The sequence below is a fragment of the Bifidobacterium sp. M3-N-101 genome (genome assembly GCF_023656805.1).
Lineage (GTDB): Bacteria > Actinomycetota > Actinomycetes > Actinomycetales > Bifidobacteriaceae > Bifidobacterium > Bifidobacterium breve.
This window is the reverse complement of record NZ_JAMOKQ010000002.1, coordinates 169,781-257,927: the sequence shown is the minus strand read 5'-3', so window position 1 is coordinate 257,927 and position 88,147 is coordinate 169,781. Positions and strand designations below refer to the sequence as shown.

At 60.8% G+C, this 88,147-nt stretch carries 72 protein-coding genes, 3 tRNA genes, 1 other RNA gene, 6 pseudogenes and 1 riboswitch (1 of these 83 only partly in view); of the genes and pseudogenes, 63 read left to right on the top strand and 19 right to left on the bottom strand.

Features of this window, described 5'->3' with window-relative positions; translation table 11 throughout:
• From NBH12_RS10910 to NBH12_RS02575, 18 genes and pseudogenes are all read left to right on the top strand, one after another.
• A pseudogene (locus tag NBH12_RS10910) lies at positions 1–160 on the top strand (IS607 family element RNA-guided endonuclease TnpB); the annotation flags it as partial.
• 290 nt (positions 161–450) lie between these two features.
• Entirely contained in the window at positions 451–2,331 is a 1,881-nt protein-coding gene (gene dnaK, locus NBH12_RS02655; protein WP_003832444.1) for a molecular chaperone DnaK, read from the top strand.
• Positions 2,331–3,014: a nucleotide exchange factor GrpE gene (gene grpE / locus NBH12_RS02650; protein ID WP_016462079.1), complete on the top strand. Its 684-nt coding sequence runs from the start codon at positions 2,331–2,333 to the stop codon at positions 3,012–3,014. The genes dnaK and grpE overlap by 1 nt, the downstream gene beginning before the upstream one ends.
• 178 nt (positions 3,015–3,192) lie before the next feature.
• Positions 3,193–4,206: a DnaJ C-terminal domain-containing protein gene (locus NBH12_RS02645; RefSeq protein ID WP_003827989.1), complete on the top strand. Its 1,014-nt coding sequence runs from the start codon at positions 3,193–3,195 to the stop codon at positions 4,204–4,206.
• A gap of 155 nt (positions 4,207–4,361) precedes the next feature.
• The gene (locus NBH12_RS02640) at positions 4,362–4,949 is read left to right on the top strand and encodes a heat shock protein transcriptional repressor HspR (protein ID WP_025221026.1); all 588 of its coding nucleotides are present in this window, start codon (positions 4,362–4,364) and stop codon (positions 4,947–4,949) included.
• 130 nt (positions 4,950–5,079) lie between these two features.
• A riboswitch (TPP riboswitch) is annotated at positions 5,080–5,176 on the top strand.
• A gap of 47 nt (positions 5,177–5,223) precedes the next feature.
• Positions 5,224–5,370, top strand: a pseudogene (locus NBH12_RS02635) (xanthine permease); the annotation flags it as partial.
• Positions 5,361–6,137 (top strand): annotated as a pseudogene (locus tag NBH12_RS02630) (acyl-CoA reductase); the annotation flags it as partial. The pseudogenes NBH12_RS02635 and NBH12_RS02630, both read left to right, overlap by 10 nt.
• A gap of 86 nt (positions 6,138–6,223) precedes the next feature.
• Positions 6,224–6,994 carry an SDR family oxidoreductase gene (locus tag NBH12_RS02625; RefSeq protein WP_217296683.1) on the top strand — a complete coding sequence of 257 codons (771 nt, stop codon included), beginning with the start codon at positions 6,224–6,226 and terminating at the stop codon, positions 6,992–6,994.
• Positions 6,995–7,106: 112 nt separating this feature from the next.
• Positions 7,107–7,778, top strand: a complete 672-nt coding sequence (locus NBH12_RS02620; protein WP_049137545.1) for an HAD family hydrolase — start codon at positions 7,107–7,109, stop codon at positions 7,776–7,778.
• A gap of 151 nt (positions 7,779–7,929) precedes the next feature.
• Positions 7,930–8,655 (top strand): DedA family protein, encoded by a 726-nt coding sequence (locus NBH12_RS02615; RefSeq protein ID WP_052829310.1) that lies wholly within the window; start codon positions 7,930–7,932, stop codon positions 8,653–8,655.
• 318 nt (positions 8,656–8,973) lie between these two features.
• A complete protein-coding gene (locus tag NBH12_RS02610; RefSeq protein WP_052829311.1) occupies positions 8,974–9,780 on the top strand; it encodes a P-loop NTPase in 807 nt (268 codons plus the stop codon).
• A 16-nt stretch (positions 9,781–9,796) separates the two neighbouring features.
• Positions 9,797–10,816, top strand: a complete 1,020-nt coding sequence (locus tag NBH12_RS02605; protein WP_080989042.1) for a TadA family conjugal transfer-associated ATPase — start codon at positions 9,797–9,799, stop codon at positions 10,814–10,816.
• A gap of 253 nt (positions 10,817–11,069) precedes the next feature.
• Positions 11,070–11,537 (top strand): hypothetical protein, encoded by a 468-nt coding sequence (locus tag NBH12_RS02600; RefSeq protein ID WP_003827998.1) that lies wholly within the window; start codon positions 11,070–11,072, stop codon positions 11,535–11,537.
• Between the two features lie 22 nt (positions 11,538–11,559).
• Positions 11,560–12,216 (top strand): tadC protein, encoded by a 657-nt coding sequence (locus NBH12_RS10905; RefSeq protein WP_065453975.1) that lies wholly within the window; start codon positions 11,560–11,562, stop codon positions 12,214–12,216.
• Between the two features lie 291 nt (positions 12,217–12,507).
• Positions 12,508–12,795: a DUF4244 domain-containing protein gene (locus NBH12_RS02590; RefSeq protein WP_014483306.1), complete on the top strand. Its 288-nt coding sequence runs from the start codon at positions 12,508–12,510 to the stop codon at positions 12,793–12,795.
• 16 nt (positions 12,796–12,811) lie between these two features.
• Positions 12,812–13,192 (top strand): TadE/TadG family type IV pilus assembly protein, encoded by a 381-nt coding sequence (locus NBH12_RS02585; protein ID WP_003828001.1) that lies wholly within the window; start codon positions 12,812–12,814, stop codon positions 13,190–13,192.
• 43 nt (positions 13,193–13,235) lie between these two features.
• Complete coding sequence (locus tag NBH12_RS02580) at positions 13,236–13,613, top strand: Rv3654c family TadE-like protein (protein ID WP_025262679.1); 378 nt, start codon at positions 13,236–13,238, stop codon at positions 13,611–13,613.
• 64 nt (positions 13,614–13,677) lie between these two features.
• Positions 13,678–14,808 (top strand): diacylglycerol/lipid kinase family protein, encoded by a 1,131-nt coding sequence (locus tag NBH12_RS02575; protein ID WP_250819141.1) that lies wholly within the window; start codon positions 13,678–13,680, stop codon positions 14,806–14,808.
• A gap of 78 nt (positions 14,809–14,886) precedes the next feature.
• Here the strand turns inward: NBH12_RS02575 and NBH12_RS02570 are convergent, their stop codons facing one another.
• The gene (locus NBH12_RS02570) at positions 14,887–15,486 is read right to left on the bottom strand and encodes a TetR/AcrR family transcriptional regulator (RefSeq protein ID WP_065454054.1); all 600 of its coding nucleotides are present in this window, start codon (positions 15,484–15,486) and stop codon (positions 14,887–14,889) included.
• Positions 15,487–15,707: 221 nt separating this feature from the next.
• On the opposite strand from NBH12_RS02570, the gene NBH12_RS02565 reads away from it, so the two are divergent.
• The 4 genes from NBH12_RS02565 to NBH12_RS02550 all read left to right on the top strand — a co-directional run bounded on the left by NBH12_RS02565 (position 15,708) and on the right by NBH12_RS02550 (position 19,816).
• The gene (locus NBH12_RS02565; protein ID WP_250819140.1) at positions 15,708–18,485 is read left to right on the top strand and encodes a DNA polymerase III subunit gamma and tau; all 2,778 of its coding nucleotides are present in this window, start codon (positions 15,708–15,710) and stop codon (positions 18,483–18,485) included.
• A 41-nt stretch (positions 18,486–18,526) separates the two neighbouring features.
• Positions 18,527–19,129, top strand: a complete 603-nt coding sequence (recR, locus tag NBH12_RS02560; protein ID WP_003828006.1) for a recombination mediator RecR — start codon at positions 18,527–18,529, stop codon at positions 19,127–19,129.
• A 121-nt stretch (positions 19,130–19,250) separates the two neighbouring features.
• Complete coding sequence (locus NBH12_RS02555; RefSeq protein ID WP_003828007.1) at positions 19,251–19,574, top strand: AAA family ATPase; 324 nt, start codon at positions 19,251–19,253, stop codon at positions 19,572–19,574.
• A complete protein-coding gene (locus tag NBH12_RS02550; protein WP_003828008.1) occupies positions 19,571–19,816 on the top strand; it encodes a hypothetical protein in 246 nt (81 codons plus the stop codon). Before NBH12_RS02555 ends, NBH12_RS02550 begins: the two co-directional genes overlap by 4 nt.
• Here the strand turns inward: NBH12_RS02550 and NBH12_RS02545 are convergent, their stop codons facing one another.
• The 3 genes from NBH12_RS02545 to NBH12_RS10900 form a co-directional block, all read right to left on the bottom strand.
• The gene (locus NBH12_RS02545) at positions 19,817–21,025 is read right to left on the bottom strand and encodes a class C sortase (protein WP_250819139.1); all 1,209 of its coding nucleotides are present in this window, start codon (positions 21,023–21,025) and stop codon (positions 19,817–19,819) included.
• A gap of 110 nt (positions 21,026–21,135) precedes the next feature.
• Positions 21,136–21,432: a hypothetical protein gene (locus tag NBH12_RS02540; RefSeq protein WP_141670529.1), complete on the bottom strand. Its 297-nt coding sequence runs from the start codon at positions 21,430–21,432 to the stop codon at positions 21,136–21,138.
• Between the two features lie 274 nt (positions 21,433–21,706).
• Positions 21,707–22,693 (bottom strand): ATP-binding protein, encoded by a 987-nt coding sequence (locus NBH12_RS10900; RefSeq protein WP_250819138.1) that lies wholly within the window; start codon positions 22,691–22,693, stop codon positions 21,707–21,709.
• A 246-nt stretch (positions 22,694–22,939) separates the two neighbouring features.
• Here NBH12_RS10900 and NBH12_RS02530 point away from each other — a divergent pair, with 246 nt between their 5' ends.
• A complete protein-coding gene (locus NBH12_RS02530) occupies positions 22,940–23,704 on the top strand; it encodes an aspartate kinase (RefSeq protein ID WP_003828014.1) in 765 nt (254 codons plus the stop codon).
• Positions 23,705–23,771: 67 nt separating this feature from the next.
• Entirely contained in the window at positions 23,772–24,338 is a 567-nt protein-coding gene (locus NBH12_RS02525; RefSeq protein WP_025221042.1) for an ACT domain-containing protein, read from the top strand.
• Positions 24,339–24,729: 391 nt separating this feature from the next.
• On the opposite strand, the gene asd is transcribed toward NBH12_RS02525, so the two are convergent.
• Positions 24,730–25,824 (bottom strand): aspartate-semialdehyde dehydrogenase, encoded by a 1,095-nt coding sequence (gene asd / locus NBH12_RS02520; protein ID WP_250819137.1) that lies wholly within the window; start codon positions 25,822–25,824, stop codon positions 24,730–24,732.
• A 233-nt stretch (positions 25,825–26,057) separates the two neighbouring features.
• On the opposite strand from asd, the gene NBH12_RS02515 reads away from it, so the two are divergent.
• The 14 genes and pseudogenes from NBH12_RS02515 to NBH12_RS02450 all read left to right on the top strand — a co-directional run bounded on the left by NBH12_RS02515 (position 26,058) and on the right by NBH12_RS02450 (position 42,156).
• Complete coding sequence (locus NBH12_RS02515) at positions 26,058–26,678, top strand: DUF5701 family protein (RefSeq protein WP_003828018.1); 621 nt, start codon at positions 26,058–26,060, stop codon at positions 26,676–26,678.
• Positions 26,679–27,037: 359 nt separating this feature from the next.
• A complete protein-coding gene (locus NBH12_RS02510; RefSeq protein WP_052828369.1) occupies positions 27,038–27,946 on the top strand; it encodes a DUF4862 family protein in 909 nt (302 codons plus the stop codon).
• Positions 27,943–28,956, top strand: a complete 1,014-nt coding sequence (locus tag NBH12_RS02505) for an ROK family protein (RefSeq protein ID WP_065454051.1) — start codon at positions 27,943–27,945, stop codon at positions 28,954–28,956. Before NBH12_RS02510 ends, NBH12_RS02505 begins: the two co-directional genes overlap by 4 nt.
• Positions 28,957–28,985: 29 nt before the next feature.
• Complete coding sequence (locus NBH12_RS02500; RefSeq protein ID WP_014483327.1) at positions 28,986–29,654, top strand: N-acetylmannosamine-6-phosphate 2-epimerase; 669 nt, start codon at positions 28,986–28,988, stop codon at positions 29,652–29,654.
• A gap of 14 nt (positions 29,655–29,668) precedes the next feature.
• The gene (locus NBH12_RS02495) at positions 29,669–30,487 is read left to right on the top strand and encodes an alpha/beta fold hydrolase (protein ID WP_171843347.1); all 819 of its coding nucleotides are present in this window, start codon (positions 29,669–29,671) and stop codon (positions 30,485–30,487) included.
• A gap of 196 nt (positions 30,488–30,683) precedes the next feature.
• Positions 30,684–32,246 carry an ABC transporter substrate-binding protein gene (locus NBH12_RS02490; protein ID WP_060618840.1) on the top strand — a complete coding sequence of 521 codons (1,563 nt, stop codon included), beginning with the start codon at positions 30,684–30,686 and terminating at the stop codon, positions 32,244–32,246.
• A 110-nt stretch (positions 32,247–32,356) separates the two neighbouring features.
• Positions 32,357–33,313 carry an ABC transporter permease gene (locus tag NBH12_RS02485; RefSeq protein ID WP_014483328.1) on the top strand — a complete coding sequence of 319 codons (957 nt, stop codon included), beginning with the start codon at positions 32,357–32,359 and terminating at the stop codon, positions 33,311–33,313.
• Between the two features lies 1 nt (position 33,314).
• Positions 33,315–35,345, top strand: coding sequence for a dipeptide/oligopeptide/nickel ABC transporter permease/ATP-binding protein (locus tag NBH12_RS02480; protein ID WP_250819136.1), 2,031 nt, complete (start codon positions 33,315–33,317; stop codon positions 35,343–35,345).
• Entirely contained in the window at positions 35,342–36,166 is an 825-nt protein-coding gene (locus tag NBH12_RS02475; RefSeq protein ID WP_052792228.1) for an ABC transporter ATP-binding protein, read from the top strand. The genes NBH12_RS02480 and NBH12_RS02475 overlap by 4 nt, the downstream gene beginning before the upstream one ends.
• A 108-nt stretch (positions 36,167–36,274) precedes the next feature.
• Positions 36,275–37,237 (top strand): dihydrodipicolinate synthase family protein, encoded by a 963-nt coding sequence (locus tag NBH12_RS02470; RefSeq protein WP_052792229.1) that lies wholly within the window; start codon positions 36,275–36,277, stop codon positions 37,235–37,237.
• A 38-nt stretch (positions 37,238–37,275) separates the two neighbouring features.
• Positions 37,276–38,088: a glucosamine-6-phosphate deaminase gene (gene nagB, locus NBH12_RS02465; protein WP_052792230.1), complete on the top strand. Its 813-nt coding sequence runs from the start codon at positions 37,276–37,278 to the stop codon at positions 38,086–38,088.
• A 132-nt stretch (positions 38,089–38,220) separates the two neighbouring features.
• Positions 38,221–38,364: pseudogene (locus NBH12_RS02460) on the top strand (N-acetylglucosamine-6-phosphate deacetylase); the annotation flags it as partial.
• Between the two features lie 99 nt (positions 38,365–38,463).
• Positions 38,464–40,755, top strand: a complete 2,292-nt coding sequence (locus NBH12_RS02455) for a sialidase family protein (RefSeq protein WP_052792232.1) — start codon at positions 38,464–38,466, stop codon at positions 40,753–40,755.
• A 132-nt stretch (positions 40,756–40,887) separates the two neighbouring features.
• A complete protein-coding gene (locus tag NBH12_RS02450) occupies positions 40,888–42,156 on the top strand; it encodes an ATP-binding protein (protein ID WP_025221051.1) in 1,269 nt (422 codons plus the stop codon).
• Between the two features lie 48 nt (positions 42,157–42,204).
• Here the strand turns inward: NBH12_RS02450 and NBH12_RS02445 are convergent, their stop codons facing one another.
• Positions 42,205–43,056 carry a FadR/GntR family transcriptional regulator gene (locus NBH12_RS02445; RefSeq protein WP_003831288.1) on the bottom strand — a complete coding sequence of 284 codons (852 nt, stop codon included), beginning with the start codon at positions 43,054–43,056 and terminating at the stop codon, positions 42,205–42,207.
• Between the two features lie 744 nt (positions 43,057–43,800).
• Positions 43,801–45,273 carry a metallophosphoesterase family protein gene (locus NBH12_RS02440; RefSeq protein WP_016462105.1) on the bottom strand — a complete coding sequence of 491 codons (1,473 nt, stop codon included), beginning with the start codon at positions 45,271–45,273 and terminating at the stop codon, positions 43,801–43,803.
• 231 nt (positions 45,274–45,504) lie between these two features.
• Here NBH12_RS02440 and leuA point away from each other — a divergent pair, with 231 nt between their 5' ends.
• Positions 45,505–47,421, top strand: coding sequence for a 2-isopropylmalate synthase (gene leuA, locus NBH12_RS02435; protein ID WP_003828040.1), 1,917 nt, complete (start codon positions 45,505–45,507; stop codon positions 47,419–47,421).
• Between the two features lie 143 nt (positions 47,422–47,564).
• Here the strand turns inward: leuA and NBH12_RS02430 are convergent, their stop codons facing one another.
• Positions 47,565–49,931 (bottom strand): transglycosylase domain-containing protein, encoded by a 2,367-nt coding sequence (locus NBH12_RS02430; protein ID WP_250819135.1) that lies wholly within the window; start codon positions 49,929–49,931, stop codon positions 47,565–47,567.
• A gap of 217 nt (positions 49,932–50,148) precedes the next feature.
• Here NBH12_RS02430 and ffs point away from each other — a divergent pair.
• The 5 genes from ffs (at position 50,149) to NBH12_RS02405 (ending at position 56,734) form a co-directional block, all read left to right on the top strand.
• Positions 50,149–50,243, top strand: an RNA gene (ffs, locus tag NBH12_RS02425) — signal recognition particle sRNA small type.
• A gap of 122 nt (positions 50,244–50,365) precedes the next feature.
• Positions 50,366–51,493, top strand: coding sequence for a phosphatase PAP2 family protein (locus tag NBH12_RS02420; RefSeq protein WP_502801745.1), 1,128 nt, complete (start codon positions 50,366–50,368; stop codon positions 51,491–51,493).
• A 103-nt stretch (positions 51,494–51,596) separates the two neighbouring features.
• Positions 51,597–54,647 (top strand): type I DNA topoisomerase, encoded by a 3,051-nt coding sequence (gene topA / locus NBH12_RS02415; RefSeq protein ID WP_003828044.1) that lies wholly within the window; start codon positions 51,597–51,599, stop codon positions 54,645–54,647.
• A gap of 318 nt (positions 54,648–54,965) precedes the next feature.
• Positions 54,966–55,586 carry a dTMP kinase gene (gene tmk, locus NBH12_RS02410; protein ID WP_052787100.1) on the top strand — a complete coding sequence of 207 codons (621 nt, stop codon included), beginning with the start codon at positions 54,966–54,968 and terminating at the stop codon, positions 55,584–55,586.
• Positions 55,583–56,734, top strand: coding sequence for a DNA polymerase III subunit delta' (locus tag NBH12_RS02405; RefSeq protein ID WP_052789660.1), 1,152 nt, complete (start codon positions 55,583–55,585; stop codon positions 56,732–56,734). The genes tmk and NBH12_RS02405 overlap by 4 nt, the downstream gene beginning before the upstream one ends.
• 151 nt (positions 56,735–56,885) lie before the next feature.
• On the opposite strand, the gene NBH12_RS02400 is transcribed toward NBH12_RS02405, so the two are convergent.
• From NBH12_RS02400 to NBH12_RS02390, 3 genes are all read right to left on the bottom strand, one after another.
• On the bottom strand, positions 56,886–57,515 hold the full coding sequence (locus tag NBH12_RS02400) for a LacI family DNA-binding transcriptional regulator (protein WP_077149337.1): 630 nt from the start codon (positions 57,513–57,515) through the stop codon (positions 56,886–56,888).
• A 123-nt stretch (positions 57,516–57,638) separates the two neighbouring features.
• On the bottom strand, positions 57,639–57,899 hold the full coding sequence (locus tag NBH12_RS02395; RefSeq protein WP_012576627.1) for an HPr family phosphocarrier protein: 261 nt from the start codon (positions 57,897–57,899) through the stop codon (positions 57,639–57,641).
• Positions 57,900–57,933: 34 nt separating this feature from the next.
• The gene (locus tag NBH12_RS02390) at positions 57,934–58,104 is read right to left on the bottom strand and encodes a hypothetical protein (RefSeq protein WP_003828049.1); all 171 of its coding nucleotides are present in this window, start codon (positions 58,102–58,104) and stop codon (positions 57,934–57,936) included.
• A gap of 51 nt (positions 58,105–58,155) precedes the next feature.
• Here NBH12_RS02390 and ptsP point away from each other — a divergent pair, with 51 nt between their 5' ends.
• From ptsP to NBH12_RS02365, 5 genes are all read left to right on the top strand, one after another.
• The gene (gene ptsP, locus NBH12_RS02385; RefSeq protein ID WP_060618835.1) at positions 58,156–59,805 is read left to right on the top strand and encodes a phosphoenolpyruvate--protein phosphotransferase; all 1,650 of its coding nucleotides are present in this window, start codon (positions 58,156–58,158) and stop codon (positions 59,803–59,805) included.
• A gap of 524 nt (positions 59,806–60,329) precedes the next feature.
• Complete coding sequence (locus NBH12_RS02380; RefSeq protein WP_250819133.1) at positions 60,330–61,466, top strand: hypothetical protein; 1,137 nt, start codon at positions 60,330–60,332, stop codon at positions 61,464–61,466.
• A 148-nt stretch (positions 61,467–61,614) separates the two neighbouring features.
• Positions 61,615–62,169: a YbhB/YbcL family Raf kinase inhibitor-like protein gene (locus NBH12_RS02375; RefSeq protein ID WP_052828379.1), complete on the top strand. Its 555-nt coding sequence runs from the start codon at positions 61,615–61,617 to the stop codon at positions 62,167–62,169.
• A 143-nt stretch (positions 62,170–62,312) separates the two neighbouring features.
• The gene (locus tag NBH12_RS02370; protein WP_250819132.1) at positions 62,313–63,914 is read left to right on the top strand and encodes a C69 family dipeptidase; all 1,602 of its coding nucleotides are present in this window, start codon (positions 62,313–62,315) and stop codon (positions 63,912–63,914) included.
• A 114-nt stretch (positions 63,915–64,028) separates the two neighbouring features.
• Positions 64,029–65,546, top strand: coding sequence for a formate--tetrahydrofolate ligase (locus tag NBH12_RS02365; RefSeq protein WP_025221060.1), 1,518 nt, complete (start codon positions 64,029–64,031; stop codon positions 65,544–65,546).
• A 438-nt stretch (positions 65,547–65,984) separates the two neighbouring features.
• Here NBH12_RS02365 and NBH12_RS02360 read toward each other — a convergent pair whose 3' ends face one another.
• Complete coding sequence (locus NBH12_RS02360) at positions 65,985–66,332, bottom strand: phenylpyruvate tautomerase MIF-related protein (protein WP_014483343.1); 348 nt, start codon at positions 66,330–66,332, stop codon at positions 65,985–65,987.
• Positions 66,333–66,576: 244 nt separating this feature from the next.
• Between NBH12_RS02360 and NBH12_RS02355 the strand changes: the two genes are divergently transcribed.
• Positions 66,577–67,113 carry a GtrA family protein gene (locus NBH12_RS02355; protein WP_015438289.1) on the top strand — a complete coding sequence of 179 codons (537 nt, stop codon included), beginning with the start codon at positions 66,577–66,579 and terminating at the stop codon, positions 67,111–67,113.
• A gap of 322 nt (positions 67,114–67,435) precedes the next feature.
• Here the strand turns inward: NBH12_RS02355 and NBH12_RS02350 are convergent, their stop codons facing one another.
• Complete coding sequence (locus tag NBH12_RS02350; protein ID WP_014483345.1) at positions 67,436–68,887, bottom strand: MFS transporter; 1,452 nt, start codon at positions 68,885–68,887, stop codon at positions 67,436–67,438.
• A gap of 259 nt (positions 68,888–69,146) precedes the next feature.
• On the opposite strand from NBH12_RS02350, the gene NBH12_RS02345 reads away from it, so the two are divergent.
• The 3 genes from NBH12_RS02345 to NBH12_RS02335 all read left to right on the top strand — a co-directional run bounded on the left by NBH12_RS02345 (position 69,147) and on the right by NBH12_RS02335 (position 72,421).
• A complete protein-coding gene (locus tag NBH12_RS02345; protein WP_025341526.1) occupies positions 69,147–69,806 on the top strand; it encodes a histidine phosphatase family protein in 660 nt (219 codons plus the stop codon).
• Between the two features lie 264 nt (positions 69,807–70,070).
• On the top strand, positions 70,071–71,039 hold the full coding sequence (locus NBH12_RS02340) for a hypothetical protein (RefSeq protein ID WP_014483346.1): 969 nt from the start codon (positions 70,071–70,073) through the stop codon (positions 71,037–71,039).
• 197 nt (positions 71,040–71,236) lie between these two features.
• Positions 71,237–72,421 (top strand): lactonase family protein, encoded by a 1,185-nt coding sequence (locus NBH12_RS02335; RefSeq protein WP_250819131.1) that lies wholly within the window; start codon positions 71,237–71,239, stop codon positions 72,419–72,421.
• Between the two features lie 119 nt (positions 72,422–72,540).
• Here NBH12_RS02335 and NBH12_RS02330 read toward each other — a convergent pair.
• Positions 72,541–73,870: pseudogene (locus tag NBH12_RS02330) on the bottom strand (DUF805 domain-containing protein).
• Positions 73,871–74,290: 420 nt separating this feature from the next.
• On the opposite strand from NBH12_RS02330, the gene gltX reads away from it, so the two are divergent.
• From gltX to NBH12_RS02315, 3 genes are all read left to right on the top strand, one after another.
• Positions 74,291–75,811 carry a glutamate--tRNA ligase gene (gltX, locus tag NBH12_RS02325; RefSeq protein ID WP_025299502.1) on the top strand — a complete coding sequence of 507 codons (1,521 nt, stop codon included), beginning with the start codon at positions 74,291–74,293 and terminating at the stop codon, positions 75,809–75,811.
• A gap of 407 nt (positions 75,812–76,218) precedes the next feature.
• Positions 76,219–76,291, top strand: a tRNA-Glu gene (locus tag NBH12_RS02320).
• Between the two features lie 39 nt (positions 76,292–76,330).
• Positions 76,331–76,405, top strand: a tRNA-Gln gene (locus tag NBH12_RS02315).
• A 50-nt stretch (positions 76,406–76,455) separates the two neighbouring features.
• Here the strand turns inward: NBH12_RS02315 and NBH12_RS02310 are convergent.
• The 3 genes and pseudogenes from NBH12_RS02310 to NBH12_RS02300 all read right to left on the bottom strand — a co-directional run.
• Positions 76,456–76,560 (bottom strand): annotated as a pseudogene (locus tag NBH12_RS02310) (glutamate--tRNA ligase family protein); the annotation flags it as partial.
• Positions 76,553–77,050, bottom strand: a complete 498-nt coding sequence (locus tag NBH12_RS02305) for a site-specific integrase (RefSeq protein ID WP_225851407.1) — start codon at positions 77,048–77,050, stop codon at positions 76,553–76,555. The pseudogene NBH12_RS02310 and the gene NBH12_RS02305, both read right to left, overlap by 8 nt.
• Positions 77,051–77,262: 212 nt before the next feature.
• Positions 77,263–77,347: transfer RNA gene (locus NBH12_RS02300), tRNA-Ser, on the bottom strand.
• Positions 77,348–77,854: 507 nt separating this feature from the next.
• On the opposite strand from NBH12_RS02300, the gene NBH12_RS02295 reads away from it, so the two are divergent.
• From NBH12_RS02295 to NBH12_RS02265, 7 genes are all read left to right on the top strand, one after another.
• Positions 77,855–79,771 (top strand): FTR1 family iron permease, encoded by a 1,917-nt coding sequence (locus NBH12_RS02295; RefSeq protein WP_502801742.1) that lies wholly within the window; start codon positions 77,855–77,857, stop codon positions 79,769–79,771.
• A 117-nt stretch (positions 79,772–79,888) separates the two neighbouring features.
• A complete protein-coding gene (locus tag NBH12_RS02290) occupies positions 79,889–80,584 on the top strand; it encodes an iron transporter (protein ID WP_003831328.1) in 696 nt (231 codons plus the stop codon).
• 266 nt (positions 80,585–80,850) lie between these two features.
• Positions 80,851–82,119 carry a DUF2318 domain-containing protein gene (locus tag NBH12_RS02285; RefSeq protein WP_003831330.1) on the top strand — a complete coding sequence of 423 codons (1,269 nt, stop codon included), beginning with the start codon at positions 80,851–80,853 and terminating at the stop codon, positions 82,117–82,119.
• Between the two features lie 22 nt (positions 82,120–82,141).
• Positions 82,142–83,446: an ABC transporter permease gene (locus tag NBH12_RS02280; protein WP_106647747.1), complete on the top strand. Its 1,305-nt coding sequence runs from the start codon at positions 82,142–82,144 to the stop codon at positions 83,444–83,446.
• A 33-nt stretch (positions 83,447–83,479) separates the two neighbouring features.
• Complete coding sequence (locus NBH12_RS02275; protein WP_250819130.1) at positions 83,480–84,874, top strand: ABC transporter permease; 1,395 nt, start codon at positions 83,480–83,482, stop codon at positions 84,872–84,874.
• Between the two features lie 15 nt (positions 84,875–84,889).
• Positions 84,890–85,687 carry an ABC transporter ATP-binding protein gene (locus NBH12_RS02270; RefSeq protein ID WP_014483372.1) on the top strand — a complete coding sequence of 266 codons (798 nt, stop codon included), beginning with the start codon at positions 84,890–84,892 and terminating at the stop codon, positions 85,685–85,687.
• A gap of 64 nt (positions 85,688–85,751) precedes the next feature.
• On the top strand, positions 85,752–86,303 hold the full coding sequence (locus NBH12_RS02265; RefSeq protein WP_003828075.1) for an FMN-binding protein: 552 nt from the start codon (positions 85,752–85,754) through the stop codon (positions 86,301–86,303).
• Between the two features lie 258 nt (positions 86,304–86,561).
• Here NBH12_RS02265 and NBH12_RS02260 read toward each other — a convergent pair whose 3' ends face one another.
• Together NBH12_RS02260 and NBH12_RS02255 are read right to left on the bottom strand one after the other, a co-directional pair.
• The gene (locus NBH12_RS02260; protein WP_025221078.1) at positions 86,562–87,155 is read right to left on the bottom strand and encodes a TetR/AcrR family transcriptional regulator; all 594 of its coding nucleotides are present in this window, start codon (positions 87,153–87,155) and stop codon (positions 86,562–86,564) included.
• A 94-nt stretch (positions 87,156–87,249) separates the two neighbouring features.
• Positions 87,250–88,147, bottom strand: partial view of a YhgE/Pip domain-containing protein gene (locus NBH12_RS02255; RefSeq protein ID WP_250819129.1) — the end only. It continues 1,265 nt past the right edge of the window; only the last 898 of its 2,163 coding nucleotides appear in the window; its start codon lies off the right edge, out of view; it ends in the stop codon at positions 87,250–87,252.

Below are 88,147 nucleotides of genomic sequence, written 5' to 3'. Positions count from 1 at the left end.
CCCGGAGACGTCAAACGCGCGTGGAGGAAGCGGAAGACAGACCCGCCTTGAGTGCGGGACAATGCGGCATCCGGCGAAACGCGAACCAAGCGGCGGCGAGAGTCGCGTGAGACTTGGAGCTGGCCTTGGCAACGAGGCCATGCAGATGACTTCGCTCTAGCGACAAGCTAAAACAAAGTCATCTACAACGGCTCCGAACAGTAGTCCACACCGCGTCAGTTGCTGAGTGCCCCCGCTGGCGGGGGCTGTCGGCGAAGCTGACTGGGGGTGTCTCAGAGCCGCTCCAAAAAACCTGAGCCTAGATCGCTCAACTTTTGTGATAAATTTGGGAATAGAACTTGCCAAACAGAAGTTGAGTGATGTAGGCTCAAGTTTTGGAAGGCCCAAGAACCAACCAAGGAACTTGAGCGAACAACGTAAGAACAAACGAATAATTAAGGAGCACACATTATGGCACGTGCAGTTGGTATCGATCTGGGCACCACGAATTCCTGCATCGCTACGCTGGAAGGTGGCGAGCCCACCGTTATCGTCAACGCTGAGGGCATGCGCACCACCCCGTCCGTGGTCGCGTTCTCCAAGTCCGGCGAAATCCTCGTCGGCGAGGTGGCCAAGCGTCAGGCTGTGACCAACGTTGACCGCACTATTTCTTCTGTCAAGCGTCACATGGGCACTGACTGGACCGTCGACATCGACGGCAAGAAGTGGACCCCGCAGGAGATTTCCGCACAGATTCTGATGAAGCTGAAGAGGGACGCCGAGGCTTACCTCGGTGAGCCCGTCACCGATGCTGTCATCACCTGCCCGGCATACTTCAACGATGCCCAGCGTCAGGCCACCAAGGACGCCGGCAAGATCGCAGGCCTGAACGTTCTGCGTATCATCAACGAGCCGACCGCAGCTGCTCTGGCCTACGGTCTGGAGAAGGGCAAGGAAGACGAGCGCATCCTGGTCTTCGACCTCGGCGGCGGCACCTTCGATGTCTCCCTGCTGGAGATCGGCAAGGACGACGACGGCTTCTCCACCATTCAGGTGCAGGCCACCAACGGCGACAACCACCTCGGTGGCGATGACTGGGATCAGAAGGTCATCGACTGGCTGGTCGGCGAAGTCAAGAACAAGTACGGCGTTGACCTGTCCAAGGACAAGATCGCTCTGCAGCGCCTGAAGGAAGCCGCTGAACAGGCCAAGAAGGAGCTGTCCTCCTCGACCAGCACCTCCATCTCCATGCAGTACCTGGCCATGACCCCTGACGGCACCCCGGTGCACCTGGACGAGACCCTGACCCGTGCGCACTTCGAGGAAATGACTTCCGACCTGCTGGGCCGCTGCCGCACGCCGTTCAACAACGTGCTGCACGACGCCGGCATCTCCGTGAGCGACATCGACCACGTGGTGCTCGTCGGTGGTTCCACTCGCATGCCCGCCGTCAAGGACTTGGTCAAGGAACTCACCGGTGGTAAGGAAGCGAACCAGTCCGTGAACCCGGATGAGGTTGTGGCTGTCGGCGCTGCCGTGCAGTCCGGCGTCATCAAGGGCGACCGTAAGGACGTCCTGCTGATTGACGTGACCCCGCTGTCCCTCGGTATCGAAACCAAGGGTGGCATCATGACCAAGCTCATCGACCGCAACACCGCCATTCCGACCAAGCGTTCCGAGGTCTTCTCCACTGCTGAAGACAACCAGCCGTCCGTGCTGATTCAGGTCTACCAGGGTGAGCGTGAGTTCGCTCGCGACAACAAGCCACTGGGCACCTTCGAGCTGACCGGCATCGCTCCGGCTCCGCGTGGCGTCCCGCAGATCGAGGTCACCTTCGACATCGACGCCAACGGCATCGTGCACGTGTCCGCCAAGGATAAGGGCACCGGCAAGGAGCAGTCCATGACCATCACCGGTGGTTCCGGCCTGCCGAAGGACGAGATCGACCGCATGGTCAAGGAAGCCGAGGCTCACGAGGCTGAGGATAAGCAGCGCAAGGAAGACGCCGAGACCCGCAACCAGGCTGAAGCCTTCGCTTACTCCACCGAGAAGCTCGTCAACGACAACAAGGACAAGCTCTCCGACGACATCGTCAAGGAAGTCACCGACAAGGTGAACGCTCTGAAGGAAGCCCTGAAGGGTGACGACACCGATAAGGTCAAGACCGCTCAGGGTGAGCTGATGACCTCCGCTCAGAAGATCGGCCAGGTCCTCTACGCCCAGCAGGGTGCTGAAGGTGCCGCGGCTGGTGCCGGTGCGGCCGGCGCTTCCGCTGGCTCCGCCTCCGGTTCTGACGACGACACCGTTGAGGCCGAGGTCGTGGACGACGATGACAACAAGGACAACAAGTGATGTCCGAGTTCAACAAGGACGACTACCTGAACGACCTGCCGGATCCCTCAGATGCTGAGGCTGCCGGCCAGGCCGCTCAGGCCTCTTCAGGGGCTGACGCCTCCGCCGAGTCCGGCTCTGCGCAGGATTCGGCTGCCCAGGCTCCTTCCAATGAAGGAGCCGACGCGGCTCCTGCCGCAGCTGAGGGAGAGAAGTCGGATGCCGGAGAGAAGACTGGCGAAGGCCAGTCCGATTCCGAAGACACCCTCACCCCTCTCGGCAAGGCCAAGAAGGAAGCCGCCGACTACCTCGAAGCCCTGCAGCGCGAACGCGCGGAGTTCATCAACTACCGCAATCGTGCGCAGAAGGAGCAGGAGCGCTTCCGCCAGCACGGCATTATCGACGTGCTGACCGCGCTGCTGCCGGCCCTTGACGACATCGACCGCATTCGCGAGAACAGCGAGATGGACGATTCGTTCAAGGCGGTGGCTGCCAAGATCGACAAGGCTTTCGAGAAGTTCGGCGTCGAGAAGTTCGGCGAAAAGGGCGAGGACTTCGACCCCACCAAGCATGAGGCAATCCTGCACAAGCCGGATGCCGATGCCGACAAGGAAACCGTCGACACCGTGGTGGAAGCCGGCTACCGTATCGGCGACCGCGTAATCCGCGCCGCCCGAGTAGTAGTAGCCTCCCCGCAAAACTGATAACGGCCAGCTCGCTAACGAGCTGACATTACCTTGGCTCCCGCTGGTGGGAGCTGGCAGCCGAAGGCTGACTGAGGGTGGTCAAACACTGAATATAAACCACCCTCAGTCGCGCTTCGCTCGACAGCTCCCGCCAGCGGGAGCCAACCATAAAGACTTTTCAAGAAAGGAGACATGAATGGCTGAAAACGAATGGCTCAGTAAAGACTTCTACAAAGTCCTTGGTGTCTCCAAGGACGCTTCGGACGACGACATCAAAAAGGCGTACCGCAAGCTCGCCCGCAAGTACCACCCTGACGTCAACAAGACCAAGGAAGCCGAGGAGAAGTTCAAGGACATCTCCGAAGCCTACGACGTGCTGAGCAAGAAGGAAGATCGCCAAAAGTACGACGCGATTCGCCAGTTCGGCATGGGCGGCGCCCGCTTTGCCGGTGGTTCCGGTGCCGGCGGCTTCGACGCTTCCGGCTTCTCCGACATCTTCGGCTCCATGTTTGGCCAGGGTGCCGGTGGCAACGGTTCGCGTATCCGCTTCTCCACTTCGGGCGGCGGCAACCCCAATCTCAACGACATCTTCTCGATGTTCGGTGGGGCCGCGGGGCAGGGTGCTGGCGGCTACGGCCAGCAGGCATACGGTAACGCCGGTGGCTACGGCTATGAGGAAGCCCCGCGCCCCGAAAACGGCGAGGACCGCAACTCCAAGATCAGCTTGACCCTTCGTCAGGCGGTCAAGGGTGCGACCGTGTCCCTGTCCGTGGATGGCAAGAAGTTCAAGGCTCATGTGCCCGCCGGCGTCAAGGACGGTCAGAAGATCAAGCTGGCCGGCAAGGGCAAGCCGGGCATCAACGGCGGCAAGGCCGGCGATTTGTACCTGCACGTCACCGTCAATCCGGATTCCACGTTCTCGATGCGCGGTCGTGACATCGTCATGAACCTGCCCGTCACCGTAGGCCAGGCCGTGGCCGGCGGCAAGGTCGACGCCAAGGATATCGATGGGAACCTGGTTACCTTCAAGGTGCCCGCGGGCTCCAGCTCCGGTGCCGAGGTCAAGTTGGCCGGGCTGGGTGTCAAGCGTGGCAACCAGCCGGGCGACCTGATCGGCCGTGTGCAGATCATGGTCCCTGCCAAGCCGGGTCTGGCGGTCAAGCACGCCGCCAAAGAATTCGACGAAAAAGCCGGCGACTATCTCAACTAACAGGGGCTCCCGCTGGCAGAAGCTGAATGAACGCAATCTTGGCTCCCGCTGGTGGGAGCTGTCAGCCAAAGGCTGACTGAGGGTGGTCTTGGCTCCCCTCTCTGAGGGGAGCCGGGAATCGAACCGAAGGCTCTCAAAATCACAGGAGGTGAACAATGGTGCGGTTAGCCAACCAGATGAAGCAGTTGTACGCGATGTGCGCAACCGCGCTCGTGATGGGCAGGGCCGATCTCGACGGAGCCGATGACGTCGGCTTCGACATCGAATTGCCCATCTTCACCGTCGGCCAGACCGCCGAGTTGGCCAACATTCACCCCCAGACCCTCCGTCAGTACGACCGCCTCGGTTTGGTTCGTCCGCAGCGCACGGATGGTGGCGCTCGCCGCTATTGCCTGCGTGACATTGCCCGCCTGACTCGCGCTCAGCGCCTGAGCCAGGACGAAGGCATCAATCTTTCCGGCATCGCACGCATTTTGGTCCTCGAAGAAGAGAATCGCCAACTGCGCCGCGAAGTCAAACGCATGCAAACCGGCGACCAGGAGAGCGTTTTCGCCGCAGGCCGTGACGGCAATATTGTGGAGGTACAACGCTCCAACCGCGCCCGCCTCTGGCGCAACGCCATCCGCCGCGAAACCCGCGAACTGCCCGGCCGCGATACTGCCGCCGATACCGCTGCCGGCGCCACCGGCGACTCCAACTCCACTCCCGCCGACTTCAAGTCCATGGTCCTGTGGGGTTGGTGAGTCTGGCCGCATTGCTTCGATTCCTTCTCCATTCGTAAAACTGTTTGTTATCTCGCATCGGGCAGCTGCCGAAAAAAGCACGAATTTTCTTGACGGAGATGTCAAGGTTTGTTACGGTGACGTGCGAAAACCGATTCGTAAGGGGTGCTTTAGGCTGAGACGGTATGTGCCGAACCCTTCGAACCTGTGAGCTAACACTCGCGTAGGGAATGCGACGGTTGAACTCCTCTGTTCGGCTCGGCATCCCATATGCGCGTTGAGAGAGAGGAAGCGTATGTCAATACGCAAGGAGCTGACCGCCCAGAACGTACTGCTGGGTTTTCAGCACGTGTTCGTTTCCAATGTTTGGCTTGATCCGGTATTCGTGGCAGGAGCGATTGGCTTACCTATCGCCCTGTCGTCGAACATGATTACGGTTCTTCGCAGACTACCAAATTGATTGCGGGCAAAGTCGCCGGATCCAAGCCCTGCCTAGGTTACGGAGCAAAAGTCGGGTTGGCGTTCATTGGCCGAGAGGCTTTGCGCCCTGATACCTATGCCGATACCGTGCATCGTGTGGCTGTTGACATCGCCACATATGACCAGCAAAGCTGCCTGGCTCCGCAGACCGTGTTCGTGGAGACTGATGGAGCCCTCACCCCTCGTGAAGTGGCTCAGCTGCTCGGTGGCGAGCTTGAGAATCAGCAGCGCAAATATCCGCGCTCCGTATTGAGTGACGCCGAGAACGTGGCCATTCAGCGGGCGCGCACCGACGCTGAGATGAGAGCCTTGATGGGCGGGAAGGCCGCGGTGTTCGCCAGTGGCCATAGCACGGCATGGTCGGTGCTGTATCGAGAACTTGACGGTAGCGGTGCCGACGAGGATGTTGCTTCGCTGATGTCGCCGTTGAACCGCACCGTCAACGTGGTGGCGGTGCCAGATTTGTTGGACGCCGCCAGAAGACTGACTTCCTGCCGTGGCTGGCTGCAGAGCTGCGGTGTCGCTGTGGATTCAACCAGACTGTTTGGTCTTGCAGATATATTGGCCGCGGTCGGTGTGAATCGCATCTGTCCGCTCGGTGAGATGGATCGGGCGAAATCCGGCTGGCATCATGATGGGGGCTTCAACCTCATCGATCTGTTGCGCGCGGTGGATGTCGAACGCGGCAGCGATGTGTACAGCGATTCGTTCGATATGGATATGGAATAGGCCTGTGCCGTTGCGGGCAGCAGGGGCTGGTAGCAGGGCGAAAGGCAAGGGTAATGACAGAGCAAAGCGATATGGCACGGCGTCCAATGGTGAATCTGGATGGCAGAACAGCGATCATCACCGGTTCCGGCAAGGGCATAGGAGCGGCCGTGGCGAAATGCCTGGCATCGCACGGAGCCGCTGTCGTTATCAATTACGTACATGACGCCGCCAGCGCGCAGCGCACTGTTGAAGACATCCACTCACTGGGAGGCTTGGCTATAGCTGTACAGGCGGATGTTTGCGATGAATCGCAATCTTCCAAGCTGGTGGGTACCGCTGTCGACTCATTCGGCGGCGTGGACATCTTAGTGAATAATGCTTTCGGACGCTTCTCCTTTGATCCGCGTCGCCGTTCCACTTTTGCTGGAGGCGATTGGGATGAGTTTGGCGCACAGATCGAGGGATGCCTGCATGGTGCATATCTGATGTGCTCACATGTGGTGCCGCTGATGCGAGCCCAGACCTCCGGGCGTATCATCAACATCTCCAGCAATCTGGTCGATTCGCCCATCGTGCCCTACCATTCGTATATCACTGCCAAAGGCGGCTTGGTCGGCATGACCCGCTCTCTGGCCCAGGAGCTGGGCGGCTTCGGCATTACCGTTAATGCCATTGCCGCAGGTTTGACGACCGGAACCGCATCCAGCGCAGCCGCCACCGAGGATGTTCGTGAACGAATCATTGCCATGACGCCTCTTGGCCGCCTTGCCCGTCCCGATGACATCGCCGGAGGGGTCGCGTTGTTGGCGTCCGACATGGCCGGCTTCATTACCGGGCAATGTCTGCACGTCGATGGTGGTTTGACCATGCGCTGAAGTGCAGGAGCGGTGTGCTGACGCGCTATGGTTGTCGCATCCGGTTGGTGCAATGGAATGCAGCAAGAGTAAAAGCGCCGATTGGCGTGTGGTCATGCGAACGGAGGTAACCATGCTGCTCAAAGCCGTGTTCTGGGATTTGGACGGTACTCTCATCGATTCTGAGCCGCTCTGGCATGACGGTGAGATTGAGATTGCGCACAACAATGGCGGCGAGTGGAACGAGGACCTCGGTTGGGAGTGCTCCGGCACTCCGGTGCCGCACGTGGCGGAGGTCATGATTGCGCATGGCTGCACATTGAGCGTTCCCGAAATCGACAAGCAGCTCAAGGATTATGTATTCAAGGCGGAGGTCGAACGTCTGCCGTGGATTCCTGGTGTGCAAGACGTGCTGCGTTCGCTCAAGGAAGCCGACATCCCATCCATGCTGGTCACTACTTCGCCTCGCCGCATGGCCGAGAACATCATGAAGCAGGCTGATGGATTGCTTGCCGGCTACGTCTGCGGCGATGATCCGTACGAGCACAAGCCGAGCCCTGCCCCATATCTGGCCGCGGCTGAGAGACTCGGCATCGCGCCTGAAGACATGGTCAAGTGCGTGGTAATGGAAGATTCCTCATCCGGCCTGCGCTCCGGCGCCGCCTCGGGGGCCACACTGATTGCGCAGACTGGCTGGATTCGCACCGACACTTCCGGCCTTGGCCAGTTTGCCTCCATCGACTCGTATGAGGGCATCGATGCGGCCGCGCTGGACGCCTTTGTGCGGCAGCGTCTGGGGGAGTAGAAATTTCGTTTGTATTGCGGAGTTTGTGTGGGAAACCCCCAGTCGACCTGATGTTATAGGCCGGCTGGTAGGGTGTTTGACGGTTTGCATATAACTGTCTGGTTCATTGGGCTGGCAGCTCAATACAAGATTTAGTACTCATAGGAAACACATGGGCTTCGTTAATTTCATCCTCGAACTGCTGAAGGATCCGCGTGCCGCGATTGCCGGTTGGATTGCCATGGGTGTGGCGCCGACCCTCAGCTTTATCTTCCTCATCGTATTTATCGAAACGGGTGTGGTGTTCTTCCCATTCCTGCCGGGCGACTCCCTGCTGTTCGCCGCCGGTGTGTTCGCCGCTCCCGATGCCGCGACCGGCAAGGCTGCGCTGCCGCTGTTCTGGCTGCTGCCGGTGGTCTGGTGCGCCCCGATTATCGGTGACCAGTGCAATTACTTCATTGGCCACTTCTTCGGCCGCCGCATTATCCAGTCCGGCAAGGTGAAGGCCTTGACCCCGGAGCGTTTGGCCAAAACCGAGCACATGATTGAGAAGTGGGGCCCGCTGGCTGTGTTCCTGGGCCGTTTCTTCCCGTTCATTCGTACGTTCATGCCGTTCATCTCCGGTATTTCCGGCATGCGTTGGAGCCGATTCACCCCGTTCTCGGTGGCTGGCGGCCTGTGCTGGTCCACGCTGTTCACGCTGCTGGGTTACTTCTTTGGCAATATTCCGGCCGTGCAGGATCACTTCGAATTGGTGATCGTGCTGATTCTGCTGGTTTCGCTGGCTCCCACCATCATCGGTTTGCTGAAGGCCAAGTTCGGCAAGAAGAAGCCGGAGTCGGTTGCCGATTCCCAGCTGGATACGATGGAATCCGGTATCGAGAACCTTAATAAGTAGTTTTTGGTGCTGTAGGGTTCGTTTCTTTTCCAAGCCCCGTTCCGCATGTGATGTGCGGAACGGGGCTTTGTTGTGTTATCCACATTGTTGGTGGACAACATGCCGGGGTGTGGATAATTCGGCAAGCTGGAACCACAGAACCTGATTTCGGTTGAAATAGGTTGGCTCGCACGGTTCAATCTCCCTATGAATATCGACACATCCTCTCGCACTGTTCGCGTTGCTCGCTCTCCGGCAGCGGCCGTTTCGTCCCCTCCCCAGTCCGCTGGGGTCGGGCCCTCCCCGCCGCCGCGCTACTACACCCCTCCTCCGCAACCAATGGCTGCGTATGAGAGAAAACGGTCGAACAGGACTCCGGAAGAATCGTTCTCCACGAACGTGGCATTGCACAATATTGTGACCGTGACTTCGGGTCACGGTGGCGTGGGGCTCAGCGTCATGGCCTCTATGCTTGCGCTGACGCTCACGGAGCGTGGGCAAAGCTGCGTGCTGGTCGATGCCGATTTCGTGGCGGGATGCTTGGATCTGCTGCTTGGCCTCGAGCGTGAGCCGGGTCTGCGTTTCAGTCAGATAGACGCTCCGTTGGGCCGTATTGAAGGAGCGGCACTGCGTCATGAGCTCATTGACTGGGAGGGTATTCGTGTGCTGCCGTGCGATCCCTGGAGCACGCGGCAGCCTGAATGGTGGGAAGTGCAGGCCGTGATTCGGGCACTTGCCGAAACGCACGATATTGTCATCGTAGATGCTGGCCAGGGAGGCCTGATTGAAACAGTGAGTGACTTGCGCCATGGAGTGCAGGTGATGGCCGCGGAACTTTCGGTAATCGGTTTGGCTCGGGCCAAAGCCCATCGGCTCAGATTGTCCGCATGGGAATGCGGGATTCCCCATATTGTCGGCATCGAACCGAGAGGTACGCCGCGAGGTCGCGGGAGCGTGGATGTTGCCGAAACCGAAGATTATCTGAGCGCTGCAGTGGTGGGTCCCATCCGTCTGACTTCCAGCTTGTGCGGTGATGTGCTTGAGGGATTAGGCATCCGATCCGTGCCCAAGGGAAGTCGTAAGGCCATCGAGGCGCTCGCCGATGCGGTGGAGCGGGATATTCGCGCTGGTGCTCGGGCTGCCTGATTGAAGTGGGGATATCATGACGGCATTGCATCGCGCAGGCATGTTTTTCGGGTTATTGGATGAGCTTGCTTCAGATGATCGAGTCACTGATATTGCGGTGACTTGTGAGGGCCGCGTCTGGGCGGATCGTGGCAGCGGTATGCGGGAGCATATCTTGCAAGTGCCATTCCGATCGCCGCAAGTGGTGCGTGATTATGCGGTGCAGTTATGCGCGCAATTGGGGCGCCGCTTGGATGATGCGTGCCCTATTGCCGATGCTTCCAATATGCATGGTGTGCGTGTCCATGCGGTGATAGCGCCGTTAGTGCCGCAGGGGGCGTCGATTTCCATACGATTCCCCGGCAGCGAGGTGGCATCGTTGCAGCGGCTTGCCCAGTTGGGCATGTTTCCTGCCGGCTGGATTTCGGTACTAAGCGGGCTGGTGAGCAAGAGAGCCGCCGTGCTGATTACTGGCGGTACCGGCGTGGGCAAGACCACCCTGGCAAAGGCGTTGCTTGCGCAGTGTGATGCGAATGACCGTATCGTCACCGTGGAAGAGGTGCGGGAGCTTGGCGATTTTGGCCATGGGAATCATGTTTCCATGGCGGCGAGGGAAGCGAACGTTGAAGGCGAAGGTGCGGTGGGCCTTCCCGATTTGGTGAAAGCCACGCTGCGCATGCGCCCCGACCGGGTGGTGTTGGGGGAATGCCGTGGCGAGGAGATTGTGGATCTGCTGAGGGCGTTCAATTCCGGCCACCGGGGCGGCATGACCACCTTGCATGCGAACAGCGTGGCGCAAGTGCCGCAGCGTTTGATCGCACTGGGATTACTGGCCGGGGTGGCTCCTCGTGCATTGGCCATGCTTGCCGAAGGCGCCTTCGATGCGGTGCTGCATCTTGAACGAGTGGACGGCCGTAGGCATATTGCACAAATCGGCACTTTGCACGCCTCGTATGGTGAATTGCAAGGCGTTCCATTGGTGGCTTGGGACGGTTCGGGCGAGCCTCGATATTCACCTCAGTGGCGTGATTTCGCGGCATTGTGGGGCTGTAGCTAGGGGTGGGATATTGCTCTGGTGTGTGATGCTGACGATGGTCGCTGTGCTGATATGGCCTAGTCGCCAATCTGGGGTTGTTGATCGTCTGCGTGATGTGCGGAGTCTTTCTGGAAGGCTCAATCGAGGTGCTGGTGGAGGTTTCGTGAGCCGGAATGGGTGGGACTCGAACGTCGGAGGTGGTGCTGGGCGTAGAACGACAGCAGCATTGCCGAGGAGCGGAATCGCTCAGGTATTGGCCTCCGCCATTGCTCGCATGGCAGGTGGAGGAACGCTGGTGGAAGCGTTCGAGGAGCAATTCGGCGGACGTTTTGCCGTGCGCAGGCTGACCCCACAACGCCTGACCGACTTGTTTGAGCGGCGACGATTGCCGGACGAATCACGCGCGCAGTCCGTGCGTGCCGCCATGGGCGCTGCTGCGGCAGCGACAGTCAGCGAGGAATTGGGCTGCCGTGCCGTGCCCTGCTTGGAGGCGGTATTGGATGTCTACTCGCATATGAGATTGATGCAGAACATGAGGGCGCAGGCCTTCGCCGTGCCTCAAGCCACGGTTGGTTTGCTCAGCGCGTTGCCGGCAATCGCGGTTGTGTTGGGGGAATTGATGGGAGCTCACCCCTTGCTGTTCTTGTTCGGTTCTCAACGCGGCCTAGTGTGTTTGGTGTCGGGCGGATGCTGCTATGTGGTCGGTCTGGTTTGGATGCGCGCCCTGATGCGAGACGGCTGACAGCTATCGGGGTGAGACGAAGATGATTGGAACATGCATTGCATCGGGGTGCGCGGCGTTCGCATGCTGGCTGAGCATGGTGAAGCCGCGTGCAGCCAGTCGTCTGCCTGACATTGGGCAATGGGCGAATCATGACGAGCCTGTTGTGGTTGCCGATGCGGCATGGACCATGCTGGTGCTGCGGATGGTGCAAGTGTCCCTGCGGCAAGGAGCCTCGGTTCCGCGGGCCCTTGATGTTGTGGGCCGCGCTGTTGGAGGCGCATACGGTCGATGCTTAAGCCGCGTGGGTGAATCATTATTGCGCGGCGTCTCATGGTCGGACGCATGGTGTGCCGCCTTAGCCGGGGCGGATGCTTCGGCGGGGATGAATCATTCCGCTCGTTTGGGTGGCGCAAAACGGCGGGGCCGGTCAGGGCAGCATGGCGATACGGATGGCGGTGCTGGTGACATCGCACTGGGCATGATCCGCGAGTCTTTGGAACCGGCTTGGTTGCAAGGGGATTCTCCCGGAGTGCTTATCGATGCTGCTGTCGAACAGCTTGATAAGGATGAGCGAGCGCGTATAGAACGTGCCGCTGCCCGTTTGTCCGTGCGTTTGCTGATGCCGACTGGCTTGTGCTTTTTGCCGGCGTTTGTCATTGTCGGAGTGCTTCCAGCAATTGCTTCTTTCCTGATGTAGGTTTCTTCTGGCCTGTTTTGGTTGTCTCGTCTTGCGTTGTGCCATCGTCTTGCGTTGTGCCATGACGCATGGCTGGTGGTTATCCACTTTTGTTGTGGGTGACACGCCGCGGTGTGGATAACTTGGCAAGCTGGAACCACATGTGCTGTTCGCTGATGCGCCGCACGCCGGATTGCTTCACAGTGGAACTCACCTCGCGTCACAGTGTTCGGCGCGAGGGCCAAACGCTATCGCACGGAGTCAGGAGAGCGCACGATTGATGTGGGCCTTCCCGTGGGGAAAGGAATACCGATGGACACGCACATTCCCATCATCGTTGATGGTCAAGCGGGCATATTTGCCCACAGCAAAGCCAAAATCGCAGAGCTCAACGCCCGTGCCAAAGAACGGCTATGCCTCATGGATGCACGGATGCGCACGCTTATGGCTGAGCCGGAAGAAGGAGCGGCCACAGCCGAGTACGCGGTGGTGCTGATTGCCGCCACCGGGTTCGCGGCGCTTTTGGTCACCATTCTGAAGTCGGATGCCATTAAGACGTTGCTGACAAATCTGATCAAAAAGGCGTTGAACGTCGGGTGAGCGACTCGGGAGGGCAATGAACATGAGAAAAGGTCTCAGCAGATGGCTCGCCCGTTTGCCGCCTGTGCACAATGAGGGTGCGGCCACGGCCGAGTTCGCGGTAGTGCTGCCCAGCGTCATTGCAATAACGGGGGTGTTGCTGACGCTTACCCGAGTGGTTGCGGTATCCATGGATTGCCAAAGTGCCGCAACGGCATCCGCGCGTGAATTGGTGGTTTCTGATGATGAATCCGCAGCACAACAGGCTGCCGTGAATATTGTGGGAAGCCGAGTGGATGTGACTGTGCATCAGGAAGGCAGCTTGGTGCGAGTGGCGGTCGAATGCCCCGTTTTGCCAGGGCCTTTGAATGTGACTCCTACTCGGGTGCATGGTGAAGCTGTGGCTGCGCGGCAATAACACACACGGTCGGTCGGGAGGGGGAACGACGATGGCGGCATGTATGCCACGTATGTCACGTCTTGAAGAAGGGTCAGGCACAATGGCCGGTGTCATGCTGGTCATGCTGGTTGGGGTGGCTCTTTCGGCAACGGCGTGCATTGGCAATCTGGTGGTTTGCCAAAACCGGGCACGTTCCCTAGCTGACCTCATCGCTTTCGATGCCGCCTATGCCGCATGGCATGGGTGGGCGGACGATCCATGCGCGTTCGCAGGTCAGCTGGCCGTATCCAATAGCGTCGCATTGCCCGATTGCATGGTGCAGTCGGATGATGTGCAGGTCACCGTGGCAGTGGATACTGCAGTCCCATTGACGCCGCGCGTGCAGCGAACGGCTCTTGCCGGACCGGCGGAATGCGATAAGGGAGGTGCTAGTGAGTAACCACACAGCATAAAACAGGGCCGCATTCTAGCGGACTTTCGCCATCCTTGGCTAAGGTAAAAGCATGAGCGAGAGTGAACACAACGAGCGCCGCAGCATCGTGGCAATGGTGGGAAACCCCACCTCCGATAAAGGACGCGGTGCCAAGGTGGATGCGCAGGTGCTGAATCTGCTGGAAGAGGCAGGTCGCTCCCATAATTTTGAAGTCATCGACATTACCGGTACGAGTTTCGAGGATTCATTGCATCAGGCTCGTGAACGGTCGCATGAGTATGACTACTTGGTGGTGGTCGGTGGCGACGGCATGATAGCGCTTGGCGCCAATGCGGTTGGGTGCAGCGGCAAGCCTTTGGGTATTGTGGCCATGGGGTCGGGCAACGATTTCGCTCGCGGGCTCAAGCTGCCGGTGAACCGTATTGAAACCGCGGTGGAAGGCATCGTGGGCGCCATCGTGCGCGGTTCGCATATCGATGTGGACATGGGCCGTGTGACTTCCTTGGAAGGTGGTTATGCGGTAGATACGTCCACCGGGGAGGAATACGAGTGCGAGGGCGACAGGTCCGCTGAGTATCCGATCGATCGCTACTATGCTGGCATGCTCTCCTGCGGTCTTGATGCGAGCATCAATGACCGTGCGAACCATTCGCGTCTGCCGACCGGCACCATGCGCTATTTCTTGGCGGTACTGGTGGAGCTGACGCATATGAAGCGTTACGGATACCACATCAAGGCCACGTTGGCCGATGGTTCCGTGGACGAGAGGGACATCATCACCCCGCTGTTGACAGTCGCGAATTCACGGCATATCGGTGGTGGTATCGAGGTATCGCCATACTCCTGTTTCTCCGACGGATTGCTGGATTTGGTGTGGATGGATCATGTGCCGAACGTGCGGGAGTGCGCAGTGGCTCTTGCGAATGCGTATAACGGCAAGCTGCTTGCCTCCGACGTATTTGGGTGGGAGCGGATTCGAGAAATCGAGGTCACTCGCGCAAACGAAGGCGATGAGCCTCCGGTGCTGATGGCTGATGGCGAATACATCGGGCATTTGCCGGTTCGTGTGGTGGCGGAGAATTGCGCGCTGCGCGTGCTGGTGCCGCCGGCCGTGGCGGCACGTGAGGTCGATTCCAGGCAGCAGGTGCTCGATGCCATCATCCGCGATGGCCGTGATCCCGTGACCGGACGCTTTAACTAGACGAAAATGCTTTGGCTCCCCTCTCCGAGCGGAGCTGTCGGCGAAGCTGACTGAGGGGAGGTCTGCCGCTGGCAGCGGTTATGCGATGTAGCTTTCGATGTGTAGCGTCTGTGCAATGACTTCCTTGATGGTGCGGTCGCTGACACCGGGGTGTGAGCGGATCAGGGAGATCAGTCCCACGTTGAGCGTGAAGAACGTCTCGTGGACGTTGATGATTGGCAGCCCATGCATCTGCTCGAAGTCGCGCACTGTGGTCTGGGCGATGTAGTCTGCGATGCGGTCGGCGGCCCGGTCGATGAATTTGATGTACAGTTCGGCGTTGCCGTCCTGGATCATCCGGTTCGAGAACGGGCTTTCGTCGGCAATGAGCGAACGCAGTACGAGAACGATTTCGTCAAGCGCCTTGTTCACGTTGCCGATTTCGCGGGCCTGGTTCCATTCCTCGAGCTTGGTGAGGATCTCATCGATCACATCATCCAGCACGGCGTCGGCCACGGCGTCCTTGTCGTTGAAGTAGTGGTAGAACAGCGATCGCGTCATGCCGACCTTGCTGGCGATGTCGGAGACGGTGATCTTGGAGAAGCCCTTTTCCAAGCAGATTTCGCGTGCGGCGCGCACAATGGACTCGCGGCGAGCGTCTCCGCGGTTGGCGCGCTTGTCCTCGAGAATCTGGCTCATGGGTGCCTCCTGAATGTAACTGATGTTGACACTATGTTAAACAAACGGGAGTACGAGGAAATACCGAACAAAATAACGTCAATTCCGAAACCGTGTGGTGCATGTCGCCCATGAGATCGCCAATATATCGACGAAGCAATGAACTGCTCGGAATGGTATATACCGAAACGATCTCTGTTATTTACGAAAAATTGAGTGAGGGGCAAGGTAGGTTAGTAGCTATGGCACTTGCACTGTATCGTCGCTATCGTCCGGACACCTTTGAAGGTGTGATCGGCCAGGACCAGGTCACGGTTCCTTTGATGCGAGCCCTTGACGAGGGCAGGCTCACGCATGCCTATTTGTTCTCCGGCCCGCGAGGCTGCGGCAAGACCAGTTCCGCGCGTATCCTGGCCCGTTGCGTCAACTGCGCCAAGGGCCCAACCTCGCATCCGTGCGGCGAGTGTGAAAGCTGCAAGGATCTGGCCACCGGAGGCCCGGGATCCATCGATGTGGTCGAAATCGATGCCGCCTCACACAACGGTGTGGACGATGCCCGCGAATTGCGCGAACGCGCCGGGTTCGCCCCCGCCCGCGACCGCTACAAGATTTTCATCCTCGACGAGGCTCACATGGTCACGCAGCAGGGCTTCAACGCGCTGCTCAAGATCGTTGAGGAACCGCCTGAGCATGTGATGTTCATCTTCGCCACCACCGAACCGGACAAGGTGATTGGCACCATCCGCTCGCGTACCCATCATTACCCGTTCCGTCTGGTGCCGCAGGAGGTCATGGGCCCCTATCTGGAAACAATCTGCGAGAAAGAGAGCATCAAGCCTGAGCCCGGCGTGCTGAAACTCGCGATGCGTGCCGGCGGCGGCTCCATGCGAGACACCCTGTCCGTGTTGGACCAGCTCATGGTCGGTTCCGTCGAGGGCGTCATCACCCATGATGCCGCCGTGGCTCTGCTTGGTTTCACTCCTGAAGCGTTGATCGGTGAGGCCATCGATGCGGTCATCGATCATAACGGCGAGGCCCTGTACGGCGTGATCCAGAAGGTCGTGGTCGGCGGGTTCGACCCACGACGATTCGTGGAGGATCTGCTGGCCCGCGTGCGTGACCTGCTGGTGCTGACTTTGGCGGGCGACCGCGCGGAATCCGTGCTGTCAGACACGGCCGAGGCCGAGGACATGGACGACCTGCACCGCCAGGCCAAGGCCCTTGGACTGAGCGCGCTCACCGCCATTGCGGATATCATCAACACCACGCTGGGTGCCATGACCGGTGCCATCTCTCCGCGTATGCGACTCGAATTGCTGGCGGCCCGACTGCTGGCCGGCAGCGAAAACGGGTTCGTTGCACCCGCTGCCGCTCCCGCATTGGGAGCTCCCGCGCCAGCCACAGGAGCTGTAGCCTCTGCCGCTCCCGCTACGGGAGGTGCGGCAGGAGGCTTCGCTGGAGCGTCTCGCGGCGGTTTCGCCGGAGCCTCACAGGGTGGTTTCTCCGGCGCTTCGCGCAACCGATCGCAGTCACAGCCGCAGACCCCGGCTAACGCTCCTGCCGCAAATGCCGGTGGATGGAATGCCGCTGGCACATTGAATCCAGCGGGCTCCGCTGGCCAGACGGGTGCCGCCGGTCAAGCTGCCCCTGCTCAGCAGGCCATGCCCGCAGCCTCCGCTCCTGCTGCACTAGCAGCTTCTGTTACGAATGCTACGGCTCCAAGCTCCGACTCCCGATCCACTGATGAAAAGTGGAATGCAGCCGTTGCCGCATTGCCGCAGGCCATCCGCGAATACGTCACCAGAGACAAGGTGCCGACGGTGGCATTCGGCCCCAACCGTAAGGGATTGCCCTGCCTGTCCATGACCTTCGACAAGCCGCTCAGCCAGCATGCGTTTGCGCTCGCGGTGGATAACAGCGGCAAAAAGGCCGCAATCGTGGTGATGGATGCCGTACGCCAGGAATTCGGTGCCGATGCGGTTATCGCTCCTGCGGCCGTTGCGGCCAACGGTGAGCGAGTGGAATCCGTCAAGCGCCTGAGCCCCGAACAGTTGGCCAAGGTCAAGCAGCAGATTGCGATGGCCAAGGCGGGTCTGGCCGCTTCGAGTCTGGGAGCTGGCCTGGGCATGCATTCCGGCAGTGAGCCAAAAGCTCAGAAGCCGGCTGCTGAGGGGAACGCCGAAGATGCGGATGGCAGCCACCGAGCCTCTGGCGTAACGCCGGGAGGCACTTCGAACAAGCCCGATTTGGATGATGACGATCCATGGGCCAAACCTGCCGCATCGTCTGAGGCTATGGGCGAGCCATCTGCGTCTGCAGGTGAGCCGTCTGTTGATGGTTTTGCTCCGAGCAATCCAGACCCTGCATCTGCACAGGCGCCTGAAGAGCGCCACAAGAAGCATGTCGCCGTACCGGACATGAGCGATGACGTGGACCCATGGGCAACGCCGGCAGCACCTGTCGAACACGCACAAGATGCGACCGCCAATACCCAGGCCGGCCAAGCTGAGCAATCCGCCGCGTCTACTTCCTCGAACGTGGGTGCCCCGGCTGCGGATTCTGCTGCCCCAACGGCATCCGCTGACCCGTGGAACCAGCCGGTGCCTCCGCCTGCCGAACCGATGGGTGGCCCGTGGAACCAGCCTGCTGCGTCTGCGCCGCAAGCTGCGCCGGATCCATGGAATCAACCAGCTCCTCCGCAATCGGAACCGGATCCGTGGAATCAACCGCAGGGTCAGGCTCAGCGGCAGACCCCATCGCAGAGTCAGGGTATGCCGCAAAGCCAGAACTCGGGCGCTGCTGACCCGTGGAACCAGCCAGTGCCGCCGAGCCCTCAGCCGCAGGTTGCGGCCGAGGACGATGAGTATTCGATGAGCGACCAGTCGCTTGGCGATGCCACGGCCATGAAGATGGATGATCTCAAGAAGCTGTTCGAGGTCAAGAAGGTCGAGGAGTTTGCGGCCGATGACCCGAAGAACCCGAAGAACATCCAGCCCGCCAAGAAGCATACGGATGACTGACCGCAGCACATCATACGAAACGAAAAACATGAGGAGCACACATGGCATTGGCCTATGACGGCGCCATCCAGCGGTTGATTGACGCATTCGGGCACCTGCCCGGAATCGGTCCCAAAGGAGCTCAGCGCATTGCTTTCTACATGCTGTCCGCCCCCGAAGATGAGGCCCGCGAGCTGGCCGAGGCTATCGAAGAGGTCAAGGCCAAGGTTCGGTTCTGTGAGATTTGTGGCAACGTGTGCGAGACGAGCCCTTGCCCGGTGTGCGCGGACCCGCGCCGCGACCGCAGCGTGATCTGCGTGGTCGAGGAGCCTAAGGACGTGATGAGCATCGAGCGCACCCGCGAATACCGCGGCCTCTACCATGTGCTCGGCGGCGCCATCAACCCGATGGCCAACGTTGGCCCTGCGGATTTGCGCATCCCCGGCCTGCTCAAGCGTTTGGAAGGCGATGAGGTCAAAGAGGTGATCATGGCGCTTGACCCGAACATCGAAGGCGAAGCCACCACCAGTTACCTGACCCAGTTGCTGCGTCCGGTAGGCGTCAAGATTACGCGTCTTGCCAGCGGTCTGCCGGTCGGCTCCGACCTCGAATACGCCGACGAAATCACCCTCGGCCGAGCCCTAGCCGGCCGCCGCGAAGCTTAAGCGGCATCTCTCTCCTTAAGAGTATCGTATTTACAGGGAATTTCCATATGCGGCAATTGCCGAACCGTCGTTGCCGTCCGCTCTGCAGATTGCCGTTGATCATGGGTTGCTTGCGACTAATATGACGATTATTTTGGCCGGCAGTAATGAAGGGTTCATGGAGAGCGAGGTGCTTGGCCGTAAAAGCCGATTGTATGGCCGACGCACTGCCCAAATCAGGTTGTTGCCGTTCGATTACGCTGACGCAGCGAAATTTCTTCCTAACACGAAGTCGCAGGATTTGGTTCGTTATTACGCGACTTTTGGCGGTACTCCGTACTATCTTGCGCGTATCAATGAATCCGATGGATTCGAAGATAACGTACTTCGACTGTTGTTCGACAACCTTTTAGCAAATGGTGGTGTAATGATCCGATTGCGCGGGAACAGACCGATATTGATGTGATTGCGGCTGATTCTCTGAGTAAGCAGATATTGATAGGCGAGTGCAAGTGGCGTAACTCATTTAATGAGACGGAAGCCGTTGAGCGGCTGCGTGGGAGGGCCGGATTAATCCGTGGTTACTTGCCGGAGACAGCTCGGTTTGTGCTGTTTTCAAAAAATGAGGTAGGTGAATCTATCCGAAATCGATACTGCGAGGATGAACGTATGTCGTTTGTGTCTGTGGACGACATGTATGCCGGATGATTATACGGATGGTGGCAACTCGCCTACTGGCTTCTTGACTGGCTCGGCAAGCACTCTCAACGTATCGTTGGCGCTTTCTCCGTCGCGGCGATGCCAGGGCCAGAAAGCGGCGTGATGCATGATGCGTGCGGGCTTGTGCCGCCGCAGTAGCCAGATGATGAACAGTCCAGCCAGCAGTATGCCGACACCGACCGCGATGCCAATGGTCCGCCCGTCGTGCACGTCGCGTGGTTCGGGGGCAGGCACAGGAATCGAGACACGGTGCCCGGAAATCAACAGTCGGTGCGTGTTCACACCGTACGGCGTACAGGTCATCAGCGTGGCGCGGTCCTCGCCCGGCGCGATGCGCAACTTTGAGGTGTCGTCCGGCAGAATCACTGAGATGTTATCCACCTTGTATCCCAAGGTCTCGCCCATGACTTCGATATAGAAGAAGTCGCCCTTCTTCACCTCGTCCAGGCGGGTGAACATCATGGCCTCCACCAGACCGCGGTGTCCGGTGATTACCGAATGAGTGGACTTGCCGCCCACGGGAAGCGATGTGCCGTAGAGATGCCCGGCGCCAGAGGCAAGTGCCTCCTCGGAGGTGCCGTGGTAAATCGGCAGGTTGATGGATTGCTTGGGGACTTTGATGGTGCCCATCACGCCGTTGCCGGCATCCAGTAGCGATTGGTATTCCTTGTCTTTCTTGGAGGCTGAGTCCTCGCCGCTGGCGCGTGACCCACCCTGCGCGGCCGAGAACGGATCGACCGCCTCGCCCAGTACGGGCTGACCGGAATCGGCAAGCTTCTTGTTGTAGGCGCGTGCGACTTTCATCTTGTCCTCTGCCTGCGGGTAGGGCCATCCGGCCACTTGCTTGGCGCTGGTAGCAGCAGTGGCGGCCAGCTCCTGGCTGGATTGGAATTGCAGAGTCAGCGGGAAACAGGCCGCGCCGATGGCGGCGATGAGCAGAAGGATGGTGATGATGCGCATCGCCAGCAGATTGCGCTGGAGGCGGCGGCGTTCGGCTGCCAGATCGGAGACGTCGACGACCTCGTTGAACGGATCTTGGGTGAAAGTGTTGCTGGCTGCTGCCGCATCGGCTGCTGCTGAATCGTTTGTTGTTGTATCGACTGATGCGTCGGCTATTGCCGCGGCGGATGCGCCGGCGGGTGCATTAGCGCGGGAACGGGCATGCTTGCTCTTCGGGCGTCTATGCAGAAAAGCCATTTTCTGTGTTCCCTCTCCCTATGCCTGCTGCCAGGGTGTGCGCATGCGTGTTTGCCTGTTGGCTGCCCCGAGTCTTGCTGTCACGTATGCCATCGAGTGTACGCCATCAATCACATAACAATTTTCGCGGTACAAGGTACTCCGGAGAACCTGATCGCGTACTCGCCGTCATGGGCCCCGCCGACCTTTTTGGGGAACAGCACGCGGTAGGCGGCGAGTTTGTAATAGTACGTGTTCGCGCGCAGGTACTCCAGTGCCTCCTGCTCGTCGCATAGTTCGAACGCGACGCCCCTGGCCTTGAGATGCGCTATCTGCCCCTCGGTTGACAGCATCGGCTTGGGCGAGGCGCCTGAGGTGTCGTCTTCTTGCGGTGGCCCTTCCGAGTGAATGGGATGTTGGTCAGGCATGGTATGTTCTTTCTCGCTGCGTCGCCCGGCCTCGGTGCCGGGCGACGGCGTAGACGGGAGCATACCGGATTAAGCGCGTCCACCACCATGTTTTCGGACAATGTGGTTCCAGCTTCCCCGATCTTAGGGAGTTTCTCGCTGAGGATTGGACGGCAACGATGTTGAATGTATTTTTTGTACATTCAATGCACTAATTTTTGTACATTCAATGCGCAAAATTGATGGGTTCAGAATCGGAATCAAAAATGGGCGCAATCACTTTCGTGACTTCGCCCTACAAAAAATGGAATTCTATGCAGCATTGGTCAGACGATACCGCTGGTACTCGCTCTTGGGCTTGTCCGGGAGCGTCAAATGACAGTTTCCCGGCCTCGACCATCGGCCGAATGTACTCTCGTCGCGTATATTGCAGGCTTCGGCCTACATGATTTGCGATTTCCTGCGCCAATCGCGGTTCGGCGCAATACGCAAGAATAGTATTTTCGATGTCGGCCGGGCGCGGGCTGTTCTTGTCTTGGCCGGGCGTGGCGTCATGGTCGCTAGCATTCGTTTCCGCGCTGCTGTTGAAGAACCGTACGAGGAATGAACCTCTCTGGTCGATAAATTCCGGCTGCCGGACTCCGTGTGTCCTAGCCTCATCCCGAATAACGGCGATCCCCGAGTGGCGATTTTCCGCGATTTTCTCAATCTCCAAAATTGAAACTAGCGTGGGATTTCGCGTCGGCATGTTGGCATAGCCCAAATCGTTGATGCTTTGGCCGCCGTATACGCCGCCCGGATTCCAACATTCCAGCCGATCCGAAAACATAACAAGTCGGATGGGCGTGCCGTTGCAGTATGGGCCATAATCGCGGTGCATGAGAGCATTAGTGATTATTTCTCGTACCGCGGTTTCCGGATATTCGGGGATGTCGGTGCGTTTTCCGTCGCGAATCACGACTCTCGTTTTCCCGTTGCGGGCAATGAACCCCAGCGCGCCTTCGAGCATCTCTGCGATAGTGCCCTCGTACCGCTTGTTGTCGATGAAGCGTTCTCCACCGTCATCGGGCTGCAAAACAGTGCCATTGACTGCAATCGCGGTAATGCAAAGGTTGGGGTAGATGCGTTGCGGGTAATCGCCGAGCGTCATCATTCCGGCAAGCGTCGGCTTATTGTTTTGCATGGCCCCGGTCAAAGACAGAACCTCATCGTCCGAGCGGCGGGGGAGTAGCCTCAAAGAACACCCGGCGGAATCCTGAATGTTTGCTGGTTGCGGGTTCACCGTCGTGGTGCGACAGGGCGGCATATCGGTTCAGCGGCACAGCGGTTTAGCGGTGGCTATGCGGTGCCACCGAACATCGGGTGTGCGGGCGGTGTACGGCGGAAGCGCGCGGGAGCATAATCGCCAAGGCTATTACGGTGTCCATATGCCGGCGATGGTTCGCTTCGCGAACGCGGCACCTTTATAATCGTTGCGTTTGCGTAGAATAATCGGCAAATACTCCCAAGAGAAGAACAAAGGACAGCAGTGGCTCTCATCGTGCAGAAGTACGGCGGCTCGTCGGTCGCCGATACCGAATCGATCAAACGTGTGGCCAAGCGCGTTGTTGAGACGGAGAAGAAGGGCAACAAAGTGGCCGTGGTGGTCTCCGCCATGGGCGACACCACCGACGACCTCATCGATCAGGCCCTCAGCATCGACTCCAACCCGCCCGAGCGCGAGATGGACATGCTTATGACCGCTGGCGAACGAATTTCCATGAGCCTGCTCGCCATGGCCATTCACGCCGAAGGCAGCCGTGCGCACTCCTTCACCGGTCAGCAGGCCGGCTTCCTCACCGACGCCCGTTACGGCGCGGCCCATATCAAGGCCGTCAAGCCGGATCGTGTGAAGAACGCGCTATCGCTGGGAGACATTGCCATCGTCGCCGGCTTCCAGGGCATCAACGCCAAGGGCGATGCCACCACGCTCGGCCGTGGCGGTTCTGACACCTCCGCCGTGGCGCTCGCCGTGGCCCTTGGTGCCGACGTTTGCGAGATTTACACCGACGTGGACGGCATCTTCACCGCCGACCCGCGCATCGTGACCTCCGCTCGTCGCATTCCTTCCATCGGCTACGAAGCCATTCTGGAAATGGCCTCCTGCGGTTCCAAGGTGCTGGCGCTGCGCTGCGTGGAATACGCGCAGCGCTTCAACATGCCGCTGCACGTGCGCTCCTCGTTCTCCCGCCGCCCCGGCACATTGGTGGTGCCTGACGGTGTGGATCCGCGCACGCTGCCGAACATCGACTGAGCGAGACCGAACCGAACCCGAATAACCGACAAAATCGTTAGCAATATCAAGCAAGACAAGGCAAGACATGACTGAAGAAGAAGCGAAATCCATGGGCGACCTGTTCCCCGACCTGGGCCCTGAAGCTCCGGTGATTTCCGGCATCGCCCACGACCGTTCTGAGGCGCTGGCCACCGTGCGCGGCGTGCCGAACGAGCCGGGCATGGCCGCCAAGGTGTTTACCGAGCTGGCCACCGCCGGCGTGAATGTGGACATGATTGTGCAGGCCGGTGCGTCCGTGGGTACTGCGGACATCTCCTTCACTGTGCCGGAGGCAGCCGTCAAGCAGGTGCAGAACACGCTGCTCGACAAGCAGGACGTGCTGGGCTACCACTCCTTCGATGTGGATACCAACGTTGGCAAGGTGGCCGTGGTGGGCGTCGGCATGAAGACCCACTCCGGTTTGGCCGCCAAGTTCTTCCAGGCCCTGAGCGATGAGGGCATTAACGTGCTGATGATTTCCACTTCCGAGATTCGTATCGCCGCGCTTGTGCCGCTCGACCAGCTGAACGACGCCGTCAAGGCTCTGCACACTGCCTACGGTCTCGATGCCGACCAGATTGAAGCCGTGGTGTACGGCGGTACTGGTCGCTGAGCCGCGATTTCTACTGCATATACAACGAAAGCCCTCCTCGCGGAGGGCTTTCTCGATTTCAAGGGGCGGATTCGGGTTCTTGGGGACATCTACTTCCGTTTCGAGGGGCTCCTCGAATGCGAGATCCCGAGTATAAACGGCATTGTGACAACGTCATTCCGCCGTTTTTGCATGTTGTCTACTTGTCCATCAGCCCCTTGAAACGGAAGTAGACGTCCGGAGAACGTTAAATCAGCCCCTTGAAACGCGAGTTGGCGTTGATTTCCGGCAGAATGGGCAAAATGAGTCAGCCGCCGGCCGGAAACATCTCGCTGTATGGAGCGGAATATGCAAAGCCCGCTACCCGACGTGCATATAGTCGAGGTAGCGGGCGTGTTACAGACGGTTGCAACTACTTCTTGGTGATGTAGCCGAGGGCCTTGAGCATTTCGGCGCACTCGAGGGCGCCGCCGGCGGCACCGCGCAGGGTGTTGTGGGCCAGGCCCACGAACTTCCAATCGAAGATGGAGTCCTCGCGCAGACGGCCGATGGAAACGCCCATGCCGCCCTCGTAATCCACGTCAAGCTTGACCTGCGGGCGGTCATCCTCGGTGAGGTACTGGATGAAGTGCTTCGGCGCGTGCGGCAGCTCCAGCTCGGAAGCCTTGGACGTGTAGTTCACCAGACGGTCGATAAGCTCTTCCTTGGTGGCCTTCTTGCCGAAGTTCAGGAACACGGTGGCGGTGTGACCGTTGAGCACGGGCACGCGGATGCATTGCGAAGTGATCTTGAGGTCGCCGTCGAACGGCACGATCTCGCCCTTTTCGGCGTCCACATGGCCGAACACCTTGAGCGGTTCCTTCTCGGACTTCGCTTCTTCACCAGAGATGAACGGGATGATGTTGCCCACCATCTCAGGCCAATCCTTGAAGGTCTTGCCTGCGCCGGAAATCGCCTGATAGGTGCTCACAACCACCTCACGCGGTTCAAATTCCTTCCACGCGGCCAGTGCCGGCGTGTAGGCCTGAATCGAGCAGTTCGGCTTGACGGCGATGAAACCACGAGTAGTGCCCAGGCGCTTGCGCTGGTGCTCGATCACCTCGAAGTGCTCCGGGTTGATCTCCGGCACCACCATCGGCACGTCCGGGGTCCAGCGGTGGGCGCTGTTGTTGGAGACCACCGGGGTCTCGGTCTTGGCATAACGCTCTTCAATGGCGCGAATCTGGTCCTTCGGCATGTTTACCGCGGAGAACATGAAGTCCACGTTCTCGGCCACGGACTCGGCGTCGTCGCCGTCCGCAACCACCATGTGCTTGGCGTATTCGGGCATCGGCGTTTCCATCTTCCAACGGCTGCCGACGGCCTCCTCATACGTCTTGCCGGCGCTGTGTGCGGAAGCGGCAAGCGTGACCACTTCGAACCACGGGTGGTTTTCCAGCAGCGTGATGAAACGCTGGCCGACCATACCGGTGGCGCCGAGAATGCCGACCTTTATCTTTTCGGGCATGATGACCTCTATGACCTTCGGGTTTCGATGGGCTGATACGTTCAAGCGACCATCTTGCAATGGCCGCAAACACACGGTAATTGTACGAAACATGCAGAACAACAGTGGCCGTCTTCCCATATGGCGGCTCGGCGGCGCACCCCATGGCGTACCCCGCGCAGCGCAGCCCGATATCCTCTCCATAACTGGCAAAGTGACTAGCGAAGAGACGGCAGTGTTCTACACTGGTAGCCATGTCTATCGCATCAGTAGAGGCGCAAAAGCAACTCGACCGTATCGTGGCCCTCGGCTACCCGGACGTGGCGGATATGAGTGCCGCCGCATTCCGCGCGCTTGCCGAGCCGCTCATCGGCGCGCTCGAGCATTCCGATCTCGGCTCGAACATCCTACTGGTGCCTACGCGCGAGCTAGTCTCGCCCGAATCGCTGATTGCGCGAACCTCCATCAACCGCATGGCCGGCTTTACCACCATGCCTCCGCGAGACATCGCCAGCTTCCTGCCGCAAGACGGATTCATGCCGCCCGAAGGCCCGTTCTATCTGGTGGTCGATCCGCATACCGGCACCTGCTACATCAACCGCGAGCCCGACGTGGCACGCAAGCTGATTGATTCCGACGAGCGTCTGCCGCTCACCCTCGAAGAAGGCTTGGCCATCGCCACCCAGCACCCTGAATGGCTGTTGGAAAAGAACGGTTTCAACCTGCTCGGCTCGCGCAGCGCGGACGGGCGCGTGCCGAGCATCTGGATGAGTCAGAACGCGCCGAGGCTCGGCGCCGTGTGGCCGAATTCCAAGCACACGTGGCTCGGCAACGCGTTCTGCATGGCCCGCCGCGGGGTGTCGCTGTTCCGATAGGGCCGGTGGGCCAAAATTCGGTGCTATCCTTCCTGGGGCAGATGGGGCGTTTTGCGGACACCTACTCGCCCTTCCGAGGGCAGTCGCATCGGCGCGTGGGGGCGTGCGGGGAGCACCCCGCCGTTGGAATATGGCGCAATATGAGGGGCCGATGCCCGTGGCGCGCCCGTTGAGGTGCCCTCGGAAGGCGGAGTATATGTCCGCAACGGCGGAAATCCGCCCTCGGAAAGCCAAGTGGCGGTCGAAGCGCGGGCCGATGGAACACGCTCGTTGCGCGGCGTTAATAGATTAGACATCAGACGTCTGATAATAGTAGAATGGAAATGCTCAGGCACCGGCATTTCAAGGAGGAAACCAGCATGCCATCATTCGTCGTCGGCGCATACGCGTCATTGCCCCAGGGGCGCGAAGCCCAGGAAACCTACTACGACCTGCTCGGCGAGCAGCCGTGGATCGAGGGCACCGAGCTGCCCTTCCCCGGCGACCTCGCGGACACCGCCGACCGCATCTGGCTGGCCGGCCACCTGCCCAAGCACTGGCGCGGCAACACCGTCACCGTCATCCCCGGCACCATGCAGCACGTGTGGAAGGACCCGAACTTCGGCCTCGCCAGCCCGGACGAGGACGGGCGCAAGGTCGCGCTCGCGTTCATGAAGCAGCTGCGCGAGGCGCTCGCCGACTTCGCCCAGTGGAGGGCCAGCCAGGACGTCAAGTTCATCGAAATCCACTCCGCGCCCACGAGGATCGCCAGCCGCGACGCCATGGCTGCCTCGCTCGAGGCCCTCGCGCAGCTGGACTGGTCCGGCGCCAAGCTGGTGATCGAGCACTGCGACAAGTACGTCGAGGGGCAGAAGCCGGAAAAGGGCTTCCTGCCGATTGAGGACGAGATCGCGCTGTGCGGGTCGGCCGGCATCGGGCTCACCGTCAACTGGGGACGCTCGGTGGTGGAGGGGCGCACGCCCGAAACCGCCGTGGCGCACGTGGAGGCCGCCGCGAAGGCCGGCGTGCTGAGCGGCCTCATGTTCTCCGGCGCCGGCCCGGAGGAGACCCAGTACGGCTACGGCTGGATCGACGGCCACCTGCCCATGAACCCGGACGAGCCGACCTCGCTCATGGATGCCGCCGCCATTAAGGCCGCCGTGCGCGCCGCCGGGGCGCAGGAGCGCCCGCTCGACTATCTGGGCGCCAAGGTGTGCGTGCCCAAGGACGCGACGGTCGAGGAGCGCCTCGACTATCTCGCGCACATCCACGAGGCGGTCGTCGCATGAGCGCGGGGGCGGCACCCACCTACCTCGCCTTCGACATCGGCGGCACCAAAGTCGCCTCGGGATTCGTGACGTTGCCCGCAAGCGCAAACGCAAACACGGGCGCGGACGGCAGGCCCGAGGTGACGGCCCGCTGCGAAATCCCGACCGAGGCCGCGCGCGGCGGCGAGGACCTGAAGAACCGCATCGTCGCCTTCGCCGTCCGCCAGCTTGAGCGCGCCGAGGCCGAGGGCGTGGCGATCGCCGGCGTCGGCATCGCGGCGGCGGGCGTGCCGGACAGCGAAACCGGCGAGATCGTCTCCGCCACGGACATCCTGCCCGGCTGGCGCGGCCAGCGCATCTACGACGCGTTCGCGGCCGTGACCGACCTGCCGGTGCACATGATCGGCGACGTGGGCGCGCACGGTCTGGGCGAGGCGACGTACGGCGCCGGACGCGGCAGGGGCGTGGTGCTCTCGATCGGCGTGGGCACCGGCATCGGCGGCGCGATCGTGGTGGATGGCGCCTTGTTCACCGGCGCGCACGGCGTGGCCGGCCACGCGGGGCACGTGCCGAGCGCGCTGGGCCGCGGATTCCTATGCTCGTGCGGCACCCTCGAGGGGCACATCGAGCCGGTCGCGTCCGGCACGGGGCTGAAGGACCTCTACAATCGGCGCTGCGAGGAGGCCGGCGACGAGAACCTCCCGGCTGCGGACGGCGCCGAGGTGGCCGCCCGCGCGGCCGCGGGGGAGGAGCTGGCCCGCCGCACGCTCACCGACAGCGCCCGTGCGCTCGGCGAATGCGTCGGCGGCATGGGCAACCTCATCGACCCGGACGTGATCGTGGTCTCCGGCTCGGTCGTCAAGGCCGGTCCGATCTGGTGGGACGCCCTGCGCGCCGGGTTCGCCGATTCGGCGCTCGCGCTCGTCAAGCCGACGCCGCTCGTCGAGGGCGAGCTCGGAGGGGCGGCGCCGCTGATCGGCGCGGCGGCGGCCGTCCACCGGCGCATCGGCGCGCCGGGTGACGCGCGATAGACAAGATGCGACAACAGGAAGGAACCAGCATGCATCAGGCAATCGAGAAGATCAGGGGCGGCCTCGTGGTGAGCTGCCAGGCGTACCCGGGCGAGCCGCTGCGCCACCCGGAGACCATGGCGCAGATGGCCATGGCGGCCGTGGAGGGCGGGGCTGTGGGCATCCGCTGCCAGGGCCTCGCGGACATCGCGGCCATCAAGGGCCAGGTGAGCGTGCCGGTGATCGGCATCTGGAAGGACGGCGAGGAGGGCGTGTACATCACGCCGACCCTGCGCCACGCCCGCTGCTGCGCCGCCGCCGGAGCGGACATCATCGCGATCGACGCGACCGGACGCCCGCGACCGGACGGGCTGACCTACGCTGAGACCGTGCGCGCCCTGCACGACGAGGGCGTGATCGTGATGGCCGACTGCGGCAGCTTCGCCGACGCCGAGCGCGCCGTGGAGGCCGGTACCGACATCATCTCCACCACGCTGTCCGGTTACACCGGCGAGCGCCCCAAGACCGACGGTCCAGACTTCGAGCTGCTCGGCCAGATGATCGAGGCGTTCCCGGACGTGCCCGTGCTGTGCGAGGGTCGCATTCACACGCCCGACCAGCTGCATCAGGTCATGGCCGCCGGCGCGTGGGCCGCGGTGGTGGGCACGGCGATCACGCATCCGACGACCATCACGCGCTGGTTCGAGGCGAAGCTGTGAGCGGGGCGGGGCGCATGCTCAGCTTCATTGCAGCGGGTGATCCGAATCGTCCCCTTGTCGTCCTGCTGCACGGCGTGTGCGACGCGGCGATTGCCTGGTCCGACTACATCGACTATCTCAGTCATGATTTTCGCGTGGTTGCGGTCGATATGCTGGGACATGGCCTGTCGCCGCGATATGCCGATGCTCAACTCCGACATCCATTCGAATCCGCGTATGAGGCGTTTGAGGAGACCGTTGAATATCTTGAACATGTCCACGGTGGCAGGGCGATCATGATCGGGCATTCCATGGGAGGTGCGATTGTGACGATGCTGGTCAGGCGTCGTCCTGATCTTTGCCTCGGTGCAGTGGTTGAGGATCCCGCATGGCTGAACGATGAGCAGCGACAGCGGTATGTGGACAACGCTCCGGCCAATGCGGCGTTGCTGCACGACTGGGCATCCGACCCGGCCAACGCGATCCGTCACAATCAGACGCGTCGTCCGAATTGGCCGATGGAGGATCATATCGGCTGGGTCTATGGGCAGAACCGATGTGATCCGCGATTGGAGCGCACCGGCGTGGTCAGCTTCGCGGAGGACTGGCATCAGGTGGTGTCCTCGATAGAGGTGCCCTTGGTGGTGGTCTCGTCCGACGATCCCTCAGATCTCGTGGGTGTGCGCGGGCTGGAGGAAGTCAGGGCCATGGGGAAGCCGAACCTTGAAACGGTGTTCATTCCCGGGTGTGAGCACGGTCTGCGCAGGACTGACATTGCCGCGTTCAATCAGGCGGTTACGCCCATACTGCACCGCTGGGCCGCATGTGAATCTCATGTTTCCGGCGAAATATAAGATGTCTGATGTCTTAACACTGTCGTTACCGCGGTTTGAGACCGTTGCATTGCAAGGAAAAAACGTGGTAGCTGCACTCATAAGACGGCTGATGAAACTTGCAATCAGACATCAGATGTCATATGATTAAGAAAGATTCGATTGTACAGAGAATCGAATCCTGATTCAGTTATCACTCAACGAAGAGGAGAAACCGATGTACTCGTGGAAAACCCGAATGGCCAAGACCGCCGCTGCGGTATTGGCCGGAACGCTCGCCTTGAGCGGCTGCGGTGTAGGAACCGGCACGACGAACGCCAAGGGGGGTCCCTCCGTCGCGGACACCATCACCGCGCAGGTGGCGTACAGCAGTCGTGACTTCAATCCGCTGTCCACGTCCATGGCCCTGCCGATGGCCGGCAACTGGCATGTGACCGAGGCGCTGTACACGCTGCAGATGTCCGACTATTCGTTGGTCTCCGGCTTGGCCGCTGGCGAACCGGAGAAGATCTCCGACACCGAATACGTCATCACGATCCGCGATGGCGCCAAGTTCTCGGACGGTAACGCCGTGACCGCCAACGACGTCAAGACCTCGTTCGAGCGCGTCATGGCGCCCGGCGGCGTTTACGCTCCGATGCTTTCGTTCATTGACTCGATCACCGCGCAGGGCGACAACAAGATTGACTTCAAGCTCAAGTACGCGTTCACCCTGTTCAAGGAACGCATGTCGCTGGTACACATCGTTCCGGCCAGTCAGAGCGACGCGGACCTCAAGAAGATGCCAATTGGCTCCGGTCCGTGGAAGTACGTCGAGATCACCGATCAGCAGGTGAAGTTCGACAAGAACGAATATTACAACGGCGAATTCCCCGCGCAGGTCTCCCACATGGTGTGGAACGTGAATGTGGATGACACCGCCCGCGTCACCGCCATGCAGAACGGCAAGAGCGACATCATGGAGAACGTCCCCGCCAAGGCGTTCGACACCCTGAAGGCCGCCGGCGCCGACATCCAGACGGTGGATGGCTTCAATCAGGCGTTCATCATGTTCAACACCAAGCAGAAGCCGTTCGACGACAAGCGCGTGCGTCAGGCCGTGTTCTATGCGATCGACACCGAGAGCATGATCAAGAACCAGCTGTCCGGCGAGGCCAACATGGTCACCGGCTTCATGCCCGAGAGCTTCAAGACCTATCACAAGGCCTCCAACGTGTATACCTACAACCCTGAGAAGGCCAAGGAGCTGCTCAAGGAGGCTGGTGTGTCCGAAGGCGTGAAGTTCACGCTCTACACCACGGATCAGACTTGGATCACCCAGCTGGCGCCGCAGATCAAGAACAACCTCGACGCGATCGGCTTCAACGTGGACATTCAGTCCATGAAGTCCTCCGCCCTGTTCCCGACCATCACCGATAAGGACGACGCCGACTTCTCCATGGTGCTTGGCCCCGGCGATCCGACCGTGTTCGGCAACGATCCCGACGTGCTGCTCAACTGGTGGTTCGGCGACACCGTCTGGACCAAGCAGCGCATGTTCTGGAACGGCTCCGACGGCTACAACAAGCTGCATGAGCTCATGGACAAGGCCGCCCAGTCCTCCGGCGACGAACAGCAGAGCTACTGGAACGAGTGCTTCGACCTGCTCTCCGATGAGCTGCCGATGTACCCGCTGTTCCACCGCAAGCTTTCCACCGCCGTCAAGAAGAACGTGTTCAGCTCCTACACCCCGATTGGAACCACTGGCCTGTACTTCCTGAACTCCAAGCTGAACGGCTGATCCACACAGGTCATTCGCCATCACATCCCGAGGGCGCTGCTGCGCAAGCAGCGATGCTGACGCGGCGACGCCCTTATTTTGCGCAACCATCCATTTGAGGAGCATATAGAGTGGGCAATTTACTTCGTTTGTTGGGAAGACGATTGATATCCCTGCCGTTTGTGGCATTCGGCGTCGTTTTCCTCGTGTTCTTCCTGATGTCGTTCTCCCAATACGACCCCGCGGTCTCGGCTCTCGGCGAAAACGCCACGGCCGAGCAGCTTGCGGCATACCGCCACGAGATGGGCTTCGACCGATCGTGGGGCGAGCAGTTCCTGTCGTATCTCGGCGGCCTGTTCCAAGGCAACCTCGGCGTATACGGCGTGAACAAGGATTCCGTGTCTTCCCGCATCGCGACTGCTTTCCCGATCACGTTGCAGCTGACGTTCATAGCGCTGATCATCGCCGTGGTGTTTTCGGTGATTTTCGGTGTGCTCGCCGCCCTTTACCGTGACACGTGGGTCGATCAGGTCATCCGTGTGATTTCCATCATCGCCATCGCTACCCCGTCCTTCTGGCTGGGCGTGCTGCTGATCTACCTGCTGCAGATCAAGCTGGCCCTGCTGCCGGGTGCGGGCGAGCTCGTGCCGTTCAGCGTGGATCCCGGTGAATATCTGGCGCGCATGGCCATGCCCGCGTTCTCGCTGGGCTTCCCTGTCGCCGGACAGATGACCCGCATCATCCGAACCTCCATGGTCGAGGAACTGGATAAGGACTATGTACGCACCGCCATCGGCGCCGGCGTGCCCAAGCGCGTCGTCATTGCGCGCAACGTGTTCCGCAACGCCCTGATTACTCCGGTCACGGTGCTTGGTATGAAGATCGGCTACCTCATGGGCGGCGCCATCATCACCGAGATCATCTTCTCCCTGCCCGGCATGGGCACGGCGCTGTTCGAAGGCATCAACGGCAACGAGCCGATTCTCGTTCAGGGTGTGGTGCTGGTGGTGGCTCTCGCGTTCGTGATCATCAACATCATCGTTGACATGCTGTACGTGCTTATCAACCCGAGAATCAGGACGGTGTGACATGCTGTTTGGCAAACCCAAAGTCGTGGACGCGGTGTCGCGTCCCGGAGTGAAATTCAACCGTTTCAGCAAAATGACCATTGGATCCAGGCTCGCGTTGCTGTTTGTCGCGCTGCTGGTCGTCGTGGCCGTCGCCGCGCCGGTGATCTCGCCGGAGGATCCTCTCGCCATTACCGTGAGCTATCAGTCTCCGACCGCCGAGCACCTGTTCGGCACCGATAACGTTGGGCGCGACGTGATGACCCGCGTGTTCTACGGCGCACGGTATTCGCTCGTCATCGGCCTGCTGTCCATCCTGTTCGCCTTGGTGCTGGGCGCGCTCATCGGCGCGATCGCGGCCGTGGCCCGCACGTGGATCTCGGAAATCATCATGCGCGTCATCGACGTGTTCATGTCCGTGCCGGGCATCGCCCTCGCCGCCGTGTTCGTCTCGATCCTCGGCCAGTCCATGTTCGGCATCATCGCAGCCATCGGCATCCTGTACGTGCCGCAGATCGCCCGCATCGTGCGCGCGAACATCATCAGCGAGTACGGCAAGGACTACGTGCGCGCGGTCATCGTCTCCGGCGCCCGCGCCCCGTGGATTCTCTACAAGCATGTGATGCGCAACATAGCCGCCCCGGTTATGGTGTTCACCACACTGTGCGTCGCCGACGCGATCGTGTTCGAGGCGTCCCTGTCCTTCATTAATCTGGGTATTCCGGAGCCGACCCCGACGTGGGGCAACATCCTGTCCTCCGCCAAGGAAGGCGTGATCTTCGGCTACTGGTGGCAGGCGCTGTTCCCGGGCCTGATGATCATGATCACCGTGCTGTGCCTCAACATCCTGTCCGAGGGCATCACCGACGCCATGGTGGCCGCTCCGACCGCGCCGATCGAGGAAACCGACGAAGACAAGGAAGCCAAGCGTGAGGAGGATCGTCTGCTCGTCGATCCTGTCGCCGCCTACGCCGCCCAGCGCGAGAGCCTGGAGGAATCCCTTGCCAAGCTGCGCGAGGCCGAAATGAAGCGCACCGACCGCTTCGAGCCCAAGAGCACCGAGCCGCCGGTCATCGAGGTCAAGGATTTGTGCATCAAGTTCCCGCGCCACGGCGACGTGAACGTGGTGGACCACGTGAGCTTCTCTGTGCGTCCCGGCGAGACCATGGGCCTCGTGGGCGAGTCCGGCTGCGGCAAGTCCATCACCTCGCTGGCCATCATGGGCCTGCTAGACCCGAAGGCCGAGATCAGCGGCGAGATCCTGTTCGACGGCAAGAACCTCGTCGGCATGGATCCCAAGGAGCACAACGCCCTACGCGGCCACGAGATCGCCATGATCTATCAGGACGCTCTCTCCTCGCTCAACCCGTCCATGCTCATCAAGGCGCAGATGAAGCAGCTCACCTCCCGCGGCGGCACCCGCAGCGCCGAGGAACTGCTCAAGCTCGTGGGCCTCGATCCGGAGCGCACGCTGGAGTCCTACCCGCACGAGCTGTCCGGCGGCCAGCGCCAGCGCGTGCTCATCGCCATGGCCCTGACCCGCGACCCGAAGCTGGTCGTCGCCGACGAGCCCACCACCGCCCTCGACGTGACCGTGCAGAAGCAGGTCATCGACCTGCTCAACGAGCTGCGCGAGAAGCTCGGCTTCGCGATGATCTTCGTCTCCCACGACCTCGCCCTCGTGGCCAAGGTGGCGCACTCCATCACCGTCATGTACGCTGGCCAGGTCGTCGAGCAGGGCTCCACCAAGGAGATCCTCACCGACCCCCGCCACGAGTACACCCGCGGCCTGCTCGGTGCCGTCACCTCCATCGAGGCCGGCGCCGGAAGGCTCCACCAGGTGCCCGGCACCGTGCCGTCCCCGGCGGACTTCCCGAAGGGCGACCGCTTCGCGCCGCGCTCCAGCCATCCGACGGTGGGCCTTAACACCCGCCCGATCTTCAAGCAGGTGCCCGGCACGTACCACTTCTACGCGGCCCTGCCCGACGACGCGGACGTCACGCCCGCCGTTGACGCCCCGACAGCCATCAGCAAGGAAGGAGGTGCCCGATGAGCAAGGATCCGAACGTGCCGATCATCGAGCTCAAGGACGTCGAGGTGGTCTTCACCACCCGAGCCGGCTCAATTCTGCATCCAAACAAGGTCAAGGCGGTCAACAAGGTGAATCTGCGCCTGATGCCGGGCAAGACCATCGGCATCGTTGGCGAGTCCGGCTGCGGCAAGTCCACTACGGCCAACGTGATGTGCGGCCTGCAGCAGGCCACCTCCGGCCAGGTGCTGTTCAAGGGCCAGGACGTGACCCACCGCACCGCCAAGGAGCGCATGGAGATCGGCCGCGTGGTGTCCGTGGTCTTCCAGGACCCGGCCACCGCGCTGAATGCCCGCATGAGCGTCATCGACCAGCTCATCGACCCGCTCGTCGTGCACAAGCTCGGCGACAAAGCGAGCCGAGACAAGCGCGCCCACGAATTGCTGCGGATGGTGGGATTGCCGGAGTCCGCTCTGTACGCATTGCCGGGCCAGCTCTCCGGCGGCCAGCGTCAGCGCGTCGCCATCGCCCGCGCCCTGTCGCTCAATCCGGATGCGATCATCGCCGACGAGCCGACCTCCGCGCTGGACGTGTCCGTGCGCGCGCAGATCCTCAACCTGTTGTCGGATCTCAAGAAGTCGCTGGGTTTGTCCTTGGTGTTCATCAGCCATGACATCCAGACCGTCCGCTATGTGTCCGACGAAATCGTGGTGATGAACCACGGAACCATTGTGGAGCGCGGAGCGGCTCACGACGTGCTGAACAATCCGCAGGATTCGTACACCAAGCTGCTGCTGGGCGCCGCGCCCTCGCTGCTGCACCCGACCGCGGAGGAATGTCGGTAAGCCGACGATTCACCGTTTCGCCATTCCGTCGTTGGCCTCCTTCAACGGGGCCGACGGCAATGGCCGACCATTATCCGAATAACTTGATTTTGTAAAGGAACCACCATCATGGCAACACAATTCCGCGGGGTCATCCCCCCGGTCGTCACCCCGCTCACCGCCGACGGCGAAGTCGACAAGGTCAGCTTCGCGCGTTCGCTCAACCGCATGATCGACGCCGGCGTCGATGGCCTGTTCACGCTCGGCTCCTCCGGCGAGGTCGCGTTCAGCACCGACGCCCGCCGCCGCGAGATCATCCAGACCGTCATGAAGATTGTCGACGGCCGCGTGCCCGTGTTCGTCGGCTGCATCGACACCGAGACCAACCGCGTGATCGAGCACGCCAAGGAGGCGAAGGAGCTCGGCGCGTCCGCGATCGTGGCCACCTGCCCGTTCTACGCGCTCGGCGGCCTGCCGGAGATCGAGCGCCACTTCCGCCTCATCCACGAGGCCGTGCCCGAGCTGCCGCTGTTCGCCTACGACATCCCCGTGTGCGTGCACACCAAGCTGCCTGGCGGCCTGCTCGTCAAGCTTGGCCAGGAGGGCGTGCTCGCCGGCGTGAAGGACTCCTCCAACGACGACGTGGCCTTCCGCTTCCTCGTGGACGACAACGCCAAGGCCGGCCACCCGCTCACGCTGCTCACCGGCCAAGAGGTCGTGGTGGACGGCGCCTACATGGCCGGCGCCGACGGCTCCGTGCCGGGACTCGCCAACGTGGAGGCCACCGGCTACGTGCGCATGTGGAAGGCCACCGAGGCCGGCGACTGGGCCACCGTCAAGAAGGAGCAGGACTGGCTGGCCGCGCTCATGCGCATCGTCACCGTGCCGCAGGGCGTTGCGGGCTTCGGCTCCGGCGTGGGCGCGTTCAAGACCGCCATGGCGCTGCTCGGCGTGTTCGACACCAACCAGATGCCCAACCCGGTCCTGCCGCTCAAGGGCGAGAACGTCAAGCGCATCGCCGCCGTGCTCGAGGAGTGCGGCATGACGCTCGCCCGTACGCCCGAGGAAGTCTCCGCCTCCACCGAGGCCTGACATCACGGCCTGACGTCAAGGTCTGAAAGGAAAACACCATGGCAGAAGTCATCATCGTCAAGAACCAGGAGGAGGCCGGAGAGCTGTACGGACGCTCGGTCGCGGACCTCATCAAGGCCAAGCCGAACGCGGTGCTGGGACTCGCCACCGGCTCCAGCCCGCTGGCCGCCTACCAGGCGCTCGCCAAGATCGTCGAGGAGGAGTCGATCGACGTCTCCCAGGTGCAGGGCTTCGCGCTGGACGAGTACATCGGCCTGCCGCTGACCCACCCGGAGTCCTACCACGCGACCATCCACCGCACGGTCGTCGAGCCCTTGGGGCTCGACCCGGCCAAAATCCACGTGCCCGGCGACGTGCTCAACGGCACCTCGCTCGAGGACGGCGAGAAGGTCGCGGGCGCCGGCGCCGCCTACGACGCGGCGATCGAGGCCGCGGGCGGCATCGACGTGCAGATCCTCGGCATCGGCACCGACGGCCATGTGGGCTTCAACGAGCCCGGCTCGTCGCTCGCCTCCGGCACGCGCGTCAAGACGCTCACCGAACGGACCCGCATCGACAACGCGCGCTTCTTCGACAACGACATCAACCAGGTGCCCACGCACTGCATCACGCAGGGCATCGGCACGATCATGAAGGCCCGCCACCTCGTGCTGCTCGCGTTCGGCGCGGGCAAGGCCGAGGCGGTCGCGGAGACCGTGGAGGGCGGCATCAGCTCGTTCTGCCCGGCCTCGGCGCTCCAGATGCACCCGCACGCCACGATCATCGTGGACGAGGAGGCCGCCAGCCGCCTGCGCAACAAGGACTACTACCGGTACTCGTTCGAGCACAAGCCGGCCTGGCAGGCGATCTGACCGCACGTGGTCCCGGTTCCCTTCGTTGGGACCGGGACCACGGCGTTACATCTGAAGGAAGGCAATATGACCGAAACTCGTGAACAGGTCGTCGCTCGCGTGACGGCGGCCGTGGAAGGCGCGGCGGACGGCGCGTTCGGCTTCGACCGGCCGAACCCGGTCACCGGCGCGCCGCTGGGCCTCGTCGCCCCCGGCCACGCCGCCGACCTGCTGATCACCGACCCGGGCGCACTGGCGGTGAAGCACGTCTGGTGCGCCGGCCGCCGCGTGAGTTAGCGGGCCGGGCCGGACGGTTTGACCGGACGGTCCGCCCGCTGGATTGCTTGCAACGATGCAGGATAGTTAAACAGGAAACGTAATACGAAAGGTACTCCCATGTCGCATATTCCCAATCAAATCCACCAGACATGGAACAGTGCGCTGCTTCCGGAACAGGGGGGAACGCTGCATGCGGCGTTCCACGTCGCCACGGACGGCATGCTGTTGGAAGCGCGAAACGCCGAACGCGTCGCGCTGGCGGTCACGGTTTCCCGCGGGTCGCTGGTCGTCGAGTCGCCCGAAGACCATATTGTGCTGGACGTCGAAGACACCTACGGCGTGCAGTTCGGCGGTGTCCACGACCTTCATATCACCTTCGGCGATTTTGGCACGCGAATCTATCTGGATGGCTATCAGGCCTTCGCCTGCGCGACCAACATTTGCCCGTCGAAGTATGCGCAGACCGGCGTCTTCCACTGCGCCAATGAAGCGCATATCGGCGTTGAGCGGCTGGAATGCTTCCCGGAGGTTTGGACTTCGGAGCGTATTCAGGGCAGCGTTCCCGTGCCGCAGCCGGATATTGAGTTTGCCGCGGCCTATTTGGCGGACAAGGATGTGAAGACGCTGCACGGCGTGACCGACGGCACGATCTATGCGCAGTTCCGCGTACGTGGCGTCGGACAGTTCGGCACGATTCTTGCGGCGCGCGATGACGATCGCCAGATCATGAACGTGGACATTGACGATGACGGCTTTGTGTACCGCGCTTTCGTCAAAGGACAGTGGTGTGAGTATCGCGCCCACGGCGATTGGAACGATGGCGGGTGGCATGATCTGGTCATCCGCGCATTCCGCGGTGCGGTGGACATCTATGTTGATGGCAACATGGAAACGCATCAGCCCGGTCAGGTGTTCTTCGGTGATCTCGAGGGGCTGAGCTACGTGTCGATCGGCGAGGACACGGCCGGTGTGCGGTTGTGCGGCGAAGTTCGCGGCGGCGGTCTGTTCCTGTATCCTCTGGGAGAAGGGCAGATTCGCAAAATCTCCGACGTGCCGCCCACCACCGATACCGCGTTGTTCGACAAAGGATATGAAGGATCCGCAAGCTACCGCATCCCGTCTTTGGTGACCACGCCCTCCGGTGTGACGATTGCCGGTGCCGACCAACGTGTGGTCATCTCCAACGATGCCCCCAATGAGATCCATTTCGTTGTCCGCCGCTCCTTGGATAGCGGACAGACGTGGCTGCCGTTGCAAACCGTCATCGCCTTTCCCGGTGATGGGCTGGATGGCGCGAGCGTCATCGACTCATGCATCGTCTGTGATCGTGAGACAGGCCGTGTGACGGTCATCATCGACCATTTTCCGGGCGGTCGAGGCTTCGCCAACGTTGAAAAGGGCTTGGGGCTGGATGCCCGGGGACGGCTCATCCTGCACGATGGCGAGGGGGCGGAATACCTGCTCCAACCTGATGGTGCGGTAACGTCCTTGGACGGAGAAGCCACGTCATACCGTGTGGATGAGGATGGCAACGTCACACGCGATGGTGAGTCCGCGGGCAACATCTATCTCAAGGAGGGCGTCGACCCGCATGAAAGCCTGCTGACCGCGCGTACCAGCTATCTGGTGGAAGTGCATTCGGACGATGATGGCGAAACATGGTCCAAGCCCAGGCACATCAACCATATGGTCAAGGAAGGATGGATGGGTTTTCTGGGCACGTCGCCCGGCAACGGCATCCAGCTGAGCGCCGGCAAACATCGGGGGCGACTGCTCATCCCGTACTATTGCACCGGCACGAGCCCCAAGTTCAACGCAGGCGGCGCGCTGATCTCCGATGATGGTGGCCAGACGTGGCGCAGAGGCAAAGCCATCAACGAGGGGCGCGTAGTCAACGGCAAGGTCGTGGACGAACGGGACGTGCGCGATGACGATGCCACCACGCACGAATCGGTGTTCGTGGAACGGGCCAACGGCGATGTGCTGTGCCTGTTCCGCAATCAACATCATCTGGGCAGGGTCGGCAAGGCCGTTAGCCATGATGGTGGTGATACATGGGAAACCGTTGAGTTCGATCCCGATCTGCCGGACATCTTCAGCCAGCCCAATGCGGTGACGGTCCCGTCCAAAGCCGACGAGGAGCCCGGCTGCGCATCCGACCGGATCGTTTTCGCCAATGCCAGCCTGATGCGTCCCTACCGTGGCTGCGGTGTGCTGCGGCTGAGTGAGGATGGCGGCCGCACGTGGGCGCGCAATCGGTGTTTCAATCCCTATCACTATGTCTACCAGTGCATGTCGGTGCTGCCGGATGGGGCCATTGGCCTGTCTTGGGAGCGGGAAACGGCCGGAGTGTACTTCACGCATCTGCCGCTGAGCTGGTTCGGAGTGAAGTCGGCTGCGGAGGAGTGATCCTCGGCTATACGTGACCGTGCGTACAAAGGCGTCTTCCTGGCAACTCTGGAAGACGCCTTTGTACGCAGCATCTATATTTTTTGTACATTCGATGTACAATTTTTTGTACATTCGATGTACAATAATTGCATGTCCGATTACATTGCCCGGCCTCTGGCTGAATCCATCCTGCATGCTCGACGCAAGGCCGTGATCCTGGAAGGGGCTCGCGCCGTAGGCAAGACGATGATGGCCCAGCGCCAACTCGTCGGCGTCGGCTTTTCGTATGAAACCCTTGCGGATGCCAACGCATACGAACTGGCGAAAACCGATCTGCATGGATGGCTGGAGTCCTTGAACCTACCGGTGATCATCGATGAGGCGCAGCGCATCCGCGATCTGCCGCTCGCCGTGAAGGAAATCGTCGATGCGCTGCCCGCCGGCCATACGCAGTTCATCCTCACCGGCAGCGCGCTCATCAACCGAGGTGGGTTGGACGGCCAGGATCCTCTGGCCCGTCGAGCGCAGCGTTTCACCATGAGCCCCCTGACCCAACGTGAGATGCACGGCGTTGACACCAGCCTGGTGGACGATTTATGGGATGGAGAGCCGGACGTCTCCTTCGACGAGCCGATCGCCCGTCAGAAGCTTTACGATCTCATGGCCGCCGGAGGCTTCCCCGAATACTCGTCGCAATATGCCGAATATGCGGATTGGGAACGGGAAAGACTTGTGGCGGATGACATCCGTGCCGTGCTCGGCGACACCATTCTGCCCGATGAGAAACTTGACGCGGCCATCGCCGAAAATATCCTCACGAGGCTTCTGTGCATGCCCGGAGGCGTTCTGAATGCCAGTGCTTTGGGTGAGCAGCTTGCCCTCGACCGGCGTACCGTAGACCGTTATGTGGGCATCTTCATGCGGCGGTTTCTGGTGGGCGCGTTGCCGAATCTGCGTACCGCGCCTAACCGTCAGACCTTCGCCCGTGCCAAAATCCATCCGGTGGATACGTCGTTGAGCGTACAAACCATGCTTTCTAAGGGCCGCGATCCCATGGTCAACCCGGTGGATTACGGCAATCTCCTCGAGTCGTTCGTCGTCAACCAGATTCTGCCATCTGTGCAGTGGTCCCGCATTCATCCCGATTGCTTCTATTGGCGCGAATCAGGCTCCGGTCCCAAGGAGGTCGATCTCGTCATGGTAAGCCGGGATCGAATTGTCGGCGTCGAGGTCAAGTCCTCCTCCCGGGTAACCCGTGAGGATTTCAAAGGGCTGGCGGCGTTGGCCAACGACCGGCGGTTTTACCGGGGCTACCTTGTGTATACGGGTGGCCGCGTGATGAAATGGCCGGGTAATCTTTGGGCATTGCCTGTGGCGGCGTTATGGAATCCCGACGCATTTATAGCTGCGGCGGAGTGATGCGGGGCTGACGGCCTTCCGCCCGCTCCGCATCACGATTACCCAACTTCACTCGGTACCTCCCTGAATGCGTTGCTTTAGGATGGACTCGATCGGCTCGTAGTGGTCGATGACGGCTTTCCGGTATTCCTCGACATTACCGGCGAGGGCCGCGTTCAACATGCGCTTGTGGGCCTCTGCGGTACGGTCGAGCTCGCTGGACACTGGCAGACCCAGTTGGGGAAGAACCGCCATGTGCACGAGCCACAGGGAACGGACCATCTGCTTGACGATTGTGTTGTCCAGAGAATCGAGAATCCCCATATGGAAGTCAATGTCCAATGCGAGGAAGGTCTTGCCTTCCTTGGCGGTATTGGTCATGGACTCGGCAAGCTCCATGAGACGCGGTTGTTCGCTGCCGGCAAGCGATACGACCACTTCGCCGGCGCATCCCAAGTCCAGAAACCTGCGCAGCTCTACGACATCCTGCAGGTCTGTGAAATTCTTGCCGACAGACACCATGGATCGGAATGCGAGCGTTTCCACCATCGGATCCAAGGACAAAGAGCCCACGAAGGTGCCCTTGCCGTGTTCCACTTTGACGATGTTGAGCGCTTCGAGCTTGCGCACGGCCTCGCGCACGGAGGAGCGGGAGGCTCCGATCGTGTCGCACAGCTGTGTTTCAGTGGGCATCACGTCGCCGGATTGCAGGTGCTCGCGCAGGATGTAGGACTTGATCGCGTCCATCGTCTCGTCACAGCGACTGCGAGCGGAGACTGCGGGCGTGACCTTCAACGACAGTCGGGCCAGCAAAGCCAGTTCCCGTTGGCTGTACTCTCCCTGAGGGGTGAATGATTCCGCGTTTGGTGCTTCCGTTGAAGCTGGCGGTTCAAGTACGGCCGAGTCGGATAGGTTGCTCATGATGTGCTCCTTGTCTTGTTCGTCCTCAAGTTGGTGACGCCGTTGTCGTGATCAATGATTGTGCAGTTCTCAAACGGCTTTTCTGTCTACAATAGTGCGAAACGAAAAGGCTTGTCCGGGTTTGGGTCGTTTTTTACCATAGCGCTGACTTTACCGGTATTGAGCATGGTTGAATGGTCCGGTTGGCCGTGACGCGTATGGCATGCTCCGAGGTTCCTTGACTTGTTGTTGCGATAACTCCGCATTGAGTCATCAGGCATCTGACAACTTCCATCGTATCATACGCATGGTGGCGGCATGCGGGCCGTTCGGTGGTCTTTTTCCATGCAGAGTTTCGCATGGCTGTGGGCTATCTGCGGAGTGTGCAGCAGATTCGGGAAGTCGTGGATAGGTGTCCGCAAAGGCGAAAAAGTTCTGCACACTATGGAGATGGCACGGCCGGTTGTGCGCCGCGGCCGCTGGTTCAGGCATTCCATATACCCCGACGATCACGTTTCTATGGCGGCTCTGGTGCGTACCGGCCGCCACGTCGTGAAATGGCCGGAATTCCAGGCGTTTCACGACTGACATTCCTCACGCTGCCACGTTTTGCGCGGGTTCCAGGGCCATGTTCGTATCGTTTTTCCTTGTTTTCCCTGTGGATTTGTCACGTTTTGCGCGGGTTTTGCACCCGCTGCTGCCACGTTTTTCCATTTTGCGGATGCATGCGGGTTCATGTGGGTGCATATGGAGGCGTGCGGGCACTTATTGGCGCTTGCGGGCGGTCGCGGCTTTCACCGCGGAGCCCACCGCGGACGCCACCGCGGAGACGGCCATGCCGGCGAGCAGCGCGAGGGTGGCGAAGACGCCCGGTCGGCGCAGCTGGTCGCGCAGGGTGGGGCCGTCCACCACCAGGTGGTCGCCGATGAAGACGCGCGCCTCATTGTGGCCGTAGCGCTCCACGAGGTCGCCGTAGGTGAGCATGCGCGTTGCGTAGGCGGACGGGTCGGATTCGCGGAATTCGAACAGGCGGATGCCACGCAGGCGTGACTTGGGGCCGTACGAGGCGAAGCCGCAGGTGGGGGCGTAGCCGAGGTCGAGCCCGTCCACGTGACCCACGAACGCGTTCTTGTGGTCGTGGCCGCAGTAGAGCGCGAAGTAGCCGCCCGCGTCGCGCAATGCCGCCACCTCGCCGCAGTTCACGTCTGCGCATCCGATCGATTCGCCGAGGATCGAACCCGGCCGGCACACCGAGCGGTCCAGCACGTAGCAGCGACCGGCGAACGTGCGCGCGCCCTCGACGGCGTTGGGCGTGAGGGGCGGCACCTCCTTGAGGCACTGGTAGAACTCCTGCGGCGGGATGTGCTGGAACGCGATCGCGGGCACGGGCCGCCCGTCGCCGTTGCGTTCGGCCAGAGAGCGCTGCACGCCGCCGAGCCACGCCAAGGCCTGCGGGGTGGGCGTGCCATAGCCGTCCGAGTCGGCCAGATCGAGCCCGCGCGGGTCGCGCGCGTATTCGGCGGGCGCGAGGTGCGACGACGGCTCGCCGAATACGGTGTCGTCGGGGGAGAGTCGCTCGGTGGCGTAGTCGCCCGAATTGACCATCACGACGCTCATGGCCACGCGGCCTGACCCGTCGGACGCCTCGACGGGCAGTGCGAACGTGCCGGGCTCGCAGACGAGCGGGTTGTCACCGTCCGCGCCGTGCTCCCCGGGGTCGCGCGGGTTGAGGCAGCCGGGGAACTCGCGGTAGATGCCGTCCTGTTCGCCGGCGAGGATGCCGCACTGGAAGTCGTGGTTGCCGTAGGTGGCGGCGAATGGGACGCCCGCGCGCACGACCGGCCCGAGGAATCCGGCGAAGCACCGGCGCACCTTGGCGCGCGCGTCGTCGAGCAGCGCGTCCACGGCGTCGTCCGGCACCTCGGACTCGGGCGGATCGGGCAGCCGCGTCCCGTCGAACGTGCGGCGCCACCACGCCTCGAACCGCGTCACCTCGCGCACGTGGTCGCCGGGCCGCTCCCCGCGCCGGCGCAGGAACGTGCGCATCCACGCCGGATCGTACCCGCGGATCTGATCGCCGGTGAACACCACCAGATCGGGTTTGGCCTCGCGGATCGCCGCCTCGATGAGCGCCACGGTGTCCGGATCCACGTCCGGCCCGTCCTGCACGTCCGCCATCTGCAGCACCCGGAAGGTGCCGTCCCCATGTCCGTCCCCACGGAAGCGCAAAGTCGTCATACGGCCCACTTTAACCCATCCGCAATCCAACCGCCCGGTATGGCGATTGGGATCTGTGACGCCGGCACGCCGCCGCGTAACCGCTATGTGGCATGGGCGCGGCGTTGGGATGCTGGAACGGTACGATGGAAGTTCGTTACGGATATGTAACGCAGTGATAGAGGAGCGCGTCGACTGCCCGGCATTCCCGCCGGCCGAAGGGGCGCGCCGATTCCAAGCAAAGGAGGAGTAATGGGTCAGGATCAATCGTCCGTGTTTGATCTCGCGGCCGTGGCCGCGGCGTCCAATGGGGGGAACAACGACCCGCTGCTGCCTCCGGCACGATTCATCGGCGATTCGCAGAAGCCCAGCCGTATGCCGTACAACAAGTACGCCTCATACAGCGAGCAGATCCCGTTTGATTACCCGGAGCGCACGTGGCCGGGTAAGCGACTGCAGCGCGCACCGCGCTGGTGCTCCGTCGATCTTCGCGACGGCAACCAGGCCCTCGTCAACCCGATGGATTCCGAGCGCAAGCTGCGCTTCTGGAACCTGCTCGTCTCCATGGGATTCAAGGAGATCGAGGTGGGCTTCCCGTCCGCATCCGAAACCGATTTCGACTTCATCCGCATGCTCATCGAGCGCGAGCTCATCCCGGACGATGTGACTATCGTGGTGCTCACCCAGTGCCGCGAGCACCTCATCCGCCGCACCTACGAGGCGCTGAAGGGTGCCAAGCGCGCCATCGTGCACTTCTACAACTCCGTGTCCGTGCTGCAGCGCGAAGTGGTGTTCAAGAAGAACAAGGAAGAGATCAAGAAGCTCGCCACCGACGCCGCTGAACTATGCAAGGACCTCGAATCCGAGGCCAAGGGCATCGACCTGTACTACGAGTACTCGCCGGAATCCTTCACCGGAACCGAGCCGGAGTACGCCGTTGAGGTGTGCAACGCCGTGATCGGCGTCATCAAGCCGACTCCCGAGCATCCGATGATCATCAATCTGCCCGCCACCGTGGAAATGACCACGCCGAACGTGTTCGCCGACGAAGTGGAGTACGTCTCCACCCACCTCGACGACCGTGATTCCGTGGTGCTCTCCCTCCACCCGCACAACGACGAAGGCATGGGCGTGGCCGCCACCGAGCTGGCCGTGCTGGCCGGCGCCGACCGCGTGGAAGGCTGCCTGCTGGGCAACGGTGAGCGCACCGGCAACGTTGATCTGGTCACGCTGGGCCTCAACTGGCTCACCCAGGGCATCGACCCGCAACTCGACCTGTCCAACGTACCTGAGATCCGCAAGACGGTTGAGTACTGCAACCAGATCAAGATTTCCGAGCGCCATCCGTACGCCGGCAACTTCGTGTTCACCGCGTTCTCCGGCTCGCATCAGGACGCCATCAAGAAGGGTCTCGAGGCCCGTCAGGTGGCCGCCGAGCGCGCCGGCGCCGATCTCGACAGCTTCGTCTGGCTCGTGCCCTACCTGCCGATCGATCCGAAGGACATCGGCCGCACGTACGAGGCCATCATCCGCGTCAACTCGCAGTCCGGCAAGGGCGGCATGGCATACCTGCTCAAGACCAACCACAACCTTGACCTGCCGAAGCGCCTGCAGATCGAATTCGACAAGATCGTTCAGAACTTCGCCGACACCACCAAGAAGGAAGTCAAGGACGAGGACATCTGGCGCTTGTTCAAGGATGAGTACCTGCCGGTCGAACAGTCCGGCATGACCGCCGCCGGCGTGGTTGTGGGCGATACCCACGACGCTTCGCTTGCGCCTTGGGGCCGCCTGAAGCTGCTCAAGGTGTCCGTCAGCTCCGGTGAGGACGGTTCCGACACCGTGCTCAAGGCTCGCCTGCTCGACCGCGGTGTGAACGTTGGGGGCGAGCAGCCCGTGGAGCGCGAGGTGTCCGGCATCGGCAACGGTCCGATCGCCGCCTTCCTCAACGCCATCTCCAACTTCGGTGTGGATGCTTCGATTATGGACTATGTGGAGCACACCATGTCCGTGGGTACCGACGCCATGGCCGCCTCCTATGTGGAATGCCAGGTCGGTGAGGCTGACGACGCGCAGATCGTGTGGGGCGTGGGCATTGACTCGTCCATTACCACCAGCGCGCTGAAGGCGATTATCTCCGCCATCAACCGTTCCCAGCGCAACCGCTGAGGCCGCTGAGTCGCACATATAGTATTGGCTCCCCTCTCTGAGGGGAGCCAATACTATTGGGTCTCTCCCTCAGTCAGCTTCGCTAACGGCTCCCTCATCAGAGGGAGCCGTTGCTGCCATCAGAGGGAGCTGTGCTGCGGCTCTTACTGCTGCTGGGATTGCGGCTGCTGCGGGTCGGGCTTGGGCTGCGGGTCGGGCTTGGGCTGCGGGTCGACGTCGGTGTCGCCGTCCCCGCCACTGCTGGTACCCGGATAATTCGGGCATTCGGTGGAATAGCTCGGGTTGGCAAGGCACTGCTGGGCGAATTCCTGCTTCTGCTGGGCCTCGGCATCAGCCTGCTTCTTGGCTTCTTCCTCGGCCTTCCGCTTGGCTTCTTCCTCGGCCTGCTTCTTGGCCTCTTCGTCATCGGTGGTGGAAGAAGAGGAGCTCTGGCCGCCGCCCAAGCCCCACGTGCCGTCGGAGCCACCAATCTTGCCGCTGTCCTTAGGCGTGGTGAACTGCTCAACGGCGGTGCCCTGCAGCGCCTGAGTCATGTATTCCTCGAATAGGTGCGCCGGGTAGCCGGTGGAGGTGACGCCGTAGCCGCCGAATGCCGGCACAACCTGCGGGTTGCCGTCCGCATCCGGATTCCAAATGGCCCATACGTTCAACAGGCTGGGCGTGTAACCCACGAACGATGCCGCCAGCTCATCGTTGGCGGTACCGGACTTGCCGGCCACTTGGCGGCCGCCCAGCGCGCTGGACACGCCAGCGGCGGTGCCGTAGGTGGTGGTGCCCTGCATGGCCTTCTGCACTAGCGCGCAGTCATTGGCGTCAAACACCTGCTTGTTCTCGTTGGGTGCGTTATAGAGGTCCTTATTATCGGAGCTCAGCACCTTGTTCACCATGTGCAGGGTGTTCTTCACGCCATTGTTGGCGATGGTCGAATGCCCCTGCGCCAGATCCCACACGGTCAGCGCGTTGATGCCCAGCACGTTATACATGGAGCTGGTGTCGATCTCTCCCTCGATGCCCGCTTCATGCGCGATTTTCGCCGTGCGCTGCGGCGTAAGGTGTTCGTTGACGTTCATGAACACCGTGTTCACCGAGTTGGCGGTGGCCTGGTACAGGTTGATGTTGCCCCAGTTGATGTTCAGGGCGTTGTTGACCTCGGCGGTGATGCCGGAGAAATGCTGGTGCGAGTTGCCGTTGAACATCGTATCGAAGTTCACGCCGGACTGCGCGGCGCCCAGCAGCGCGAACGGCTTCATCGTGGAACCCGGCTCGAACATGGCCTGATCGGCGTTGTTGAGCTGCTGTGTGAGGTAATCCGAGCCGGCGTAGACCGAGACCACGGCGCCGGTCTTCTGTTCCACAGCGATGCCGCCCACCTGAATGCTCTCCGGCATGCCGTCCGCGCGCGTGTCTCCCACGGACTGCATCGCATCCTGCTTGGCCTTGTCAATGGTGGTAACGATCTTATATCCGCCGGTGTCAAGATCTTCCTTGGTGAACGTCTTGGAAGCCACCAGCTCACGCCGCACCATATCCAGCAGGTATCCGTTGGGGCCGGCGTATTCGTTCTGCTGCGTCACGTCGGCGGTCTGCGGGAATTCGGCGGCCTTGTGATCCTTGGCGGTGATGTAGCCGTCTTCCTGCATGATGTTCAGCACGCGCTTGAATCGGGCCTTGGCCATATCGGGGTTGTCGGCCGGATCCCACGTGGAGGGGGAGGGGATGATGCCGGCGATCATCGCGGCTTCAGACAGCGTCAGATCCTTGGCGTCCTTGTTGAAATACGACTTGGCGGCGGCCTGGATGCCGTAGGAATTGCGGCCTAGGTAAATCGTATTCATGTAGTTGCACAGCACTTCATCCTTGGATTCGGTCTGCGCGATTTTGATGGCTATGATGGCCTCGCGGGCCTTGCCCACGTAGGAGGTGGTTTCGCCCATGTAGTAGCGTTCGGCATACTGCTGGGTGATGGTCGAGCCACCCTGACGGGTGCCCTTGGTCACGTTGTTGATGAACGCGCGGGCGATGCCCTTGAGATCCAGGCCTTTATCCGTGTAGAACGTGCGGTTCTCGGAGGCCACGATGGCGTTGCCCACATAGTCCGGCAGCCCCTCGCAAGAGATGATCTCGCGGTTCTGCTCGGCGTATGAGCCAATCGGCGTGGTGCCGTCGGCGTAATAGACGGTGGTCTTCTCCGCCAAGGCGAACTTCTCGGGCTGGAGCACCTCGGTGGTGGCATACAGGTATGCGAACACGCCGATACCGATTGCCAAGCCGAGTCCGATAAGGCCAAAGAATATGCCCAATACCCACTTGAGCACACGGTGGCCGCCATTCCTTTTATGGCTGGATGCGCGATGGGTGTTGGCCGGCTTGCGGCTCGTGTTGTTCTTGCCGCGAGGGCCGCGAGTAGAGCTTGTTTTCGTGGTGCCTGCAGTCTTGCTCTGCGTGGCGCGAGGCTTACGGAGCGCGGGGCCGCGGTCTGACGAATGTGCACGACGTTTATATGAAGCCATGATTCCACCGTAACTGCTGGCCTTGAACAAACGTTTGACGTGAACGCTCTCAGGGCGAACACTAAGCGCGATTTTCCCGGAACTCTTACAATTGGGCACTATTCTGCGACTTGCATGGATATTGGCTGAAAGCCGTGGGCGCAGCGCCGGCCGGCACGCGGCAATGCCTAATAAAAAGGGCTTCCCGTCGCTCGTCCACCCATTTTCTTAAGCTTGACACAGCCTCCGCGTGGCGGTATGTCACCCAACTCCCCCAGGGCAGGAATGCAGCAAGGGTAAGTGGCCTCTGCCGGGTACGTGGAGGTTTTTCTTTTGTGCGGATTTGGCCCTGAGCGCGCGGCGATGCGGCGCACTGTCCGGGGCGCGGCCGTACAGTCGTGAATATGAATGACGCACAGAATCCTGTAATTCGTGATCCGCATGCGCCGGCCAGTATGGTGGGAGGCGCCTCTGATGCGCGCTCCGCCGCCGATAATGCAAGTGACCCGTTCGCCGCGTTGGGATCGGGCTCCGCTGCGGCAAGCGCGTCCCCAAACGTCATCGATCCGCTGGCCGGGCTTGGCTCGCCGGCTCGCGGACCGTCGCGTGGGCTTGATGATCTCGATCCGCTTGATTCCGGCGAGGTCGACCGTGGACTGGCCAAACTCGACCCGTTGGCTGTGCGCCCGCGTATCTCCAGTCGCGTGCTGTGCGCCGTGTTCGGCCTGCTGCTGATCGCGGCGGGATTCGGCATCTGGTGGGTGTGCGTGTTCACCGAAGACGGCCAGTCGTATGACGAACTGGTCTGGAAGAACCTCGTGACCGGCGTGCCCGGCGCGGTCGGCGGCCTGATGTCGCTGGTCGCCCAATCATGGCTGGTCATCGCCATCAGTTGTCTGCTTGCGGTGATTGGCGTCGTCTCGGCATTGGTGCGTCGTCGTTGGTGGCTCGTCGGGCAGATCGTCGTGTTCGCCGCGGTGTGCCTGGCCGTCACCCGAATCAAAGGGGTGCTGCCGCGTCCGTTCATCATCAATACTGATTCTCCCGCAGCCAATTCCGCGCCTTCCGGGCACACGATGCTGGCCGCCGCCTGTGCGGTGATTCTGCTGCTCGCCGTGCCTCGTGCGGCACGTGCGCTGGCGGGCATTATCGGCGTGATTTGGTCTTGGACTGTCGGCGTATCCGTGATATACGGCCAATGGCACCGCCCCTCGGACGTGGCGATGTCAATACTGCTGGTGGCCGGTCTGGCGCTGATCGTGTTGGTCTTCACCCGGACGTACGGCATGGACGAGCCGGGCAGCCGCGTCTCTTCCGTAAGCGTGCAGATCGTTGGCAGCGTGCTGATCACCGGCGGCCTCCTACTGCTGGCATACAGCGCATATGTGATCTGGCAGGTGGTTCCGGGCCTGAATATCAGTGCGAGCTGGGCGGTGTTGGGTTCGATCGTCAGCGCCATCGTGGGCGTTGCCGGCGTTGCCGCGCTCACCTTCGGCCTGCTGCTGGCTTTGCGGCACATCACTGCCGCACCGCTGAGTCGATTGGGCCTCATCGGCGCGCCTCCAGCGCCTCCACAACGGTGATTTATGGCGCGTTGTGGCCGTAAATTTGGCAGTTGACCATGAGTCGTGAGTATTATGACGCCAGAAACACCGCGCGTTTCACACAATGAATAAGGAGTAGGGCATGGCTACCAAGCTCGTGATTGTGGAGTCCCCGACCAAGGCCCACAAAATCGGTGACTATCTGGGCAAGGGATACACCGTCATGGCATCGGTCGGCCATATTCGCGACCTTGCGCAACCCAGCCAGGTGCCCGCGGCCGATAAACCCAAGTTCGGCAAGTTCGGCGTGGACGTCAACGATGGGTTCAAGCCCTACTACATCGTGGACGGCGATAAGAAGCGCACGGTAAGCGAGCTGAAATCCGCCCTGAAGGGCGCCGACGAGCTCTACCTGGCGACTGATGAGGATCGCGAGGGCGAGGCCATCGCATGGCATCTGGTGCAGACGCTCAAGCCCAAGGTGCCGGTCAGGCGCATGGTGTTCCACGAGATCACCAAGGACGCCATCAACGCCTCGCTAAGCAAAACGCGCGATGTCGACAGCCATATGGTCGACGCTCAGGAGACCCGCCGTATTCTCGACCGACTCTACGGCTACGAGCTGTCCCCAGTGCTGTGGCGCAAGGTGGGGCCGGGCCTGTCCGCCGGCCGCGTGCAGTCCGTGGCCACCCGACTGATTGTGGAGCGCGAGCGCGAGCGTATGGCGTTCAAGCGTGCACCTTACTGGGATGTCGTCGCCACGCTGGCCGCGCCTGACGCTTTGGGCGAGCGCACCGAGTTCGCGGCCCGCATGATCTCGTTGGGCGGCAAGCGACTCGCCGGATCCAAGGACTTCGGCTCGGATGGCCAGCTGACTCCCGATGGTTTTGCGGGCAGCGTTCGCCAGCTTGATGAGGCTTCAGCCACCGCCGTGGCCGAAGCGCTGAAGAATGCCGACTTCACCGTGATGTCGATGGAGACCAAGCCGTACCGCCGCCGCCCGCAGCCGCCGTTCACCACCTCCACCCTGCAGCAGACCGCGGGAAATCGCCTCGGGATGGGGTCTCGCGCAGTGATGCGTGCAGCACAGAGCTTGTACGAGAACGGCTACATCACATACATGCGAACCGATTCGGTGACGCTTTCGCAGGAGGCCATCACCGCCGCCCGCAACGCCGTCTCCTACCATTTCGGCGACAAGTTCCTCTCCGCCGAGCCCAAGCAGTACGCCACCAAAACCGCTGGCGCGCAGGAAGCCCACGAGTGTATTCGCCCGGCGGGATCCCGATTCCATGACCCCGATGAGCTGGCCTCCAAGCTGCCCATTGACCAACTGCGCCTGTACACGCTGATCTGGCAGCGCACGCTGGCATGCCAGATGGCCGACGCCACCGGATCGACCGCCACCGTGCGCCTGTCTGCGCCGGCTGGCCCCGCCGATGGTGAGGCTGTATTCCAGGCATCCGGCACAGTCATCGAATTTCCTGGCTTTATGAAGGCCACCGGCGAGGGCCGCAAGCCCAAACCCGCCGCAGCCGACGCGGCGGCCGCCGATAAGTCGGGTGCCAAGGCGACCAAGTCCGATGCCTCCGAATCCAATGCTTCCCTACCGCCGATGGAGGTGGGCCAGCGGGTCGAGGCTTCCGACATCGAGCCGGATGGCCACGAAACCCAGCCTCCGGCTCGATACACCGAAGCCACGCTGGTCAAGACGTTGGAAGCCAAGGAGATCGGCCGCCCGTCCACCTATGCCAGCATCATCTCCACGATTATGGATCGCGGCTATGTGTATGAGCGTGGCCGTGCGCTGATCCCCAGCTGGCTGGCATTCTCCGTGACCAAGCTGCTGGAAACGAACTTCCCCAAGCTGGTCGATTACACGTTCACCGCTGAGATGGAAAACGGCCTCGATCGCATTGCTCACGGCGAGGAGACTGGCCGGGATTGGCTGACCCACTTCTACTTTGGCTCCGGCGAGGGCGCGGCCCGCAATGCCGACGAAGCGCATGAAGGCCTGCAGCAGCAGGTGGCACAGCTTGGCGAGATCGACGCCCGAGCCATCAACACCATTGACATCGGCGACGGCCTGCATGTGCGCGTTGGCCGGTACGGCCCGTATCTGGAAGATATGGAGCATCTGGATGCCGAAGGCAACCCGAAGCGTGCCTCCCTGCCGGACACCATCGCGCCGGACGAGCTGACCGTCGAAGTGGCTCATGATCTGACCGACAACCATTCCGGTGGCCCGCGCGAGCTGGGCAAGGACCCGGTTTCCGGCGGCACCGTGGAAGTGCGCAATGGTCGGTTCGGGCCGTATGTGGCGTTGGTGCCGCCTGAGGGTGCCGCCGATTCCGCCGCCGCTGCGCCGGCCGGCAAGAAGAGCTCCAAGAAGGCCGCGGCCGCTGCGTCGCGTCCGAGGATGGCCTCGCTGTTCAAGACCATGAGCCCCGAATCGCTCTCGTTGGAAGATGCGTTGAAGCTGCTGAGCCTGCCGCGCGAGGTGGGCAAGTATGAAGAAACCAACGCCGAGACCGGTGAGGTTTCCGAATGCACGGTGGCCGCCAACAACGGTCGCTATGGTCCGTATCTGACCAAGACGAGCGCCGACGGCAGGTCGGATACCCGTTCGTTGGGCTCCGAAGATGAGATCTTCACCGTGGACATTGACAAGGCCAAGGAGCTGTTCGCCCAGCCCAAGTACGGGCGTGGTCGCGGACGTGGCGCCGCCAAGCCGCCGCTGCGTGATTTGGGCAACGACCCGAACACCGGCAAGCATGTGACCATCAAGGATGGCCGCTTTGGCGCTTACATCACCGATGGCGAGACCAACCGCACGGTGCCGCGCCAATACACGCCGGAGTCGATTGCGCCGGAGGATGCGTTCCGTCTGCTTGCCGAAAAGCGCGCGGCTGGGCCCTCCACCCGTGGCCGCCGCGGCCGTGAGCGTGCCGGTGCCGCGAAGTCGGGAGCCAGGGGAGCCAAGAAGGGCGCTGCTTCGGCTGCGACCAATGCCGCCGAGGCCAAGCGCGCCGGACGCCGTGCCGAGGTGAAGAAGCTGGCGAACAAGGGCTGGTCCAACCAGCGCATTGCCGAAAAGCTCAGCTCCACCGCCGCCACCGTGAAGAAGGATGTCGACTGGCTGACCGCCAACGAGGGCTACGAGCGCCCCGCCGTAATTCCCAAGCGTGGCTGAGCGGAATTATTGCTCTACTTGCGTTTCAAGGGGCTGATTTCTCGTTTTGAGAATATCTACTTCCGCTTCAAGGGGCTGGTCATCTGCTGAACCACGAGTATGAACGGCTCCGCGCCAACGTCATTCCGCCGTTTTGGAACGTTGTCTACTTGGACAACAGCCCCTTGAAACGGAAGTAGACCTCCGAGAAAGGCCTAATCAGCCCCTTGAAACAGGAATAGACGTTCTTTAAAGCAAAAATCAGCCACTCCGAACGGAGAAGGGCCCGTGAATCGGGGCGGTGGCCGCAACTCTGCGCCTAACGCTAAGGTCGATAGCATGAGCGGTCTGTTTGTTTCATTTGAAGGCGTCGATGGCGTGGGCAAGACCACGCAGGTCGAGCGGCTGCGTGCGTATCTTGAGGCTCAAGGGCGCACGGTAGTCGTCACCCGCGAGCCGGGAGGCACTGCGTTAGGCAAGGCCGTTCGCCAGTTGCTGTTGCACGGCGTGAACGAGGGGGCCGCCGACATCGCGCCACGCGCCGAGGCGCTGCTGTTCGCCGCAGACCGCGCGCAGCACGTCGCCGAAACCATTCGTCCGGCGCTGGAACGCGGCGAAGTGGTCATTACCGACCGCTATCTCGATTCGTCCCTGGCCTATCAGGCCGGTGGCCGCGAGCTCACGTCAGAAGAGATTCGATCCTTAAGCATGTGGGCCACCAACAACTTGCTGCCGGACCGCACGTATCTGCTGGACATGGATCCGGCGCTCTCCCACAACCGTCTTGAACATGCCGAAGACCGTATGGAATCGGCCGGCGATGACTTCCAGTCCCGCACCCGCCAGGCGTTCCTTGATTTGGCCGCGGTCGAACCGAATCGTTTCCGCGTCATCGATGCCAGCCAGTCCATCGAGCAGGTGTGGGCCGCCATCGAAGCGGATATCAAGGAGCTGGCATGAGCGTATGGGATTCGTTGGTAGGCCAGCAGCCGGTAATCGACATGCTCAGCCGCATCGCGCAGGGGGACCCGAGCCAGATCGCCCAGTCGTGGCTGATTTGCGGTCCTCCCGGCTCCGGGCGTTCCAACATGGCCCGTGCGTTCGCGGCGGCGCTGGAAAGCCCCGACCATGGCATGAGCGATGAGCCCACGCGCGTCACGCAGCAGGTACTCGCCGGCACCCACCCGGATGTCACAGTGCTGGCCACCAACAAAGTGACCATCGGCATCGACCAGGTGCGTGAGATCATCACCACCTCCGAGCAAATGCCAGCCACAGCACCATGGCGCATCATCGTCATTGAGGATGTGGACCGCATGCTGGAGCGCACCACCAACGTGCTGCTGAAGGAGATTGAGGAGCCGGCCGAACACTGCATCTGGCTGCTATGCGCGCCGAGCGCCCAGGACGTGCTGCCCACCATCCGCTCGCGCACGCGCATTGTGAATCTCGCCGTGCCCTCCGCCTCGGCAGTGGCCGGATTCCTGACTGCCACCACGGGCGTCGAGCCGAAAGTCGCCCAGCGGGCGGCCCGTCTGGCCGAGGGACACATCGGCATCGCCAAGTTGTACGCCACTGACGAGCAGGTGATGACGGATCGCGACGAATTGGTGGTGGGCGTACTGAACCTCGCTCGTGCCTCGGACGCGGTGCTGCTGGCCGGCAACCTCATCGACAATGCCAAGGCCCAGGCCGAGGTGGACGCAAGCCGCACCGCGGCCGATCAAGAGGCGGAATTTCGCCGTATCAACGGTCTTGAGCCGGGGGAGCGGATTCCGCCGAAACTGCGCGGCGCGTTCAATCAGATCACCAAGAAGGACGATCTCAAGCGGCTGACCACACGACGCACGCGCGATGTGCTGGACCGCGCGCTCAACTCCATCGCCTCCATTTACCGTGATGTGGCGGTCCTGCAGAACAATGCGGAGGATTCGGTCGGGCTTATCAACCTGGAGAATCGGTCGGCCATCACTGAGCTGTCCGTGCGGCTGAACCGCGCCGGCGCGGTGGCCCGACTGGACGAAGTGGCTCACGCCCGCAAGCGACTTGCCGGTAATGGCAACCCGCTGCTGGTGTTTGAATCGCTCTTTTGCGCGTTGATTCCGTGAGATTGCGCCCTTGGCGCTAGCGCAGGTGAGGTGCCGACGCAGTATGAGATGGCGCTTGCGATGCGCCCTGATGTTTGTGCGCTTGGCGGTGTAATGCAGCGCAGTGTGGTTCCGGCGCAATGCAAGGCGGCCGTAATGAGGGCCGCCCAATTTATTCGGCGTCTTGCGATCCCGGAGCGATAAGCCGCGAAGGCAGATTGACATGCACCGGTGTATTGGATTGATCGGCGAGCAGCCGCAGTATCTCGTCGGCGACCTGCTGCAGCGCTGGCTGAATCGGAGCGGGGTCGGACGTGAACGTGGTGTGCTGCAACCCTCCGATTTGCACGGCGGGAATCTCCTGCGCATATTGCGCCAGCACGTCGCCCAGATCAATGCCAGGCAGTGGTACGACAATCAGCCCATCCACATGGCGCGCGGCCATCAACACGATGCGTTCCTTCTGCACTTCCGGCGTCCGCCCGACACTCAGCGCCAGCTGCCGGCCGCTCTGGTTGACCAACGGCTCAAGCGTGTCGATAAGCCGTGCGCTGAACGGATCCTGAACGCTCGGCACAATCAGGCCGATGGTTCTCGTCACGGTGGAACGCAGCGCGCTGGCCGCAAAATTCACCGAATAGTTGAGGCTGTGGGCCGCGGCTCGCACGCGGCGGGCGATGTCGTCGTCCTTGGTGCGTTTGCCGGAAAGCACACGGGACACCGTGGCCGTGGAGACGTTGGCGATGGCGGCAACATTGACGATTGAGGCGGATGATGATTCCGCTGGCTCGTTCGCGGTCATGTGTGCCTCCTCTCCCAGAAAGCATGCCGGCTCGGTGAAATTACCGGCAATCACTATAAAACAGAAGACGGCCGCCCGGACAGGCGGGGCGGCCGTTTGGCAAGTGAGAGAAGTTTCGCCCGTTTACTCGGCGGCGAGCAGGGTCTCGGTCAGGGAGTCGGCAACGGTCTCGGCGTTGTCTCCCTCAACGGTGATCTGCACGGTGTCACCCTGCTGAACGCCCAGTCCCATGATGGACAGAATCGAGCCGGCGGGGACGGCTGCGCCGCCTTCCTTGGCGATGGTGACGTTGCAGCCGGAGGCCGCCACGGCCTGAGCAAACTGTGCTGCAGGACGAGCGTGAATGCCGACGGGATCAGTGATGGTGATGTTGCGGGTAACCATAAGGACACTCCTTTGCGTCTGTCTGAAATGGAAGTCATGCGGCCAATTGCGGCAGCTGCTTGATATCGAGTATACCGAGACGTAGAATAAAATCCAGAAAACGATTACCGTTGGCGTGTTGCAGATAATAAACCACCATAATAAGGGAACTAACAAAGAAGAACTTGCCGGCAATGGCTGCGGCTGCATACTCCGAAGTAGGCATCGAGGCCACTGCTCCAAAGAACTACTACCCTACGAACAAAGGAGAACCATTATGGAAATCAAGGGTGTTGGCATTGGCCGTGGCGTGGCGGTCGGCTCGGTTATTCGTATGGCGGCCCCGCTGCCGGAGCCTTCCGACGCGCCCCGTGCCGATACCGTGCCGGCGCAGGGAGAGATCGACCGCGTCACTAAGTCGCTGGCCGTGGTGAATGCCGACCTGAGCCGTCGTGCCGAAGAAGCGGCTAACGGCGACGAAGGCGCCAAGAAGGCCGCCCCGATTCTGCAGGCCATCTCCATGTTCGCGTCCGACCCCTCGCTGGCGGCCAGCATCACCTCGCTGATCAACGGCGGCAAAACCGCAGAGCGCGCCGTGCTGGAAGGCTTCGCCGCAGTTGAGGATATGTTCCGCGCCATCGGCGGATACCAGGCCGAGCGTGCCGCCGATCTGCACGATGTGGGCCAGCGCGTGATCGCCGACCTGATGGGCGTGCCTGCTCCCGGCATTCCGGAAAGCGAGACCCCGTTCGTGCTGGTGGCCGAGGATCTTTCCCCCGCGGACACCGCCGCAATCGACCTGAACAAGGTGCTGGCCATCGTCACTTCGCAGGGCGGCCCCACTTCGCACACCGCCATTCTGGCCCGTGCTCGCGGCATCGTGGCCGTGGTCTCCGCCGCCGAAGCCGAGAACCTGACCAATGGTGAGCAGGTCATCGTCAACGCCGCCAAGGGCGTGGTGGTTGCCAGCCCGACCGCTGCTGAGATCGAGGATGCCGAGGCCGCCAAGGCTCACGCCGCCAAGGCCAAGGAGCTGCGCGGCAAGCCGGGCGCCACCAAGGACGGCCACCACATTCCGCTGCTCGCCAACGTGGGCAAGCCCGCTGATGCCGACCCGGCCCTGGAGTATGGCGCCGAAGGCGTGGGCCTGTTCCGCTCCGAGTTCCTGTTTATCGGCAACTCCGAGCCGCCGAGCGTGGAAGAGCAGACCAAGGCCTACGCCGAGCTGCTGAGCCGCTTCCCCGGCAAGAAGGTCGTGATCCGTATGCTGGACGCCGGCGCAGATAAACCGCTGCCGTTCCTCACTCCGGAAGACGAGCCGAACCCCGCCCTCGGCCTGCGTGGTCTGCGCACGTTGAAGGCTCACATGAACGTGCTCGAAGGCCAGCTCAAGGCGCTCGCCGCCGCCGATGCCCAGACCGAGGCCGACCTGTGGGTCATGGCCCCGATGGTCGCTGACGAGCATGAGGCCGATTACTTCGTCAAGCTCGGCAAGTCCTTTGGTCTGAAGAAGGTCGGTGTGATGGCCGAGGTGCCGTCCATCGCGCTTATGGCAGACAAGGTGGCCGAGGTGGCCGACTTCGTTTCGATCGGCACCAACGATCTGACCCAGTACACGTTGGCCGCCGACCGTACGCTCGGCTCGGTCGCTAACTACCAGACCGCATGGCACCCGGCGGTGCTGCGTGCCATCAAGCTCATCGCCGACGCCGGCAACGCGCACGGCATGCCGGTGGGCGTGTGCGGTGAGGCTGCCGCCGATCCGGATTTGGCCGTGGTGCTTGCAGGCATCGGCGTCAACTCGCTGTCCATGACCCCGGTGGCTCTGGACGATGTGCGCGCCGAGCTCGCCAACTGGACGCTGGAGGAAGCGCAGGAGAAGGCCGCCAAGGCCCTCAACGGCGACTTCTACACTCCGGCCGAGTGACCGTGGCCGAGCAATCGGCTGAATAATCGGGAAAATGCCTTGTTTTCTATCTCTTTGAGGATAGGAAGCAAGGCATTTTCGGTATTCCGACTTGCAAAAACCATGCGGGGCCCTTAGAGATTAATTGCGTTTTCACGCATTCTCGAAGGGAAACATATGAAGAAGATGAGCAAAGTTGCCGCCGTCCTCGTGGCTGCGGGCATGCTGTTTACTGGCGTAGGAACCGCCTACGCTGATGACGCTACCGCAACTGGCACGGCGACACCGCAAACCACTGAAACCGCACCGGCCAATGGCTCTGACGCACCAAGGCCGCTACGAACGCTGCTCCGTAGTCGGATGCCGATGCAAAAGCTAACGCAAAGACTGAGGCAAAGCCGGAAGCCGCGCCGAAGGCTGATGCAAAGGCCAACGCCGCTGCTCCGCAAGGTAATGGGCCGGCTATCACCAAGATTGAAAAGCCGGAAGGTGTTCTGAGGGTTGGTGCATATTATGCTTCGGGTACTGCCAAGCCGGTATTCAAAGTGGCTCTTTCCGGTCTGACCGTGGGTAAGGGCTACGGCATCCTCACTAACCTGAATGATGCTTCCGCGACGAAACCCGCTGTTGGTGATGCGGGGGCCGTATTTGTTATATACGGTGATGGATTTGCCGCCACTACGGCGACCCAGACCGTGAGTATGGAGTATAGAGGTACTTCTGCGGACATCGAGGATGTGTGGTTTGCCTTGGTGGAAGGCGACGCCCCAAATAACGATTATGTACGTGGGAAGGTCGTCAGCATTTCCGATGTTCAGGTTGATCCCGTGAATGTGAGCCGTAGCATCACCTTCTCCGACCAGAAGGTCGAAGATGTCGGCACGCATTCCGCCGGTCTCAAGGCTCACTACACGATTGACGAGAAGCTACTGCCTGACGTGGCCAAGGTGTGCTACAGCACGGCCCTGTTGCGCGTGTTCTCCGTGCAGGGCAAGGCAACGAACAGTGATTGGCAGGTCTGCCTGGGGTCTCCTTTGTGGGATTGCACCACTGGACGCGTGGATGATGATGATCCCAGCGGCGCAAGTACATATGACAAAATACGTAACCTTGCTAACGGTTATGCCAAGGACCAGCAGATTGTCGGTCAACGGTTCGATCGTGGTTATGATGTGGAGGCCGCTGATCTCAAGACATCTGGCGACATCACCAACGTCTTGGTCGGATTGCAGCCTGATACGAAATACGGTAACTGGAATTATGACTCCAACGGCTGGTGGACTCCGCTGAAGTCGCTGGTTGATCTGGCTCGTAAGGACAATCCGGGGCCTGATCCGTTGTCGGCTCTGTACTCCGGTCTGCATGTGACATTCAAGGATGGGTCCACCTACGATACCGATTTGCTGGGTTGGACTCCGGTGACTGTCGGGAAGCCTGGCGACGACAATAGCAACAACGGTAACTCCGGAAACAACGGTAACTCCGGCAATAATAACGGTGGCGCCGCTTCCTCCGGCAATTCCAACAACTCCAACAAGACGAATACCGCGAACAAGGGCAACAAGAAGAACGTTAAGACGCTGTTCAACACGGGTGGCGCTGTTCTGGTGGTTGCGTTTACCGGTGCTGCTTTGTTGATTGCTGGTGTGAGCATGGTGGTGTATCGTCGCCGTCAGGCGTGACACCGACCTATGCAGGCTAGATAATTGAGGGCTTCCCTTCCGTCGAGGGGAGGCCCTCAGTCGTGTTTGGCTATCACCATGTATTGTGATGGCGTTTTGAGTTGCCGCAGGCTGAAATCTGCAACATGGCTCGCGATACACTGGTGGTATGAAGATTTCCGCCGATTTCACCGTCATTCCGGACGATTTCGCCAAAGCCGCGGCCCCTGAATATTTCAATGGTGGCGTGCCTGTGGTCTCCTTCCCGTTCTACATCGATGATGTGAACCCCGAAGCTCGTTACCTGCACTGGGAGTTCGTGGATCCGGATTCGATTCCGGTCTGCGGTTTCGAGTGGATTCACTGGTCTGTGGCCAATCTGCCCATCGATGCGCTGATGTACGACTTCAACGACTCGCATGCGCTGGCCATTCCGCCGGACTTCTCCCGTCAGCTGCCAGCCATGATTCCGGAGACCGTGCAGGGGCGCAACTCCTCGGCCTCCAAGTTCCTTGGTCGTAGCACTGACCCGTCGGTGATTATGCGGTACAACGGACCGCAGCCGCCGGACAAGGATCATGAGTATTATCTGCAGGTGTGGGCCACCAAGAAGCCGCTGCCCGGATTGAATCAGGGATTCTGGCTCAACGAACTGCTGCACGCGCTGCGTGCCAGCGGCGAGACTCCCGACACCGACGGCGTCTTCCTGACCGGCAAGGCGTGAGCCGCATGAGCTCCCGCAGGCGGGGGCTGTCAGCATAGCTGACTGGGGGTGGCTCAGCACAAAACCACCCTCAGTCCGACTTCGTCGTCCAGCTCCCGCCAGCGGGAGCGTGACCACAAACAAAGAAAGGACACCATCACACTATGGCCTGCACCACGATTCTGGTAGGCAAAGACGCGAGCTATGACGGCTCGACCATCATCGCCCGTAATGAGGATTCCGCAAACGGCGAGTTCAATCCCAAGCGATTCATCGTCGTCAAACCAAGCGAACAGCCGCGTGAGTATAAGTCGGTGATCTCCCACCTGGCCATCACCCTGCCGGACAATCCACTGCAATATACCGCAGTGCCGAATGCGGACCTGAAGGAAGGTATTTGGGGCGAGGCCGGCGTCAACGAGGCGAACGTGGCGATGAGCGCCACCGAGACCCTGACCACCAACGAGCGCGTGCTCGGCGCCGACCCGTTCGTGGAATACGTGCCGGCCAAGGGCAACGAGCCCGAGGTTCCCGGCGGCATCGGTGAAGAGGACTTCCTGACCATCGTGCTGCCGTACGTCAAGACCGCGCGCGAGGGCGTGGCCCGCCTCGGCTCACTGCTCGAGGAGTTCGGCACTTACGAGATGAACGGCGTCGCCTTCTCCGATTCCAACGAGATCTGGTGGCTGGAAACCGTGGGCGGCCATCATTGGATCGCCAAGCGCGTGCCGGACGAGGCCTACGTGACCATGCCGAACCAGCTCGGTATCGACGAATTCGACCTTGAGGACGCTTTGGGCGAGCAGAACGAGCACATGTGCTCCGCCGATTTGGCCGAATTCATCGAGGCCAACCATCTCGACCTCGCCGTGGAGAACACCACGCCGTTCAACCCGCGCGACGCCTTCGGCTCCCATTCCGACTCCGACCACGTGTACAACACCCCGCGCGCCTGGTACATGCAGCGCTTCCTCAACCCGTATGACGAGGTGTGGGACGGCCCGGACGCCGATCACAAGCCCACTTCCGATGACATCCCGTGGGCTCGCCAGCCTGAGCGCAAGGTGACCATCGAGGACATCAAGTACGTGCTGAGCTCGCACTATCAGGGCACGCCGTTCGACCCGTATGGTCAGCTTGGTGATGAGCGCACACGCCACATGTACCGTCCGATCGGCATCAACCGCCAGAGCCAGCTTTCGGTGATGCAGATTCGCCCGTACCGTCCGCAGGCCTCCCGCGCCGTGCAGTGGATCGCTTACGGTTCCAACCCGTTCAATACGCTGGTGCCGTTCTTCCCGAACGTGGATGTGACGCCGGCCTACCTCGAAGACACCACCACCCGCGTGACCTCCGAGAACTTCTACTGGGTCAACCGCATCATCGCCGCCCTGTGCGACGGTGCCTTCCGATCCACCTCCAACGCCGTCGAGCGTTACCAGGAGAAGACCGGTGCGATGGGTCACCGTCTGGTGGCCGCCACCGATGAGCAGATTGCGCGCCTTGGCCTGACCGCGGCCGAGGAAGCCGCCCAGTCCGCCGCGGAGGAGGAGTTCGAGGCCGACAACGTGGATGGTGACGTGCAGCCGATGGAGCCGGATGAGATCATCGCCGCACTGCGCAACCCCGAGGTGCGCGAGATCCTTGCCGCCGCCAACCAGACCATGGCCGATCAGCTCAAGGAAGAAACCGACAAGTTGCTTGACTCCGTGCTGTACACTCGCAGCATGGAAATGAAGAACGGCTTCCACATGTCCGACTTTTAGTCTTGACTCAGCCTCCCGCTGTGGGAGGCTGAGTCGTTAAGAAAACAGCCCAGTGGGCTGTTTTTAGGCGAAGAGGCGGCGACAGCCGCCCCACCACACACAGAAAGGCTTTATATGACCACCATCGAAGACTTCACCAGCCAATACGGCTTGGTACAGAAAATCGACGCATTCGGCTACATGAAGTACCTGGCCGAGAACCCCGACGCTCCGCGCAAGCACGGCAAGGTGATCCTTGTCACCGCCGATACGCCGCTCAAGGCCTCGCGCGGTGAGGGCAAGACCACCACGACCATCGCCCTTATTGACGCCCTGAACAAGCGCGGTATCGACGCGGCCGCCGTGCTGCGCCAGCCGAGCATGGGCATCACTGCAGCCGGTTCCAAGGGCGGTGCCTCCGGTGGCGGCAAGGCCTCCCTGACCCACCCCGAGCTCATCGACTGGGGTCTGTGCGGTGAGATGGGCGCCATCGAGGCGGCCCAGAACCTGCTCGTCTCCTTTGCCGAGAAGGCCGTGGATGAGGGCAAGCTCGACACGATTCTCGTGCCGCGCGTCTCCGAAGTGCCGAGCCGTTCCCTGCGTTCCATCGCTGTGGACTACGGCAAGGGCAACGTGGCGGAGAAGACGGTGCTCACCCCCACCTCCGAGCTCATGCAGATTGTGGTGCTCTCCCGTTCCATGGACGAGATTGCCGAGCGCGTGTCCAAGATGATCGCCGGCACCAAGGACGGCCAGGCCGTGACCTTCGGCGAGTTCGTGGACCTGTGGCGCATCACCGGCATTCTGGCCGATGCGGTCAAGCCCGCCAAGACCGAGACCGTGAACGGTTCCCCGGTGTACGTGCACGGCGGCCCGTTTGCCAACGTGTCCATCGGCATTCCGACGTTGGTCTCCGTGGAGATGGCTTGCGCCCTGCATGATGTGGTCGTCGTTGAGGCCGGTTACGGCACCGACGCCGGCGCCCAGAAGTGGCTGGATATCGCGTGCCGCGAATTCGGTGCGCAGTGGCCGTCCGCCGCGATTGTGGTGACTCGTGCCTCCACCTGGCGCGATGATCCCGAGCTGGCCTGGCGCTACCCGTTCCACGTGCAGCGCCTGGAGAACCTGGACATTCCGACCTTCCCGCTCATCAACCTGTGGGAAGGCGAGGACGATCAGGTTCCGTCCCTGAAGGCCACCGCCGACGAGCTGGGCTTCCGCACGCCGATCATCGGCAACCTGTTCCGCGATGGCGGCGAGGCGCTGGCTCCGCAGCTTGATGGTTTTGTCGATGCGCTTGAGAACGGCTCCATGCCGGCTGAGCCGCGCTCGCATAAGGGCATGGCCCTGACGGAGAACGCCAAGTGGGTAGCCGAGAACGCCTATGGTGTTCCGGCCGATCGCGTGATCTACAAGCCGGGCTTCACCGAGTCCGCGGCCGAGGCCATGGAACTGTGCCAGTCTGCTGGTATCTCGCTGGATGATTTGGCCTTCGTGGCGGTCAAGTCCCCTGCGACCATGACCGACAACGACCGCGCCCCGGAGGCCGAGCGCACCGTGACCCTGAAGAAGGTCGAAGTGCACGCCGGCGCCGGTCTGGTCCACGTCAACCTGACCACCAGCCTCACCACCCCCATGCCCAAGATCGTGTGATTGAGCTTGAACCGCAGTAACTTGCCTTCGAGGGGCTGATTTCCGGTTTTCCGGAGGTCTATCTGCGTTTCGAGGGGCTCTTCGATTGCGAAACCTGGAGTATGACCGTTGCAATTTCAATGGTCATACTCCAGGTTTCTTGTATTAGCAGCCCCTTGAAGCGCTAGTAGAGTTTCTGAATGTTGGAAATCAGCCCCTTGAAATGCAGAAAGCCCGCCAGCGGCGGGCTTTTCATGTCTCGAATCCCCTCTTTGAGGTTGAGACGTTAAGCAAACAGCCTGGTGGGGCTGTTTGTAGCAGAAAGGCAAACGACAGTGAGCCAGTAATCTGCGGACGAGTTGGCAGTGAAGCTGACTGGGGGGGGAGTGCCATGGCAAACCACTCCCCCCCAGTCTCACTGTGTTCGACAACTCCCCCTCCGGGGGCAAGATACAACAACTAGAAGTTGCCGCCATTCCAGCCCCAGTCGGTGGTGGCGGTGTAACGGATGTAAGTGCGGTCCTCGGGGACGCCAAGCGTAGAGTTCAATGCGGCCATGATGTTTTGTGTCAGCTTCTCCCAGGCAGAGCTCGGCACGGAACGGCCAAACACGTTGACCTCCACGTAGGCGGCCGGCTGGTCGTCGCTGCCGCCAAAGTAAATCGGCATATTGTCCTCAAACGGGCACATCAGCCAGCCCTCGGACTTGCCCGGCACAGCGGTGATTGCCCTGCCATATGCGGCCTTCAGTGCCTCGCGCTGCTCAGGCGTGGTGGATACGGACACGTGAGTGTGAATAACAGGCATGGATTCCTCCTTGATTTGGTTCGTCTCCAGTCTAGCTTTGGCGCCCGTCGTTATGCACTGCCTTGATTTCCTCCATAAGATTGCCTGCACCTCGTATCGGTTCCATGTTGCTTATGATTGGCTCTCCTCTCTGAGGGGGAGCATCTCCAATTGCGGAGATTATTGGACTTTCTGGCCAATTCGCACCCCACGGTCAGACCAATAGTGTTGAATACCCTCTGTGAGAAAACTGATTGAACAGCTGATGAAGTTCGGCATTGTAGGCGTTATCGCCTTTGTGATTGACTGGGGTATCCTCAACCTGCTGGTGGGCGTATTCCACATGCACAACGTGTTGGCTGCCACCATCTCTTTCATCATCTCCCTGATTTTCAACTATCTGGCGAGTATGAAGTTCGTGTTCAAGCATCGTGACGATATGGCGCGATGGATGGAGATCGTCATCTTCGTGGCGGGTGCCGTGGTCGGTCTGTTCATGAACGACGCCATCATCTGGATTTCCACCTACGGTATGAACCACGACGCTTTCGTCTCGCAGCACGCCGAATACCTGCTGCGCACCAACGTGGGCAAGCTGGTGGCCACCGCCGTGGTGATGGTGTGGAACTTCCTGATTCGTAAATGGCTGCTTGACGATACACACACCAACGCGATGAATCGTCTGAAGTCCGCCGAAAACCGTCTGACCGCCGAGGAGCTGGAAGCCAAGTGGCAGAGCAGCTTCTCCCATAAGCTTGGCGAGTGGTCCTTGGAGCACACCCCCAAAGGTTGGCCGAAGTAAGGCGTATTTTCGTCTCTTTCCGTGGTTCAACTGCTAATGGGCGGTGATAAGCCACATCTCAGCGTCAGAATTTCAGGAAAAGAATGGCTTCGTCCTGAAATTCTGACGCTGAGTCGTTGTTATCGTCGGTATTTTAGGAAATCACCCCTAATTTCCTAGATTTCTGTCGCTGAGTTCGGGCCAGTGACAGAAATCTAGGACGAGTGGGCAAATTTCCTGAATTTATGACGCTGCTGGTAGTTAGGGTGTTACTGGGAGCTGATGAAGCTGATTGGGATTGGGATGAAATCATCTCAATTGTCAGAGGGGACTTGGCTATATGTCATACACTCACTTCGGTGAGGGTTGGCTGCTCGGTGGAGCCCTTGATCTGCTTGAAGCCAATCAGAGCAATCACCAGCGAAGCCAAGGCCAAAGTGGTGACCACCATAAAGCCGCCGTGCGAACCCATGCGGTCGATGAACTGGCCGGCAATGGCCGACCCGGCGGAGGAGCCGATGGAATTCATCGCGCCCATCCACGCCATACCCTCGGTCAAACGCGAGGGCGGTACCAAGTGCAGCATGAGCTGGTTGCCATTAATCCACGTTGGAGCCTGACATACACCGATGATCAGGTAGATGATCATGATGACCCACAAATGCTTGGCGAACAGGAACGTGCTGATACCGATGTTCACCACGGCCAGGCAGAAGTAGAAACGCTTCCATAGGGCAATCGACCAGTTTTTCGCGCCGTACACCAGAGCACCCATCAGCGAGCTTATGGAGAAGCAGGCGAACACAAAGCCCGTGTACTGCTTCATGTTCGACTCGGTGGCAAACGCGATAATGGAAATGCCAGTGGCCGACTGGAACGCGCCCAATCCAAACCATGTGACGCACACGGCAATCAAGCCCGGCCCCCAGATGGACGCCTTCTTGCCGGAACGCGCATCGGCGACCGCCTGCGCGATCTCCTTGTCGATCACGGCTTGGTCGGTTACGCCTTCGCGCTCAAGACGACGACGGGTTTCTTCGGCCGCGGTCTCCGCTTTCAATGCTTCGGCTCGAGCGGCCTCGCGCTCGCGGTATTCCTTACGGGAAATACCCTCAGCCCGTGCCAATGCAGTCTGCGACGGCGGCTCGGTGGTCAGCTCGGTGAGGAACATCAGCGCGCCCACCACCACGCACATGCCGGTGAACGAGAAAGCCAGCAGACCGGAAATCACGGCCAGCGTGGATGCCAGCGGATTGCCGATCACCCACATGCACTCGTCCAGCACACCGCACAGAGAAAGCGCTCGGTTGGTGCGCTCCTGATCACCCTTCAAGATTTTGGTCCAACGCGCGCGGCTCATCGCGCCCCACGGCGGGATGGCAGCCAGGAACGGCGTCAGGCAGTACAGCACCCATTCAGGCGCCCGATTGGTGATCGCCGTGGTCAGCGCGATGGCGGCCACGATCCACACGATGATCGTCGGAATCGAAACCTGCCGCTGGCCGAACTTATCGGTGAGCTTGCCGAGCAGTGGCGTGGAGATGGCCAGTGCGATCGCCTGGATGGCGGTGAGCATGCCGGCCAGCGAATAGTTGCCGTAGTAATGCTGTACGGAAATGGTGATGGTCATGCCGACCATCGGGAACGGCATGCAGGCGATGACCGAGCCAATCGAGTAGCGGGCGGTGTGGGGGATGCGCAGCAACTCCGCATATCCACCAAAGACCTTGTGGCCTACTTCCTTGATGCCGGCCATAACGGTATTCGTGTTCGAGTTGGACGAGTTATTGGACATAACAGCACTACGCTCCTTTCCGCTCCCGATTGGATGTCCCCCGCTGGCGTGGCGTTGCCAGCGAAGCCCTCATCGAATGATGTGTTGTCCATGGTCGCGCAAAGTTTGCGTGGTTTCCCCATTCGCATATTTGCGTCACGGATACTCTAATCGTTGGTTAGGGCGCGACACGCGGTAGATTGGAGATATTAAGACAACGTTCTCATGTTCTTCGGCGAACATCGCAAGATGCCCGTAGGAATAAAAAGAAAGACGGCTCATGAGCGCAACCACCATTCATTTCGTCCGGCACGGCAAGGTGTACAACCCCGACCATCTGCTCTATGAGCGGCTGCCCGACTTCCATCTCTCCGATCTTGGCCGGCGCATGGCCCAGGCCACTGCCGCCTATCTGGCCAAGAACCCCCAAACCAACACGATTGCCGCCGTGTATTCATCGCCGCTCGACCGCACACGTGAGACCGCCGGCGCGATTCTCGATGCCCTGAACCCGGTGCGCGAAGCTCGCGGCGAAGCTCCGCTCACCCTCGCCACCGATGGACGGGTGATTGAAGCGGGTAACGAGTTCCGCGGCAAGCGGATCGGCCATGGCGAGGGTGCCTTGTGGAAGAACGGCAACTGGAAGCTCGTCACCAACCTGTACAAGCCCAGCTGGGGCGAGTCATACCAGCACATCGCCCAGCGCATGGATGACTTCGCGCGCGAGAAGGTCGCCCAGCACCCCGGCGAGCAGATCGTGGTGGTCAGCCACGAGTCGCCGATTTTCAGCTACCGACACTATCTGGAGACTGGCCACCCGGAGCACTGGATGTTCCTGCGCCACACGGCGCTTGCCTCCGTGACCTCGGTGACATACGACGACGAAACCGGCCGTGTGATGTCAATCACGTATGTTGACCCAGCGGCCAACGTCAAGTAACGGCAGACTGGTGTCATACAACCTTGGCTTCCTTCTCTGAGACTGAGCCGTGAAGCAAACAGTCCGGTGGACTGTTTGTAGGCGAGCTATTGAGGCGCGGGCGGAGCCCGTCCACAATTGCTGTCGAGTTGGCTCGCGAAGCGAGACTGAGGGGAGCCTGAGTCGCGCAACCGAACTTCTCTCAGACGGCTTCGCCGCCAGCTCCCCTCGAGGAGGGAGCCAAGTAAGCGCGTACAATCGAGTGGTGGACGCAAAGGAGCACGGATGACTATCGAACTGAATCGTGAGGCAATCGCGCAGGTCGCAGCATTGCCGGCGGTGGCCAAGGCCGCTGAAGTGGGCTCGGGGCTGATTGCTTTATGGCCGTTGATCGAGGCTATGCAGATGGACAACGACGCCAAGTATGCGGAGAATCTGCAGGTGCGCATCACCCGTGCGTTCGCGCGAATTCTGACCGGTGAAGACGTCACTGTGCCGGACGCTGAGTTCGTCTATGAGGGCGCCGATGAGATTCCTGGCCGCCCGCAGAATATCGTCGACGCCCTACTCGCTGCCAATGACGCCTACGATACGATGACCGGTTACGCCGAATCCGGCGATGCAGAGCTGATTATCGAGGCGGCCAACGCCTTGGGTATTGATTGGGATTCCGAAACGGCGGAATCAGTGAAGGAAGCGATTGCCGCTGTGGAAGCACAGGTTGAGGCTGACGCTGAGGCCGATGGTCGCCTGGCCACGTCCGCCGAGCCTGCTGATGTGGCTGTTCGATTCGCCACCGCGCTCGCCGTGTGCGATGCGTTGCTGGGTGTGGTGGCTGGGGATGCCGCCGATACTTCCGGTTCCGCTGATGGTGTTTCGGTCGATGATTCAGCAGACGTCGCAGACAGTGTTGCCGCCAGTGCAGCCGCCAAGGTTCTGCCGATTCTGCTCTACGTCAACGAACTGCGCGAGCAGTGCTCGGTGCCGCGCATCTGCTTGACTGACAAGCAGATTCTTGATCTGATTGAAGCCCGTGCCAATACCTCCGGCGCCGACTCTTTGGCCGCCACCGCCGAGTTCATCGCCCCGCTGGCTCAAGCCGAATGGGACAAGCACCGCGAAGACGTGCTCTGGAACCCGGACGAGGCCAAGCGCCAAGCCAAGGAAGAGGATGAAAAGCGCAACAAGGAGGCCCTGGCCGCCAAGTTCGCACACATCAAGGACGACCCCAACAAGGAAACCGTGGAGTTGTAAGCGGTATTTCCCAGCTCTTTGGGGAAATCTTCGCGTTGGCGATGCCTTAGCACAACGATTTCTCGAGATCAAGGATTACTGCGAGAAATCTTTGCGCTGGTAACCGTTATGGGTGAACTATTCGTTGTCGAATCGTTTCTTCATGTCCAATCGGCGTCGCAAGATGCCGTGAACCCTTATAAATCAGGGGGGATTATATGGATATTGTGGTTGGTGGGTTCGGCGAGTTGCGCAATGCGGCATGCCCGGGCATCGAACAATTGATATTAAAAGCCGGCGGCAATGCCAGCAATGACAGCGACGATGCCGCACTGCTTAGCCGTGGAAGGCTGCTTGCTGACGTGCCATCGCCCACATGGATGGAGCTTCATACCGCTGCGGACGGCAGCCAGGTGCTGTATGCGGTGTTGGAAGACACCAATGAGATAGCGTCATTTCGCGTCGAAGGGGCGGGCGACTCATTGCGGCTTGTGGAGCTGTCCCGCGTACCCACGCCGGGTCATGCCGTCACTCATGTGGTGTTTGTGCGCGACGACGAAGGTCAGGGTCGCCTCATCACCGCCGACTACGCCGACGGGTACGTTTGCGTGCATCCGGTAACGGAATCCGGTGTAATCCTCGAAGTCGCACAGATGCTACGCGGCGAGGGGCATGGGCCGCTGCCGGCTCAGGAATGTCCTCACGCTCATTGGGTGCAGCCATTGCCTGATGGCCGAGTGCTGACCAGTGATCTGGGCGCGGATCGCATCTATGTGCATCATTGGGAGCACGGCGAGCTGATTCGTGAGGGCGCGGTGACCCTCGCGCCGGGCACCGGTCCGCGCGACCAACATCTACTGCCGGTCGATTCCGATGACCCTGCGTACGATTGGCGTGTGGTGGTGGCCGGTGAATGGGGTGGCACGGTAACGCTGATTGGCCCTGAGCCCGGCCATGATGCCAAACATTTCGACAATGGAACAATCCGTGTGCTGCAAACGGTCAGTCTTGGTCCTGATGCGCTGCCGAAGCCGGATCAGGCGGCTTCGCTGGCGTTTGTGCCATGGAATGCACTGCAGGGGAACGCGGGTGCCGCGGTAGCCAGCGAGGGCATAGCTGGGTTGGCGTATGTGGGGCTGCGTGGTTCCGAACGCATCGTGACGTTGTTGTGGGATGGCAAGCGGCTTACCCGGCTTGACGAGCCGGATGTTCCTGGTTGGCGTGGCCGTGGCATTGATTGTGCCGGGAGCCGTCCGCGTCACTTATTGGCGATTGGCAATCTACTGCTTGCCGCCAATGAGGCCTCAAATAATGTGGCCATTTTCCGTCTCTCCGCCGATGGCGAACCGAACCTTGCCGCCACGCTGCCTTCTGGAGCTCCGACCGTGTTCGTGCGGTTGTAAAGCAATGCATACGAGAAAACCGCATCCTCAATCGTGATATCTGTTTTTTCAGCCTAACGATTGGGGGTGCGGTTTTTTCAGTGGGAAGACCGGTTTGACCGGGCTGCCTTATCGTAATGTCACTGACCTTGCCACGGCTTCTGGCCGTCGTCCTCGTTGTCGGAAGCCGGGATGGTTGAATCATCCGGTGCGACAGCCGGCTCGGCGGTAGGAGCTGGCGTGGCGGGCTGTCCGTAGTTAGAAGCGGGAGCCGCCGGCTGACCATAGTCAGGGGTTTGTGCGGCAGTGGGCTGCGTGTAGGTGGCAGGTGTCGCGGGCTGGCTGTAGTCGGGCGCAGTGGGAGCCGGCTGACCGTAAGCGGTAGGTGCGGCCGGTGCAGTCGACTGCGCGTACGGGTCGTGGCCCGGTACAGGCCGAGCAGTCTGCTGGGCATACGGATTATAAGCCGGTGCGGTCGGTGCGGCCTGCCCGTAAGGCGCGGCATTCGGGTCGCCATAGCCCGGCGCGGCCTGAGCGTAGCCGTTCGGAGCGCCATAAGGGACGGCTGCGGCGAAATCGTCGTCAAAACGCGCGCCTTCCGGCTTGCTGGGTAGCGTCATGAACACAATGTAGACAATGCCCGCTGCGGCCGCGATTATCGCGCCGATGAACAGGATGCCAAGGCTACCCGCTGCGGCTGTGGCATAGTAGCCGCTGTCAGAGGGGGCTTCCCCAGACTCTGAGGACGCCGAAGAGTGCAGCGCCGCCGCCAACAATCATGAGGATTGCGCCAGCAAACACGGCTCCATAGAAGATGGCAAGCCACCAGCCGGGCTTGTTGATGTCGTGGAGACGGCGAACGGATAGTGCGATGCTCGGGACGAGTATGGCCAGGCTCCACAGCGAAGAGAGGAATGACAGGTGGTCATTGGAGGCATCCACGAGGGTTGACAGCACGACTTGAATGGCAAAGCTGGCCAGCATCCACCACCAGAATTCGCTGCGGGATGCGCGGCCCCTGAACACCACGTACTTCTTCCAAAAACGCAGGAATGCCTCCTGGAAGGAGCATCCGTAGTAGGGCTTGTTCAGCGGAACCGCGTTGGTGCCTGTGGCGGCTGCGGGCGCGGGGTAAGCGTTGTAGGTGGGCGGCACTTGGCCGTATGCGCCATCGGGCTGACCGTAGGGATTGCCATTGGGCTGACCATACGCAGGCTGGCCGTAGGCGGGAGCCGATTGCGCGCCGGCTGGTTGGCCGTAAGGCTGGCTGTATGCCGGGTTGGGTTGCGTCGGCTGCTCCTGTCCATATGCGGGCTGTTCGTAAGGGTTGCCGGAGAGCTGTCCATATGCGGGTGCGGGAGCTCCGTACTGCGGCGCCACGGTATTCGGCTCGGCTGGATTATTGGTGTCAGGCGTGCCGTTGGACGCAGGATACTGCGGCGCGGGCGCACCATTGTTGGGATCGGTCATTGATACCCCTTTCACAAGATGAGACTCATCGTCTCTCATTTTTCCAGTTTTTTATGAAAAACCCAACAGGAACAATGAATGTTGTCTGAGTGTGGACAGTCTTGGCGATATAGCGTGATTTGTTATCAAATTGATGTCGAATGATGATGACCGTTTCTGTTTGGTCGTGTTACTTTAAGACAAGATTTGCGTACGGCTGCAGGGACGGAGCTGGCGGGCAAGCGAAATTCTCGGCGCAATGAATACCAACAATAAGACGTAAGGAACACCGATGAACCGCGATTACGCTGACACTGACGTCAACGTCGACCTTCACGAATCCCGTGAGAGCGAGTCCCAAGACTGGGATCTGCTCTTCGTGAGTCTGTCCTGCTGATTCCAAGGGTGGCGCGTCCGGCGCGCGCGGCACAATAGGGGACTATGACTGATGCTGCAAACACCAAACCCGAACTGCCCGCGAACGTTCGCGTCCGCTTCTGCCCCTCGCCGACCGGAACCCCGCATGTCGGCATGATTCGTACCGCCCTGTTCAACTGGGCGGAAGCTCGCGCCACCGGCGGCACGCTGATCTTCCGTATCGAAGACACCGACGCCGTGCGCGACTCCGAAGAAAGCTATAACCAGATTCTCGAATCCCTGCGTTGGCTGGGCATCGACTGGGACGAAGGCATCGACGTGGGTGGCCCTCATGGCCCGTACCGCCAGTCCGAACGCACCGACATCTACAAGGATGTTGCCGCCAAGCTGCTCGAAGCCGGCTACGCCTACGAGTCCTTCTCCACCCCCGAGGAGATCAAGGAACGCAATCTCGCCGCGGGCCGTCCCGCCGAGTTCGGCTACGACGGCTACGACCGTACGTTGACCGACGAGCAGAAGGAGGCTTTCCGTGCGGAAGGCCGCAAGCCTGCACTGCGTTTGCGCATGCCCGATGAAGACATCGCCTTCGACGATCTGATTCGTGGCACCATCGAGTTCAAGGCCGGCTCCGTGCCGGACTACGTGATCGTGCGCCCGAACGGCGACCCCCTGTACACGCTGACCAACCCGGTCGACGACGCGATGATGGAAATCAACGTCGTGCTGCGTGGAGAGGACCTCCTGAGCTCCACCCCGCGCCAGATCGTGCTGTACCGTTACCTGATGGAACTTGGCATCGCCAAAGAAATGCCGCTGTTCGGCCACATGCCGTACGTGATGGGCCAGGGCAACAAGAAGCTCTCCAAGCGCGATCCGGAATCCAACCTGTTCAACCACCGCGACAACGGCTTCATCCGCGAGGGCCTGCTCAACTACTTGGCCCTGCTCGGCTGGTCGATTGCGCCGGATCGCGACGTGTTCTCCATGGATGAGATGATCGCCAAGTTCGACGTGCGCGACGTGAAGGCCAACCCGGCTCGCTTCGACATCGACAAGGCCATCTCCATCAACGCTGAGCACATCCGCATGCTTGAGCCCGAGGATTTCCTGCGCCGCTCTGTGCCGTACCTGCACCGTGATGGTGTGGTTTCCGCGGATAACTGGGACGCGCTGACTGCCCGCGAGCAAGAGATTCTGACCGCCGCTGCTCCGCTGGTTCAGCCGCGCGTGCGTCTGCTGGGCGAGGTCGCTGGTATGGTCGGCTCCCTGCTGTCCACCGAGGAATATCTGGAGCCTGCGGATGACGCCAAGAAGCAGCTCAAGGATTCCGCCGGAGAAGTGCTGGACGCCGCCATCGCCGCGCTGGAAGGTGTGGATGAGGCCGATTGGGAGACCGATTCCCTGCACGAGCTGCTCAACAAGACGCTGGTTGAGGACGGCGGATACAAGCCGCGCCTGGCCTTCGGCCCGGTCCGTGTGGCCATGTCCGGCCGCCGAGTCTCCCCGCCGCTTTTCGAGTCCATGGAGATCGTCGGCAAGCCGCTGACCATCGCCCGCCTGAAGGGCCTGCGCGCGCATCTGTGATTTCTCTTCCCGAGGGGAAGCTAAAGGCGGGCATCTGTTCACGCAGATGCCCGCCTTCGCATACTCCAAGCAATGCCTGTGCTGCCGTTGTGACTCGAAATGCCGAGCGCATGCATTCATTAGGTAGATTGGCCATTCATTTGGTAGGTACTCCGTCACGCCGGTCATTGGAATGGCGGGTTTCTGTGGATGCGGCTTGAGCGCCACCTACCAAATGAATGGCCAATCTACCTAAGAATGAGCTGAGAGACCTCTGCTGTGCATTTTGGCCGATGATGATGTAACTAGATGCGGGTGGGTTCGGCTAATGCATAGTGCGACACGCCGGGAGTTGCGGTGATCTGTATCCTCGCGTACAGTATTCATCTGTTGCGCGGTTCGCTTCGCAACCAGTGAAAACTGAATATGCCCCCATCGTCTAGCGGTCTAGGACTACGCCCTCTCACGGCGCCAACACCGGTTCAAATCCGGTTGGGGGTACGACGAACAACTCTTCGGAGTTGCTACGCCAAGCCAAATTGGGGTGTGGTGTAATTGGCAACACAGCTGATTCTGGTTCAGCCATTCTTGGTTCGAGTCCAGGCACCCCAGCCAATGACCCTCGCGGATTCGCGAGGGTTTTTTGTTTTCCCCGGTCGAATCTCGGCGGTGCGAATTATGCCGACGTGCGGAGTGCCAGTCGGAGACGGGCAGAAGCGGACGCGAACGTTCTCGGGGAGTTCGGGTTTGGTGTTTTCAGCATCAGTCATAATCCCCTATTGTGCCGCGAGTGCGGACGCCGGTGAACAGCAGTGCGGTCGGTTTCTTGTCCACATAGGTGGCGAGATGTTCTCGAATCTTGCCGGCCAAGGGCGCGGACACTTCGATATCGCGCTTGCTACTGGGCGTTTTCGTCTCCCCGAGGATTGACACCTTGTGCCCGTTCTCGCTGACTTCCTTGGCGCTACGGCGCACATGCAACAGCGCAGGGCTTGCATCCAGCTCTATATCACGATGTTGCAAGCCAAGCACCTCGCCTTGACGCAAACCCAGCGTGCCGGCCAGCAGGACGCCAAGGGCGAGATTGGGCGGCATGGCGTCGGTGAGCGCCTGAACCTGCTCGCGGGTGGCTATCACATACACATGCTTCGTCGCCGGGCGCGGCACCTTGAACTGCGCCGGGTTCACCTTGATGAGCGTCGAGCCCTGATCGTCCAGCGGCTTTGTGGCGGCGGTTCTTTGTCGGCTTCGCCATGACACGCCTCTCTGATCGTCGGCAAGCACTAAGAGCGGTTAGGCGGTAAGCCCTAAAGCGGTACCGCTCAATTTACCGACTTTTCTACCCCAGAAAACGGTTCAGAACGTGCCGGGACGGAAAGCGGCCAGAATGCCGTAATGCCTCAAAAAGCCCGGAATACCGCCGTTTTGGCAATGAAAAAGCCCTTTTCCTATGGGTGGGAAAAGGGCATGAGCGGAGGATACGAGATTCGAACTCGTGAGGCTGTTACACCAACACGCTTTCCAAGCGTGCGCCATAGACCACTAGGCGAATCCTCCATGCCGTACTATGCTCGGTGAAACCGTGCTCAGTAGGCAACTCGAATAAACTACCACAGGTCTCGGATAAGTGCATACTCGGCGTGGCGTGAGTTCGAATCTCGTATCCTCCGCCTCCGATTTTTGGTGCGCGGACAGCTTTGTCGCTCGCGTCTCTCGTCTTTTGGCTGTGCAAATGCATCGTGGATGAGAAGTCTGCCTCATGCTGAGCTGCGCAGTCGCGCAACAGTACAGCCGTGCAGTCAAAAAACACACAGCCGCATAGCCGCACAATATGAGGGGATGTTACCGCTCGCATGCTGGAATCGCAGTCAGCATTGAGCGCCAATCTTTCAAATAGTGAGACATTTTATTGGCTCTTGAATGACGAAACCAGCTCTCAATACCGCACATCTACTAGAAAATCAAGACTGTTGTTGAAGAATTTTTTTCTATAGAGTTCATAGTTGGTCTTGAGCTATTGAGCTATTGAGCTATTGAGGTATTTGCAGTGAGAGAGGGTTTAGCATGGTTCGTCGCGCCTGTGCGCAGTCCGCTGAACTGAACACAATTCGAGAACACGATACGCACGTTGCCGATTCCTTCGCGCGCGCGATGCAGGTGGACGCTGCCCATCAGCAGTCGTCCCCGATTTCGGCGCGTGCAATGGCTGCCGTCGTGTTCCTGTTCGCATTGATTGCCGCGACCTTCCTTCCCGCCGCAGTCATCCCGCAGTCTGCCTTCGCGGATACGCCAACGGCCACGATGGTTACCGCAGCCGATAAGACGGACACCAGCGGCGTTGAGTACACGACCTGGGCCGACGTGTCCAAGGCCATCGAGGCGCAGCTGCAAGAAGGCGCCAAAGACTATAAGTCCGGCAACACTGCCGGCTCCACGTCCGCGTTTATGTCCGCGTACAACACTATCTACATCGCCTCCAACTTCACCGCCGTGGTGCGTGACACCATTAGCTCGGATAAGCAGACCGCCCAGCAGCAGGCTTTCCAAGACATACAGAACCTCTCTTACACGGCCGGCAACGATGATCAGCTCACCCAAAAAATCGACGCCCTGAGCGCCGACCTCGACGCCACTGCCCAGCAGCTCGACGCCAATACCCAGCTCGCCAAGCCGAAGCAGTACAACGAGAATCTCCAGAAGCAGATCGCCAAGGAGCGTAAGGAACTCGACGCCAAGAAGAAGCGCACCAAGAACACGGCCAAGACTTGGAAAGACGTCGCAGACGCGATGCTTCCGATTCTGGACAATGCATACAAGGCCTATGAAGGCGGCGACGCTGCCAAGGGCGCCACGCTTGTGAATGACGCCTACTACCAGCACTACGAAAAGCTCGGTTTCGAGAAGACCGTGCTGAGCGCCATCAGTGGCAACCGCGTCTCCCAGGTGGAATACCAGTTCAAGCTGTGCCGCTCCTCGATGAACACCGGCAAGTCGACCTCCGAAGTCAAGAAGTACGTCGAAGACCTGAAGAACATGCTGACCACCGATGCCGCCAAGCTCGACGGTGGCGCTGCCGATCAGGAGGGCGGATTCCTCAAGTTCATCACCAGCTCGGTCGGCCAAGCATTCCTGATTCTTATCCGTGAGGGTCTCGAAGCCCTGCTCGTGGTCGCCGCCGTGGTGGCCTACCTCGTCAAGTCCGGCAACAAGCGCTTCACCAAGTGGATCTACGTGGGCGTGCTCGCCGGTCTGGCCGGCGCAGGCGTGGTGGCAATCATCTTCATGGTCGCGTTCGGTGGCTCCGGCCCGCTGCAGGAGATCATGGAGGGCGTGTGCGCGCTCATCGCCATGTGCATGCTGCTGTGGACCAGCAACTGGATGCTCAACAAGTCCTCGGTCGAGGCCTGGAACCGCTACATCAAGGGAAAGACCGAAGCCGCAGTGGCGTCCGTCTCCTCGCAGGTCGAGGCCGGCGAGAAGGTGGCTTTCCGTACGGTGGTCTCGCTCGCCATGTTGAGCTTCCTCGCCGTGTTCCGCGAGGGCGCCGAAACCGTGATCTTCTACCAGTCCATCTACACGATGAGCCAGGATACGCACGGCATGGTGGTCGGTGCACTCGCCGCCGCCGTGGTTCTCGTGATTATCTTCCTGGTGATTCGCTTCACCTCCGTGAAGATTCCGATTGGCCCGTTCTTCTTGGTCACTTCGATCTTGATGTCCGTGCTGGTGATCGTCTTCGCCGGCGGCGGTGTGCATGCGCTGATCGAGGGTGACCTGCTGCCCGCCAACTACTTGCCGGGCATGCCCACCAACGATTGGCTTGGCTTCTACCCGTACGTTGAATGCATCATCGCTCAGGTGTTGGCGGCCATCGCCGTCATCGCGCTGTTCGCGGTCGGATTCATCAAACAGCGCAAAGCCAAGGCTCAATTCGCCGTCGCCTCGGATGCGAAGGCCAGCGAGGCTGTCGCTCAGGCGTAACGCAACACAAACTTGCGGCATGGAGACGGAAGCGATTCCGCCCCGCGCCGTCACAACTAAAAACAAAAAAAGAAGTCGTGAATAATCCATTCACCACAACAAAAGGAATATAGAGAAATGATGAAGAACAAGAAGCTTGCCGCTCTGCTCGGCGTACTGCTCGCCGGCTCCATGGCTGTTTCGATGGCTGCTTGCGGTTCGTCCAACAACGCCTCCGACACCAAGGCGTCTACCAGCTCCTCCGACACCGCCAAGAAGGACGATTCAGCCAAGGCTGATGCCCCGAGCGATACCGCTGGCTTTGAAGAGGTCCCGGTTGGTCCTTCCGGCACCGCTGAGGAGCAGGATAAGCCTGCCGGCCCGCTGACCGTGGGCGCTGTCTACTTCCAGCCGATCGACATGGAGCCCGCCTCCTCCGGTCTGAAGGCCGCCGATGCGAGCTTCCACCTGGAAGCCGACATCCACGCCTCCCAGGAAGGCACCGACTACGGCTACGGCAAGGGAGACTTCGTTCCTGACCTGACCGTGAACTACACCATCATCGACAAGTCCACCGGCAAGGAGGTCGAGGGCGGCAAGGCCACCTCCGGTACCTTCATGCAGATGAACGCCTCCGATGGCCCGCACTACGGTGCCAACGTCAAGCTCGACAAGGCTGGCACCTACCAGCTCAAGCTCTCCATCGAGTCCCCGGCCTCCAAGGGCTGGATGCTGCACGTCGACCCGGAGACCGGTGTGAAGAACCACCAGTTCTGGACCGAGCCGATCGAGGTCACCTTCGACAACTGGGACTACACCCCGCGTCAGTGGTGACGGCGTAAGCCCGGTGGGCTGTTTGTAACCGTCACGAGCGATGCGACAGCATCGCGAGCAGCATTGAGCCGGCCGCAGGCCGTCCATAATTGCTGGTGATTTATTAAGCTCCCTCTGATGAGGGAGCTGGACGCCGAAGGCGGACTGAGGGAGAGAAGAACAGTAAAACAATACGTGGAGTCTCTCCCCCAGTCTGCTACGCAGACAGCCCCCTCGTCAGAGGGGGCTTATATTACTTTTAGCGCCAATGCAAAGAAAGGACGCGAATGCTTGAACAATTCGTGGCAGTGATGCCGGGAACATTGGCCCCCGCATTACTGGTGATGTGCCTGAGCGTGATGCTCGCGGTCGGCGAAGGGCGAGACAAGCCCGCCAGCGCGCATTGGCGTCTCATCGGCCTGATCGTTGGCCTGATCGCCGCCATCGTGTTCGCGAGCCTGCGCGCCTCGGCCGTGATCAACCAGCGCACATTCGTCAACTATCCGGTGCTGTGGTGCGCGATCATTGCCGACATCCTCGCCATCATCGTCGTAGTGTTCGCACGTCGCATCACCACCAATTGGCAGCGGCACAAGGCCATCATGCACATCGCGAACGCCATCGCCGCCATCGACATCGCGCTCACCCTGTTCTACGCACTGCCGGACGTTATTCTGCAGCTGACCATCTGGGTGGAGCCCGGCGATCCGATCTTCACCTCCGACATGCTGTTGCGCGCGCTCGGCTTCGCGCTGGGCCTGGCCATGTCGATTATCGTGGCCGCCATCTTCCGCACGCTGCGCTCCACCGCAGTGCGCGCCTCGTTCACCGCCGCGGTCCTCGCGGTGATGGTGATTCTCTTCATCCAGCACCTGACCGGTGTCATGCAGATTCTGCAGGCGCACGGCTTCCCGATGGGCCACACGGCCTTCGTGGCCCTCGCATGGTCGATCAACCACAACAGCTGGATGATCATGGCGCAGGCATTCGTGTTCCTGATTCCGGCCGTCGCCTCCGTGGTGGCCGGCTTCCGCATGCCGCTGACCGGTGCGAACGAAGCCATCGGACGCAAACACAAGGCATTCCGCCGCCGTGCCGTGGCCTCCGCCGTATGGAGCCTCGTGGCGATGATTGGTGTCACGCTGACCCTCACCGTCGGCGTCGCCGCAACCCAGCAGACCATCACCCTTTCGCCACCGGAGGCCTACTCACTCAAGGACGGCGTGGCCACCATCCCATTCAGCCAAGTTGAGGACGGCCATCTGCACCGCTTTGAATACAAGGCCAAGGACGGCACCGTCATGCGCTTCATCATCATCAAGAAGAACGGTGGTGCGTATGGCATCGGTCTGGACGCCTGCGAGAACTGTGGCGACGCCGGCTATTACGAAAAGGATGGCAAGATCATCTGCAAGAAGTGCGAGGTGGCCATCAACCTGGCGACCATCGGCTTCAAGGGTGGCTGCAACCCGATTCCGTTCCCGTACAAGACCGGCAACGGCAAGATCACCATTCAAACCACCGATCTGGACGCGCTGAGCGCCCACTTCCAGTGAGTGAAGGCAGGAGGCAAAAACCATGTTCTTTCTGCGTATGATCGCTCGATCGTTCACCCGCCAGCTGCGCCGGCGCCTGCTCATCGCGCTTACCGTATGTCTTTCGGCGACGGTGTCTGTGTCGATGCTGGGCGTCGTGTTCGACGTGGGCGACAAGCTCAACGCCGAGCTGTCCACCTACGGTTCGAACATCACCGTACAGCCCAAGGCGGATGCGGTCGTCTCCGACCTGTACAACACCGAGGCAGGCGGCGTGGCGTCCACCAGCGATCCGACCGCCTTTCTGAAGGAATCGGACGCGGCCAAGATCAAAACAATTTTCTGGGCGTTCAACATCACCAACTTCGCGCCGCAGCTCAACATTCACGCCACCGTAAACGGCACCAATGCGTCGATCGTCGGCACCTGGTTCAACAAGAACCTGAAGCTCTCCACCGGCGAGACCACCGTGGTGGGCGTCGAGGGCATGCGTTCGTGGTGGCAGCTTGACGGCAAGTGGCCCAAGGACGATTCCGACCAGGGCATTATCGGCAAGACGCTGGCCACCGAACTCGGCGTAACAACCGGCGACACCGTGACCCTCAACAAAACCACCGTCTCGGGCAAGAAGAACGAGCAGAAAATCACGCTCACCGGCGTCTACGATTCCGGTGACGAGGATAACGGCTCGCTATACATCGCATCCTCCATCGCTCAGGTGCTGGCCGATTTGCCCGATTCGGTGGACAAGATCGAGGTCAAGGCCCTGACCACGCCGGAGAACGACCTGGCCCGTAAAGCCGCGCAGAACCCGTCCGTGCTGAGCCAGGACGAGTGGGAGACCTGGTACTGCACCGCCTACCCAAGCTCAATCGCCTACCAAATTGAAGAGGTGATTCCGGGCGCTGTGGCCAAGCAGGTGCGTCAGGTGGCCGCTTTGCAGGGCAATGTGCTGCAAAAGACGCAGGCCGTGATGATTTTGATGACCGTGCTGAGTCTGATTGCCGCCACCGTGGCCGTGGCCAACCTGATGGTCGCCTCGATCGGCGAACGGTCCGGTGAGCTGGCGTTGCTCAAGGCGCTCGGTGCCACCGATGCCGCAGTGTCCCGCCTGATGATGGCTGAAACGGCGACGATTTCGTTGCTGGGCGCGATTGTGGGTGCGCTGCTTGGTTCGGGTGTGGCGCAGCTGATTGGGCAGGTGGTGTTCGGCTCCGGCATCACCATGCGACCCATGGTGTTCGTGCTGGTGTTCGTGCTGCTGGCCGTCACCGTGCTGTTGGCATCCGCCTCTTCGATTCGTTCGATTCTGAACCTCAAGCCCGCGGAGGTGCTCCATGGCCGCTGAGTTTTGCTCACATAACTGGGAAGGAGGAAACCGATGACTAACACCGGCATGTTCTTCAGGATGCTGTTCAGCGCCGTGTTCCGCCGTCGTTCGCGCGCGATGATGGCGGTAGTGGCGTCTCTGGTCGGCGCGGCCACACTGTTCTGCTTGGCGATGATTTGCATCGCCGTGCCGCAGCAGATGAATGAGGAGATGCGTGCGTATGGCGCAAATCTGATTGTCACGCCTACCGAATCCACTGGGGATAAGGCCGGCATAGATGAGTCGATGGTCCAGCACACCACTGAAATGGTCAAAGCCAAGGGTCCTGCGAAATACGCCACCTATCGCTACGAAAACGTGCGTGTGAACGCGTCTCCGTATGTGATGGCCGGTGTCGATGCGGCGCAGGTAAAGAACCTCAATCATCACTGGGTGGTCGACGGTAAGTGGCCGTCCTCCGGCAAGGTGCTGGTCGGCCGTGACATCGCCGATGCTATCGGTCTCAAGGTGGGCTCCGCCATCACTATCGGTTACCGTGCGTCCGATAATGCCAGCTCTACTGGTACTTCGGCCTCCTCTAACGAGGGGACTGGCTCGGCGAATGACGAGACCTCCTCAAGCAGCTCCCAAAACTCGTCCAACGACATGCAAGGCATGGATATGTCTGGCGACATGGCTGGTATGGATATGTCAGGCTCGTCTTCCTCGGACCAGTCGTCCTCAAGCCAAACCTCTAATGGCCAATCAGGCCAATCCCCATCCGATCAGCCAACTCAAGACGGCCGCGTCTCCAGCGACATCATGGATACCTCCGGCACCGAATTCCGTGTGGCCGGCATCGTGGACACCGGCGGCAGCGAGGATTCGATCATCTACGCCACCAACGCCGACGTCAACAAGCTCACCGGCGTGACGCGCGGCGTGGACGTTATTGAATATTCGGCCGGAACCAGCGACCTCGCAGGGCTGGTTTCCAGTATCAATGAGATGACTTCCATGCACGTCAAGGCGCAGCAGGTCACTAAGATCACCGCCTCTGACACCCGCATCATCACCATGTTGCAGACGCTGTTCTGGGTCGTCTCGCTCGTGGTGCTGGTGCTTACGCTCGTCGGCGTTGGCACCACAATCAGCTCGATCGTCTCGCAGCGACGCAACGAAATCGGCCTGCGTAAGGCCCTCGGTGCCAGCTCACGCGCAATCGGCATTGAGTTTTATGTCGAATCGGCGTTTTACGGCCTCATCGGTGGTCTGATTGGCACTGCAATCGGCTACGGCCTCGCCAGCTGGCTGTGCGTGGCGGTGTTCGAGCGCTCCATCGGATTCAACTGGTGGCTGGCGCTGATTTCCGTGGTGTTCAGCGCGTTGGTCGCCGTAGTCGCCTCCATCCCGCCCGTCCACCGCGCCACCCGTATTGACCCTGCCGTTGTGCTTCGCGAAGAATAAAGAAAGAGAATCGTCATGCTACTTGAACTCGACCACATCTCGAAGATCTACGGCGACCTGCACGCCGTAGACGACCTCAATCTGACCGTGCCGGAAGGCGAATGGCTGGCCATCGTCGGTTCCTCCGGTTCGGGCAAGACCACGCTGATGAACATGATTGGCTGCATGGACACGCCCTCCAAGGGTTCCGTGAAGCTCGAGGGCCGCAAGCTGGAGGATCTGAACGCCACGCAGCTGGCCGACGTGCGTAAGAACCTCATCGGCCTGGTATTCCAGAAGTTTTATCTGGTGCCGCACCTGACCGCTGTGGAAAACGTGATGGTGGCGCAGTACTACCATTCGGTGGTCGATGAGAAGCAGGCCATGGAAGCGCTGGAGAAAGTCGGTCTGAAGGATCGCGCCCACCACCTGCCCGGCCAGCTCTCCGGCGGCGAGCAGCAGCGCGTGTGCGTGGCTCGTGCGCTAATCAACGATCCGAAGCTGATTCTGGCCGACGAGCCCACCGGTAACCTTGACGAGAAGAACGAGAAGATCGTGCTCGACCTGTTCCGCAAGCTGCATGAACAGGGCACCACAATCATTGTGGTTACGCACGATGCGCTGGTCGCCAGCTGCGCGCAGCGCGAGATCATGCTCAACCACGGCGTGCTCGTCGGCGAGAAGTGGAATGACGAGGATGCGCGCAAGGCGTATGAGGCGGTCGGTGGCAAGCCCGCTTCCACGGGTGCGCAGGTGGAAGGCGCACAAAACGGCGAAACCGCCATCGGATTCGCCGACCCCACCAAGGCCGCAAAAACCGGCGGCGAAGAGTAGGGCCGTATATTGGCTTCCCCGGGCACGAGGGGAGCCAGTGTGAGGTGCGAATAGGATATTGGATATGACTGAAAAGAACACGTTGAAGAAGTCCGCGACGCTGGCGGCGGCTGGACTGGTCGTGGCCGGTGCGCTGCTGGCCGGGTGTGGCGAATCCAAGGCCACGCCGATGGATGATGCGTATGCCGGCAATTCGGGCGAGACCCAGAAATCGCAGGAAGAGCAGTCGCAATCCCAGTCGGATAGCTCGAATGGTTCCGATTCCAGCTCGTCTCAGAACGACCCGTCCACCACCACATCCGACAAAAAGGACACCGGCAACTACAAGGACGGCGACTACTCCATCAACGGTCAGTATGGCCCGGTCGGCGAGGATTCCATCGATGTTCATCTGACCATCAAGGACGGCAACGTTGAGAACGTGGAAATCGTGGGTCACCCGTTCACCAAGATTTCCAAGGGCCACCAAGATGACTTCGCCAAAGCCATCAACGGCGTGGTGGACGGCAAGCCCCTGAAGGGCCTCAAGGTGGATAAGGTCGCCGGCGCCAGCTGGACTTCCGACGCCTTTAACAAAGCCCTCGAAGTCGCCCGCCAAGAGGCGTCCATTCAGTAGTAGGTAGACATCTGCAGATTTTTCAACCGCGGGAATGGGCATTCTCCGCTTCAAGGGGCTGATTTGGCCTTTGCGGAACTTCTACTTGCGTTTCGAGGGGCTGCTTGAGGGCGAGATCTCAACTATCAGACGCATATTGGTTACGTTATTCTGCCGTTTTTAGTGCCTGTCTACTTTGCCATCAGCCCCTTGAAGCGGAGATAGATGTTCTGAAAAGACCAAATCAGCCCCTCGAAGGCGAAGTGCACGTGTAGTCCGTTACTTCAGTAACGCCGGCCAGAGTAGATCAGACATACGGGCGGCCCAGGCGGTGTCGTCATCCATCGCTTTGCCTTCGATGGCCTCGTACGCCACCAAAGACCCGATGATGGTGGACAACAGCAGTTTCTCGTCAACGCTTTCGCGGAATACACCTTGCGTCACGCCCTGCTTCAAGAATGCGGCAACTCGACCCAGCCACGGCGTAATCACCTGATTGACAATGTGCTGGAAAAATTCGGCCTCGCTGGATAGCACAATGCCTACGCGCTTGACATCGATGTTGTTATTGCGCACCCAGTCCACCAGTCGTTGCAACAACTGAGTGAAATGCTCCCGCGTGGGGCTGGGTACTGGGCCGGCGTCCGGGTTGACCAGATACATGGCACTGATCTCGCGCAGCAGCTCGTCAGCATTATGGTAACGGCGGTAAATCGTGGTTTTGGCCACGCCGGAACGACGAGCCACCTCTTCGATGGTCACGCCGCTGATGCCGCGATCCACGGCGATCTGCAGCGTGGCCTGCATCAGCTTGCGATCCGTCGCCTCGCGGGTACGCTCGCCTCGGAGCATCGTGTCCGTTGTCCTCTCCATCATCTCTTCTCTTCAACATGTGCTCCCGCTGGCGGGAGCTGGCCGGCGAAGCCGGACTGAGGGTGGTTCATGTCGTCGGCTCGGGCCATATTCCCTAGCTCAGTACCTTAGTGCTCTCGACCTGCGCCACATACCACTGGTTGAACTTCACCAGTGGCTTGCGCAGCAGCAGTCCCAACAGCAACAGCGGCGGTATGAACGCCAGCAGCAGTCCGGCAGCCCTCCAATAGTCCATGTCGTAGATGCCGGCAATAGCCGCGCGCATCATCGTCACTGCGTGGGTGAGTGGCAGGAACGGGCTGACTTTCGCGATGAAATCAGGCAGCATTTGCATCGGGTAGGCGGCGTTCGCGCCCGATATCTGCACGATGAGCATCAGCACGCCGATTGCTTTGCCCACATTGCCGAAGCTCGCCACCATGGTGTAAGCGAAGAACGAGAACACCAGCGAAGCCAGCCATCCTGTCAGCATGAACAGCAGTGGATGCACGGCCTGCACGTGCAGGAACAGCAAATCGCCGCCCAAGGACACAGTGGACTGCAGCAACGCAATCAGCGCGAACACCCCGTAATGGCCTAGGAATAGCTGATGTGGGCGCGGGTTGCCCAGTGATTCGCGGGTGCGCCGCGACACGGAGGTTTTGAGCGTGACCGCCATCAGTAGCGATCCGACCCACAGCGGAATCAGCGTATAGAACGGGGCCATTGAGGAGCCGAAATTCGCCACAGGGAACACGGCCTTGCGTTTGAGCTGCACTGGAGCGGCCAAGGTGCTGGCCAACGTTTCGGGGTCGTTGCCCAACACCTCCTTGACCATGCTCATGTCGCCGCTGTTCAGTGCCTCGCTCAGCTTGCCGTTGAACGACGTCAGTTCGGAGCTTGCGGAGCGTAGTTTGTTGGCCACTTTGTCCAATGTGGCGTGGGCCTCGGCAAGCATGCTGTCGGCATCGCTTGATGTGCTTCGCAGATCGCTGAGTGTGGTGTTCAACTTG

Bases quoted from the DNA above. Each gene is read 5' to 3' on its own strand.
- NBH12_RS02365 (WP_025221060.1), top strand. From the start codon at position 64,029: ATGACCACCATCGAAGACTTCACCAGCCAATACGGCTTGGTACAGAAA.
- NBH12_RS02475 (WP_052792228.1), top strand. From the start codon at position 35,342: ATGAGCAAGGATCCGAACGTGCCGATCATCGAGCTCAAGGACGTCGAG.
- nagB (WP_052792230.1), top strand. From the start codon at position 37,276: ATGGCAGAAGTCATCATCGTCAAGAACCAGGAGGAGGCCGGAGAGCTG.
- recR (WP_003828006.1), top strand. From the start codon at position 18,527: ATGGCATTGGCCTATGACGGCGCCATCCAGCGGTTGATTGACGCATTC.
- gltX (WP_025299502.1), top strand. From the start codon at position 74,291: ATGACTGATGCTGCAAACACCAAACCCGAACTGCCCGCGAACGTTCGC.
- NBH12_RS02510 (WP_052828369.1), top strand. From the start codon at position 27,038: ATGCCATCATTCGTCGTCGGCGCATACGCGTCATTGCCCCAGGGGCGC.
- NBH12_RS02600 (WP_003827998.1), top strand. From the start codon at position 11,070: ATGGCAGGTGGAGGAACGCTGGTGGAAGCGTTCGAGGAGCAATTCGGC.
- tmk (WP_052787100.1), top strand. From the start codon at position 54,966: ATGAGCGGTCTGTTTGTTTCATTTGAAGGCGTCGATGGCGTGGGCAAG.
- dnaK (WP_003832444.1), top strand. From the start codon at position 451: ATGGCACGTGCAGTTGGTATCGATCTGGGCACCACGAATTCCTGCATC.
- NBH12_RS02355 (WP_015438289.1), top strand. From the start codon at position 66,577: ATGAAGTTCGGCATTGTAGGCGTTATCGCCTTTGTGATTGACTGGGGT.
- NBH12_RS02270 (WP_014483372.1), top strand. From the start codon at position 84,890: ATGCTACTTGAACTCGACCACATCTCGAAGATCTACGGCGACCTGCAC.
- NBH12_RS02575 (WP_250819141.1), top strand. From the start codon at position 13,678: ATGAGCGAGAGTGAACACAACGAGCGCCGCAGCATCGTGGCAATGGTG.
- NBH12_RS10905 (WP_065453975.1), top strand. From the start codon at position 11,560: ATGATTGGAACATGCATTGCATCGGGGTGCGCGGCGTTCGCATGCTGG.
- NBH12_RS02350 (WP_014483345.1), bottom strand. From the start codon at position 68,887: ATGTCCAATAACTCGTCCAACTCGAACACGAATACCGTTATGGCCGGC.
- NBH12_RS02470 (WP_052792229.1), top strand. From the start codon at position 36,275: ATGGCAACACAATTCCGCGGGGTCATCCCCCCGGTCGTCACCCCGCTC.
- NBH12_RS02395 (WP_012576627.1), bottom strand. From the start codon at position 57,899: ATGGTTACCCGCAACATCACCATCACTGATCCCGTCGGCATTCACGCT.
- NBH12_RS02555 (WP_003828007.1), top strand. From the start codon at position 19,251: ATGACGATTATTTTGGCCGGCAGTAATGAAGGGTTCATGGAGAGCGAG.
- NBH12_RS02340 (WP_014483346.1), top strand. From the start codon at position 70,071: ATGACTATCGAACTGAATCGTGAGGCAATCGCGCAGGTCGCAGCATTG.
- NBH12_RS02545 (WP_250819139.1), bottom strand. From the start codon at position 21,025: ATGGCTTTTCTGCATAGACGCCCGAAGAGCAAGCATGCCCGTTCCCGC.
- NBH12_RS02450 (WP_025221051.1), top strand. From the start codon at position 40,888: ATGTCCGATTACATTGCCCGGCCTCTGGCTGAATCCATCCTGCATGCT.
- NBH12_RS02275 (WP_250819130.1), top strand. From the start codon at position 83,480: ATGACTAACACCGGCATGTTCTTCAGGATGCTGTTCAGCGCCGTGTTC.
- NBH12_RS02585 (WP_003828001.1), top strand. From the start codon at position 12,812: ATGAACATGAGAAAAGGTCTCAGCAGATGGCTCGCCCGTTTGCCGCCT.
- NBH12_RS02280 (WP_106647747.1), top strand. From the start codon at position 82,142: ATGTTCTTTCTGCGTATGATCGCTCGATCGTTCACCCGCCAGCTGCGC.
- NBH12_RS02610 (WP_052829311.1), top strand. From the start codon at position 8,974: ATGGCTGCGTATGAGAGAAAACGGTCGAACAGGACTCCGGAAGAATCG.
- NBH12_RS02360 (WP_014483343.1), bottom strand. From the start codon at position 66,332: ATGCCTGTTATTCACACTCACGTGTCCGTATCCACCACGCCTGAGCAG.
- NBH12_RS02375 (WP_052828379.1), top strand. From the start codon at position 61,615: ATGAAGATTTCCGCCGATTTCACCGTCATTCCGGACGATTTCGCCAAA.
- NBH12_RS02420 (WP_502801745.1), top strand. From the start codon at position 50,366: ATGGTGGGAGGCGCCTCTGATGCGCGCTCCGCCGCCGATAATGCAAGT.
- NBH12_RS02295 (WP_502801742.1), top strand. From the start codon at position 77,855: ATGGTTCGTCGCGCCTGTGCGCAGTCCGCTGAACTGAACACAATTCGA.
- NBH12_RS02605 (WP_080989042.1), top strand. From the start codon at position 9,797: ATGACGGCATTGCATCGCGCAGGCATGTTTTTCGGGTTATTGGATGAG.
- NBH12_RS02640 (WP_025221026.1), top strand. From the start codon at position 4,362: ATGGTGCGGTTAGCCAACCAGATGAAGCAGTTGTACGCGATGTGCGCA.
- NBH12_RS02455 (WP_052792232.1), top strand. From the start codon at position 38,464: ATGTCGCATATTCCCAATCAAATCCACCAGACATGGAACAGTGCGCTG.
- NBH12_RS02285 (WP_003831330.1), top strand. From the start codon at position 80,851: ATGCTTGAACAATTCGTGGCAGTGATGCCGGGAACATTGGCCCCCGCA.
- leuA (WP_003828040.1), top strand. From the start codon at position 45,505: ATGGGTCAGGATCAATCGTCCGTGTTTGATCTCGCGGCCGTGGCCGCG.
- NBH12_RS02580 (WP_025262679.1), top strand. From the start codon at position 13,236: ATGCCACGTATGTCACGTCTTGAAGAAGGGTCAGGCACAATGGCCGGT.
- NBH12_RS02525 (WP_025221042.1), top strand. From the start codon at position 23,772: ATGACTGAAGAAGAAGCGAAATCCATGGGCGACCTGTTCCCCGACCTG.
- NBH12_RS02345 (WP_025341526.1), top strand. From the start codon at position 69,147: ATGAGCGCAACCACCATTCATTTCGTCCGGCACGGCAAGGTGTACAAC.
- NBH12_RS02590 (WP_014483306.1), top strand. From the start codon at position 12,508: ATGGACACGCACATTCCCATCATCGTTGATGGTCAAGCGGGCATATTT.
- NBH12_RS02620 (WP_049137545.1), top strand. From the start codon at position 7,107: ATGCTGCTCAAAGCCGTGTTCTGGGATTTGGACGGTACTCTCATCGAT.
- grpE (WP_016462079.1), top strand. From the start codon at position 2,331: ATGTCCGAGTTCAACAAGGACGACTACCTGAACGACCTGCCGGATCCC.
- NBH12_RS02625 (WP_217296683.1), top strand. From the start codon at position 6,224: ATGGTGAATCTGGATGGCAGAACAGCGATCATCACCGGTTCCGGCAAG.
- NBH12_RS02490 (WP_060618840.1), top strand. From the start codon at position 30,684: ATGTACTCGTGGAAAACCCGAATGGCCAAGACCGCCGCTGCGGTATTG.
- NBH12_RS02430 (WP_250819135.1), bottom strand. From the start codon at position 49,931: ATGGCTTCATATAAACGTCGTGCACATTCGTCAGACCGCGGCCCCGCG.
- topA (WP_003828044.1), top strand. From the start codon at position 51,597: ATGGCTACCAAGCTCGTGATTGTGGAGTCCCCGACCAAGGCCCACAAA.
- NBH12_RS02505 (WP_065454051.1), top strand. From the start codon at position 27,943: ATGAGCGCGGGGGCGGCACCCACCTACCTCGCCTTCGACATCGGCGGC.
- NBH12_RS02260 (WP_025221078.1), bottom strand. From the start codon at position 87,155: ATGGAGAGGACAACGGACACGATGCTCCGAGGCGAGCGTACCCGCGAG.
- NBH12_RS02500 (WP_014483327.1), top strand. From the start codon at position 28,986: ATGCATCAGGCAATCGAGAAGATCAGGGGCGGCCTCGTGGTGAGCTGC.
- NBH12_RS02335 (WP_250819131.1), top strand. From the start codon at position 71,237: ATGGATATTGTGGTTGGTGGGTTCGGCGAGTTGCGCAATGCGGCATGC.
- NBH12_RS02370 (WP_250819132.1), top strand. From the start codon at position 62,313: ATGGCCTGCACCACGATTCTGGTAGGCAAAGACGCGAGCTATGACGGC.
- NBH12_RS02570 (WP_065454054.1), bottom strand. From the start codon at position 15,486: ATGAGCCAGATTCTCGAGGACAAGCGCGCCAACCGCGGAGACGCTCGC.
- NBH12_RS02615 (WP_052829310.1), top strand. From the start codon at position 7,930: ATGGGCTTCGTTAATTTCATCCTCGAACTGCTGAAGGATCCGCGTGCC.
- NBH12_RS02445 (WP_003831288.1), bottom strand. From the start codon at position 43,056: ATGAGCAACCTATCCGACTCGGCCGTACTTGAACCGCCAGCTTCAACG.
- NBH12_RS02400 (WP_077149337.1), bottom strand. From the start codon at position 57,515: ATGACCGCGAACGAGCCAGCGGAATCATCATCCGCCTCAATCGTCAAT.
- NBH12_RS02565 (WP_250819140.1), top strand. From the start codon at position 15,708: ATGGCACTTGCACTGTATCGTCGCTATCGTCCGGACACCTTTGAAGGT.
- NBH12_RS02495 (WP_171843347.1), top strand. From the start codon at position 29,669: ATGCTCAGCTTCATTGCAGCGGGTGATCCGAATCGTCCCCTTGTCGTC.
- NBH12_RS02540 (WP_141670529.1), bottom strand. From the start codon at position 21,432: ATGCCTGACCAACATCCCATTCACTCGGAAGGGCCACCGCAAGAAGAC.
- ptsP (WP_060618835.1), top strand. From the start codon at position 58,156: ATGGAAATCAAGGGTGTTGGCATTGGCCGTGGCGTGGCGGTCGGCTCG.
- NBH12_RS02480 (WP_250819136.1), top strand. From the start codon at position 33,315: ATGCTGTTTGGCAAACCCAAAGTCGTGGACGCGGTGTCGCGTCCCGGA.
- NBH12_RS02290 (WP_003831328.1), top strand. From the start codon at position 79,889: ATGATGAAGAACAAGAAGCTTGCCGCTCTGCTCGGCGTACTGCTCGCC.
- NBH12_RS02515 (WP_003828018.1), top strand. From the start codon at position 26,058: ATGTCTATCGCATCAGTAGAGGCGCAAAAGCAACTCGACCGTATCGTG.
- asd (WP_250819137.1), bottom strand. From the start codon at position 25,824: ATGCCCGAAAAGATAAAGGTCGGCATTCTCGGCGCCACCGGTATGGTC.
- NBH12_RS02440 (WP_016462105.1), bottom strand. From the start codon at position 45,273: ATGACGACTTTGCGCTTCCGTGGGGACGGACATGGGGACGGCACCTTC.
- NBH12_RS02405 (WP_052789660.1), top strand. From the start codon at position 55,583: ATGAGCGTATGGGATTCGTTGGTAGGCCAGCAGCCGGTAATCGACATG.
- NBH12_RS02265 (WP_003828075.1), top strand. From the start codon at position 85,752: ATGACTGAAAAGAACACGTTGAAGAAGTCCGCGACGCTGGCGGCGGCT.
- NBH12_RS02390 (WP_003828049.1), bottom strand. From the start codon at position 58,104: ATGCCTACTTCGGAGTATGCAGCCGCAGCCATTGCCGGCAAGTTCTTC.
- NBH12_RS02645 (WP_003827989.1), top strand. From the start codon at position 3,193: ATGGCTGAAAACGAATGGCTCAGTAAAGACTTCTACAAAGTCCTTGGT.